Annotated in this window: 109 protein-coding genes and 1 tRNA gene (2 of these 110 only partly in view); 59 read left to right on the forward strand and 51 right to left on the reverse strand. The window is 71.4% G+C overall.

Annotated elements, in window-relative coordinates:
- Both K8F61_RS14190 and corA read left to right on the forward strand, forming a co-directional pair.
- Positions 1-120, forward strand: the final stretch of a protein-coding gene (locus tag K8F61_RS14190) for a serine hydrolase domain-containing protein (protein ID WP_231819568.1). It extends 1194 nt beyond the left edge of the window; the window shows 120 of its 1314 coding nt (coding positions 1195-1314); the start codon falls outside the window, past its left edge; the stop codon is at positions 118-120.
- A gap of 40 nt (positions 121-160) precedes the next feature.
- Complete coding sequence (corA, locus tag K8F61_RS14195) at positions 161-1177, forward strand: magnesium/cobalt transporter CorA (protein WP_067245397.1); 1017 nt, start codon at positions 161-163, stop codon at positions 1175-1177.
- Positions 1178-1222: 45 nt separating this feature from the next.
- On the opposite strand, the gene K8F61_RS14200 is transcribed toward corA, so the two are convergent.
- On the reverse strand, positions 1223-1885 hold the full coding sequence (locus K8F61_RS14200) for a hypothetical protein (protein WP_231819569.1): 663 nt from the start codon (positions 1883-1885) through the stop codon (positions 1223-1225).
- Positions 1886-1973: 88 nt separating this feature from the next.
- Complete coding sequence (locus tag K8F61_RS14205) at positions 1974-2993, reverse strand: YeiH family protein (protein WP_231819570.1); 1020 nt, start codon at positions 2991-2993, stop codon at positions 1974-1976.
- 76 nt (positions 2994-3069) lie between these two features.
- Here K8F61_RS14205 and K8F61_RS14210 point away from each other — a divergent pair, with 76 nt between their 5' ends.
- Together K8F61_RS14210 and K8F61_RS14215 are read left to right on the forward strand one after the other, a co-directional pair.
- A complete protein-coding gene (locus K8F61_RS14210; protein WP_231819571.1) occupies positions 3070-3999 on the forward strand; it encodes a LysR family transcriptional regulator in 930 nt (309 codons plus the stop codon).
- Between the two features lie 111 nt (positions 4000-4110).
- A complete protein-coding gene (locus K8F61_RS14215; RefSeq protein WP_231819572.1) occupies positions 4111-5418 on the forward strand; it encodes a cation:proton antiporter domain-containing protein in 1308 nt (435 codons plus the stop codon).
- A gap of 28 nt (positions 5419-5446) precedes the next feature.
- Here K8F61_RS14215 and K8F61_RS14220 read toward each other — a convergent pair whose 3' ends face one another.
- Together K8F61_RS14220 and K8F61_RS14225 are read right to left on the reverse strand one after the other, a co-directional pair.
- Positions 5447-6613 carry a sensor histidine kinase gene (locus tag K8F61_RS14220; protein ID WP_231819573.1) on the reverse strand — a complete coding sequence of 389 codons (1167 nt, stop codon included), beginning with the start codon at positions 6611-6613 and terminating at the stop codon, positions 5447-5449.
- The gene (locus K8F61_RS14225; protein WP_231819574.1) at positions 6610-7314 is read right to left on the reverse strand and encodes a response regulator transcription factor; all 705 of its coding nucleotides are present in this window, start codon (positions 7312-7314) and stop codon (positions 6610-6612) included. Before K8F61_RS14225 ends, K8F61_RS14220 begins: the two co-directional genes overlap by 4 nt.
- A 146-nt stretch (positions 7315-7460) precedes the next feature.
- On the opposite strand from K8F61_RS14225, the gene K8F61_RS14230 reads away from it, so the two are divergent.
- The 6 genes from K8F61_RS14230 to K8F61_RS14255 all read left to right on the forward strand — a co-directional run bounded on the left by K8F61_RS14230 (position 7461) and on the right by K8F61_RS14255 (position 13355).
- The gene (locus tag K8F61_RS14230) at positions 7461-7952 is read left to right on the forward strand and encodes a DM13 domain-containing protein (RefSeq protein WP_231819575.1); all 492 of its coding nucleotides are present in this window, start codon (positions 7461-7463) and stop codon (positions 7950-7952) included.
- Positions 7949-8425: a hypothetical protein gene (locus tag K8F61_RS14235; protein ID WP_231819576.1), complete on the forward strand. Its 477-nt coding sequence runs from the start codon at positions 7949-7951 to the stop codon at positions 8423-8425. Before K8F61_RS14230 ends, K8F61_RS14235 begins: the two co-directional genes overlap by 4 nt.
- Before the next feature lie 109 nt (positions 8426-8534).
- Positions 8535-9560, forward strand: coding sequence for a putative sodium/potassium/calcium exchanger (locus K8F61_RS14240; protein WP_219085236.1), 1026 nt, complete (start codon positions 8535-8537; stop codon positions 9558-9560).
- Entirely contained in the window at positions 9557-11239 is a 1683-nt protein-coding gene (locus K8F61_RS14245; protein WP_231819577.1) for an efflux RND transporter periplasmic adaptor subunit, read from the forward strand. The genes K8F61_RS14240 and K8F61_RS14245 overlap by 4 nt, the downstream gene beginning before the upstream one ends.
- The gene (locus K8F61_RS14250; RefSeq protein ID WP_219085237.1) at positions 11236-11910 is read left to right on the forward strand and encodes an ABC transporter ATP-binding protein; all 675 of its coding nucleotides are present in this window, start codon (positions 11236-11238) and stop codon (positions 11908-11910) included. Before K8F61_RS14245 ends, K8F61_RS14250 begins: the two co-directional genes overlap by 4 nt.
- Positions 11907-13355, forward strand: coding sequence for an ABC transporter permease (locus K8F61_RS14255; RefSeq protein WP_231819578.1), 1449 nt, complete (start codon positions 11907-11909; stop codon positions 13353-13355). The genes K8F61_RS14250 and K8F61_RS14255 overlap by 4 nt, the downstream gene beginning before the upstream one ends.
- On the opposite strand, the gene K8F61_RS14260 is transcribed toward K8F61_RS14255, so the two are convergent.
- From K8F61_RS14260 to K8F61_RS14275, 4 genes are all read right to left on the reverse strand, one after another.
- Positions 13352-13975 carry an RBBP9/YdeN family alpha/beta hydrolase gene (locus K8F61_RS14260; RefSeq protein ID WP_231819579.1) on the reverse strand — a complete coding sequence of 208 codons (624 nt, stop codon included), beginning with the start codon at positions 13973-13975 and terminating at the stop codon, positions 13352-13354. The two genes, K8F61_RS14255 and K8F61_RS14260, sit on opposite strands and share 4 nt — an antisense overlap.
- Before the next feature lie 85 nt (positions 13976-14060).
- Positions 14061-14363: a DUF7882 family protein gene (locus tag K8F61_RS14265; RefSeq protein WP_067245427.1), complete on the reverse strand. Its 303-nt coding sequence runs from the start codon at positions 14361-14363 to the stop codon at positions 14061-14063.
- Positions 14364-14460: 97 nt separating this feature from the next.
- Positions 14461-14685 carry a DUF2795 domain-containing protein gene (locus K8F61_RS14270; RefSeq protein ID WP_231819580.1) on the reverse strand — a complete coding sequence of 75 codons (225 nt, stop codon included), beginning with the start codon at positions 14683-14685 and terminating at the stop codon, positions 14461-14463.
- A 78-nt stretch (positions 14686-14763) separates the two neighbouring features.
- Positions 14764-15186, reverse strand: coding sequence for an Hsp20/alpha crystallin family protein (locus K8F61_RS14275; RefSeq protein WP_067245430.1), 423 nt, complete (start codon positions 15184-15186; stop codon positions 14764-14766).
- Positions 15187-15307: 121 nt separating this feature from the next.
- Here K8F61_RS14275 and K8F61_RS14280 point away from each other — a divergent pair, with 121 nt between their 5' ends.
- From K8F61_RS14280 to K8F61_RS19075, 7 genes are all read left to right on the forward strand, one after another.
- On the forward strand, positions 15308-15622 hold the full coding sequence (locus K8F61_RS14280; RefSeq protein ID WP_219085240.1) for a MerR family transcriptional regulator: 315 nt from the start codon (positions 15308-15310) through the stop codon (positions 15620-15622).
- Between the two features lie 154 nt (positions 15623-15776).
- Positions 15777-16679, forward strand: coding sequence for a phosphate/phosphite/phosphonate ABC transporter substrate-binding protein (gene phnD / locus K8F61_RS14285; protein ID WP_231819581.1), 903 nt, complete (start codon positions 15777-15779; stop codon positions 16677-16679).
- Entirely contained in the window at positions 16676-17548 is an 873-nt protein-coding gene (locus K8F61_RS14290) for a phosphonate ABC transporter ATP-binding protein (protein ID WP_231819582.1), read from the forward strand. The genes phnD and K8F61_RS14290 overlap by 4 nt, the downstream gene beginning before the upstream one ends.
- Positions 17538-18380, forward strand: coding sequence for a phosphonate ABC transporter, permease protein PhnE (gene phnE, locus K8F61_RS14295; RefSeq protein ID WP_231819583.1), 843 nt, complete (start codon positions 17538-17540; stop codon positions 18378-18380). Before K8F61_RS14290 ends, phnE begins: the two co-directional genes overlap by 11 nt.
- Positions 18377-19147, forward strand: a complete 771-nt coding sequence (locus tag K8F61_RS14300; RefSeq protein WP_231819584.1) for a tyrosine-protein phosphatase — start codon at positions 18377-18379, stop codon at positions 19145-19147. The genes phnE and K8F61_RS14300 overlap by 4 nt, the downstream gene beginning before the upstream one ends.
- Positions 19144-19776: a TetR/AcrR family transcriptional regulator gene (locus K8F61_RS14305; protein ID WP_067245443.1), complete on the forward strand. Its 633-nt coding sequence runs from the start codon at positions 19144-19146 to the stop codon at positions 19774-19776. Before K8F61_RS14300 ends, K8F61_RS14305 begins: the two co-directional genes overlap by 4 nt.
- Before the next feature lie 153 nt (positions 19777-19929).
- Complete coding sequence (locus K8F61_RS19075; protein WP_269456627.1) at positions 19930-21135, forward strand: Fic family protein; 1206 nt, start codon at positions 19930-19932, stop codon at positions 21133-21135.
- Between the two features lie 6 nt (positions 21136-21141).
- Here K8F61_RS19075 and K8F61_RS14315 read toward each other — a convergent pair whose 3' ends face one another.
- Positions 21142-21633, reverse strand: coding sequence for an SRPBCC family protein (locus K8F61_RS14315; RefSeq protein ID WP_231819585.1), 492 nt, complete (start codon positions 21631-21633; stop codon positions 21142-21144).
- A gap of 195 nt (positions 21634-21828) precedes the next feature.
- Between K8F61_RS14315 and K8F61_RS14320 the strand changes: the two genes are divergently transcribed.
- Genes K8F61_RS14320 through K8F61_RS14330 form a run of 3 tightly spaced genes read left to right on the forward strand, consistent with a single transcriptional unit; the run spans position 21829 to position 23497 of the window.
- A complete protein-coding gene (locus K8F61_RS14320) occupies positions 21829-22197 on the forward strand; it encodes a nuclear transport factor 2 family protein (protein WP_231819586.1) in 369 nt (122 codons plus the stop codon).
- Positions 22198-22242: 45 nt separating this feature from the next.
- Entirely contained in the window at positions 22243-22674 is a 432-nt protein-coding gene (locus K8F61_RS14325; protein WP_231819587.1) for a hypothetical protein, read from the forward strand.
- A gap of 31 nt (positions 22675-22705) precedes the next feature.
- Positions 22706-23497, forward strand: a complete 792-nt coding sequence (locus K8F61_RS14330; RefSeq protein ID WP_231819588.1) for a hypothetical protein — start codon at positions 22706-22708, stop codon at positions 23495-23497.
- A 25-nt stretch (positions 23498-23522) separates the two neighbouring features.
- Here the strand turns inward: K8F61_RS14330 and K8F61_RS14335 are convergent, their stop codons facing one another.
- The gene (locus K8F61_RS14335; protein ID WP_231819589.1) at positions 23523-24377 is read right to left on the reverse strand and encodes a DUF6159 family protein; all 855 of its coding nucleotides are present in this window, start codon (positions 24375-24377) and stop codon (positions 23523-23525) included.
- Between the two features lie 189 nt (positions 24378-24566).
- On the opposite strand from K8F61_RS14335, the gene K8F61_RS14340 reads away from it, so the two are divergent.
- Positions 24567-25541, forward strand: a complete 975-nt coding sequence (locus K8F61_RS14340; RefSeq protein WP_231819590.1) for a hypothetical protein — start codon at positions 24567-24569, stop codon at positions 25539-25541.
- Between the two features lie 18 nt (positions 25542-25559).
- Here K8F61_RS14340 and K8F61_RS14345 read toward each other — a convergent pair whose 3' ends face one another.
- Complete coding sequence (locus K8F61_RS14345; protein ID WP_231819591.1) at positions 25560-26090, reverse strand: GNAT family N-acetyltransferase; 531 nt, start codon at positions 26088-26090, stop codon at positions 25560-25562.
- Between the two features lie 303 nt (positions 26091-26393).
- On the opposite strand from K8F61_RS14345, the gene K8F61_RS14350 reads away from it, so the two are divergent.
- The 3 genes from K8F61_RS14350 to K8F61_RS14360 all read left to right on the forward strand — a co-directional run bounded on the left by K8F61_RS14350 (position 26394) and on the right by K8F61_RS14360 (position 34700).
- Entirely contained in the window at positions 26394-32333 is a 5940-nt protein-coding gene (locus K8F61_RS14350) for a DUF7927 domain-containing protein (RefSeq protein ID WP_231819592.1), read from the forward strand.
- A gap of 244 nt (positions 32334-32577) precedes the next feature.
- Positions 32578-34149 carry a helix-turn-helix transcriptional regulator gene (locus tag K8F61_RS14355; RefSeq protein ID WP_231819593.1) on the forward strand — a complete coding sequence of 524 codons (1572 nt, stop codon included), beginning with the start codon at positions 32578-32580 and terminating at the stop codon, positions 34147-34149.
- Positions 34146-34700: a hypothetical protein gene (locus K8F61_RS14360; RefSeq protein WP_231819594.1), complete on the forward strand. Its 555-nt coding sequence runs from the start codon at positions 34146-34148 to the stop codon at positions 34698-34700. The genes K8F61_RS14355 and K8F61_RS14360 overlap by 4 nt, the downstream gene beginning before the upstream one ends.
- A gap of 56 nt (positions 34701-34756) precedes the next feature.
- Here K8F61_RS14360 and K8F61_RS14365 read toward each other — a convergent pair whose 3' ends face one another.
- Together K8F61_RS14365 and K8F61_RS14370 are read right to left on the reverse strand one after the other, a co-directional pair.
- A complete protein-coding gene (locus K8F61_RS14365) occupies positions 34757-35155 on the reverse strand; it encodes a hypothetical protein (RefSeq protein ID WP_231819595.1) in 399 nt (132 codons plus the stop codon).
- A 133-nt stretch (positions 35156-35288) separates the two neighbouring features.
- The gene (locus tag K8F61_RS14370) at positions 35289-35465 is read right to left on the reverse strand and encodes a hypothetical protein (protein WP_231819596.1); all 177 of its coding nucleotides are present in this window, start codon (positions 35463-35465) and stop codon (positions 35289-35291) included.
- Between the two features lie 234 nt (positions 35466-35699).
- Here K8F61_RS14370 and K8F61_RS14375 point away from each other — a divergent pair, with 234 nt between their 5' ends.
- The 7 genes from K8F61_RS14375 to K8F61_RS14405 all read left to right on the forward strand — a co-directional run bounded on the left by K8F61_RS14375 (position 35700) and on the right by K8F61_RS14405 (position 43392).
- Complete coding sequence (locus K8F61_RS14375) at positions 35700-35927, forward strand: hypothetical protein (RefSeq protein WP_231819597.1); 228 nt, start codon at positions 35700-35702, stop codon at positions 35925-35927.
- A gap of 81 nt (positions 35928-36008) precedes the next feature.
- Positions 36009-36437, forward strand: coding sequence for a hypothetical protein (locus K8F61_RS14380; protein ID WP_231819598.1), 429 nt, complete (start codon positions 36009-36011; stop codon positions 36435-36437).
- Complete coding sequence (locus K8F61_RS14385; protein WP_231819599.1) at positions 36434-37612, forward strand: NAD(P)/FAD-dependent oxidoreductase; 1179 nt, start codon at positions 36434-36436, stop codon at positions 37610-37612. The genes K8F61_RS14380 and K8F61_RS14385 overlap by 4 nt, the downstream gene beginning before the upstream one ends.
- 175 nt (positions 37613-37787) lie before the next feature.
- Entirely contained in the window at positions 37788-38813 is a 1026-nt protein-coding gene (locus K8F61_RS14390; protein WP_231819600.1) for an SIS domain-containing protein, read from the forward strand.
- 18 nt (positions 38814-38831) lie between these two features.
- Entirely contained in the window at positions 38832-39701 is an 870-nt protein-coding gene (locus K8F61_RS14395; protein ID WP_067244990.1) for a PfkB family carbohydrate kinase, read from the forward strand.
- Positions 39698-41761, forward strand: coding sequence for a hydantoinase/oxoprolinase family protein (locus tag K8F61_RS14400; RefSeq protein WP_231819601.1), 2064 nt, complete (start codon positions 39698-39700; stop codon positions 41759-41761). The genes K8F61_RS14395 and K8F61_RS14400 overlap by 4 nt, the downstream gene beginning before the upstream one ends.
- Positions 41758-43392, forward strand: a complete 1635-nt coding sequence (locus tag K8F61_RS14405; protein ID WP_219085258.1) for a hydantoinase B/oxoprolinase family protein — start codon at positions 41758-41760, stop codon at positions 43390-43392. Before K8F61_RS14400 ends, K8F61_RS14405 begins: the two co-directional genes overlap by 4 nt.
- Before the next feature lie 10 nt (positions 43393-43402).
- Here the strand turns inward: K8F61_RS14405 and K8F61_RS14410 are convergent, their stop codons facing one another.
- On the reverse strand, positions 43403-44479 hold the full coding sequence (locus K8F61_RS14410; RefSeq protein ID WP_169797667.1) for a LacI family DNA-binding transcriptional regulator: 1077 nt from the start codon (positions 44477-44479) through the stop codon (positions 43403-43405).
- A gap of 337 nt (positions 44480-44816) precedes the next feature.
- Here K8F61_RS14410 and K8F61_RS14415 point away from each other — a divergent pair, with 337 nt between their 5' ends.
- Genes K8F61_RS14415 through K8F61_RS14440 form a run of 6 tightly spaced genes read left to right on the forward strand, consistent with a single transcriptional unit; the run spans position 44817 to position 52591 of the window.
- Positions 44817-46421: an ABC transporter substrate-binding protein gene (locus tag K8F61_RS14415; protein WP_219085259.1), complete on the forward strand. Its 1605-nt coding sequence runs from the start codon at positions 44817-44819 to the stop codon at positions 46419-46421.
- Positions 46422-46461: 40 nt separating this feature from the next.
- Entirely contained in the window at positions 46462-47418 is a 957-nt protein-coding gene (locus tag K8F61_RS14420) for an ABC transporter permease (RefSeq protein ID WP_067244979.1), read from the forward strand.
- 5 nt (positions 47419-47423) lie between these two features.
- Entirely contained in the window at positions 47424-48338 is a 915-nt protein-coding gene (locus K8F61_RS14425) for an ABC transporter permease (protein WP_084344464.1), read from the forward strand.
- Complete coding sequence (locus K8F61_RS14430) at positions 48335-50008, forward strand: dipeptide ABC transporter ATP-binding protein (RefSeq protein ID WP_231819602.1); 1674 nt, start codon at positions 48335-48337, stop codon at positions 50006-50008. The genes K8F61_RS14425 and K8F61_RS14430 overlap by 4 nt, the downstream gene beginning before the upstream one ends.
- A gap of 31 nt (positions 50009-50039) precedes the next feature.
- The gene (locus K8F61_RS14435) at positions 50040-51641 is read left to right on the forward strand and encodes a gamma-glutamyltransferase (RefSeq protein ID WP_219085261.1); all 1602 of its coding nucleotides are present in this window, start codon (positions 50040-50042) and stop codon (positions 51639-51641) included.
- Between the two features lie 56 nt (positions 51642-51697).
- On the forward strand, positions 51698-52591 hold the full coding sequence (locus tag K8F61_RS14440; protein ID WP_336246423.1) for an alpha/beta fold hydrolase: 894 nt from the start codon (positions 51698-51700) through the stop codon (positions 52589-52591).
- On the opposite strand, the gene K8F61_RS14445 is transcribed toward K8F61_RS14440, so the two are convergent.
- From K8F61_RS14445 to K8F61_RS14490, 10 genes are all read right to left on the reverse strand, one after another.
- The gene (locus K8F61_RS14445; RefSeq protein ID WP_067244969.1) at positions 52573-53304 is read right to left on the reverse strand and encodes a glycosyltransferase family 2 protein; all 732 of its coding nucleotides are present in this window, start codon (positions 53302-53304) and stop codon (positions 52573-52575) included. The genes K8F61_RS14440 and K8F61_RS14445 overlap by 19 nt on opposite strands.
- 83 nt (positions 53305-53387) lie before the next feature.
- Positions 53388-54845: a sugar porter family MFS transporter gene (locus tag K8F61_RS14450; protein ID WP_231819603.1), complete on the reverse strand. Its 1458-nt coding sequence runs from the start codon at positions 54843-54845 to the stop codon at positions 53388-53390.
- Between the two features lie 35 nt (positions 54846-54880).
- A complete protein-coding gene (locus tag K8F61_RS14455; RefSeq protein ID WP_231819604.1) occupies positions 54881-55282 on the reverse strand; it encodes a sensory rhodopsin transducer in 402 nt (133 codons plus the stop codon).
- Positions 55272-56060 (reverse strand): SDR family NAD(P)-dependent oxidoreductase, encoded by a 789-nt coding sequence (locus K8F61_RS14460; RefSeq protein ID WP_231819605.1) that lies wholly within the window; start codon positions 56058-56060, stop codon positions 55272-55274. The genes K8F61_RS14455 and K8F61_RS14460 overlap by 11 nt, the downstream gene beginning before the upstream one ends.
- Positions 56057-56725: a GntR family transcriptional regulator gene (locus K8F61_RS14465; RefSeq protein WP_067244960.1), complete on the reverse strand. Its 669-nt coding sequence runs from the start codon at positions 56723-56725 to the stop codon at positions 56057-56059. The genes K8F61_RS14460 and K8F61_RS14465 overlap by 4 nt, the downstream gene beginning before the upstream one ends.
- 41 nt (positions 56726-56766) lie before the next feature.
- The gene (locus K8F61_RS14470; protein WP_231819606.1) at positions 56767-58365 is read right to left on the reverse strand and encodes an N-acyl-D-amino-acid deacylase family protein; all 1599 of its coding nucleotides are present in this window, start codon (positions 58363-58365) and stop codon (positions 56767-56769) included.
- Complete coding sequence (locus tag K8F61_RS14475; RefSeq protein ID WP_231819607.1) at positions 58365-59093, reverse strand: amino acid ABC transporter ATP-binding protein; 729 nt, start codon at positions 59091-59093, stop codon at positions 58365-58367. The genes K8F61_RS14470 and K8F61_RS14475 overlap by 1 nt, the downstream gene beginning before the upstream one ends.
- Positions 59090-59797: an amino acid ABC transporter permease gene (locus K8F61_RS14480; RefSeq protein WP_231819608.1), complete on the reverse strand. Its 708-nt coding sequence runs from the start codon at positions 59795-59797 to the stop codon at positions 59090-59092. The genes K8F61_RS14475 and K8F61_RS14480 overlap by 4 nt, the downstream gene beginning before the upstream one ends.
- Complete coding sequence (locus tag K8F61_RS14485; protein WP_231819609.1) at positions 59797-60456, reverse strand: amino acid ABC transporter permease; 660 nt, start codon at positions 60454-60456, stop codon at positions 59797-59799. Before K8F61_RS14485 ends, K8F61_RS14480 begins: the two co-directional genes overlap by 1 nt.
- Before the next feature lie 46 nt (positions 60457-60502).
- Complete coding sequence (locus K8F61_RS14490) at positions 60503-61318, reverse strand: transporter substrate-binding domain-containing protein (protein WP_219085269.1); 816 nt, start codon at positions 61316-61318, stop codon at positions 60503-60505.
- A gap of 192 nt (positions 61319-61510) precedes the next feature.
- Between K8F61_RS14490 and K8F61_RS14495 the strand changes: the two genes are divergently transcribed.
- Positions 61511-62650: a mandelate racemase/muconate lactonizing enzyme family protein gene (locus K8F61_RS14495; RefSeq protein ID WP_231819610.1), complete on the forward strand. Its 1140-nt coding sequence runs from the start codon at positions 61511-61513 to the stop codon at positions 62648-62650.
- A gap of 32 nt (positions 62651-62682) precedes the next feature.
- On the opposite strand, the gene K8F61_RS14500 is transcribed toward K8F61_RS14495, so the two are convergent.
- Positions 62683-63975 (reverse strand): FAD-dependent oxidoreductase, encoded by a 1293-nt coding sequence (locus tag K8F61_RS14500; RefSeq protein WP_231819611.1) that lies wholly within the window; start codon positions 63973-63975, stop codon positions 62683-62685.
- Between the two features lie 86 nt (positions 63976-64061).
- On the opposite strand from K8F61_RS14500, the gene K8F61_RS14505 reads away from it, so the two are divergent.
- The gene (locus K8F61_RS14505) at positions 64062-64676 is read left to right on the forward strand and encodes a TetR/AcrR family transcriptional regulator (RefSeq protein WP_231819612.1); all 615 of its coding nucleotides are present in this window, start codon (positions 64062-64064) and stop codon (positions 64674-64676) included.
- A 170-nt stretch (positions 64677-64846) separates the two neighbouring features.
- Positions 64847-65671: a CPBP family intramembrane glutamic endopeptidase gene (locus tag K8F61_RS14510; RefSeq protein WP_231819613.1), complete on the forward strand. Its 825-nt coding sequence runs from the start codon at positions 64847-64849 to the stop codon at positions 65669-65671.
- Positions 65672-65680: 9 nt separating this feature from the next.
- Here K8F61_RS14510 and K8F61_RS14515 read toward each other — a convergent pair whose 3' ends face one another.
- The gene (locus K8F61_RS14515) at positions 65681-68512 is read right to left on the reverse strand and encodes an FAD-binding and (Fe-S)-binding domain-containing protein (RefSeq protein ID WP_231819614.1); all 2832 of its coding nucleotides are present in this window, start codon (positions 68510-68512) and stop codon (positions 65681-65683) included.
- A 71-nt stretch (positions 68513-68583) separates the two neighbouring features.
- Between K8F61_RS14515 and K8F61_RS14520 the strand changes: the two genes are divergently transcribed.
- The gene (locus K8F61_RS14520; RefSeq protein ID WP_231819615.1) at positions 68584-69246 is read left to right on the forward strand and encodes a GntR family transcriptional regulator; all 663 of its coding nucleotides are present in this window, start codon (positions 68584-68586) and stop codon (positions 69244-69246) included.
- Between the two features lie 171 nt (positions 69247-69417).
- Positions 69418-71682: a VaFE repeat-containing surface-anchored protein gene (locus K8F61_RS14525; protein ID WP_231819616.1), complete on the forward strand. Its 2265-nt coding sequence runs from the start codon at positions 69418-69420 to the stop codon at positions 71680-71682.
- A 134-nt stretch (positions 71683-71816) separates the two neighbouring features.
- On the opposite strand, the gene K8F61_RS14530 is transcribed toward K8F61_RS14525, so the two are convergent.
- Positions 71817-74126 (reverse strand): ATP-binding protein, encoded by a 2310-nt coding sequence (locus K8F61_RS14530; RefSeq protein WP_231819617.1) that lies wholly within the window; start codon positions 74124-74126, stop codon positions 71817-71819.
- 432 nt (positions 74127-74558) lie between these two features.
- Complete coding sequence (locus tag K8F61_RS14535; protein WP_231819618.1) at positions 74559-75206, reverse strand: hypothetical protein; 648 nt, start codon at positions 75204-75206, stop codon at positions 74559-74561.
- Between the two features lie 330 nt (positions 75207-75536).
- Here K8F61_RS14535 and K8F61_RS14540 point away from each other — a divergent pair, with 330 nt between their 5' ends.
- Positions 75537-76712, forward strand: a complete 1176-nt coding sequence (locus K8F61_RS14540; RefSeq protein ID WP_231819619.1) for a hypothetical protein — start codon at positions 75537-75539, stop codon at positions 76710-76712.
- A gap of 87 nt (positions 76713-76799) precedes the next feature.
- On the opposite strand, the gene K8F61_RS14545 is transcribed toward K8F61_RS14540, so the two are convergent.
- Positions 76800-76873 (reverse strand) — tRNA-Gly (locus K8F61_RS14545).
- A gap of 143 nt (positions 76874-77016) precedes the next feature.
- On the opposite strand from K8F61_RS14545, the gene dcd reads away from it, so the two are divergent.
- The 3 genes from dcd (at position 77017) to K8F61_RS14560 (ending at position 80426) form a co-directional block, all read left to right on the forward strand.
- A complete protein-coding gene (gene dcd, locus K8F61_RS14550; protein WP_067244913.1) occupies positions 77017-77622 on the forward strand; it encodes a dCTP deaminase in 606 nt (201 codons plus the stop codon).
- A 1-nt stretch (position 77623) separates the two neighbouring features.
- Positions 77624-79087: a hypothetical protein gene (locus K8F61_RS14555; protein WP_231819620.1), complete on the forward strand. Its 1464-nt coding sequence runs from the start codon at positions 77624-77626 to the stop codon at positions 79085-79087.
- Positions 79088-79217: 130 nt separating this feature from the next.
- Positions 79218-80426 carry an MFS transporter gene (locus K8F61_RS14560; RefSeq protein ID WP_067249514.1) on the forward strand — a complete coding sequence of 403 codons (1209 nt, stop codon included), beginning with the start codon at positions 79218-79220 and terminating at the stop codon, positions 80424-80426.
- A gap of 32 nt (positions 80427-80458) precedes the next feature.
- On the opposite strand, the gene K8F61_RS14565 is transcribed toward K8F61_RS14560, so the two are convergent.
- Together K8F61_RS14565 and K8F61_RS14570 are read right to left on the reverse strand one after the other, a co-directional pair.
- On the reverse strand, positions 80459-81427 hold the full coding sequence (locus K8F61_RS14565) for an AraC family transcriptional regulator (RefSeq protein ID WP_231819621.1): 969 nt from the start codon (positions 81425-81427) through the stop codon (positions 80459-80461).
- Between the two features lie 125 nt (positions 81428-81552).
- Positions 81553-82401 carry a hypothetical protein gene (locus K8F61_RS14570; RefSeq protein ID WP_231819622.1) on the reverse strand — a complete coding sequence of 283 codons (849 nt, stop codon included), beginning with the start codon at positions 82399-82401 and terminating at the stop codon, positions 81553-81555.
- An 88-nt stretch (positions 82402-82489) separates the two neighbouring features.
- Between K8F61_RS14570 and K8F61_RS14575 the strand changes: the two genes are divergently transcribed.
- Complete coding sequence (locus tag K8F61_RS14575; protein WP_231819623.1) at positions 82490-83095, forward strand: MarR family winged helix-turn-helix transcriptional regulator; 606 nt, start codon at positions 82490-82492, stop codon at positions 83093-83095.
- 143 nt (positions 83096-83238) lie between these two features.
- Here the strand turns inward: K8F61_RS14575 and K8F61_RS14580 are convergent, their stop codons facing one another.
- The 5 genes from K8F61_RS14580 to K8F61_RS14600 all read right to left on the reverse strand — a co-directional run bounded on the left by K8F61_RS14580 (position 83239) and on the right by K8F61_RS14600 (position 87654).
- Complete coding sequence (locus K8F61_RS14580) at positions 83239-84660, reverse strand: MFS transporter (protein ID WP_231819624.1); 1422 nt, start codon at positions 84658-84660, stop codon at positions 83239-83241.
- A gap of 61 nt (positions 84661-84721) precedes the next feature.
- Positions 84722-85321 (reverse strand): DUF2165 domain-containing protein, encoded by a 600-nt coding sequence (locus K8F61_RS14585; RefSeq protein ID WP_231819625.1) that lies wholly within the window; start codon positions 85319-85321, stop codon positions 84722-84724.
- Between the two features lie 85 nt (positions 85322-85406).
- Positions 85407-85847: a PIN domain-containing protein gene (locus K8F61_RS14590; RefSeq protein WP_231819626.1), complete on the reverse strand. Its 441-nt coding sequence runs from the start codon at positions 85845-85847 to the stop codon at positions 85407-85409.
- Entirely contained in the window at positions 85844-86050 is a 207-nt protein-coding gene (locus tag K8F61_RS14595) for a type II toxin-antitoxin system VapB family antitoxin (protein ID WP_231819627.1), read from the reverse strand. Before K8F61_RS14595 ends, K8F61_RS14590 begins: the two co-directional genes overlap by 4 nt.
- Before the next feature lie 59 nt (positions 86051-86109).
- Positions 86110-87654: a nucleobase:cation symporter-2 family protein gene (locus tag K8F61_RS14600; RefSeq protein ID WP_231819628.1), complete on the reverse strand. Its 1545-nt coding sequence runs from the start codon at positions 87652-87654 to the stop codon at positions 86110-86112.
- Between the two features lie 264 nt (positions 87655-87918).
- Between K8F61_RS14600 and K8F61_RS14605 the strand changes: the two genes are divergently transcribed.
- The gene (locus K8F61_RS14605; protein WP_231819629.1) at positions 87919-88521 is read left to right on the forward strand and encodes a toprim domain-containing protein; all 603 of its coding nucleotides are present in this window, start codon (positions 87919-87921) and stop codon (positions 88519-88521) included.
- Between the two features lie 165 nt (positions 88522-88686).
- On the opposite strand, the gene K8F61_RS14610 is transcribed toward K8F61_RS14605, so the two are convergent.
- From K8F61_RS14610 to K8F61_RS14665, 12 genes are all read right to left on the reverse strand, one after another.
- On the reverse strand, positions 88687-89697 hold the full coding sequence (locus tag K8F61_RS14610; RefSeq protein WP_231819630.1) for an NAD(P)/FAD-dependent oxidoreductase: 1011 nt from the start codon (positions 89695-89697) through the stop codon (positions 88687-88689).
- Positions 89694-91115: an FAD-dependent oxidoreductase gene (locus K8F61_RS14615; protein WP_231819631.1), complete on the reverse strand. Its 1422-nt coding sequence runs from the start codon at positions 91113-91115 to the stop codon at positions 89694-89696. The genes K8F61_RS14610 and K8F61_RS14615 overlap by 4 nt, the downstream gene beginning before the upstream one ends.
- Positions 91112-92134 carry a uroporphyrinogen-III C-methyltransferase gene (cobA, locus tag K8F61_RS14620; protein ID WP_231819632.1) on the reverse strand — a complete coding sequence of 341 codons (1023 nt, stop codon included), beginning with the start codon at positions 92132-92134 and terminating at the stop codon, positions 91112-91114. The genes K8F61_RS14615 and cobA overlap by 4 nt, the downstream gene beginning before the upstream one ends.
- A complete protein-coding gene (locus K8F61_RS14625) occupies positions 92131-93042 on the reverse strand; it encodes an ABC transporter permease (RefSeq protein WP_219086055.1) in 912 nt (303 codons plus the stop codon). Before K8F61_RS14625 ends, cobA begins: the two co-directional genes overlap by 4 nt.
- A complete protein-coding gene (locus K8F61_RS14630) occupies positions 93032-93886 on the reverse strand; it encodes an ABC transporter ATP-binding protein (RefSeq protein WP_231819633.1) in 855 nt (284 codons plus the stop codon). Before K8F61_RS14630 ends, K8F61_RS14625 begins: the two co-directional genes overlap by 11 nt.
- Positions 93883-94950 (reverse strand): ABC transporter substrate-binding protein, encoded by a 1068-nt coding sequence (locus tag K8F61_RS14635; protein WP_231819634.1) that lies wholly within the window; start codon positions 94948-94950, stop codon positions 93883-93885. The genes K8F61_RS14630 and K8F61_RS14635 overlap by 4 nt, the downstream gene beginning before the upstream one ends.
- A gap of 28 nt (positions 94951-94978) precedes the next feature.
- Positions 94979-96532: a sulfate adenylyltransferase subunit 1 gene (locus K8F61_RS14640; RefSeq protein WP_231819635.1), complete on the reverse strand. Its 1554-nt coding sequence runs from the start codon at positions 96530-96532 to the stop codon at positions 94979-94981.
- Positions 96532-97605: a sulfate adenylyltransferase subunit CysD gene (cysD, locus tag K8F61_RS14645; protein ID WP_231819636.1), complete on the reverse strand. Its 1074-nt coding sequence runs from the start codon at positions 97603-97605 to the stop codon at positions 96532-96534. Before cysD ends, K8F61_RS14640 begins: the two co-directional genes overlap by 1 nt.
- Positions 97602-98342, reverse strand: coding sequence for a phosphoadenylyl-sulfate reductase (locus tag K8F61_RS14650; protein WP_231819637.1), 741 nt, complete (start codon positions 98340-98342; stop codon positions 97602-97604). The genes cysD and K8F61_RS14650 overlap by 4 nt, the downstream gene beginning before the upstream one ends.
- Positions 98339-100057, reverse strand: coding sequence for a nitrite/sulfite reductase (locus tag K8F61_RS14655; protein ID WP_231819638.1), 1719 nt, complete (start codon positions 100055-100057; stop codon positions 98339-98341). Before K8F61_RS14655 ends, K8F61_RS14650 begins: the two co-directional genes overlap by 4 nt.
- A 181-nt stretch (positions 100058-100238) precedes the next feature.
- Positions 100239-100949 carry a sirohydrochlorin chelatase gene (locus tag K8F61_RS14660; protein WP_231819639.1) on the reverse strand — a complete coding sequence of 237 codons (711 nt, stop codon included), beginning with the start codon at positions 100947-100949 and terminating at the stop codon, positions 100239-100241.
- Between the two features lie 142 nt (positions 100950-101091).
- Positions 101092-101901 carry a serine protein kinase RIO gene (locus K8F61_RS14665; RefSeq protein ID WP_231819640.1) on the reverse strand — a complete coding sequence of 270 codons (810 nt, stop codon included), beginning with the start codon at positions 101899-101901 and terminating at the stop codon, positions 101092-101094.
- A gap of 393 nt (positions 101902-102294) precedes the next feature.
- Here K8F61_RS14665 and K8F61_RS14670 point away from each other — a divergent pair, with 393 nt between their 5' ends.
- The 7 genes from K8F61_RS14670 (at position 102295) to K8F61_RS14700 (ending at position 107753) form a co-directional block, all read left to right on the forward strand.
- Entirely contained in the window at positions 102295-102756 is a 462-nt protein-coding gene (locus K8F61_RS14670) for a DUF3817 domain-containing protein (protein ID WP_231819641.1), read from the forward strand.
- Between the two features lie 63 nt (positions 102757-102819).
- Positions 102820-103083 carry a type II toxin-antitoxin system Phd/YefM family antitoxin gene (locus K8F61_RS14675; protein WP_231819642.1) on the forward strand — a complete coding sequence of 88 codons (264 nt, stop codon included), beginning with the start codon at positions 102820-102822 and terminating at the stop codon, positions 103081-103083.
- Complete coding sequence (locus tag K8F61_RS14680) at positions 103080-103451, forward strand: type II toxin-antitoxin system VapC family toxin (protein ID WP_231819643.1); 372 nt, start codon at positions 103080-103082, stop codon at positions 103449-103451. Before K8F61_RS14675 ends, K8F61_RS14680 begins: the two co-directional genes overlap by 4 nt.
- Before the next feature lie 167 nt (positions 103452-103618).
- Positions 103619-105478, forward strand: a complete 1860-nt coding sequence (gene dnaK / locus K8F61_RS14685) for a molecular chaperone DnaK (protein WP_231819644.1) — start codon at positions 103619-103621, stop codon at positions 105476-105478.
- Positions 105478-106089, forward strand: a complete 612-nt coding sequence (locus K8F61_RS14690; protein WP_219086064.1) for a nucleotide exchange factor GrpE — start codon at positions 105478-105480, stop codon at positions 106087-106089. The genes dnaK and K8F61_RS14690 overlap by 1 nt, the downstream gene beginning before the upstream one ends.
- A 10-nt stretch (positions 106090-106099) precedes the next feature.
- Positions 106100-107077 carry a DnaJ C-terminal domain-containing protein gene (locus K8F61_RS14695; RefSeq protein ID WP_231819645.1) on the forward strand — a complete coding sequence of 326 codons (978 nt, stop codon included), beginning with the start codon at positions 106100-106102 and terminating at the stop codon, positions 107075-107077.
- 232 nt (positions 107078-107309) lie between these two features.
- A complete protein-coding gene (locus K8F61_RS14700; protein ID WP_231819646.1) occupies positions 107310-107753 on the forward strand; it encodes a heat shock protein transcriptional repressor HspR in 444 nt (147 codons plus the stop codon).
- A 105-nt stretch (positions 107754-107858) separates the two neighbouring features.
- Here K8F61_RS14700 and K8F61_RS14705 read toward each other — a convergent pair whose 3' ends face one another.
- The 3 genes from K8F61_RS14705 to K8F61_RS14715 form a co-directional block, all read right to left on the reverse strand.
- A complete protein-coding gene (locus K8F61_RS14705) occupies positions 107859-108452 on the reverse strand; it encodes a hypothetical protein (protein ID WP_231819647.1) in 594 nt (197 codons plus the stop codon).
- Positions 108453-108553: 101 nt separating this feature from the next.
- Entirely contained in the window at positions 108554-108997 is a 444-nt protein-coding gene (locus tag K8F61_RS14710) for a MarR family winged helix-turn-helix transcriptional regulator (RefSeq protein WP_219086066.1), read from the reverse strand.
- A 26-nt stretch (positions 108998-109023) separates the two neighbouring features.
- Positions 109024-110013 carry a hypothetical protein gene (locus tag K8F61_RS14715; protein ID WP_231819648.1) on the reverse strand — a complete coding sequence of 330 codons (990 nt, stop codon included), beginning with the start codon at positions 110011-110013 and terminating at the stop codon, positions 109024-109026.
- A 304-nt stretch (positions 110014-110317) separates the two neighbouring features.
- On the opposite strand from K8F61_RS14715, the gene K8F61_RS14720 reads away from it, so the two are divergent.
- The 4 genes from K8F61_RS14720 to K8F61_RS14735 form a co-directional block, all read left to right on the forward strand.
- Positions 110318-111685: an ABC transporter substrate-binding protein gene (locus tag K8F61_RS14720; RefSeq protein ID WP_231819649.1), complete on the forward strand. Its 1368-nt coding sequence runs from the start codon at positions 110318-110320 to the stop codon at positions 111683-111685.
- A 42-nt stretch (positions 111686-111727) separates the two neighbouring features.
- Positions 111728-112714: a carbohydrate ABC transporter permease gene (locus K8F61_RS14725; protein ID WP_231819650.1), complete on the forward strand. Its 987-nt coding sequence runs from the start codon at positions 111728-111730 to the stop codon at positions 112712-112714.
- Positions 112714-113637: a carbohydrate ABC transporter permease gene (locus tag K8F61_RS14730; RefSeq protein WP_219086105.1), complete on the forward strand. Its 924-nt coding sequence runs from the start codon at positions 112714-112716 to the stop codon at positions 113635-113637. Before K8F61_RS14725 ends, K8F61_RS14730 begins: the two co-directional genes overlap by 1 nt.
- A gap of 120 nt (positions 113638-113757) precedes the next feature.
- Positions 113758-113765, forward strand: partial view of a DoxX family protein gene (locus tag K8F61_RS14735; protein ID WP_219086106.1) — the 5' end (the start) only. It continues 424 nt past the right edge of the window; the window shows 8 of its 432 coding nt (coding positions 1-8); the start codon lies at positions 113758-113760; the stop codon falls past the right edge of the window.

The following is a 113765-nucleotide window of genomic DNA, read 5'->3' on the forward strand; positions in this document are numbered from 1 at the left end:
CTCCCCTTCACCGCGGAGCAGTACCACGAGGTGATCGGCAGCCAGGCGATCTGCCCCGTCGACCAGCCGGCCGCGGAGGAGCCCGCCGGGGAGGACGAGGGCGAGGGCGACGACGACTGACCGTCGGTCGTCCGCCGAGCTGAGCGAGGAGGAGGCGTCGATGGCGATCGTCGACAACGGCATCTACGTCGACGGCGTGCGCACGGAGAACCCGGCGTCGCTCGCGGAGACCTTCGAGCTGATGCATGCCCGCGGAGGCATGGGGTGGATCGGGCTCTACCGGCCCAGCGAGGAGGAGGTGCGCCAGGTCGCGGCCGAGTTCGGACTCCACGAGCTGGCGGTGGAGGACGCGCTGACCGGGCACCAGCGCTCGAAGCTGGAGCGCTACGGCGACACGCTCTTCCTGGTCCTGCGCCCCGCTCGGTACCTGGACGACGTGGAGGAGGTGGAGTTCGGGGAGCTCCACGTGTTCGTGGGCCCCACGTTCGTCGTCACGATCCGCCATGCCGAATCCCCGAGCCTGGGCCGGGTGCGCCACCGGCTGGAGAACGACCCCGCGCTGCTGGCGCGGGGTCCGGAAGCGGTGCTGTACGCGATCCTCGATGAGGTCGTCGACGAGTACGCGCCGGTCGTGGCGGGCCTGGAGAACGACATCGACGAGATCGAGGCGCAGCTGTTCGTGGCCGAGTCCGACCTCACTCAGCGCATCTACGAGCTCTCCCGCGAGGTGATCGGCTTCCAGCGGGCGACGCAGCCGCTGCGCGAGATGCTCGAGGCGCTCCTGCGGGGATCCGAGAAGTACGCCGTCGACGGCGAGCTGCAACGCTACCTGCGCGACGTCCTCGACCACACCATCCGGGTGATCGACCGCTCGGCCACCTTCCGCACGGTGCTGGACAACGCCCTCACGGTGGAGTCGACGATCGTCGCCCGCCGCCAGAACGACGAGATGCGGCGGATGACCGAGGAGAGCATCCGGCAGGGCGAGGAGGTCAAGAAGATCTCCAGCTGGGCCGCCATCTTCTTCGCCCCGACGATCGTCGCGGGCGTCTACGGCATGAACTTCGATGCGATGCCGGAATTGCACTGGGTCTTCGGGTACCCCATGGCCATCGGGCTCATGGTGGGCGGCGCGTTCGTGCTGTACCTCGTCTTCAAGCGCAAGGGCTGGCTCTAGGACGCCGCGTCCTTCCGGATCCAGAGCGGCCGAATGCGGCGTCGGTCAGAGTGCCGGAACGGTGATGCGGCGCAGGTAGGGACCGTTAGCGCCGTGGTGCACGCGTCGGAGCGCGTGGAGGTCGAACTTCTGAAACGGCAGGAGATCCCGGATCGAGGAGAGGTAGTCCTGGAACTCTCCCTGATCCTCGAAAGGGAACAGCCACTCGGGCATCCCTGTCGACCGCCGCGCGAGAAACACCGACAGAAGAGAGTGGGGGTAGCGACGCAGACCACCACCGGGCCGCGGGACGGGGACGGAGTCCTGGCCGGGAAGCGGCGCTCCCGTTGCGGGATCCGTGAAAGCGAAGAAGTAGTCGAGCCGCGTCTCGACGAGAGGACGGACGGCAGGTTCGCTCACGTCCGTGGTGAAGGCGAATGTCAGGACGGCGTCGAGCATGGTGACGGACGGATCCCACGCGTACTGCGTGTAGAGCCCGTCGAAGTGAACCCGCGCCGCTCCGAACTGGCTCTCCAGCTGCTCGCGGAGCGTCCGGGTGCTCCGGTCGGGGTGGTCGTTCACCGTGACTCTGATGCTCTCGGGCGATTGTGCCGTCGTTGTCGTGCAGCGGGCCAGGAAGGTCGAGACGTTCCGGAAGGCGGCTTCCGGGCGTGTGCCGTTGCGCAGCGCCTGGACGGCCCTCGACGGGGGGAGCTCATAGCTGAACACCGTTTCATCATGGCATCCACCCCGATCTGGGCTCCGTGACCGCCTGGTCGCCGTGGACCGTCGTCTCTGGACGGTCCCGTCGCTGTCGTCAGAGCAGGGCGATCGTCGCCAGGGATGTCGCCGTCACCAGGATCCACAGGATCGCTCCGAGCGCCAGGGGGCGCCACCCGGCCCTGCGCAGGGCCGCGACGTCGGTGGACAGGCCGATCGCGGCGAGGGCCATCGCGATGAGGAAGCCGCTCATCGCCGACAGGCCGTCGCGGACGGACGCGGGGACGATCCCCGTGGAGGTGACGGCGGCGACGAGGAGGAAGCCGACGAGGAACCAGGGCACGAGCCGGACGATCCCTCGCGGCGTGAGCCGGCGTCCGCGGGAGTGGCGCCGGGCTTCGGCGATCGAGAGTCCGACGCTGATCGGGATGATCATGAGCGTGCGAACGAGCTTCACGACGACCGCGAAGCCCAACGCCGCGGAGCCGTAGACGGCTGCGGCCGCCACGACGGAGCTGGTGTCGTTGACCGCGGTGCCGGCGAGCAGGCCGAACGTGTGCGGATCGAGCTGAAGCGCATGCCCGAGCAAGGGGAAGAGGACCACGGCCAGCACGTTGAACAGGAAGATCGTGGTCATGGCGTAGGCGATCTCGGCTCCCGTCGCCGCGATGACGGGGGAGACGGCCGCGATCGCGGAGGCGCCGCAGATCCCCGTGCCCACACCGATCAACGTGGTGAGGCGGCGCTCGACCCGCAGCGCCCGACCGAGAGCCCACGCCCCGAGGAGGCACACGGCGAGGCTCGTCAGCATGACCGGGAGGGACTCCAGCCCGACGCGCAGGACGTCGGCCACGGACATCTGCACACCGAGCAGGACGACAGCGGTCTGCAGGAGGAGGCGACCGGAGACCGCGACGCCCGGGGCGAGCAGGGGACCGGGCCGACGCCACAGCGAGATCGCGACGCCGATGAGCAGGGCGGGCAGCGCGGACCCGGCGACGGGCGCCAGACCGCCGAGAACGGTCGACACTGCGGCGATGAGGGCCGTCAGGCCGACTCCGGGGACGACGGCGAGCAGGCGCGGGCGATCGGCGGCGGACGCGGCGGGGGAGGGCATGGATCCAGCGTGCGCGAGCCGTCCTGCGCCGGGTAGCCGGGTGGTGCCGGTGGAGATACAGGACCAGACTGTGGGGATGGAGACGATGCGGACGGTGCCGGATCTGCCCGCCCTGGAGCTGCTCGCGGCGGTGGCGCGGCACGGGTCGATCTCGGCGGGGGCGCGGGAGGTCGGCGTCACGCAGCAGTCGGCGTCCGCGCGACTGCGGAGCGTGGAACGACAGGTCGGGCTGGAGCTCTTCCGCCGTTCGCCCGGCGGGGTCCGCCCGACGCCGGCGGGCGAGGTCGTCGTCAGCTGGGGCGAGGAGGTCCTCGCGGCCGCCTCCCGTCTCCGAGCGGGGATCGAGACCCTGCGCGAGGAGAGCCGGCGCGAGCTGACGGTCGCCGCGAGCCAGACCGTCTCGGCCCATCTGCTCCCGGGCTGGCTCGTCGATCTCCGCAGGCGTCAGCAGGACGAGGGGCGCATCCCCACCGCCGTGACCCTGGCGACCGGCAACAGCGAGGCCGTGATCGCGCGGGTGCGCTCGGGTGCGGCGGACCTCGGATTCATCGAGACGCCCCGCGTGCCCGACGACCTCGCGTCCACCGCCGTGACCACCGACGAGTTGGTCCTCGTCGTGGCGCCCGCGCATGCGTGGTCGCGGAGGGACGAGGTGTCGTTGGCGGAGGTCGCCGCAACGCCGATCGTCGCGCGCGAGTCCGGCAGCGGCACCCGCGATGCCTGGGAGCGGACCGTCAGGGAACGCCTGGGACATGATGCGCCGGAACCGGCGGCCGTGCTCCCCACCTCCGCGGCCGTGCGCTCGGCCGTCGTGGGCGGGCTCGGCGTCGCCCTCCTCTCCGGGCGCGCGGTCGCCGACGACATCAGGCTCGGCCGCCTGCACGTCGTGCCGATCGCGGGCGAGCGGCTGATCCGACCGATCACGGCGCTCTGGCGGGGAACGACGAGAGACCTCACGCCGACGAGCCGGACGCTCCTGGAGGTCGCCGCCGCCGGGGGCACCTGACGGGGCCGCCGCACCGATATCCTCAGCGGTGGGCGTGCAGACACCGAGGAGGTGTCGGACGGGACCCGCGGGGCCGAGGCGTCGGCGGCCGCGCTGTGAGAAGGAGCGGCGATGTCCCCATTGGTGCTGATCGGCCTGGTGGCCGTGCTGCTCTGGTCGCTCGTCTCGCATCGGTTCGAGCGCTGGGGGGTCGCCGGGCCTGCGGCCCTCATCGTCCTCGGCGCGGCGACGGTGGCTGCCGATCTCCCGGCCTTCGAAGGCGCCATCGACGCGGAGTGGAGCGAGAAGGTCGTCGAGGTCGTCCTCGCCATCCTGCTGTTCGTCGATGCGACCGCCGTCAGCGGCAAGGGCATCTTCGGGGGAGAGGGACGCGCGACGCTCCGTCTCATCCTGATCGGTCTGCCGCTGTCGCTCATCCTGGCCGTGGTCGCCGGAGTGCTGGTCATGCCGAACTCGGTCTTCGTGATCCTCGTCATCGCCTGTGTGGTGATGCCTACCGACTTCGCCCCGGCCGCGCGGATCCTGCGCCTGCGGCACGTCCCGCCCCGGGTCCGCCAGATCCTCAACGTCGAGAGCGGTTACAACGACGGCCTCGTGTCACCGCTGTTCGGCATGGCCCTGGCGACCTCAGTGGTCATCACCGGGGTCCTGCGGGCCGAGTCGGGCCAGGACGACGGCATGCTCGACACCGAGGTGGAGCACTTCGTGAGCGCGTTCCTCACCGCGGTTCCGGCGACGGCGGTCGCCATCGCCGTCGGGGTGGCCTTCGGAGCGCTCGTGGGGTGGGCTGTGCGCGTGCTGCATGCACGGGGGTTCGCCGATGACGGCGGTGTGCGCTTCGTCATGCTGTTGCTTCCGCTCATCGCCTATGGTGTCGCGATCCTGATCCCCGTCGTGCACGCGAACGGCTTCGTCGCGGCGTTCGTCGCCGGCGTGGCCTATCGCGTCGCTCGGACGCGTCGTCTCCCTGAGCGGACGATCCCCCACGCGGAACTGATCCTGGTCGAGGAGACGGGTCTGCTCGCGTCGAATCTCGTCTGGTTCATGCTCGGCGGCACGGCGGTTGTGGCGGTCCTCGACGGGATCGATCCGGCGGTGGTCCTCTTCGCCGTGCTGGCTCTGACGCTTCTGCGGATGGTGCCGGTCTGGCTCTCGCTGATGGGCAGTTCCGTCGGGAGACGGGACCGTGTGCTCATCGGCGCCCTCGGCCCGCGGGGAACCGCGTCCATCGTCTTCGGCCTGCTCGCCTTCAACGCACTGCCGACGAACAGCGTCGAGGCGGACCTCGTTCTCGATGTCATGGTGGTCACGGTCGTCTTGAGCGTTCTGCTGCACGGTGTCGTCGCTCCGACGGTGTTGCGCCGACTCGATCGCGGCAGCGCCCTGTCCGCAGCGGGCGCAGACCACGCGACGCACTGAGGCGTCCGTTCGGCGTAGCCGTCCGGCGTCAGATCGTGTGCGGCGCCGGATCCTCACCGGAGGACCGCGGCAGCAGCACGTTCACCCGGAAGCCTCCGGCGGCGTGCTCGGCGTAGACGTCGCCGCCGTGCGCGCGGGCGAGCCCCCGCGCGATGGCGAGCCCGAGCCCCGCGCCGGCGGCGAGCCCGTCGTCGGGCGTGCTCCGCGCCACATCCGCCCGCCAGCCGACGTCGAACATCCGGTCGAGGTCCTCCACGGCCACGCCGCCGCCGTGGTCCAGGACGCCGAGCACGAGTCGATCGGGGGCGAGCTCCGTGGCGGAGACGTGGATCTCGGAGCCCGGCGGCGCGTGCCGGACGGCGTTGCCGAGGAGGTTCACGACGATGCGGGTGAGCTTGTGCGGATCCGCCCACACGGCCGTCCCGTCCAGGCCCGAGCGGGTGATGCGGACGCCCCGCGCCTCGGCGATCGTCCCCACGTCCGCGACCGCGCCGGAGACGACGTCGAGGAGGTCGACCTGCTCGGTCTGCAGGCGCACCGAGCCGGAGGAGAGGCGGGAGAGCTCGAACAGGTCGTCGACCATCCGGTTCATGGTCCGCACCTGGCCGCGCACCTGCTCGGCGACCCGCTGCGGGTCGTCCGCGACGCCGAGCTCCAGGCTCTCGGCGAGGGCGTGCACGGCGGTGAGCGGCGTGCGCAGATCGTGCGAGATCCACGCGAAGAACCGGCGCCGATCCGAGTCCAGACGCTCCAGCTCCTCGCGGGCGTCCGCCAGGCGGGAGGAGACGTCGGCGAGCTCGGCCGACAGCTCGTCGAACTCGCTCCATCGCCCCTCGTGCGCGGTGACGACGTCGCCGTCCCCGACACGGTGAACCGAGTGCGACAGCGCCGCGAGCGACCGTCGGGCCGCGCCGGCGGTCACCGCCGCCGCGCCGAGCCCGAGCACCAGGGAGACGCCGATCACCCAGACGAGCACGGTGAGGTCGTGCGGCGAGATGTACATCTCGAACGCGATCGCGAGCACCGCGACGCCGACCGTGACCACGCCCGCCACCGCGACGATCGCCATCCGGATCCGCAGCGAGGGGCGGCGGACCAGCCGCAGCGCGAGGAGCGCCGCTCCGGCGACGACGAGCGCGGACGCGACCGCGGTCAGGACGATGACGGCGATGTCGCCGAGGTCGAGGGGCATCATGGGCGGACACGCCCTCCGTCCGGGACGAACCGGTATCCGGTGCCCCACTCCGTGACGAGGTGGCGAGGATCGCGCGGATCCTCCTCGATCTTCTCCCGCAGCCGCCGCACGTGGACCGTGACGGTCGAGGAGTCGCCCGCGTCCCACCCCCACGCCTCCCGCAGCAGCTCCTCGCGGCCGATCGTGCGGCCGGGGTGCGCGAGCAGGTAGCGGAGGAGGTCGAACTCGCGGGCCGCGAGCGGGATGTCCCGGCCGCGCACGGCCGCGGTCCTCCGGGCGAGATCGAGGACGAAGTCGCCGTCGCGGAGGACGACCGCCGCGTCCGCGGCTTCGACGCGTCGGCGGATGAGCGCCGCCACCCGGAGGGCGAGCTCGCGGAGGGAGAACGGCTTGGCCAGGTAGTCGTCCGCGCCGAGCTCCAGCCCCTCGATGCGGTCCTCGACGTCGCCGAGCGCGGTCAGCATGAGCACCGGCGCACGGGATCCGGCGCGCAGCTCGGCGCAGAGCTCGTCTCCGCTGACGCCGGGGAGCATCCGATCCAGGACCACGACGTCCGCCTCGACCTCCCGCAGGGCGCGCCTGCCCGCGTCGCCCGTCGCGCACAGCGTCACGGCGTAGCCCTGGGCGTGCAGATAGCCGCCCACGGCGTGGCGGACGTCGGCGTCGTCCTCCACGAGGACGACGCGGGGCCGGGCTTCCATGCGGTCGAGACTAATCCCGCTCCGGCGCGGGCGACGGTGCTCTTACGGCTTCGAAAGATGCGCTGCGACCGGCGGGGCGGGATCCGTATCGTCCTGGTCCAGCACCACGGCGGCCCGGATCGGGGCCGCGGACGAAAGGAACCCTCATGCGCAAGACCGTGTTCACCGGCATCGTCCTCCTGGCCTTGGCCGGCTCGTTCGTCGGCTGCAGCCAGACCGCGGACCCCGCGACTCCGGACTCCGCGATGTCGGACCCGACGATGTCCCCGGAGCCGTCGATGTCCGCCAGCCCGGAGGCCGAGGACATGACCGATGACGGGGACGACATGATGGCCGCGGACCGCTCCGGCACCTTCGCGGGACTGAACGGCAAGCGGGTCGCCGGCGAGGTGACCGTCTCGGGCACCGCGCTGACGCTCTCCGGCTTCTCCTCCGACGAGGGCCCGGATCTGCACGTCTATCTGACGAACGGGACGGACGAGGCCGCGGTCGCGGCGGGCATGCGGATCGACGCCGTCGCGTACGACCAGGCCTCGCAGACCTTCATGCTCGACGGGATCGACGTCGCGGGATACACCGACGTGGTGATCCACTGCGACAAGGCCAAGGCCGTGTTCGGGGCGGCGTCGCTGTCATGACGGGCCGGCGCCCGGCCCTGGCCGTGTCGCTGGGGAGCGACGCAGCCAGGGTGGTGGCCGGAGCGCTGTGGCTGACCGAGGGGATCGTCAAGTACCGCGCGGGGTTCGGCGCCGCCGACATCCTCCTGGTCGCGGGGAGCGCGGGCGGGAACGGTCGTGCGCCCTCCTACCTGGGGCCGCTGGCGGAGGCGATGCGGGCCGCACCCGGCCTGTTCGGAGGGGTCGTCCCCGCGGGGGAGATCGCTCTGGGGGTGCTCCTGGTGGCGGGGGTGCTCGGCCGATGGGCGGCCTTCGCGTCGATCGGGACGCTCATGCTCTACTGGGCCTCCGATCAGCTGATCGGCCAATACCCGGTCATGGCGCTGCTGGCCGCCGCCGTCCTCCTGGCCGGTCCGACGGCCACCGTGGCTTCGATCGACGCGCTCGTCCGCCGGCGCCGGCTCCGAAGAGAGGATCCGGTATATCGGAAGTAATCCTATGAGGTTGGTCACATCATCCTGCCGACGGATGCGCCGGGGGCAGCGGAGTCAATACGGTGTGGGGAAGACCTGGCGCTGACGTGCCCGGAACGAAGGAGCCCCGATGCGCACATCCGCACCCCGACTCGTCGTCGTCCTCGCCGCGACGGCCCTGGCCCTGACCGCCTGTTCCGGCGGTCCCGGCGGAGGCGAGCTCGACTACGAGGACTCTCCGCTCAACACGTATCTGTCCGCGGCCTACGGCGGCGACGCCTCCCCCGAGGAGCAGCAGAAGAAGTTCGACGAGCAGCAGAAGAAGCAGGAAGAGCTCATGGCCGAGTGCATGGCCGAGCAGGGCTTCGAGTACAAGCCGAACATCCAGGACAGCGGCGCGATCTTCAGCAGCGGCGACGGCGACTGGGACCCGGAGAACAAGGAGTGGGTCGAGAAGTACGGATATGGCGCGGTGAACAGCCCGTGGCAGGAGCGCAACGCGGAGCAGGAGCCGGAGACCTACCAGGACCCGAACCAGAAGTACATCGAGTCCCTCAGCGAGTCCGAGCAGGCGGCGTACTACGAGACGCTGTACGGACCGCAGCCGGATCCGGCGGAGATGAGCGAGGACGGCAGCTTCGAGTACAAGTGGGAGAACGCAGGCTGCCAGGGCAAGGCGCAGCACGAGGTCCAGGGCGACGATCCGTGGCAGCAGGACGAGTTCGCCGACCTGCGCACGCGCATGGAGGAGTTCTGGACCTCGACGCAGGAGTCGTCGGAGATGGCGGACCTGAACGCCGAGTGGGCCGCGTGCATGACCGATGCCGGTGAGCCCGGCTTCACCAACCAGATGGACGCCGCACAGTCCATCTACGACGAGCAGAACAAGATCTACGAAGCCGCCTACGGAGACGGCTCCGAGGAGATGACGGCCGAGCAGATGGAGGCCGCCGACCCGAGCAAGAGCCCTGAGATGAAGAAGCTCGGCGAGCGGGAGATCGAGCTGGCGCTGAAGGACCACGAGTGCCGCCAGAAGACCTCCTACCTGCAGAACTCCCTGAAGATCCAGTTCGCCCTCGAGGAGCAGTTCATCAAGGAGAACAAGGCGGACCTCGAGGCCTTCAAGACCGCGGCCGAGCAGGCCCAGGCCCAGTGATCCGGCGCGCAGGCCGGGGCGCGGGCGAGCCCGTCGAGCCGGAGTCCGGCGAGACCGGCGCGGTCGACCCGTCCGATGGAAGCGCCGAAGCGACCGCGGACGCGCCCGTGGCCGCCGGTGAGTCGGCGACCACCGAGGAGTTCGACCGCCTGATCCGCGAGGACGACGAGGAGGCCGAGGACGCGGCGTCCTCCGGCGGCTCCTCGCGCGTCCGGGGATGGGGGCGGGTCTTCCGGGGCAACAAGTCGCTGTGGATCGTCGCCTCCCTCGCGGTCGTGAGCCTCGTCGCGGGACTGCTGATCGGGACCTTTCTGATCTCGCCCGCCGACGCGAAGGGGCCGCCCCCGAAGCCGGGGCTGGTCACGGTCCCGGTGGAGTTCGGCCCGCTCAGCAACGACGTCACCCTCCGCGCGGACGTGGGGTACGCCGACGCGGTCGAGGTGACGCTCGACACGTCCGCGGTCTCCGGCGCCGCCGTCGTCACGGGGCAGGTGCCGGAGGTCGGGGCCACGTTGTCCCCGCTGTCGATCGCCCTGGAAGTCGTGGGGCGTCCGGTCATCGTCCTGCCGGGCGAGCTGCCCGCCTACCGGACGCTGCGCCTGGGGGTCTCCGGGCCGGACGTGGTCCAGCTCAAGCAGGCGCTCGCCGCGGTCGGGATCGATCCCGGCGACGTGGGCTCGAACCAGTTCGACGAGGCCACCGCCAACGCCGTCGCGCAGCTCTACGCGCAGGCCGGCTATCCGGCACCGCCCGCCCCGGACGGCGCCGCGGAGACCTTCCGCGCCGCGCAGGAGGGCGTCCGCAGCGCGGAGAGCGGCGTGGCCTCGGCGCAGAGCGCGCTGGATCAGGCGGGGGCCGGACCGACGGACGTCCAGATCTGGGAGGCGGACGTCGCCGTGGCCGAGGCCGAGCGCAAGGTCGCGGAGGCGAAGGCCACGCAGGGCGACGTGCAGGCCGCCGAGTGGGCGTTGCGCACCGCGCAGCTGCAGCGCGAGGCGCTGTGGAACGGCAAGGACACGAGCGTCGAGCGAGCGGCGCTCGACGCCGCCCACGCCCAGGTGCAGTCCGCGAACGAGGCGCTCGAGGAGGCCCGGCAGGCGATGCTGCCGTACCTGCCGTCCAGCGAGGTGCTTTTCCTCACCGAGCTCCCCCGCCGCGTGGACGCGGTCGAGGTCAAGCGCGGAACGGTGCTCCAGGGCAAGGCGATGACGGTGTCCGGCGCGACCGTGAGGCTGACCGGCGCGGCGGCCGACGCCGACGCGCGACTGCTCTCGGTCGGCGCGGAGGCGACGTTCGAGCTTCCCGACGGCACCGAACACCGCGCCGTGATCAGCGCCCTCAACGCGGGCAAGGACGCCAAGGCCCGCTGGGAGGTGCTGTTCGAGCCCGACCCGCTGTCGCCGGAGCAGATCCAGCAGCTCCAGGGCACGAACGTCCGCGTGAAGATCGCCGTCGGCGCCACGGACGGCGACGTGCTGTCCGTGCCGCTGGCCGCGCTCACGGCCGGTCCGGGTGGAGAGTCCCGGGTCGAGGTGGTCGAGTCCGACCCCAAGGAGGGGGAGGACGCGAAGACGCGGATGGTGGTCGTGGAGACCGGCCTGGCCGCCCGCGGCGCGGTCGAGGTCCGACCGACCGAGGGCGCGCTCGAGAAGGGCGACCTCGTGGTGGTGGGGCGGTGACGGCGCCTCTCGTCGAGCTCCGTGACGTCACCCGATCCTTCCCCGGGCCGCCGGAGGTGCAGGCGCTCAAGGGCGTCAGCCTCGCGGCGGAGGCCGGCGACTACCTCTCCATCGTCGGGCCGAGCGGGTCGGGCAAGTCGACCATGCTCAACATCCTGGGGCTCCTGGACCGGCCGAGCGTGGGGGAGTACCGCCTGGCGGGCGCGCTGACCGGCGATCTCTCCGACGACGACCGCGCCGCGGTGCGGGCGCGCTTCATCGGCTTCGTCTTCCAGTCGTTCCACCTCATGGCGCGGCGCACGGTGCTCGACAACGTGCTCATGCCGATGCTCTACAGCGGCGTCCCGCGTGCGGAGCGGGAGGGGCGCGCGGAGCAGGCGCTGATCCGGGTGGGGCTCGGCCACCGGATCGGTTTCTTCCCGAACTCACTGTCCGGCGGTGAGCGGCAGCGGGTGGCGGTGGCGCGCGCCGTCGTGAGCGGCCCGCGGCTGCTCCTGGCGGACGAGCCCACGGGAAACCTCGACCAGAAGACCTCGGGCGAGGTGATGACCCTGTTCGAGGAGCTCAACGCGGACGGTCTGACGCTCATCGTCATTACCCACGACGACGCGGTGGCGCGCCGGGCCGCCCGGCGGATCCGCATCGCCGACGGCCGATTGAGCGAGCTGTGAGGCTGTGGCCGCGCCGGCGGGACACCGGCACCCCGGGTGAATCCGCCCCGATCGACGCCGCGGACGCCGAGACGACCGAGGACGGTTCGCTGCTCGACGGCATGACCCCCAAGTCTCCGAAGAGGAGGAGGGGCCGACGGATCGGTCGACGCAGAGGCGGCGCGGGGGACGCCGAGGCGGCCGGGAACCCGTCCGCCTCGTCCCTGGTCCCCGCCGTGCGGCACGCGGACCGGTTCACCTTCCAGGACCTCGTCGCCGAGGCGACGTCGGACATCGGATCCCGGCCCGCGCGCCTGGTCATGACGATCCTCGGCACCGTGCTCGGGATCGGATCCCTCGTGGCGACGATCGGGTTCGCGCAGACCGCCGCCGGGCAGATCGCCCGGCAGTTCGACGGCGTGGCCTCGACGCAGGTCGTCGTGACTCCGGCAGAGGCGCGCACGGGCGGGCAGAACAAGACGGTCGCGGCGGGGCGGATCCCCTGGGACGGCGCCAACCGCGTCATGCACCTCGCGGGCGTCGAGGACGCCGCGCTGCTCGCCGACGTGACGCTGAACGACGCCGACACGATCACCGCCGTCCCGGTCAACGACCCCTCTGCACCGGTCCCCGCCTCGCCCAAGCTGTTCGCCGCCTCGGGCGGCCTCCTCCCCGCCGTCGACGGCGGGCTTGTGACCGGGCGGGCCTTCGACGCCGGGCACGACCGGCGCGCGGACCGCGTCGCGATGCTCGGGGAGAAGGCGGCGGAGCGCCTGGGGATCAACCGCGTGGACTCCCAGCCGTCGATCTTCATCGGCGGGGTGGCCTACGCCGTGATCGGGATCGTCGACGGCATGGAGCGCCGCAGCGACCTCCGCGACGGCGTCATCATCCCGATGGGCGCGGCGCGCGCGGACTTCGACGTGGTCGCCCCGTCCGAGCTCGCCATCCGGATCACGGTCGGCGCCGGTCCTCAGGTCGCGAAGCAGGCCGTGCTCGCGCTGCAGCCCGACGAGCCGGACACCCTCAAGGCGCGGGCGCCGGCTGCGGCCTCGGATCTCAGCCAGAACGTGCAGGCCGACGTGAACGTCGTCTTCCTCATCCTCGGCGCGATCGCGCTGCTGGCCGGAGGACTCGGCATCGCGAACGTCACGCTGCTGTCGGTGATGGAGCGGATCGGCGAGATCGGCCTGCGGCGGGCGCTCGGCGCGACCCGGAAGCAGATCGGTCGTCAGTTCATGGTGGAGTCGATCGTCATCGGCCTGATCGGGGGGCTGATCGGCGCCTCGCTCGGCGTGATCGCGGTAGTGGTCGTCGCGGCCGTCCAGGGATGGGCGCCCGTGACGGACCCCCTCGTCGCCGTGGCCGGCGCGCTGCTGGGCGCCGTCGTGGGGTGGGCCTCCGGCTGGTATCCGGCCTGGCGGGCGACGCGGATCGAACCCGTGACGGCCCTCCGCGGCGGCTAGCGCCGGGCCGCGGGCGGCGATCCGGCCGCCTCCTGGACCAGCGTCTCCGGGGCCGCCGTCTCCGGTGCGTCTCCGAAGAGCTCGGCCAGGGGCGGGAGGGCAGTGAAGCCCTGGCTCGCGAGGAAGTGCCCCGCGCCGGGGACCACGACGATGTCGGCGTCGAGCGCGCGTCCGAGCGCCCGGGAGTGTGCGGGCGGCACGATCGCGTCGTCGTCGGAGTGCAGCATCACCCGGCGGCGGATGCGCGAGGCCAGATGCTCCAGGTCGGGCGCGGGGGACACGAAGGGATCGAGCTCCGGCAGGGTCGGAAGCGGATCGGCGAAGCCCGCGACGCCGACGAACATCCCGAGCCGCTCGGAGCGGCCGAGTCCGTCCAGCGCATGCAGGGCGGTGACGGTGCCCAGGCTGTGGGCGACGACCGCGGTCCGTTCGTCGGCGGTGCCCAGCGCATCCCGCACGGCGGCGACCCACCGTTCGCGGTCCGGGGCCGTGGTGCCCGGGAGCGCAGGGATCACGGTGTCGATGCCCTGCTCCCGGAGGCGGTCCGCGAGCCAGGCGAACCAGTGGTCGGCGGGGGTGGCGGAATAGCCGTGGACGATGATCGCGCGGTCGATGCTCACGTCCGGGCCAACACCGGTCCGGCCCCGAGGATTCCGCGGCGACAGCGGGGATGGAGCCGGCGGGTCGGAAAGGGGGTCAGGGGCGTCACTCCATGTGCTCGGGGATGAGCTTGATGCCGCCGGAGGAGTGCGCGGAGTGGGCGAGCTCGTCGATCCACTTGCGGCTCAGGGGCGGCTGCTCGGGCTCGTCGAACACGAAGCGCAGCGGGATGGAGGGGTGCACCCAGATGGTGCTGCGCCCGCGCGGCTGCTCCTCGGGATGCGTCCACGAGACGGTGAAGCTCTCGTTGCGGCGCAGTTTGGTCGCGATCACGATCTTCAGGTGCGCCAGTGCCCGATCCTCGATCTCGATCGGGGCCTCGGCGCTGCCGTAGTAGAGAGTTCCCATGTGTGAACCGTATCTGTGTCAGGGGGCGGGCAAGGGACGGGTTTCGGGGGCTTGACGGCGGCGCACCCCGTGCAATAGGGCGCGCCGCCGTGCGGCGTCACGCGCCGACGAGCTCGCGCTCGGCCGGGACGCCGTCGCTGCCCTCGCCGATGGCCCGGCGGATCTGCCACCACGAGTCGTAGCTGCGCTCGGGGAGGCCCTGGACGACGAGGAGATCCGTCATCGGCAGGTCCTCGCGGCGCGCCTCGCGGACCAGATCGTCCTTCTCCGCCGGGTACTCCATCTCGGCGAGGAAGCGGTTGAGTGAGGGGGAGAGCATCATGCTCCTGCTCCTTCCGTGGATGGGGCGCCGCCGACCGGGGCGTCCGGACCAGGACGCCCCGGGGCGGTCGCCAGGGGATCAGGCGGTGAGGGAGGCCGTCTGGTCCGCGGACGCGACGGCGATCTTGCGCGGCTTGGCCCGTTCGCTCACGGGGATGATCACCGTGAGCACTCCGCTCTCGTACGACGCCGAGATCTTCTCCAGATCGACGCCGTCCCCGAGAGTGAACTGGCGCAGGAAGGACCCCGCCGTGCGCTCGCGGTTCAGCCAGCGCACGCCCTCGCCGGAGTCCGCGGTGCGCTGGGCGCGGATCGTCAGCAGCGACCCGTCCAGATCGATGTCGATCGACCCGGGGTCCACGCCGGGCAGGTCGGCGTGAAGGATGTATCGGTCGCCGTCACGGGCGAGGTCGACCGGCATGAATCGGGGTGCGCGGCCGGAGTCCAGCACGCTCGCGGCGAAGCGATCGAGCTGACTGATCGGATCGAAGTTCAATGCCATGATGTGCTCCTTTCGTGCGGCCCGAATCGGGCGGTGGGGATGCAGGTAATCTGCACCGTGTGCTATAGATTTACTCATACAACACATCGAACCGATCTGCAAGTACCCGATGAGGATCACCATGACTGAGCGCGACTCCGGGACGCCGGTGTACGGCATCGCCATCGCCGCGCAGCTGGTGGGGATGCCGATCCCCACACTCCGGCTGTTCGAGAGCAAGGGGCTGCTGACGCCTTCCCGCAGCGACGGCGGGACCCGCCAGTACAGCGACGACGACATCGACCGGCTCAAGCGTGCGGGCCGGCTCCGCGACGAGGGGCTCAACATCGCCGGGATCAGCCGGGTGCTGGATCTCGAGGACGCGAACGCCCAGCTGCAGGCGGAGCTGTCCGAGAGCCGAGGCGCGGACGGAGGGGACGAGCGGCCCGCGTCCTGAGCCGCGCGGGACTGGTCTGTCCGGCAGCGCGTCACCAGGAGTTCAGCCGGCGTTCCGTTCGCGGTACGCCGGTCTCGTAATTCCCCGTCACCTTCCGGAGTTGGAATACCGGTGATCTCGCAATGGCGAGGCACCCTCCTCCCGAAAGGTCATCATGCGCCGCTTCACCCTGCCCGCCGTGGGCCTCCTCGGCGTCGCCGCTCTCGCCCTCACCGGCTGCCAGGGCGCGACCGCCCAGGCCGCCCCCGCCGATTCCGACGCCCCCATCACCATCGCCACCCTCCCGATCGGGGAGGACCCCACCGCGGAGAACCCGATCGAGGTCTTCGCCGAGCTCTTCGAGGAGGCCACCGGCCGCGCGGTGGAGGTCACCGACGTCCCGGACTACCTCAGCGTGGTCGAGGCGATCCGCGCCGACCACGTCGACATCGGGATCATGAGCGGGTTCCCCTCCGCGCTCGCGGTCAACACCGGCGAGGTCGACCCGCTCGTGGCCTTCCGCGGCGACGACAAGCCTGTCTCCACCTGCGTCGTCCTGAAGGACTCGCCCGTGCAGAAGCCCGAGGACCTGAAGGGCAAGACCGTGGCCTTCGCGGACCAGGCGTCGAGCTCCGGCTACTTCATGCCCGTCTACATGCTGCACGAGGCGGGGCTGGAGCAGGGCGAGGACTACGAGGCGATCTTCGCCGGCGGTCACGAGGGGTCCTTCGCCGCCCTCGCGCAGGGACAGGTCGACGCCGCCTGCACCGCCATCATGCTCACCCAGCTGGGCGCCCCGATGTTCCCGTTCGCCGACGGCGAGTGGCGCGCCGTGGGCGAGAGCCCGTCGATGGCCGTCCAGGGCACGGTGCTCGGGCGCCAGTCGCTCGACGAGGAGACGCGGAAGGTGATCGCGGACGGCATCGCCGCGGTCTTCTCGCCGGAGAACGCCGAGCGCCTGGGCGCGATGGGCAGCTTCGCGAACCTGGAGCAGACCGTGGCCCCGGAGGCGTCCACCTACGCGTCCTTCGCCGAGATCGCGGGCGTCGCGGGCGTCGAGCTGAAGGATCTGAAGTGACGACGGTGCGCATCGACGGGTCGGAGGCGAACATCTCCGGCCCGTCGGTCCCCGTCCGCCCGTCGGCTCCGGTCGTGGCCGAGCGCACGCCCACCGCGGAGGTGCGCCACGCGCTGCCGCGGGTGAGCGTCCGCAGCCTCGGCGTCGCCTACGACGGGACCGCCGTGCTCGACGGCGTGGACCTGGACCTGTTCGCCGGGGAGACGGTGGCGCTGCTCGGCGCGTCCGGCTCGGGCAAGTCGACGCTGATGCGGAGCCTCACCGGCTTCGCCCCGGTCTCGTCCGGCACCGTGCGCGTCGCGGGCCACGACGTCGTGAACCTCCGTCGCGGCGAACTGCGTCGGCTGCGCGCGGACGTCGGCCAGGTGTTCCAGCAGTTCCACCTCATCCCGCGGCTGAGCGTGCTGACGAACGTGCTCACGGGCGCGCTGCACGGCGCCGGACCGGTGAACCTCGTCGGCGGCTTCTCCCGCGCGGACCGCACCCGTGCCCTGGACCTGCTCGACCGCGTCGGCATCGCGCACAAGGCCACGGCGCCGGCGCGCTCCCTCTCCGGCGGACAGCAGCAGCGGGTCGCGATCGCCCGCGCCCTCATGCAGCAGCCGAAGGTGATCCTGGCGGACGAGCCCGTCGCCTCCCTGGATCCGCGGCTCGCCGACTCGGTGCTGGAACTGCTGCGACGGATCGCGACCGAGGACGGGATCCCCGTGCTCGTCAGCCTGCACGTGCTGCCCCTCGCCCTCGCCCACAGCGACCGCATCGTGGGCCTGCGGCAGGGGCGGATGATCGTGTCGGACGCCACGACGCGTCTCGACGCCGCGGCGCTGGCACCGCTCTACGACAGCGAGGAGCACGGCGATGAGCGTTGACGCGCCGGCCCGCCCGACCCGCACCGCAGCGACAGCACTCGACCCCGCCGAGCGCCGACGACTCGAGAGCGCCTTCCGCGTGCCCCGCACCCGGTTCCTCCTGGGGCTGCCCGTCGCCCTCCTGGTGCTGATCTGGTCCTTCCAGGGCGCGGGCTTCGACTTCGTGAAGCTCGGCGACGGCGCGGTGAACATGGGAGAGTTCCTCTCGCGGCTCTTCCCGCCCGACTTCTCGAAGATCGGCACGATCCTGTCGCTGCTGCTGGAGACGTTCCAGATGGCCGTTGTGGGGACGGTTCTCGGCGCCGTGCTCTCGCTCGTGGTCGCGTTCGGAGCGGCGTTGAACATCGCCCCGCGTTGGCTCTACTACCCGACGCGCTGGGTGATGAACATCATCCGGTCGGTGCCCGATCTGGTCTTCGCGCTGATGTTCGTCTCCGCGGTGGGCCTCGGGCCGTTCGCGGGGATCCTGGCCATGACGCTCGGGTCCCTCGGGTCGATCGGCAAGATCTTCGCGGAGGCGATGGAGCAGGTCGACCGCGGACCGGTGACCGCGATGCAGGCCGTCGGCGCCTCGAAGAGGCAGGTGATCCAGTACGGAGTCCTGCCGCAGGCGGCGCCGCTGCTCACCTCGTACACCCTGCTGCTGTTCGAGGGGAACGTCCGCGGGGCCACCATCCTCGGCCTCGTCGGCGCGGGCGGCATCGGCCTCGAGCTCACCACCGCCATGCGCATGTACGACTACGGCCACCTCAGCGCCATCATCATCTGCATCATCGTGCTGGTCACGCTGATCGACCAGGGCAGCGCCCTCATCCGAAGGAGGATCACATGACCATCGTCGACACCACCCCCGCCGTGCCCCTGAGCGCCCCCGTCAACCTCCGCGACCTCGGCGGCATCCGGATCGACGGCGGCGTGCTGCGCCGCGGCGTCGCCATCCGCACCGACGACCTGGCCTATGCCACGGAGGAGGTGGCGGACCGGCTGGTCGCCGACGGCCTCGCCGCCGTGATCGACCTGCGCTCGCCCCTCGAGGCATCGGTCACCGGACGCGGGCCGCTCGGTGCCCTCCCCGTGGCGTACCACCACCTGCCGCTGATCGCGGACGTGGGGACGTCGATGAAGGAGGACCGGCCGGCGCTCAACCACGAGGCGATGGGCGCCATGTACGTGCGGATGGCGGAGGGGGCCGCGGCGCCGCTGGTGACCGCCCTCGCCGTCATCGCGCACGCGCCCGGAGCGGTGGCGTTCCACTGCGCCGCCGGGCGGGACCGCACGGGCGTCCTCGCCGCGATGCTGCTGCTCGCCCTCGGGGCCGACGACGAGGCGATCGTCGCCGACTATGCTCGCACCGGCGAGAACATGCCGGCGATCATGCGCCGGAACGAGCCCGTCATGGGCGCGATGTGGCGCGCGCTGGGGATCGACGTGGACGCGCACGACGGCAGCGCGCTGCTGGGCGACGGGATGGACGTCTCGATGCGGATCCTGCTCGGAACGCTTCGCGAGCGCCACGGCGATCCGCTGGCGCCGCTGCGGGCCGCGGGGCTCTCCGACGATCTCGTCGCCCGGCTCCGGTCGCGGGCGCTCGCCGCATGACGATGCTCGCCGCCGAGGCGACCGGGGCCGCACGACGAGGCCCCGGTCGTCCTCGCGATGCGGAGATCGACGGCCAGATCATCGCGGCGACGCTCGCGATCATCGATGCCGGGGAGGACGTCACCGTGAGCCGGGTCGTGGCGCGCGGCGGCGTCAGCCGCGCCGCGCTGTATCGCCGATGGCCCTCCCTCACGACCCTCATCGCGCAGGCGCTGGACGTCGGCAGGGAGGTGCCCCCGGAGTATCCGGAGGGGCAGGATCTCCGCGAGGCGGTGCTCGCCAGCCTGGGGCTCGGGCCGGACGGCGTGGCCCCGTCGGCGCCGGGATACTCGGAGGAGCGGTTCCGCCAGCGGATCCGTCTCGTCATGGCCGACCGGGCGCTGCAGCGGGCGTACTGGGCCTCGCACGTGTCGCGGCGCCGTGTGCCCCTGGAGAACGCGCTACGCCGGGGGATCGCGCGAGGGGAGCTGCGCGCGGACCTCGACGTGGAGGCCTGCTTCGATGCGATCGCCGGCGCGGCGTACTACCAGCTCGTCGTCCGCGGGGAACGCATCGACGATCCGTCCACGAACGCCCGGCTGCGCTCGGCGCTCGAGATGATCTGGCGCGGGATGGTCGCGCCGGACTGATCCGGATCAGGCGGTGTGACCGTCGCGGCGGGCGCTCCCGCCCGCGACCTGCGTCGATCGATCATCCCCGCCAGGCGGCAACACGAGCGATGACCGTGCGCGCCCGCTTCGTTATGAGTAACCTCAAAAGTCATAATTCTGACGAGGACGATTATGAGTAACCCCTCCGTCCCGCGCGACGTGGACTGGCCACCGATCTCCCACGAGGAGGCGGAGTGGCGGGCTGCGTCGACGTTCGGCGGTACGCGGCCGACCGCGGACCGTGGGCGCTACCGTGCCGCGGTCCCACCGAGCATCGCGGACCTCGTTCCTCGCCCTCGGGAGGAAGCGGTGAGCCTCGCAGCGGAGGCAACCAGCGAACTCCACCGGTTCGACGCCGAGCTCGGGCACCGTGTCGCTGCCTTCGCACCGGTTCTGCTGCGCTCGGAAGCGGCGTCGTCATCGCAGATCGAGAACCTGACCGCGAGTGCGCGAGCGATCTTCAGCGCGGAGCTCGGCGCGCGCGGCAGCCGCAATGCCATGCAGATCGCGGCTAACACCAGGGCGATGTCGGCCGCCCTGGAGCTGGCGGACGATCTCACGCCGCGAACCATCCGCGAGTTGCATCGGGTCCTCATGGAAGGGCAGCCCCGGAACACTCCCGGCGAGTGGCGGACGGAGGCCGTCTGGATCGGCGCGCGGGGGGATTCCCCCCATGGCGCGGACTTCGTCGCGCCGGTGCACGAACGCGTGCCGGCCCTGATCGAGGATGTGGCCGCGTTCGCCCGCCGCGCCGATCTGCCGCCGCTCGTGCAGACAGCGGTCGCCCATGCGCAGTTCGAGACGATCCACCCGTTCACAGACGGGAACGGGCGCACCGGGCGAGCTCTGGCCCAAGCGCTCCTTCGTCATCGGGGGGTCACCCGCAACGTGGCCGTCCCCGTGTCCGCGGGGCTACTCGCGGACGTCTCCGGATACCACGAGGCGCTGACGGACTACCGTGCGGGGGATGTGTCGCCGATCGTGCTCTCGTTCGCCCGGGCGGCACTCCGGGCCGTGGAGAATGCGCGGCGCCTGGTCCAGGAGATCGACGAGATCCGCGTCGGCTGGAACGAGCGCCTCACCGTGCGCCGGTCCAGCAACGCCTGGAAGCTGCTCGATGTCGTGGCTCGAAGGCCTGTGCTGGACGCAGAAGCCGCCGCGCGGGAGCTCGGGGTGCAGAGGCCCAACATCTACCCACCGCTGACGGCCCTCGTCGACGCGGGAATCCTCACATCCAAGTCCGAGCACCGGCTCGGCCCGTTCTGGCGCAGCGACGAGGTCCTCGACGCCGTGGACGCGTTCGCCGCGCGTGCCGGGCGACGCGAAGCCGCACGCTGATCCGGATCAGGCGGTGTGACCGTCGCGGATCTCCTCGTCCGCGGTCGAGGGCTGGGACGTGGCGGTCGCCTTCCCCTCGGCGAGGTACGCGAGCCGGTGCAGGGTCTCGCGGTTGCGCCAGGACAGGACCAGATCCAGAAGCGGGCGCGGCACGAACCGGCCGGGGCCGGCGACGGCCTCCTCCCGGATCCGCACGATGCAGCCGTCGCCCCGCGGCTTCACGTCGATGACGACCCGTGCCTCGCCGATCGGCCAGCCCTTCGGACGCATGACCAGCCGCCGCGGCTCGTCGCGCTCCTCCACGACGGTCACATCGTCGATGAGCAACGGCCACACGCCGAAGGAATGGTGCAGGCGGGCGCCCGGGGCGGGCCACGCCTCGTCGACCTCCCGCATCCGGGAGGCGCCGACGACCCAGGAGGGGAAGATCCAGCCGTCGCCGAGCACCCGGAACACGTCCTCCGGGGCGCACCGCAGCGTGCGGACGGTGACGGCCATCACCGGTGTCCTCGCGGGAGAGCGCGCATGGCCTCAGGCTTGCGCTGCGGCCGACCTCGGCCAAGGTGCTGGACATCACGACGGCGGGGCGCTATAAACGCCGTGGTCGCCGGCGGCGCTCCCGCCGTCTGCCTTCGGTGTCAACCGGGTGGCCGATCCGACCCGGAGCCGTGATCCTCCCGGGGAGGAGGGATCATGAGGACCACGACCGACGTCATTCACGACCATCTGCGCAGACGGCTCGACGGCGACCTGGACGGCGACATCGAGAACTACGGCGAGGACGTCGTCCAGCTCACGGGGTCGGGCATCTACCGCGGCCGTTCCGGCGTCCGGGACTGCGCCGCCGAACTGCAACGGCTGGTCGGATCGGCGACCTTCACGTACCGCCAGACTCTCGTCGACGGTCCGTACGCGTTTCTCGAGTGGACGGCGGAGAGCGACGAGATCACTGTCGGAGACGGCGCGGACGGCTTCGTCGTCCACGACGGCCGCATCGTGCTGCAGACGATCCACTACACGCCCCGGCGCGCGGAGTCGGCCGACGACCCGGGGGCCGGATGACAGGTGACAGGTGTGGATTTATTTAGGTAAGGCTAACCTTGGGACATGAGCCCTACCGATCACGATCGAGAGCACTACGTCCTCGCCGGCGTCGGCACCGACGTCCCGTTCCTCAACCGGCTGCTCGGCGCCCTTCCCCTGGACGGGTATGGGCAGGTGTTCATCGAGAGCGCGGGGCCGATGACCCTGCGCGGCTGGCCGGGTCCGCCCGGGCTCATGCCGATCCAGGTGCGCCAGGACCTCGCTCCGGCGCGGGACGGACGGCTTCCCCGGCCCGGCGAGGTGCTGGCGGATGCGCTGGGGAGCTGGGCGGAGGAGTGGCTGCCCGAGCCCGGAACGCGTCGGCCGCTGCCGTTCACCCTGTGGATCGGGGCCGCGGGGCATCCCGCTGTGGACCGGCTGTGCGCTCGTCTCACGCGGGAGCATCCCTGGTTGCACCTGCATCACCCCACCGGTGCCACGGCCTCCGGACGGTGACGACGTCACGGCACCGAGGTACCGTGAACGGGTGAACCGCACGGTCTCCTCGGGGCGCCCGACGGCGCTGGTCTCGCTCGTGCTCGTGATGGCCGCCAGTGGTCTGCTCGCGGGGTGCGTGCCGTCCGCCGGTGCCCCGGATCCTTCGTCGTCACCGATCGCCTCCCTCACCGCCACGCCGGATCCTTCGTCGTCACCGATCGCCTCCCTCACCGCCACGCCGACGACGGCTCCCTCCGCGCAGGCGGGAGAGTCGCTGAGCGTCGCCGACAGCGCGTACGGGCGCGTGCCGGGCGAGCTGGGCTTCTTCTGGTACGTCGTCGTGATCGACAACCCGGAGGGCAAGGGGATCTATCCGGTCGCCGGCGTGCAGATCGATGCCCTGGACGCGGACGGCGAGGTCGCCGACTCGGCGACGCACCGCCGCACCATCCCCGAAGGACGATCCGCCGTCGGCGGGTCGTTCACCCGTATCGGCGATGCGGAGATCGCCGAGCTCCGAGTCACCCTGCCGGATCCCGACCGCGCCGTGGACGAGCCGGAACCGGAGACGGCATCGGTGGCCGTGAGCGACCTCGTCGCCCAGACGCCGACCGGCGGGCGCACCGCCGTGTCCGGCGTCCTCACCGGACCTTTCACCGATCCGGACCAGGCGATCACGGTCGTGGTGATCGCCCGGGATCCGGAGGGCCGCATCATCGGCGCCGACGTCGGTCATCCCGAGCCGCGTCAGACGGGCGAGACGCTCCCGTTCGACGTGCTGTTCCCGGAGGGACTCCCCGAGGACACCGTGTACGAGGCCTACGCGGGCGCGCCCGACTGACTCGTCGCCCGTCGCCGACGGGCCGTCAGGCGGTCCGGACCGCTCCGCGGACGAGCTCGGCCGGAAGGGCCGTGGGGCGGCCGGAGGCGTAGAGGTAGAGCTGGGTCGTGACGTAGGCCTTGATCGTGCTCAGGAAGGCGAGGGCGCAGACGAGCACGAGGACGCCCAGCACCATGATGCAGACGCCCGCCACCTCGTTCACCGCGCCCATCGTGATCGCGCCGACGAAGACGAGGAGGATCGCCACGAGGATCGCCGGGAGCAGGATCAGCCCGAACCGCAGCGTCACCCGGACCGCGCTGCCCCAGGTCGTCTTCAACAACGTGGCCGACCGCTTCACGGCGGCGATGGGGCCGATGCCCTCCGACACGACGGCCGGCAGGGCGAGGAAGGTGGCCGCGCTCCAGGCGAGGCCGCCCGCCGCGGAGAGGATGCTCGTGAAGACGTTGTTGCGGTCCCGGATCAGCGACAGCACGACGTTGACCGACGCGACGACGAACCCCCACTGCAGGAGCCGTCCGAAGCGCCGGTTCGCCCCGCCCAGCGCCTGACCGACGGAGGTGGGCTCGCCGGCCGCCTGCTGGAGCGCCGCGCTCACGACGGCGCCCTGGAAGTAGGTCACCGCGAGCGTCGCGGCCACGGCGCCCACGATCGCGGCGATGGTGAGCACGATCGTCCGCGTGTGATCGTCGGGGACGGCGACGACGCCCGCCACGATCCCGGGGCCCGCGAACAGGAGGAACAGGACCGTGCCGGCGACCCCGCCGAGCACGGGGAGCGCGGCCACGCCCGGAACGGTCTTGAGGTGACGCCATGCCTCGCGCAGCAGCTGCCTGCCGGTCGGGGCGGCGGAGGGGCGGGCGTGGTCGTCGAGCGTCATGTGGTCTCCCCTGTGCGGTGGCTCCGGCGGATCCGGCTGTTCCGGGCTCCGCGTGATGGGGGTCGCGGTGGCTCGGCACCTCGATTCAACCGGTGCCGCGGCCCACGAGCCTCCGGAGCTACGTGCTTCCCCGTAACGGGTCGCGCCCGCTCGGCTGAATGCTCATTCAACCTTCGATACGCTCTCTGCGTGGACAGCATCGAGACGTATGTGTCATCCCTTCCCCCGCGGCGCGCCGACCTGTTCCGGACGCTGACTGCACGGGCATCGACGCTCGCGGCGGACCGCCCCGACATCCAGGACTTCGTCTTCGTCCCCGGGCACGCGCATCCGACCTGGGAGGACGGGCAGAACGTGCTGTGGCGGGCCGTCCAGCAGACGATGCTCGTCTCGCCCGCCGGCGACGACGAGCTCCCCGTCATCTGGGTGGGATACGACGTCGCGTCCCGGTTCACGAACAAGAGGGAGGCGCAGGGGTTCCTGGTCACCGATCGCCGGCTCATCGCCAAGGACAGCGTGGACCTCGTGTTCGGCAAGGGCGAGGCGCGGCAGTATCCGCTCTACGTCGGACCGAACGGCGTCGCCGGCACCGCCGGTGCGATCGCGTCGACCGCGATCGGCGACTACGACTGGGACACCGCCGGCTCCCTCGTCGACGAGGAGGACGCCGAGTGGTTCAGCCAGCTGCTCGTCGCCGTGATCACGATGACGCTGGAGACCCTCGGGAGCACGGGGGAGGAGATCGCGGACGCCCCCGCCACGGCGGGAGACGTCCGCGGCAGGGTGAGCGAGCTCGGCCTCACCGGTGCGGTGAAGTACCCCAACGACCCGAAGCAGGCGAAGCACTTCGCGAAGTTCGCGAAGAAGATGCCGCTCGACGCGGGGGAGCGGATCCTCGCGTGCTTCAGCGCCAGCACGCTGGCGGGCCCCTACGGGCTCATGCTCACGGATCGCCACCTGCGCTCCCGTGATCTCGGCGAGGATCCCGTCGTGACTCCGCGATCCCAGGTCGACGCCGGCGCCGTGCGCGCGGACCCCGAGAACGGGAGCCGGATCATCGCCGCGCCCGGTGCGGTGCACCATCTCCCGGGACATCTGAGCGAGCGCGAGATCGGCGCCGTCGTCACGCTCATCAAGGAGTGGGCCGAGGGCCGCGTCGACTGACGGTACGGGACGACCGCGTCACGCCCCGCCCACCGGACGCGACAGCATCCGCCGGCGTCGATGTTCCTGACGGCCCGACCGCGGGTGCACACGGACCTCGCCCGTCGGAAGCCACCCGTTGCGCTCGTAGACCTCGACCGCCCTGGTGTTGTCGGAATACACCCACAGATCGATGCAGGTGTGGGATCTCTGCTGAGCCAGGTGGGCAGCGGCGTCGAGCAGACGGGTCGCGACCCGGCGACCCCAGGCCTCCGGGGCGACTGCCAGGTAATGCACAGTGGCAGCGTCCACGCCGCCGTCGAGGATGGCGAATCCGAGAGATGCGCCGTCCGCGACGGCGTTCAGAAGGACGGAGTGAGGCTCCCGCAACGCTGTGTCGATGATCGGCCTGCTCTCTGACGCGGGTGGCACGGAGACCGAGCCGTCGCGGTGGGCCGTCGCTGCGCTCCAGATCGCGGCGGCGGAGGTTCGCCACACCGGTCCGTCATCCACGAGGATGCCGACGTGTCGTCCGCTCGACGCGCGCGTGGAATCGTCGACGGTCGGCACTCCGTCCCTCCTCGGGGCTCGCGCAACGTCCGCAGCATCGGGCGAGGTCCGGTTCGCCACGGTGCCCGGTCTTCGAAGGATACCGCTCAGGTCCCTGGCGTCGTCCCGGCGTCATCCCGGGGTGAGGCCGGGGTGAATTCCCCGCACCGGTGCCCCGCGCTTGGCTAGAAAGGAGCCGGATCAGCTCGATACCAGGGCGTGGGAGGGAAACTCGTGGGACGATCTTGGCTGCCTGCAGGCAGGGCGACGAACGACAAAAGGGCGGTGCCCGGCGCATCGCGTACGCGGAGAGGACTCGGCGTCGTGGCGGCCCTGGCCGGCCTGCTCGGCTCTCTCCTCCCCGCAACGAGCGCACAGGCGGCGCCGCTGTCCACGCACGAGATCACCGCGGTCTGGGCCGGCGACCCGGCGCCGACGGAGGCCCCCTACGGCCAGCCCGTGATCGCCGAATGGCGCGTCAACACCAACGACGTCGACGACCCCTACTCGAACGAGCCGGTCGACAATGTGCGGCTGACCCTGACCGCCGGCAACGGCGTGTTCACGAGCATCCCGGAGATCTGCAAGACGCGGGACGTGGCTCCCCTCTCTGAGATCTCCGCCGACGGCACGACCCTGCTCTGCAACATCGGAACGGTCAAGGAAGGCACAGCGAGCGTCATCCAGACGCCGGTGCGCGGGTCCTCGGCGAGCGGCGGGGAACTCACCATCAATGGGACGGCCACGTCGGACTCCGCCGCGTCGGCGGCCGGGCCGGCGGACCCGGGTCCGCTGCCGATCACGTACAGCCGTGGCATGGATCTGTCTCTCGTCTCCGCGCCGGGGCAGCAGTATCAGGGCGGAGTGAAGGCCAGCCGGACCGGCGGAGAACGGACCTTCGTCCTGATGAACTTCTCCCTCGTCCTCGCCGCGGGGAGCATCCCGGGACCGGACACGTACTCGTTTCCCGTCACGATCGGATCCAACGTTCCCTCCGCCGTGAACGGTCTCCAATGGGAGAGCTGCCGACCGATCGACTCCTCCTCACGGTCGACGGGTCAGCCTTTCTCCGACTCCGCTCAGAGCGACCGCACGAACTTCCCGACGTGCGCTGTCAACGGTGCGGGAACGAACTACACCGTTTCGCTGTCCGATCTCGACTACACCCTCGTCCAGACTCCGTCCAACGACAGCCTGGGGCAGCCCCTGCCCGGGAACGGCTCGTACGTCGCGTCCGGAACCCTCGAGTTCAGCATCCCCGCCCAGGTGTCGCAGATCACGAACTTCACCTTCACCGCAGCGCCGGGCCCGTTCTCGTTCACGGACGGGAGCTCTGCGCCCGACGGTGACCCCGCCAACAACGCATCCGACACGACCCTCGTCCCGCCGGGAGGGTTCAGCAACTCGTGGAACGGCACCCCGGCGAACTCGCGCTCGGCCTGGGACGCGAACCTCTGGGTGAGCCCGGGGACGAGCCAGGGAGTTCCGCTTCCGCAGCCGGGCATCGATGACAGGGCGGATTGGGACGAGGCAGTCGCCAACGGCACCGCTCAGACCACCCTGCCGTTGTATCACCAGGCCAACAGCGCGATGTGGAACTCGTATCAGGGACCGGGCGGAGAACAGCTCGCGGGGATCTGCACGATGTCACAGAACCCGTCGTTCGTGGCAACCTCGTTCGACGGCGGCGGATGGGACCCTGGTCTGAGCTACCTCACCTACACGACGGCTCGCTTCTTCTACACGACCCAGTCGATCGACACCAAGACCGAGACGTGCGGGGACACCGCACCGAGCGCGAAGTGGATCGAGGTCGTGCCTCCGGCAGGCAAGACGCTGGACGATCCGCGCATCGGAAGCGACATCCTCATGACGCTCCCGGCCGGTGTCACCGCGGTCAAGATGACCTGGGACCCGACGGTCGACCGCCCGCGTTCCAGCAGAGGGTACGCGTTCCTGCGGGCGTTCGGGCACATCGATCAGAATGCCCCGACGAGCGGAGAAGGCTGGACGATCGGCGCCTTCAACTCGCCGTTGGACCCGGCGCTGCACTGGCCCGGCTACCCGACCCTGAACGGGTATGTGAACGTCAGCACCTACCCGGGGGGAGTGGACCTGCCCGGCAGCACCTACGGTCCGAACATGAACGGGCACCGCGACGCGTTCCGGCTGCAGGGTCCTCAGGGGCTGATCGAGAAGTCCGTCTCCGACACCACCGCGCAGCCGGGCATCCCGGTCACCTATACGCTGCGCGCTCAGGCGCAGAACACCGTGACCAGCCCCCCGCCGGTCTCCTTCCGCGTCGTGGACACCCTGCCGGACGGGATGGTCTACGTCGACGGTTCGGCCCAGCCGGCGCCGACCGCTGTGAGCGCTGACCGTCGCACGCTGACCTGGGACGTCGTCGACGCCGAAGCCAATGTGTTCCAGACGATCCGCTATCAGGCCCAGCGCCCTGCGGACAGCGTGCTCGCACCGGGGACGCAACTCACCAACACGGCCGTCATCGACGTTCCCGGAGACAACCGCCCGTCGAACACTCCGGGCCGACAGGCGTCCGCGACGGTCACGGTCCCGAGCGCCTCCGCGACGATCTTCGGGAAGTCGTCGGAAGCGAACATCCTCTCCTTCGACGGCGACAGCTCGGCGTGGGTGCTGACGATCAGCTCGCAGGATCCCGTCGCCAGCGACTTCACCGACACCATCGACATCCTGCCCGCGCTCGGGGACGGACGCGGGACGACGATCGACGGGTCCTACACGGTGACGGGAGTGGACACGCCTACCGGGTCGACGGTGTACTACACGACCGCCCCGCTGACGACCCTGAGCAACGATCCGCGTGATCCCTCGAACGGCGCGCCGGGATCGGTCGCCGGCAACTCGGTCGGATGGACCACGACCGCGATGGCGAACCCGACCGCGGTCCGGGTGATCGGGCCGCGGCTCGACCCCGGGGCGACGCAGACGATTCGCATCGCGTACACGACGGCGTCGGGTGCGAACTGCCAGGCCCCGGCCCCCGGCGACAACAAGCCCGGTCAGATCCTGGTGAACTCGGCGAGCTCGTGGGCCGGTCACACTGCGCTGCCCATGCTTTCCTCCGCCGTCACCGAAATCGCGAGCTGTTACGCGGTGAGCCTCAAGAAGTTCGTGCAGGACGCTGAGGGAAACTGGCACGACGCGAACACCCTGGCAGACTTCCCTGCCTATCGCGTGGGCGATGAGGTGCCGTACCGGATCGTTGTGGAGAACATCGGTCAAGGCACGGTCACCGACCTCGAGATCACGGATGACCTGTTCCCGTCCGGTTCCTTCACGGTCGAACGCCTGGCCCGCGGCGAACAGGAGGTGCACGAGTACACCGCGGTCTTGACCGGCGGCGGGAACATCGTGAACACGGCCTGTGGGACGGCGGCGAGCCCGCCTGACGCCGAGGCGCCGACGATCCTCTGCGACCCTGCTGGGGTCGTGGTGACGAACTACACGACGGTGAAGTCGTCGGACCCGGCGTCGGGCGCGACGGTGAAGCCCGGTGACACGATCACGTACACGATGACCGTGACGCAGGAGGGCGACGTGCCCGCGATCGCGGAGTTCACGGACACCCTGGCGAACGTGCTCGACGACGCCGTCTACAACGGCGACGTGACCGCGTCGATCGGCACGGCCAAGGTGACGGGCGACGTGCTGTCCTGGAACGGCACCGTCCCGGTCGGCGAGACGGCGACCATCACCTACTCGGTGACGGTCAAGGACTCGGCCGCGCTGGCGGCGGACGGTGACTACCGCGTCGGCAACCAGGTGACGAGCCCGGGCTGCGTCGAGGCCGCCGACTGCGCGACGGAGCACCCGGTCGCGGACTACACCGTGGTGAAGTCCTCGGACCCGGCGGACGGCTCGAACGTCGCCGAGGGGGACACCATCGAGTACACCCTGACGGTCTCGCAGGTCGGCGAGGGAGCCTTCACCGGCGCCTCCCTGACCGACGACCTGTCGGACGTGCTGGACGACGCGACCTGGAACGGCGACCTGACCGCCTCGGCGGGCATGGCGGGCTTCGACCCGGCGACGGCGACCCTGACCTGGTCGGGAGACCTGGCGGTCGGCCAGATGGTGACGATCACCTACTCGGTGACCGTGACCGCCGCCGGTGACACGCACCTGCACAACGTCGTCACCAGCGACGGCTGCGCGTCGCAGGACACGTGCGAGACCGAGCACTTCACCGCCACATACACGACGGTGAAGACGAGCGACCCGGCTCCGGGGACCGACGTGAAGATCGGCGACGTGATCACATACACCGTCACCGTGACGCAGTCCGGCGAAGGACGCGTGGTGGGCCAGTTCTTCACCGACGACCTCGCGAACGTCCTCGACGACGCGGTCTACAACGACGACCTCGCCGCTGACAACGGCACGGCGACGTACGACCCGGCGACGGGCGTCATCAGCTGGACGGGCGACCTGGGGCCGGGCGACGTGGCGACCGTCACGTACTCGGTGACGGTGACCGCCGCCGGCGACACGCTGATCGGCAACACCGTGCAGTCCCCGGGCTGCGAGTCGGCCGCGGACTGCGAGACCGAGCACAAGACCGGGCGGTACGAGACGGTGAAGACGAGCGATCCCGCCTCCGGGTCCGACGTGCAGGCGGGCGACGTGATCGAGTACACGGTCACGGTGTCCCAGGTCGGCGAGGCGGCCGTGGCCGGAGCGTCCTTCACGGACGACCTCACCGCAGTGCTGGACGACGCGGCGTGGAACGACGACCTCGCGGCCAGCGCCGGCACGGTCTCGTACGGTGCGCCGACGGTGACCTGGTCCGGGGACCTGGAGGTCGGCCAGGTGGTGACCGTGACCTACTCCGTCACGGTGACCGGCGCGGGCGACATGACCCTGCGCAACGTCGTCACCAGCGACGGATGCGCGGACGAGGGATCCTGCACGACGACCCACCAGACCGGTGACTACACGGTGTCCAAGACCGCGGTCGCGGCTCCGGGCAGTACGGTCGCGGTGGGCGACACGATCACCTACACGGTGACGGTGGCACAGCGGGGCCCGGGTGCGGTCGAGGGTGCGACGTTCGTCGACGACCTCACCGCGGTCCTGGACGACGCGACCTGGAATGACGACGCGGTCGCGTCGGCCGGAACGGCCGCGTTCGCCGCCGGTGCGAAGCAGCTGACCTGGACGGGCGACCTGGCGGTCGGCGAGGTGGTGACGGTGACGTACTCGGTCACGGTGACCGGGGCGGGCGACATGACCCTGACCAACGTCGTAGCGCCGGGAGAGAACGGCGAATGCGTGCCGGCCGGGGACCAGAACCCGGACTGCACCACGACGCACCAGACCGGCCGGTTCACCTACTCGAAGATGGCCGATCCCGCGCACAACTCCGACGTCCGCCCCGGCGACGTCGTGACCTACACGGTCACGGTCGCCCAGGAGGGGCCGGCCTCGGTGGCGGCCTCCCTGGTGGACGACCTGTCGGACGTGATCGACGACGCCGACTACAACGGCGACGTCGCGGCGAGCGCCGGGACGGCCGCCGTGGACGGGGCGACCCTGTCCTGGGCCGGCGACCTGGCTCCGGGCGACGTGGTCACCATCACGTACTCCGTGACGGTCACGGGCGCGGGGAACACGACGCTCGCCAACGTGGTGACCTCGCCGTCTCCCGCGGGCGAGTGCGTCCCGGCGCCGGACGGCACGGAGGACTGCCGGACGATCCACAAGACCGGCGGATACGTCTACGCCAAGACCGCCGACCCGGCCTCGGGCACGGAGGTCGCGCTCGGCGACCGCGTCACCTACACGCTCACGGTCACCCAGCGCGGTGACGGGGCGGTCGCGGACGCGATCGTGGTCGACGACCTCTCCGACGTCCTGGACGACGCGTCATGGAACGACGACGCGACCGCCAGCAGCGGGGCCGTGACCCGAGCGGGCGACACGCTCACCTGGAAGGGCGACCTGGCGGTGGGCCAGACGGTGACGGTGACGTACTCGGTCACGGTGACCTCCGCCGGTCCGGCCGCGCTGCGCAACGTCGTCACGAGCCCGGACGTCCGCGCGATCTGCGATCCGGCGGGCGTCTGCGAGACCGAGCACGAGGTGCCCCCGACGCCTCCGCTCGCGATCACCGGCGGGGTGCTCGGTTGGGGACTGGGAGTCCTCGCCGGTGGACTCCTGATCGCGGGGGCGATGCTGATCGGCATCCGCCGCCGTCGACAGGACGACGCGGTCACCCGCTGACCGCGTCCTGACCGGACGCCGCCTCCCTCCCCCCGGTGAGGCGGCGTCCGGTCGCGGCCGTGAGCGCAGCGATCCTCGAGATGAGGCGTGCGCACTAGCATGGTGGCGATCGGTCCTTTCTGGGGGTGGACCACATTCTCACCCCGACGAAACAATGACGATCACAGACCCTCGCGACGCGCCGCGACACCGACCCGAGCCAGTGTCGCCGGAGCTCCTCGCCAGCCTGCCCGCAGGCGCCCAGGTGACGATTCGGGATGCGGTGGCGCGAGGAGAGCTCGGGGAGGCGCTCCGCGCAGTGGTGGATGCGGATGACCTCGATCTGGCCGTCGACATCCTTCGCATCGGTTGGTTCGATCTGCTCAAGGACGATGGCCGTCAGCGCAGTCGCGACACGCTGGAACGGCTCTCCGCCTCGCAGCTCATGGGCCACCCCCTCCTTGCCATGGCCCTGGGAATCCTGATCAACGCCGACAGCCTGCGCCGGACCAAGGCGGCCTATTACTTCGGACTCGCCGCGGCTGGGGTGCGGACGCGTTCCCCAAGGACCAGCCCGGCCCAGCGGGCCCTCGTCCTCGCGAGCGAGAGTGCGGCTCTGCGACTGATGGGGCAGGGCTCGGCTTCCGTCGCATCCGCCCGAGCCGCCCTGCGGGCACTCGACGCGATCCACGACGAACGCCGCAACCTGATCGGCTATCTCCCCCGGGTCTACTCCCAGCTGGGCACGAGTCTCTACTACGGCGGGCACGAGACCGAGGCGCTGCATGTGTTCGCTCGCGGCTACGCCGAGTCCGGAACGGCGGAGCGCTCCAGCTTCGGGAACCTGTCGATGGCGGCCGGGATTCATGCGTTACAGGGCAACCTCACCGACGCGACGGAGGCGGTCATGATCGCGCGCGGAGACCCGTGGAGCGACGAGCAGCGCCGCATGTACACCGGCACTTTCTATCGGATCGCCGAAGCCGTGCTCGCCCTGGAACGATTCGACGTCGCCACGGCGCGCGCGCACCTGGACGCGATGGAACACGATCGGCGGAGCATCGAGCACTGGACGGTGATCGCCCATGTGCAGTCGTTGGTCGCGGTCGTCGAGCGAGACCCGGCGGCGGGACTCGCCGAACTGGAGGAGTACGCGGCCCTCCGAGGAGCAGAGGCGCAGACCCGCGCGGCCCGACTGCGACTGGCCTCGTCGCGCGGGCTCCTCCACCTCGCCCTGGGAAACTTCGAGGCGGCGGAGCGGGTCCTCCGCAGCGATACGGGAAGACGCCCGCAGGACTACGTCGACCGTGCGCGACTTCTGCTGGCGACGAGCCGCACCGGCGAGGCGCTGCGGGAGCTGCGGACGATCGCCGGACGCTCCCAGAGCATCCGCACCGCTCTCGAGGCGCTGAGCATCGAGGCCGCGGTCGGGCTGCGCGCGGGGATGGACCGCCGGACCGAGACGGTTCTGCGTCAGCTCGCCGCCACGATGCGCCGAACCGGTCAGCGTCTCGCCCTCCGGCTGCTGCCGCCGGCCGACGCGGCGGCGGTCGTCGAGTCCCTCCGCACGACGGGGGCGGCGGATGTCGTGGACGAGGGCAGCCCCTCTCTGCTCGCGGAACCCGATCTGCCGGAGCTCACCGACCGGGAGCTCGCCGTGCTGGAGGTGCTCTCGCGAACCAGTGCGACGAGCGACATCGCCGCCGAGCTGTTCGTCTCCGTCAACACCGTCAAGACCCACCGGAAGAGCGTCTACCGCAAGCTCGGCGCACGCACGCGCGAGGAGGCGCTGGCCGTCGCGTTCCACCGGCACCTGATCTCGACGCACCGCCGATGAGCGGCACCGGCCTCGCGACCGATCGTCGCCCGCGTCTGACGACGAGGGTCCTCCTCGTCTGCGCGGCGCTCGCCGCCGTGCAGGCCGTGCTGTCGGCGACCGTGTCCGCGGTCACCCCCGCGGTGGCCGCCGTCCTTCCGCCCGCCTACGCGCTGATCGCGGCCGTGCACAGCGTCATGCCCTTCCTCGCGCGGCTGCTGACGGGCGCGTCCTGGTCCGCGACGATCACGGCCGGGATCGCGGGCGTGCTGATGTGGCCGGTCAGCGCGGTGGGGCCGCTTGTCCTCGTCGTGTTCCTCAGCGGCGCGGTCGCCTTCGACGCGGTTCTGAGAGGGCGTCCTGGTCCGACGGTGCGCCGCATGCTCACGGCGGCCGCGGCCTCCGCCGTCGTCCTGTTCGTGGTGTCGCTGCCGGTGTTCTCGCCGGGCCATCTCACCGCAGGCATGCTCGCGGCGACTCTCGGCGCTCGCCTGGCTGCCCAGGCGGCGGCGGCATTGGGCGCGCGGGGCCTCGCTGCGGCGCTGCGCAGGGTCGGCGTCCGGGGGCGCTGAGACAGGACGCCCCGCCCCGGCGGGGTCGCCGGGGCGGGGCGTCGTCGCGTCTCGGATCAGGCGGCCTTGCGGAAGTAGTCGTTGGATGCGGGGAGCCACATCAGCACGACGGCGACGAGGCCGATGACCACGGCGATGATGGTCCAGATCGACTGGTCGTTGAAGAGCACGAACAGCCCGAGGATCTCAAAGACGGTGATGAGGATGCGCGCCCAGTTCTTACCCGCCTTCATCTTCCAAAGCACGATCAGCTGGATCACGGCGATGGCGAGCTGGCCGATGGAGATCCACAGCAGCGCGGTGCCGCCCGTCGCGACGGCCGCGTCTCCGGACGCCCCGCCGGCGGCGGCGATGAAGGAGCTCCCGGCCACCCCGATGATCGAGAGGGTGATGTCCAGCAGGGCTCCGAGGAGGAAGATCCAGAAGGCGACCTTGACGGTCGTGGGAATGGTCATGTCTGCTCCAGTCGAACAAAGGGCGCGACGGGGCGTCGCTGCGCTCAGAATCGCACACTGTGAATTCGCTGAAGTCCGGTATACGGGATTTCCCTGACTCCTGGGCGTGGGGGTTCGTCGCCCGGACCTCCGATCAGCTCTCGTCTCCCTCAGCCGCGATCCGGTCGGCCTCGGCGCTGTCGACGAGCTCGTCGGCGGCGTCCGGATCGAGCGTCACCCTGCCGTCCTCTTCCCGCAGCGCGGCGTCGGGGACGGCCTCGTCGTCGTCCGGATCCTCCGGGACCAGGGGCACCATCGGGTTGTTCGTCATGATCGGTCTCCTCTCCGGTGAGGCGGGTCAGCCGTGACCCGTCTCGGGCGTTGCGGGCACGCTACGCCGCGACTCGACCCTCCGCGCCCGGATTGCCCCCGGCCGGTCCAGGTGCTAGGCACGCGGAATGCGTCCCGCGTAGAGTGCCGACATGGGCGTGGTCGGGGCGATCGATTCCGCGGTCGTCGCCGCGGGCACCGCTCTCTGGCTGGACAGCCACGCGACGCCGCTCGCGTGGCTGGTCGCCCCGTGGGCGTCGTCGTTCTCGGCGCATGGATCGCCCGGAGCGCGGTGTCGGCGCCCCTCGCGCGCCAGGGGACGGCGGCCTCGTCGCCGCCGGCCGATCCGGCGGCGGGGCCGGACGACGAAGAGCCGCCGCGGCACCCTGCGCTGCGCGTGCGGGGACTGACGGCTCCGCGCGCGCCGGGGCGCGTTCTCGTGCGCGCCGTCGTCCTCCGCTGACTCCCGCCGCCGCAAGCGGGTTCCCGCGGCCGTGATCACGGGCGCCTCTGCGACCCTGACCGCCGAGCCCGGAGTCTCGCCATGCCGTCCTTTCCCTCCTTCGTCGTCGCCGTGCGTCCCCGCGCGGACCGCGCCCGCCGCCGCTGGCGGCTGATCCGCGCGCGGGCCTCGCGCCGACTGCGCCACCTCCTCCTCGTCCCGCTGGTCCGGGGCAGCTCTGCGGTGTACTTCGCGGCAACCGCCCTCGTCGGATTCGAGGGCGTCGAGGTGATCTTCGGGACCTTCCTGCTCGCGCCGGAGTTCGTGCCCGTGGCGCTCGGCGTCCTCGCCATGATCTGGCTCCTCCGCTCGCGCGCCGACCGGGTGAGGCGTCGCCTCCGCCTCGCCGTCCTGCGTCTGCGCCGGCGACGGGACCCACTCGGGTGCGGCGGGAGAGGCGCGGCCTTGCGCTCGTCCGGGCGCTGCCCCCAGACTGGCGTCGTCCGCGTCCGCCGACGAAGGAAGCAATGAACGCCACGAGACCGCACCGCGTCGTGGTCGTCGGCGGCGGCATCCTCGGGGCCTCGGCCGCCGCTCACCTGGCCCGTCGGGGAATGGCGGTGACCCTCGTGACCTCCGGCGACCTCGCCGACGGGGCGTCGGGTCGATCGCTGTCGTGGTTGAACTCCTCGGGGGAGCGGTCGGAGGCGTATCACCGGCTGCGGCTGCTCGGCATCGATCGCTACCGGACCTGGGCCGCGCGGCATCCGGACAGCGCCGACCACCTCCGGTTCGACGGGGCGATCAAGTGGGCGAGACCGGGATCCAGTCTGCAGCCGACCTTCGCGCGGGAGCGCTCGCGGGGGTACGACGCGATCTGGGTGCCGAGGAATCGGATCGCCGAGCACGCCCCCGACGTCCGTCCCGGCGCGGTCGCCGAGGAAGGGGCGATCGTCAATCCCGGGGAGGGATGGGTCGATCTCCCGCCGCTGGTCGCCGAGCTCGTGGCCGAGGCCGTCGCCGGAGGCGCCCGGCTCGTCGCCCGCACCGCGGTGCGGGCGGTGGCGACGGACGCCGGTGTCGTCGTCGGCGTGCGCCTCGCGGACGGCGCGGCGATCCCCGCCGACCATGTGGTCCTCGCCGCGGGAGCGGCCACGCCCGCCCTGCTCGCGACGGTGGGCGTCGCGCTGCCGGAGGCGACGGTCCCGTCGTGCATCGTGCACACCGCGCCGCTGGCCGAGCGCGTGCGGATGGTCATGAACACCCCGCGCGTGGCCGTCCGCCCCCTTCCCGACGGAGGCCTCGCGCTCGACTCGGGGTGGGCGGCGCGGACCGTGCGCCGCTCCGAGGACGGGACGTGGACGGTGCCCGCGGAGACCGTGACGGGGCTCCTCGACGAAGCGTCCCGCGTCCTCGCGCGGACGGAGAGGCTCCGGGCGAGGCGCGTCGCGGCCGGCCCGAAGCCGATCCCGGCGGACGGCGATCCGGTCGTGGGCGCGGTGCCCGTCGTGCCGGGGCTGTCGGTGCTGTTCACCCACTCGGGCGCCACGCTCGGGCTCATCCTCGGCGAGCTGCTCGCCGAGGAGATCGACACCGGGGCGGCCTCCCCGGTACTGGAACGGTTCCGGATCGACCGGTTCGACGGATCCGCCGCCGCAGGGCCCGCCGCGGACGACGACGCCTGGACGCCGGTCGTCCCGGCCTGACGCCGTCTCCGGCGCGAGTCTGCCGGCCTGCGGGACTCCCCGACTCGCCGAGTCGAGCCGGGATCGTTGTCCTCGCCACTATTGACACCGTTCCCAATCTGCGTCAGAGTACCTGTGTGGGAACGTTCCACATTCTTGGCCCGCAGGGCGATCCGACGCAGAGAAAGCGATGGCGATGAGCGACTTGATCCCGGTTCCGGACGACTTCGAGGCGTGCGTGCAGCATGCGATCGACCAGGACGGCAAGGCGCGGTCCCTGGTGGCGCGCGCGGTCGAGCGCGGTGTCGAGCGCGTCTACCTCGTCGGTTGCGGCGGATCGCACTTCGGCACCTACCCCGCGTTCGACCTGCTCGACCGATACGCGCCCGAGCTGGTCACCCAGCGGATCACCAGCGCCGAGCTCACCTCCCGCGCTCCGGTGGGGCTGGACGAGAAGGCGCTCGTCGTCGCGGCCTCGCACTCCGGAAACACGCCCGAGACCGTCGCCGCCGCGGAGTTCGCGAAGGCGCGCGGCGCGCTCGTCGCGGGCATCTCCCGTCAGGGGGACAACGGGCTGTCGCGGATCGGCGACGTCCACCTCGACTATCCGGACACCATCTCGATCACCGAGCCCAAGCTCGTGCACAACGAGCAGATCGCGGCGGCTCTGCTGGAGGCGTACGGCGCGCCGGAGAAGGCCGCCGACCTCCGTGCCGGCATCCCGGCGCTGCCCGGCGCGCTCCGCGCGGTGAAGGACGAGGTCGCGGACGCGGGGGAGCGCGTCGCCGACCTCCTCGCCGCCCCCATCGCGCCCCTCAGCTACATCGTCGGCGGCGGGCCCGCGTACGGCATGGCGAAGATGATGGCCTGGTGCTACTTCCAGGAGATGAGCTGGATGAACTCCGCCGCCATCAACGCGGGGGACTTCTTCCACGGCCCGCTGGAGATGGTCCTCGAGGACACCACCGTCGTGACCCTGGTGGCCGAGGACGACAGCCGCGCGCTCGGCGAGCGCGTCGTCCGTTTCGCCGAGGCCCGCACGCGCAACTCGGCCGCCGTCGACACGGCGGGCTTCAGCCTTCCGGGCATCCCCGCGGCGGCGCGTCCGGACCTGAGCGTCCTCGCCCTGATGAGCGCGGAGCGGCGCGTGCTCGACCATGTGGCCGCTCGGCGGGGGCACGACACCTCCCAGCGTCGCTACATGTACAAGATCGCCTACTGAGCGGGGCGGGAGCGACCGATGAGAGTCCTCGGTGCCGGTGACAACGTCGCCGATCGATACCTGCATCAGGCGATGATGTACCCGGGCGGGAACGCGGTGAACGTCGCGGTGTTCGCCGCCCGGCTCGGCGCGCGGGCCGGCTACCTCGGGGTCCTGGGGGACGATGCCGCAGGCCGCCAGATCCTGCGGGCCCTTGAGGCGGAGCACGTCGACACCGCCCTCACGCGGGTGGTCCACGCCCCCAACGCCACCGCGGACGTGGAGCTGATCGGCAACGATCGCGTCTTCCTGCGCTCGGATCGGACCACGGCGCTGTTCGACCTGGACTCCGCGCAGCTGGAGGCCATGGCGGCGTTCGACGTCGTGCACTCGGGCTACGCGGGGCCGCTGCTCGATCGCATCCCGGAGATGGCGGCGCGGACGCGGGTCTCCTTCGACTTCGGCAGCCGATTCGACGAGGCGTCCGTCCTTCCGTACTTGCGGCACCTCCACCTCGCCAGCTTCTCGGGCGGCCACCTGGCGGAACCCGAGGCGAGGGCGCTCGTGGCGCGCGCCCTCGACGCCGGTGCCGAGCATGCGCTCGTCACGATGGGGGCGGCGGGCGCGCTCCTCGGATCCGCCGAGGGCATCCGCCACCAGGAGGCGGACCGGGTGAATGTGCGAGACACTCTCGGAGCGGGAGACGCGTTCATCGCCGGAGTCCTGGTGGGACTGGGCACCGGACGCAGCATCCGCTCGACGCTGGTCGCGGCGAGCGCCCATGCCGCCCAGGTGTGCCAGGTGAACGGCGCGTTCGAGCACGGCATCCCCTTCGACGCGGAGGCCGTACGGCGCCTCCACTCGACCGACGACAGCAACGACGACCAGGAAGAAGCGGTGACGGCATGACCCTTCGCATCGGAGTGGACACGGGAGGAACCTTCACCGATGTCTGCGCGTTCGACGAGGAGACGGGACGCGTCCACGTGCGCAAGGTCTCGAGCACCCCGGACGACCCGGGTCGGGCCATCGTCCAGGGGGTCACGGAGATCCTCGATCAGATCGGCGGGCGCGAGATCGGCGAGGTGGGCTACTTCGCGCACGGCACGACCGTCGGCACCAACGCGCTGCTGACGGGGCGCGGCGCGCGCACCGGACTCATCACGACCCGCGGGTTCCGCGATCTGCTGGAGCTCGGACGAGGGCGCCGGCCGAGCATGTACGACCCGCAGGCGGACAAGCCGACCCCGCAGGTTCCTCGGCACCTGCGGATGGAGGTCACCGAGCGGGTGAGGCACACCGGAGCGGTCGAGACGCCGCTCGACGAGGCCGACGTGCGCCGGGCCGTCCGGGAGCTGCGGGAGGCGGGGGTCGGCGCGATCGCCGTCTGCCTGCTCTACAGCTACCTCAACCCCGACCACGAGCGGCGCATCGGCGAGATCATCCGCGAGGAGATGCCGGACGTGTACGTCTCGCTCTCCTGCGACGTCCTACCGGAGTTCCGCGAGTACGAGCGGTTGTCGACGGTGGTGACCAACTCGTACGTCGGTCCCGTGGTCGCGAACTACCTCGCCCGGCTCCGCGGCGTCCTCGCCGACCGAGGGCTGACGGCCGTGCCGCACGTGACGCAGAGCAACGGCGGCGTGATCCCGTTCTCGACCGCCGAGGCCCTCCCGGTGCGCCTGGTCCTGTCCGGGCCGAGCACCGGCGTCGTGGGCGCCGCGCAGATCTGCACGGCCGCCGGCTTCGAGGACATCATCACCTTCGACATGGGCGGCACGTCCTCCGACATCTCCCTCGTTCAGGAGGGGCGGCCGAAGGTCACCGCCGGGATGGAGCTGGACGGGCGTCCCGTGCGCTCGCCGATGCTGGACATCCACACGGTCGGCGCCGGCGGCGGGTCCCTCGCCTGGATCGACAGCGGAAACCACCTGCGCGTCGGGCCGCAGAGCGCGGGGGCCTTCCCCGGTCCCGCGTGCTACGGCAACGGGACCGACGCGGCCGTCACCGACGCGAACGTCGTCCTTCGGATGCTCAACCCGGACTACCTGTTGAACGGCCAGATGAAGATCGACCGCGAGGCGTCGGTGGCGGCCGTGGCCCGGCTGGCCGAGCCGCTGGGACTCTCCGTCGAGGAGGCCGCGCTCGGGATCCTGCGCGTCGTCACGGCGAACATGGCCAGGGCGATCCGCGTCGTCAGCGTCCAGCGGGGATACGACCCCCGCGCCTACGCCCTCGTCCCGTTCGGTGGCGCCGGTCCGCTGCACGCCTCGCGCCTCGCCCGCGAGCTGGGCATGAAGACCATGGTCGTCCCGGAGATCCCCGGCGCCCAGTCGGCTCTCGGCCTGCTCATGACCGATGTGAAGACGGACTTCATGCGGACCCACATCACCCGCGTCGACGAGTCCACGGCCGCGGACGTCGACGAGGTCTTCGACGAGCTCACCGAGCGCGCCGCGGCCTGGTTCGTCGAGGAGGAGGTGGAGGAGGCCGGGCGTACGCTGCGGCCCCGACTGGATCTCCGCTACCGCGGCCAGAACTTCGAGCTCGCGGTGGAGGTGCCCGCGGGGCACCGGTTCGCGCGCGACGGTGTCGACGCCGTGATCGAGCTGTTCCACGAGGCCCACGAGCGGGTGTACGGCTATCGCTCGGAGGACGCGACCGTGGAGATCGTCACGTTCCGTCTCGAAGCGTCGGGCTCGGCGGCCCACGTGGACGTCCGACGCGACGAGATCCACGCCTCCGAGCCGGAGAAGGCGATCATCGGCACGCGCAGCACCTGCTTCGACCCCGCGGAGGGCTACGTCGACACCCCCGTGTACGACCGCGCCCGTCTGACCCCGGGCGACGTCGTCACGGGCCCCGCCATCGTGGAGCAGATGGACACCACGACGGTGCTGCTGCCGTCCGACGTCTGCCGCGTGGACGCCTATCGGAACCTCATCGTGGAGATCGGAGACCAGTCATGACCGCCATCGAGTTGGACGCGGTGCTCGTCGAGGTCGTGGGCTCAGCGCTCTCGACGATCGTCGAGGAGATGAGCGAAACCCTGGTGAAGGCGGCGTACTCGCCGAACATCAAGGAGCGCCGCGACTGCACGGCGAGCCTCTTCGACGCCGAGGGGCAGGCCATCGCCCAGGACGAAGGCGGCTCGCCGCTGCACCTGGGCTCGTTGATGGGGATCGTCGCCGCGCTGCGCGCGCAGTACCCGATGGAGCAGATCCGGCCCGGGGACGTCTTCATCGGCAACGACCCGTACACCGGCGGCGGATCCCATCTTCCCGACATCGTCCTCGCGACGCCGATCTTCGTCGGCGGGGAGCTGCGCGCCTGGGCGGCCACGCTGGCCCATCACGCGGACTTCGGCGACCGGGGGCACGCGCACATCTTCCAGGAGGCCATCCGGATCCCGCCCGTCCACCTCGTCCGGGAGGGCGTGCGGCAGGAGGAGCTGCTCCAGCTGATCCTGCTGAACTGCCAGGTGCCGGAGGAGCGCATCGCGGACTTGCGCGCGCAGGAGGCGGCGCTGCGGGTGGCCGTGACGCGCTACGGCGAACTGTGCGAGCGCCACGGCACCGAGGTCGTCCAAGCGATCGGCGCGGAGCTCCTGGATTACACCGAGCGACGCACCCGTGCGGCGATCGCGGAGTTCCCCGACGGGGAGTACTCCTTCGAGGACCGCTTCGACTGCCCGGAGCTCGACGACGAGCTGGTGCTCCGCGTGCGCATCGTCGTCAGCGGCGACCGGATGCTGTTCGACTTCGCCGGGAACCCTCCGCAGGTGCGGGCGAGCGTCAACGTCGTGTGGACCGGTCTCTACGCCGCGGTGTACTACACGATCAAGACGATGATCGATCCCGACATCGCGCCGAACGCGGGCCTGTACCGCCCGGTGACGATCGAGGCGCCGGAGAACTCGATCGTGAACTGCTCGGCCCCCGCCGCGGTCAACGGCCGCAGCGAGACCTGTCAGCGGATCGTGGACCTCATCCAGGGGGCCCTCGCGGAGGCCGTCCCGGAGCGCATCACGGCGGCGTCGAACGGTGCGAACACCGGCGTGCACTTCTCCGGCCACGACCCGGCACGGGGCCGGGACTTCGTCTACCTGGAGACGATCGGCGGCGGAAGCGGCGCCCGTCACAACAAGGACGGCCTCGACGGCGTCCAGGTCCACATGACCAACACCTCGAACCTCCCGGTGGAGAGCCTGGAGACCGAGTATCCGCTCATGGTGGAGGCCTACGAGTTCATCGAGGACTCCGGCGGCATCGGGGAGCACCGCGGCGGGATGGGGATCCGTCGGCGGATCCGGGCGGAGGCCGCGGACGTCCACTTCTGGCTGGACACGAGCCGCCAGCGCTCGCAACCGTGGGGCGTGTTCGGCGGGGGCCCCGGCGCCTCGGCCCGATGCGTGCTCAGCGAGGGCGCCCGCCCCATCGACCATGGATACACGGTGCTGCAGCCCGGGCAATGGGCTTCGATCGAGACCGCGGGCGCCGGCGGCTACGGGGACCCGTCCGCGCGGGAGGAGCACGCGCTGGAGGCAGACGTCCGCGACGGCCGCGTTTCGGAGGCCACCGCGCGGCGCTATCGCGCCTGAGCGATCCGCGTCACCGCGGGGCGGCGGAACCGCGCACCAGCAGCTCGGCAGCGAGCATCTGGCGCCGCGGCTCCGCCGTCCCGCCGCGGATCATGCCGACGAGAGTCGTGGTGGCGGTCGCCCCCAGGCGCTGTCGCGGCTGCTCGACCACGGAGACGGGCGGCTGCACCATCGTCGTCCAGTCCTGATCGTCGAAGCCGATCAGGGAGAGGTCCTCGGGGATGCGGAGTCCGCGGGAGCGGATGCCCCGATAGGCGCCCGAGCTCAGCACCGCGTCGGTGGCGTGGAGGGCCGTGACGTCGGGGGAGCGGTCGAGGAAGGCCTCGACCGCCTCCTGGGCGAGCTCCGTGGTGTAGCCGGAGCGGATGATCAGGTCCTCGTCGATGGCGATCCCGGCCTGGCGCAGCGCCCGGAGATAGCCGATCAGGCGTTGCGCGGACGGACGTAGCAGCGACACGTCGGAGCCCTGGCCCGGACCCTCGGTGAAGGCCTCCAGGGTGGAGTGCACCTGGACCGCCTCGGTCAGCAGAGCGATCCGGCGATGCCCCAGCTCGATGAGCGAGCGGACAGCCTGCTCCGTGGCGTCGACGTGGTCGATCGAGACGAGCGGCAGCTCCTCCAGCCCGGGCATCCGGCGGTCGAGGAGGACGATGGGCATGCCCTCGTTCTGCAGCCGGATCAGCGCCGAGGGCTCGGGCTGGAACACCGGTGCGATGACGATGCCGTCGACACGCTGCTCGGCCAGCAGCTCCAGCGACCGCGCCTCGATGTCGGCGTCGTTGTCGGTGTTGCTCACCAGGACCTCGAAGCCTGCCGCTCGGGCCGTGTCGGTGAGTCCTCGCAGGACCGCGGAGAAGAACGGGATCGCTACGTCCGGCACGACGATGCCGATCGTGTTCGTGGCGCCGGACTTCATGGCCCTGGCCAACTGGTTGGGCCGGTAGCCCAGGCGATCCGCGGCCTCGAGGACCTTCTTCCGGGTGACGTCGCTCGCCGATCCGTTCTGCGCGAGCACGCGTGCGGCCGCCGACTTCGACACCCCCGCGGCCCGGGCGACGTCGATGATCGTCACTGCTCCGTGCGCCATGCGTGGTTCCCCCTCGGTCGATCGCATCGTAGCGGACGGGATCGCGCCGGCCCGGCCGCAGATCACCGCACGGTAAATCTTCCCCCATGATATTGACATCGTTCCCAACGTGCGTCAGAGTGGGACGGAAGCCGGTAGGGAACGTTCCCAAACCGGTTCGGATTCTCGCAGTTCTCCCAACGACGAAGACAGGAGGAGGAGGTTCACCGCAGAACCGGGCAGGACGCCTCGGAGCACCCGAACGGCTCGAGGCGACCGTGCCAGGAGCTCGGCATCGCCGCCGAGGACGACGCTCTTCCTCACGCCCCACGGGGCCCTCAAGGACGGAATCACAGCTATGGACAGTCTCATCACCCGACGGCTCGCCGCAGGCCGGTCCCGGCGCGGCGCGCGCCTGATCGCCCTCGCCGGCGTCGCCACCATGACCGCCACCCTGGGGCTCGCCGGTTGCGCGAGCGATCAGGGCGCGGCGGCCGGCGGCGGGGAGGCGGCCGCCGATCAGACCCTCTCGATCGGATTCTCGGCCGAGCCCCCCGGCTTCAAGACCGGTGTCGACCAGGGCTCGGCGAACCGGCAGCTCATCACGCTCGTGCGTCGAGGCCTCCTCTCCTACGGGCCCGACGGCGCGGTCGTGCCGGCCCTGGCGTCGGAGTACGAGGTCAGCGACGACGGACTGACGTACACCTTCACGCTCCGGGACGGACTGGCCTTCTCCACCGGTGAGGAGCTGACCTCGGAGGACGTCAAGCGGACGTTCGAGTTCCTGGCCGTGCCGGAGAACGGCGCCGCCGACCAGACCTCCTTCGCGAACATCGCCGCGATCGACACCCCCGACGACACCACCGTCGTGCTCCGTCTGACGGAGCCGCAGACGGCTCTGCCCAAGGTCATCGCGAATCCGCTCAACGCGATCGTGCCGGAGGAGGCCGTCGCCGCCGACGGGACGCCGATCGGGGCCGGGCCGTTCATGGTGACCGAGTACAAGAAGGGCGTCTCCTACACGCTGGAGGCGGACCCGAACTATTACGACGCCGATGCGGTGCAGCTGGACGAGATCGACATGACGTTCATGGCCGACGCGCAGACGCGGGTCAAGGCGCTCGTCAGTGGTCAGGTGCAGTTCATCGACTACGTCCCCGCGGCCGACTACGCGACGCTCGAGAACGCGAACGGCATCACCCTCGACACGGCGCACGGTCTGTACGGGGCTCTCCAGTTCAACCTCACCGAGGGGCCGCTGGCGGTGCCGCAGGTCAGGCAGGCCATCGCGTACGCGCTCGATCTGGAGGCGCTGAACGAGGTCGGGACGCTCGGCTACGGAACCTCCAACGGCGGTCTGCCGATCCCGGAGGACAGCGAGTACTTCGACAAGGAGCAGGCGTCCCACTTCGCCCAGGACGTCGACAAGGCGAAGGATCTGCTCGCTCAGGGCGGGTACCCCGACGGCGGGTTCAGCCTCACCCTGCTCACCAACTCCCAGTACTTCGGCTACAGCGAGCGCGCACAGGTCATCAAGAGCGATCTGGAGGAGATCGGCATCACGGTCGAGATCGAGACCGGCGACTACGCCAACCAGATCGCCAAGGGCAACAGCGGGTCCTACGACCTGATGATCGGCGGCCCGCCCGCCGCCATCAACGACCCGTCGGCGCTCACCGGCGCGTTCATCGGCGGACCGACGTTCGTTCGCAGCTTCGGCATCGACCAGAACCTCTACGCCGCACTGCTGGACGAGGGCGCGAAGACCCCGGACGGCCCGGAGCGCGAGGCGATCTACCGTGAGATCGGGGAGATCTACCTCGAGGACGTGCCCTTCGTGACGTGGGGCCAGGGCGCCGCCGCCTACGCGTACTCGGACGCCCTCGAGGGCTTCGAGATGCTCAGCGGGCCGATCGTCTACTCCTCGATGTACAGCCTGGCCGGGGCACGTCTCACGAACTGAGTCGCGCCGCCACGGCGTCCCGGGATCGGATGGGTTCTCAATGATTCGCTACATACTGCTTCGGCTCGGACTCGGTGTCGTCACCGTCTGGGGCGTCGTGACGGCCGTCTTCCTGGCGCTGCACGCCGTTCCGGGCGGGCCGGCGGCGATCATCCTCCAGGGAGGCGCCGGCGGCGGGGACGTCAACCCCGCCGCCGTCGCGGCCCTGGAGAAGGAGCTCGGGCTGGACCGCCCGCTGCTGGTGCAGTACGTGACGTATCTGGCGGACCTCATCCGGGGCGACCTCGGAGACTCGATCAAGTACTCGGCGCCGGTGACGGAGATCATCGCCGCTCCGCTGGGCAACACCGTGGTCCTCGTGATCATGGCGCTGGTGATCGGCGGCGCGGTGGGCATCGCGTTCGGGGTGCTCTCGGGCAACTGGCCGGGCAGCGTCCTGGACCGGGTCCTGTCCGGGCTCATCTCGGTCGCGGTGTCCACGCCGGGCTTCGTGATCGCGATCTTCCTGTCCCTCGTCGTCGGCCTCGGCCTCGGCTGGTTCCCCTCCCTCGGGTACCGCGCGCCCGAGGACGGCATCGGGCCGTTCCTCTACCACGCCTTCCTGCCGAGCCTGGCGCTGTCGTTCGGCTTCCTCGCGATCGTCGGTCGTGTGACGAGGACGTCGATCCTGTCGGTTCGGCGGGAGGACTGGGTGCGCACGGCCAGGGGGATGGGGCTTGCGCCGGGACGAGTGTTCCGGCGTCACGTCTTCCGCAATGCGCTGAACCCCGTGGTGACCGTCGCCGGCCTGCAGCTCGGCGGCCTCCTGGGCGCCACGGTGCTCATCGAGCAGGTGTTCAACTGGCCGGGCATCGGCGGAACCCTGCTGAACGCCATCAACGGGCGGGACTATCCGCTGGTGCAGGGGATCGTGATCCTCTTCGCCGTCGTGTTCATCCTGACGAACCTGCTCGTGGACCTCCTGTACCGATTCCTCGACCCCCGAGTGGAGGGGTGACCCCGATGAAGACCGCCGTCCGTTCCCTGTGGAGAAGGTCCAGTCCCGGACTCTTCGTGACGAGCTGCGTGATGCTGCTCGTCGTCCTGTTCATCTTCGTCTACCCGATCCTCAGCCCGGTGAACCCGCTCGCGCAGGACGTGGCCAACGCGTTCGCGCCGGTGGGAACCCCGGGGCATCCGCTCGGAACCGACAATCTCGGCCGCGACACCTTCGCCCGTCTCGTCGTCGGGCTGCGCACGGAGATCATCGTCTGCGCGTCGGGGACCCTTCTCGCCGCCCTCCTCGGCACGCTGATCGGCATCCTGGCCGCGTACTTCCGCGGACTCGCCGACCTCCTGCTGATGCGGACGGTCGACATCGTCCTCGCCTTCCCCAACCTCGTCTTCGCGATGCTGATCGTGTCCCTGTACGGGGCCAGCGACCTCACCGTGGTAGCGGTGTGCACGATCGCCTTCTTCCCGAGCTTCGCGCGGCTGACCTACGGCGAGGTGCTGTCGCTGCGCCAGGCGCTGTACGTGGAGTCGGCGGAGCTGTTCGGCGGGACCCGCTGGCAGATCATCCGCGGACCGCTGCTGCGGGGCGTGGGGCCGCTCGTGCTCGCGCAGGGGTTCCTCACCCTCGCGTTCGCCGTCGGCCTGGAGTCGGGCCTGAGCTTCCTCGGACTCGGGATCACCCCGCCGCGACCGTCGCTCGGCCTCATGATCGCGACCGGACAGCAGTACTTCATGCAGAGCCCGTGGCAGCTCCTGATCCCGAGCATCGTCCTCGTCGCGCTGCTGGTCTCGCTGGGGTACGTCGCGGACTGGGTCCGCGATCTGCTCGACCCGCGGGGCGTCACGCGTCGCCGCCGGACCGGGCGATCGCCGCTGGGTCAGGGAGGCACCGGCACGCCGGTCGGACAGGGGGTCAACGCATGAACGCACAGGACGACATCCTGCTGGAGGTCACGGACCTGGAGATCGCCGTCGACGGCACGCCGATCGTGCACGGCGTCTCCTTCACCGTGGCGCGTGGTCAGGTCGTGGCCCTGGTGGGCGAGTCCGGCGCCGGCAAGTCGATGACGGCCATGGCCGTCCCCGCCCTCCTTCCGCCCGGGATCTCGCGGGCCGGATCGATCCGCTTCGACGGGGTCGAGCTCATCGGGGCCACGGAGGCGGAGATGCGCCGGCGCCGGGGAGCGGAGATCGCCTGCGTGTACCAGGAGCCGATGACCGCGCTGAACCCGCTCCACACCGTCGGCGACTTTCTGTCCGAGGCCATCGGCGCGCATGAGGGCCACGGCCGCGGGCGCCGACGTGAGCCGCAGGAGCTGCTGGACCTCGTCGGCCTGGGCGGCCACGACGACCTGCTGCGCCGCTACCCGCATCAGCTCTCCGGCGGGCAGCGGCAGCGGATCATGGCGGCCGGCGCCGTGGCATGGGAGCCCAAGCTCCTGATCGCGGACGAGCCGACCACCGCCCTCGACGTCACCACCCAGCGGAACCTCCTGTCGATGTTCCGTGAGCTCGTGCAGCGGGAGCGCATGGGCATGGTCTTCGTCACCCACGACATGGGGGTCGTCGCCGACATCGCCGATGCCGTGGTGGTCATGCGGCACGGCCGCGTCGTCGAGGCGGGTGACGTGTTCTCGATCTTCGAGAACCCCCAGCACGAGTACACCCGTTCGCTGCTCGCCGCCGCGCGCGTGCTGCACGGCGCGGAGAGCGCCGAGGCGACGCCGCCCGAGGGGGAGTCCGAAGACGCGGCGGACCGCGGCCCCGCGATCGAGGTGCGCGATCTCGTCGTGGAGTACCGGCGGCGGGGTCTGCGCGCCCCGCACGCCGGGGGAGGACGCGGCGCCGCCGTCCAGTCCGCTCGCCTGACGGTGGCGCGGGGGGAGACGCTCGGCATCGTCGGGGAGTCGGGATCCGGCAAGTCCACGATCGCCCGGGCGATCCTGGGCCTCGCCCCCGTGACCGGCGGGTCGGTCACGCTGGCGGGCACGGAGCTGGTCGGGCTGCGGGGGCGGCGGCGGCGCAAGGCGCTCTCGCGACTGGGCGTCGTGTTCCAGGATCCGACCTCGTCGCTCGATCCCAGCCTCCCGCTGTGGCGGGTGGTGACCGAGCCCCTGTGGCGCAGCGGCGCGGAGCGCGACGCACGTGAGCTGCGTCGCCGCGCGAGGGACCTGCTCGCCGACGTCGACCTCGACCCGGACTGGATCGACCGGCGCCGTCACGAGCTCTCCGGCGGGCAGCGGCAGAGGGTCGCCATCGCGAGGGCGGTCTCCCACCGGCCGGACGTGCTCATCGCCGATGAGCCGACCTCGGCGCTGGACGTCACCGTGCAGGTGACCGTGCTGGAACTGCTCGCGCGTCTCCAGCAGGAGCACGACTTCGCCTGCATCTTCATCAGCCACGACCTGTACGTCGTCTCGACGATCTCGGACCGCGTGCTCGTCATGAAGGACGGCAGGGTGGTCGAGGACGGTCCCACCGCGGACGTCATCCACGATCCCGAGAACGAGTACACGCGCACCCTGCTCGGCGCGATCCCCGTGCCGGACCCGGCGGTCCAGCGCGCGCGCCGGGAAGCGGGCGACCCGCGATGATCGTCCGGACGTGCGGGCACGAGGAGGAGTCATGAGAGCCGAGTACGCGACGCCCGGTCGGTTCGGGGCCAAGCAGGTGGCGACCGGGTCCGCCGGGATGGTCGTCAGTTCCGAGCCGATCGCGGTGGAGGCCGGGGCGGCGGTGCTCCGGGACGGCGGCAACGCCCTCGATGCCGCGCTCGCCGTCGCCGCGACGCAGCTCGTCACCGAGCCGCACATGACGGCGATCACCGGCGGGGTCTCCCTCGTCTACCGCGAGGCGTCGACGGGGGTCGCCGCCTACTTGTCGGGCAACGTCAACGCGCCGCTCGCCCCCCTGCCGGACTTCGGCGGAGCCGACCTCACCCGCGCCCGGGGCGTGCCCGTTCCCGGATGGTGGCCGGCCTTCACCGCCGCGCACGAGCGGTTCGGGACGATGCCCGTGGCCCGCCTGCTCGCCCCGGCCATCGACGTCGCCCGTGAGGGATTCGCGGTCTCGCCCTACCTGTTCGGCGAGATGTACAACGCCCGGCAGAACCTGGGCCGCGATCCGCAGGCGCGGGAGATGTACTTCCGCGACGGATCGCTCATCGGCCCGGGGCAGGAGCTGCGGCAGGAGCGCATGGCGCGGACCCTGGAGCGGCTGCGCGACGAGGGCATGGACTACTACCTGGGCGACTTCGCCCGCGCGTTCTGCGCGGCGAGCGACGCCGACGGGGGCGTGATCACCCCCGAGGACTTCCACGCGTACGAGCCGGAGTGGGCGGACCCGGTCCGCGGGACATACCGGGGGTTCGAGATTGTCGGGTCGGCTCCGCCGGATGACGGCGGCCTCCAGCTGGTCGAGGCGTTCAACATCCTGGAGAACCTCGACCTCGCCGCGCTCGGCCCGGCCAGCGCCTCTCCCGAGACGCTCTCCGCGCTCATCGCCGCCCACAACGCGGTGTATTACGCCGCCCCGCGGGAGCGGCGGTTCCGCGACGACGCGCGGGTCATGGACGTGCTGCTGTCCAAGGAGTACGGCCGGCAGCGCTTCGCCCTCCTCGACACCCTCGCGGGGCCCGCGGGGACGGCGCCGCCGACCCCCGGGACGATCCACCTCTCGGTCATCGACGCGGCGCACAACGTGGCCACCCTGACCCACTCCCACATGGCGTCGCCCTGGGTGAACGGCCTCTTCGCCGAGGGCTTCCAGCTCGCCGGCGGCGGATCCTTCTTCCAGCGGGTCATGCCTCAGCCCGGCGAGCGCGCCACGATCTACCTCGCGCCCAGCATGGTGCTGCGCGACGGCGCCCCGGTGATCGTCGCAGGGTCTCCGTCCGTGTCCCTGGTCGCCTGCGTGCTGCAGAACCTCGTTAACCTGATGGACTTCGGAATGCCGATCGAGCAGAGCGTCGCCGAGCCCAGGTTCGGCGCCCGCCCGCACGAGCCCGCGCGAGGCTGGGTTCCCGGGACCACCCTGGAGTCCGGCTTCCCGGACGCGATCCTGCAGGACATCCGTCGATGGGCTGGTCGGAACCGGCTGTGGACGCGCGAGATCGGTCCCTGGAACTCCATGACGGGGAACTTCGACGGCATCACCGTCGACCCCGTCACGGGAGAGATGCGCTCGTGCGGGGATCCGCGCCGCATGGGCGTGGCCGTCGCCGTCTGAGCGCGACCGGGCAGCGCTCCGCCCCGACCCGGTCCGGCGCGGATATCGTGTGTCCCGTGACCACCTCGTCGTCGCTGGACGCCGAACGGCTCCTCGCCAGAGAGCGCGACCGTGCCCTGGCGGACATGGACTGGACGGAGCTGCCCCCGGATGCGGTGCGCGGCCGGTTCGCCGCGCCGAGCGGTGAACTGGCGGTCGTGTCGATGGGCGATCCACAGGCCCCGCGGGTGGTCCTGGTCCCCGGCGTCACCGGGTCGAAGGAGGACTTCGTCCGGATGATGCCGATCCTGGCGTCCGCCGGCCACCACGTGCAGTCGTTCGACCTCGCCGGGCAATGGGAGTCGTCCGCGGCGGGTCCCGCGCCGGGGCGGCCGTTCACCGAGGAGCTGTTCGCGGAGGACCTGGTCGCGTTCCTCCGGGCGGGCCCGCCCGCGCACCTGCTCGGCTACTCCTTCGCCGGGATCGTCTCGCAGCTCGTCGCCGTCCGTCATCCGGAGCTCATCCGCTCCCTGGCGCTGCTGACGACGCCGCCCGGATCCGGCAACGTCTTCCGCGGCATGCGGGTGCTCGGGCCTGCGGCACCGCTGGCGAGCCCGAGGACCGGAGCGTCGCTCATGATCTGGGGGATCATGACGAACAAGAACCGGGTGCCGCCCGGACGACTCGCCTTCGTGCGCTCCCGGTTCGCACGGACGAGCCGCCGCAGCGTCGACGACATCATCGGGCTGATGATGCGCACACCCGACCGGCGTGCGGCGGTGCGCGCCCTGGACGTGCCCAAGCTCGTCGCGGTGGGTCGCCGCGACCTCTGGCCGCTGTCGGCGCACGAGCGCTTCGCGCGCGCGATCGGGGCGGAGATCCGGGCATACGACACCGGCCACAGCCCGTGCGAGACCACGCCCCACGAGCTGTGCCTGGACCTCCGGGAGCTCTACCTCCGCGCGGCGTGAGCCGCCCGCAGCGCTCGCCGGTGCCGCATGGCGCGTGCGCCGGACGGATGCAGGCGCAGGGTGGGCACGACGCGGGAGAGCCGTCGGCGCAGAGACGGCCAGCCGTCGAACGGGCGCGCCGAGACGTCGACGATCAGGTCGGGGAGGTAGCGGACCGTCATGTCCGGTCGGATGTGGAACGAGAGGTCGAGGTCGTCGTGGATGCCCGGGTCGTCGCGGTGCACCTCGGCGCTCAGCGTCCGCCAGGCCTCGGCACGCATCGCCATGTTCGATCCGTAGAGAGGCGGGTGTCCGAGGTAGGGGGTGAGGACGCCGTACATGCCGCCGATATAGAGGTGGCGCCCCGCCCACCGCACCGCGGCGGAGGCGCCGTAGAACCGGGCGCCCCCGGTGACGAAGTCCGGCGGCGGGTCGCCCTCGAAGGCGCGCTCCAGCGCGGCGAGCCACCCCGGCCCCGGCACGGAGTCGGCGTCCAGCCGGGCGATGACGTCTCCGGTCGCGGCGTCGTAGCCGGTGGCCGCGGCCCGCGGGATGCCGACGACCGGCTCCGCGACCACCTGGGCGCCGTGCCGTCGCGCGACGGCGGCGCCGTCATCGGAGCTCGCGTTGTCCACGACGACGACCTCGTCGGCCCGGCGGCTCTGCGCGGCCAGCGCCTGCAGGCACGCGTCGAGCATCCTCGCGTCGTCCCGCACCGGGATCACCACGCTCATCCGCACGATGACGGCCTCCTCGTCCGATCCTCCCCGTCGTACGCTACGCCCGGGCCGCCCCTCCGCGGCGGACCGGCGGCGGCTCAGCCGCGCCGGCCGCTGCGCTCCGCGGTGCGCACGACCTCGGTGCGCATCTCCTCGAGCGTCCTGCCCTTCGTCTCCGGCACGAAGAAGTACACGAGGAGCCAGGAGAGCAGGGCCATGACCGCGTACACGGCGTAGCTCCCCGGCAGCGACAGGTCGCGCAGGGTCGGGAACGTGAAGTTGAGGACGACGCCCGCGATCCAGTTGGCCGACGCGCAGACCGAGAGCGCGACGCCGCGGATCCGGTTCGGGAACATCTCGCCGAGGAGCACCCACACGACCGGGCCCCAGGAGACCGCGAACGACACGACGAAGAGGTTCGCCGCGATGAGGGTGACCGGGCCCCAGGGGCCCGGGAGGGCCGGGGCGCCGTCGACGATCGTCGCGGTGGAGAACCCGATCGCCACCACGACGAGGGCGACGAACATCCCCACCGATCCGGCCAGGAGGAGCCGGCGACGACCGAGGCGGTCGATGAGCAGGATCGCGACGACGGTCGCGACGACGTTCACGAAGGAGCTCAGCACCGACAGGCCGAACGCCGCCTCCTCGTCGAACCCGACCGTCTGCCACAGCGAGGTGGAGTAGTAGAAGATGACGTCGATCCCGACGAGCGCCTGCAGCGCGGCGATCCCGATCCCGACCCAGACGAGCGGGAGGAAGCCTCGTCGGCGGTCGACCACGTCGCGCAGCCGCCCGCTCGGGCGCTCGCGCAGAGTGGCCTCGATGTCCTCCGTGGTCCGTCGGGCCTCGTCCTCGGAGACTCCGAGGAGGCGCACGAGGACGCGGCGCGCCTGCTCGCTGCGGCCGCGGGCGACGAGGTGGCGGGGCGACTCCGGCACGGAGAAGGCCACGACGAGGTAGACGATCGCCGGCACCACGCCGGCGATGAACATCCAGCGCCACGCGGGAAGACCGAGGAACAGCTGTGCGTCGGCGCCGCCCAGCGTCATCGCGATGCCGGTGTCGGACAGCAGCGCGGCGAAGATCCCGAGGACGATCGCCATCTGCTGCATCGACGACAACCGGCCACGGAACTTCGCTGGCGCGATCTCGGAGATGTACAGGGGCGCGATCACCGTGGCGAAGCCGACCCCGTAGCCCGTGAGCAGGCGCCACAGGGCCAGGTCCCACAGGCCTTGCGAGAGGCCGCAGCCGATCGCGGCGACGAGGAAGACGGCGCCCGCGACCGCCATCGTCCGCGGTCGTCCGATCCGGTCCGCGACGCTCCCGGCGCTCAGCGAGCCCAGGGCCGCGCCGACGAGCGTGACGGCGACGACGACGCCGAGCCCCACCGCGGAGAGGCCGAAGTTGTCCTCGATGGCTTGGACGGCGCCGTTGATGACGGCGGTGTCGAAGCCGAAGAGGAAGCCGCCGACGGCGGCCGCGACGGAGATGACGACGACGCGGGAGGTGAGGCGACCGCCGTGCGGCCGAGGAGGGAGGGAGTGGGTCACGGGGAACTCCTCTTGTCGATTGTCGACCACTGTGGTCAGGGGGAGACGGGAAAGGCGATCGTCGTCATCAGGGCGTTGGCCGCCTGGCGCGAGTCGAGCCGGGTGTGCTGCACGACGATCGGCCGGTCCGAGCGGATCACCAGGCAGTAGTCGACGCCCGGCGGCACGGATTCCGGGTCGTCGAGTCGGTTCACCTGCTGGTGGAACGCGCGGCGGGCGGGCGCGACGAGCCGGTAGGGCCCCGCCGGCTCCCGGTCGGCGAAGTACACGAGGACGATGATCTGCGCGTCCTCATCGCCTGCGTTCAGGACGCAGAAGCTCTCGTGGCTCTGCAGCGCGGGGTCGTCGCCGGTGCTCCCCGGAGGGATGCATCCATCGGCGATGACCCAGGTCCGTGCGCCGAGACCGGCGCGGTCGTCCCGCACGTCAGAAGTCATTCGCGCTCCGGGCCATCAGGCCGCCGTCGCACACGAGGTGACTCCCCGTGACGTACGAGGCGGAGTCCGAGAGCAGCCACAGGCAGGCCTCGGCGATCTCGTCCGGCCGCGCCATCCGCCGCAGCGGGATCTGATCCTCGGCGCTCGCCCGGAGACGCTCCCGCTCGGCTTCCAGAGCGTCGCCGCTGAGCCCGAAGTAGAGCATCGGCGTGTCCGTGGCCCCGGGGACCACCGCGTTCACGCGGATCCCGTCGTCGGCGAGGTCGATGGCCGCCGCGCGCACCAGTGCGGACACTCCGCCCTTCGAAGCGCCGTAGGCGGCGTTGGACCCGCCGGCGAACCCGGTGAACGCGGACGGGGAGGACAGGCACACGATCGCGCCGGGGGAGCGCTGGGCCCGGAACCGTCGTGCGGCCTCCTGGACCGTGTGGAAGACCCCCGTGAGATTGACGTCGACGACCCGTCGCCACAGGTCCTCGGGGATCTCTCCGAGCCGGGCGTTGCGCTCGATGCCCGCCGCGGCGACGACGCCGGTGAGTGGTCCGAGCTGCTCGGCGGCGGCGACCACGGCGGCGGACACATCCTCCTCGCGCGCGGTGTCGGCGGTGAGGACCGCGATCCCGGCCGCGCCGAGGGACAGGGCCTCCTCGCCGGCGGATCGCCCCGCCTCGGGGTCCACGTCGACGATCGCGATCGCGGCGCCGCGCGCGGCGGCCGCGCGGACCACGGCGCGACCGATCCCGCTCGCGCCGCCGGTGACGAGGACGACGTCCGTCATGACCGGGGTGCCTCCGATTCCGTGAAGTGGGTGCGGATGTGGTGGGCGACGACCTGCTCCAGCGCCTCGGTGTCGCCGGCGCGCAGGGCGGCGAGGAGCTCCCGGTGCTGCGCGGCGATCTCGGAGGCGTCCTGGTAGTAGCCGGCGTCGCGGCGGAAGTACGCGCGGACGCGCGGCTGGATCGACCGCCAGATCTGCAGGCAGTGCGGTTGCGCGGAGTACGTCACGACGGCCTCGTGGAACCGGACGTCCTGGTCCGCGAGCGCCGTCGCGTCCCCGGCGGCCGCGGCCTTCTCCATGTCGGCGATGATCGTCTCCAGCTGCGCCAGCCGCTCCTCCGTCAGGAGCGGGACGGCCTTGCGGAAGGCGTACTGCTCGAGCGATATGCGCACGGGGACGAGGACGTTCTCGATCTCCTCCTGCGAGACCCCGAGCACCTCCGTCCCCCGGTACGGGTAGGACACGACCAGGCCCTCCTGTTCCAACTGACGCAGCGCCTCGCGGACGGGGGCCCGGCTGGTGCCGAGCTGCTGGGACAGGGCGATCTCGGTGAGCTTCTGACCGGGCTGGAGCTGGCCCGAGGTGATGGCGTCCCGCAGCCGATCCGCCACGGCCTCTCGGCGAGAAGCGACGGGGATGGGCGGAAGACTGTGCAGATCGGACATGGCCGGAGCGTAACACGATTGCACTTTGTCGACATTCCTGCTCATCGCGCACTCAACCGCCGACCGGGGCGCAGGGCCGTGCGGTGCCCGTCGGCCACCGCCGGCACGCCGTTGACCCAGACGTGGCGGGCCGCATCCGAATAGCCGTCGGGCACGGAGAACGTGTCGACGGACGCGAGTCGGACCGGATCGAACACGACCAGGTCGGCGACGGCTCCGTCGCGCACGACGCCGCGGTCGCGGATGCCGAAGTGATCCGCGACCGCTCCGGTCATCTTGTGGATCGCCGTCGCCATGCTCAGCGTCCCGGTCCGCAGCACGTGGTGGGACAGGTAGTGCGTGTGCCCGTAGGAGAAGAGGGGGTGGCGGGTCCGCGCCGCGAGCGGGCCGTCCTGGCGGCTGGTGTAGGCGTCCACGCCCAGGAGGAAGTCGTCGTGGCCGATGGCCTCCGCGAGGTGCTCGGGGGTGAACAGCTCGCCCAGGAGCTGGACGGCGCCCATGTCGGCTCCGGCGGCGACGAGGACGTCGAACAGGGCGTCCCATTCGTCCTTCCCCGTGGACTCCGAGATCTCCGGGAACGACAGCCCCTCCAGGGTCGGAGTGGCCGGGCTCACCCCCAGGCGGACGCGATGCCATTCGCCGCGGTGGAGGAAGCGCCAGTACCGGTCCGCGTCGGCGCGGACCCGCGCGCGCACCTCGGGGTCCCGCAGGAGCCGCGCCGCCGCGATCGGGCCGTCCGCCAGCAGCCAGTCCGGCAGCAGCCCGGTCGCGAGCCCGATCCCGTCGGGGTACGGGGTCATGTCGGCGCGCACGGCGGTGCCGCGGTCGCGTTCCCTGCCCAGGCGATCGACCGCGCGGAGCCAGGCGTCCTCCTTCGCCCCGGTGCCGTGGCGCACGTTGAGGTGGGAGAGCTGCGCGCGCACGTCGCCGGCGCGCACGACGGCGAAGAACTCGTCCACGGCCTCGGCGAGGGCGCTGTCGCGGTTGCGGATGTGGCTGGCGTACATGGCCCCACGGTCGCCGAGGACGCGCGCGAGCCGCTGCAGCTCGGCGGTGTCCGCGAAGCGTCCGTCGCCGTACTCCAGCCCGCTCGACATCCCGATCGCGCCGGCGTCGAGGGCCTCCCGCAGCCGGCGCTCCAGGGCAGCGTCGAGGTCCACGCCGGTGTCGTCCGCGTCCGCGCGGGCAGCCCGGCGCAGTCCGGTGTGGCCGACGAACCACAGCAGGTTCTGCGCCGTGCCGCCCCCGTGCACGTGCGCGAGGTAGTCGTCGAAGGCCCGCCAGGACACCTCGCCCTCGAAGCCGAACGCGGCGAGCGCGGCACGGGTGGCGGCGGCGTCGCGGTCGGCGACCGGCGCGTACGTCACGCCGCAATTGCCCACGATCTCGGTGGTGACGCCTTGATGGATGGTGCTCAGCGCGTCCCGGTTGCCGAGGATCGACCAGTCGCTGTGGCTGTGCGGGTCGATGAGGCCGGGCGTGAGCAGCATGCCGTCCGCGTCGACGATCCGCACCGCCTCCGTCCCGTTGCCGGGAGGGAGCACCGCGATCCGGTCGCCGAGGATGCCGACGTCGCGCCGCTGCGGGGGGCGGCCGGTCCCGTCGAGCACGTCGGCACCGGTGATGAGCGTGTCGAGCATCAGAGCACCTTGCTCAGGAAGGCTCGGGTGCGCTCCTCGCGAGGCGAGCCGAACAGCGCCTCGGGGGCGCCGGTCTCGACGATGCGCCCCTGGTCCATGTAGATCACGCGATCGGCCACCTCGCGTGCGAAGCCCATCTCGTGCGTGACGACGACCATGGTCATGCCCTCGGCCGCGAGCTCCTGCATGACGGCGAGGACCTCGCCCACGATCTCCGGGTCCAGCGCGGACGTGGGCTCGTCGAAGAGCATCACCCGCGGCTGCATGGCCAGTGCGCGGGCGATCGCCACCCGCTGCGCCTGACCGCCGGAGAGCGAGCCGGGGTAGGCGTCGATCTTGGCGCGGAGACCGACCTTCTCCAGGAGAGTCTCGGCGCGGGAGCGGGCCTCGTCGCGGGAGACCGCCAGGACCTTGCGCGGGGCGAGCATGATGTTGTCGCCCACCGTGAGGTGCGGGAAGAGGTTGAAGGACTGGAACACCATCCCGACGTCCCGCCGCACGGCCTCCAAGTCCGCCTTGGCCTCGTCCGGCCCCAGGCGGTGGCCGTTGATCTCGATGGCGCCATGGCTCGGCTTCTCGAGGCCGTTCATGCTGCGAAGCAGCGTGCTCTTGCCCGAGCCCGAGGCGCCGATGACGCAGACGACCTCGCTCTCGGCGACCGTGCACGAGATGCCGTGCAGGACCTCGGTGTCCCCGAAGCTGAGACGCAGGTCAGTGACAGTGATCATCGGCGGGCTCCTTTGGCCGGGGTCAGGGCGTCGCCGATCTTCGGCGTCGCGACGCGCACGCTGAGTCGTCGCTCGTAGCGGCGCGCGAGAGAGGTGAGGGCGAAGCAGATGACGAAGTACACCGCTCCGACGATGAGGTAGGAGGAGATGGGCTGGCCGGTCTGCGACGCGACGATGTTCCCGGCCCTGGTGAGCTCGATCAGGCCGATCACGGCGACGAGCGAGCTGTCCTTGATGAGGATGACGAGGAAGCCGATCCCGGGCGGGACGATGATCTTGGCAGCCTGGGGGAGGATCACCCACCGCAGCCGCGAGACGTAGGAGAGGCCGAGCGCCTCCGCCGCCTCGAACTGGCCTCGGGGGATCGCCTGGATGCTGCCGCGCACGATCTCGCTGACGTACGCCGACGCGAACACCGACAGCGCCACGACGGCGGCCCAGTACTCCGGGACGTTGCTCCCCGGGGACAGCAGCGGCAGGCCGAAATAGACGAAGAAGATGATGAGGAGGACGGGGACGCCGCGGATCGCGCCGACCCAGATCGCCCCGATCCACCGGAGGACCCGGACGGGGCCGGTCGAGGCGATCCCGAACAGCAGGCCCAGCGCGCCGCCGAAGAGGACGGAGAGCGCGCAGATCTGCAGGGTGACGATCGTCCCCTGGAGGACGAGCGACAGGTCCTGGCCGTCGAGGGGAGTGAACATCAGGCCACCTTCCAGCGGACTCGGGATTCGAGGGCACGGGATCCTGCCGCGATGACGAAGGCGACCGCGAAGTACATGAGCCCGCCGACGACGAAGGTCTCGATCGTGCGGAACGTGGTCGTGGTGATGCCCATCATCACGTGCATGAGCTCGGGCACGGCGACGACGGAGGCGATGGACGAGGCCAGGAACAGCAGGATCACCTGGTTGGTCATCGCCGGCGTGACCGCGCGCAGGGCCGGGGTGAGCAGCAGGTGGACGAACGTCGTGCGGCGGGAGAGGCCCAGTGCGGCGGCGGCCTCGCCGAGGCCCTTCGGCAGGGAGGCGAATCCGGCGCGGTAGATCTCGGCGACGTACGCGGAGTGGTTCACGCTCAGCGCGATGATCCCTGCGGTGACGGGGTCCAGGTTGACCCCGACCGACGGGAGAGCGAAGTAGACGAGGTAGAGCTGGAGCAGCAGCGGTGTGTTGCGGATCACCTCGATGTACACCGCACCCAGCCAGCGCGCGGGTGCCACGTGCGACACGCGAGCGAGGTGGACGAGGATCCCGAACACGCTGCCGATCGCCACCGCGGCGAGGGTGACCAGGATGCTGACGCCGAGGCCGGCCAGCAGCACGCCGGCGTAGGGGAGGAGGTCCCCGAAATAGAGTTGCATTCTTCCTCCGGACCGGGTGGCGCCGCGCGCCACCCGGCGTCGTGGGTCACTTGATCAGGTCGGGGACGTCCGTGCCGAGCCACTCGTTGTACGAGTCGTTCGCCGCGTCGCTGATGTTGTAGTTCAGGAGGAAGTTGTTCAGATAGTTCAGCCAGAGCTGGTCGCCCATCTTGACGCCGAAGGAGACCACGGAGGGGCTGAGCTCGGGGGCGTCCACGATCGTGAACTCGTCCGAGTCGGCCACGATCCCCGCCGCGACGGAGTGGCTCTCCATCAGCGCGTCGACCTTGGCGCTGCGCAGCGCCTGTACGGAGTCGGCGACCGCCTCGAACAGGCTCGCCTTCGCCTCGGGGAAGCGCGACTCCAGGATCGTCGCGGGCACGCTGCCGCGGGTGGCCGCGACCGTGCGCCCGGCCAGGTCGTCGTAGGAGTCGATGTCGCTGCCCTTCGGCACGAGCACGACCTGACCCTCGGCGGCGTACGGGCGCGTCATGGCGACCACCTGGGCCCGCTCGTCGAGGTTCGTCAGGGCGGCGATGACGACGTCCACCTTGCCGGTCTCCAGCAGCGGGATCCGGTTCGCGTTGGTGGTCGACACGAACTCGATCTCGGCGCCCAGGGAGTCCGCGAGGGCCTGCGCCTTGTCGATGTCGAAGCCCTCGTACTCGCCGGAGCTGCTGAGCACCCCGTACGGCGGAGCATCCGCGAAGACGCCGACCACGAGCTTCTTGGAGGTGAGGACCTTCGTCAGGATGCTCTCGCCCGCACTCGTCGCGGACGTGGTCGGGGAGGTGCAGGCCGTCAGCGCGGCTGCGGCGAGGACGGCGGCCGCGCCGGCGGTGATCCATCGGGTGTACTTCATCGTGCTGCCCTTCTCTGGGTGGGTGTTCTCACGCGCGACGCCGCGTCGTCGTGGCGATCGCACCGGCCGTTCCCGGGCCGGGCGTTCCGCGCCGACGCCGATGCTAGCCGACAATTGGCTTATTGTCGACAATCGACTATCGTCATGACTCACGTCGGCGGTGACCGCCGGCGATCCCGAGGAAAGGCGCTCATGAAGATCACCGGCATCGAGACATGCGGACTGCGCGGGGCCACGCCCGAGGGGGGCTGGTCGAACGAGCTGAAACCGGACGACGTCGTCCACACCCTCGTCGCGGTCCACACGGACGAGGGCCCCGTCGGCGTCGGCAGCGCCTTCACCAGCGAGAGCCTCGTTCGTGGGGCGATCGAGCTGCTCGCTCCGCACCTGTACGGGCAGGACCCGCGGGAGGTCGAGCGGCTCACCGAGACGCTGCACCAGACGGCGTTCTGGATGGGCAGGGGCGGATCGCTGACGCATGCCACCAGCGCCATCGACATCGCGCTCTGGGACATCGCCGGTCAGGCGCTGGGGCGGCCGGTGGGGGCGCTCCTGGGCGGGCGGTACCGCGACCGGGTGCGGCCGTACGCGTCCGTGCTCATGGACGAGGAGGGCCCCATGACCGAGAACCTCCTCGCGCTCGCCGCTCAGGGATTCCGCGCCTTCAAGATCGGCTGGTGGAAGTTCGGGCGCGTCGACGCGCGCACCGATGAGCGGACGGTCGCGGCGGCCAGGGAGGCGGTCGGCGACGCGCTGCTCGCGGTGGACGCGGGCGGATCCGAAGGGTACTTCCCCGGCTCACTGAGCTGGGCGAAGCGGACGGCGCGGATGCTCGCCGACTACGACGTGGCGTGGTTCGAGGAGGCGTTGGCCCCGGACGACATCGACGGGTTCGTCGAGCTCCGCGCGAGCTCACCGGTGCCCATCAGCGGCGGCGAGGTGCTCACGCGCCGCCAGAGCTTCGCCCCGTACCTCGCCCGCCGCGCCTTCGACATCGTCCAGCCCGACACCACCAAGGGCGGCGGGCTCAGCGAGTCCCGGCGGATCGGCTGGGCGGCCCAGGACGCGGGGGTCCGGCTGATCCCCCACGGCTGGAACACCGCCATCGGTCTCGCCGCCGACCTGCAGCTCTCCTCAGCCCTTGCTCACACCGACCTGGTCGAGTACAAGACCGGGTCCGAGTACGTCGATGCGCTCGTCGAGGGCGGATGGACGCTCGACACGGACGGCATGCTGCCCATCCCGAGCGCACCGGGCCTCGGGGTGTCGCTGAGTCGCGAGACGCTGGAGCGCTACGGCACGCGACCGGACTTCGCCCGTCCGCGGGGGTGAGGAGCCGTCGTCGCCCACGCTCGTCCCCGGGGTCACACCGCTCCCGGGCCGCCGGCCGGGAGCGCGATGCCCGCCCTGGTGAGCATCGCCGCCGGCTCCGGGCGCGCGGACATGAGGCGGATGATCGGGCCGAGCGCGGCGCGCGCGCTCGCCAGGCGAAGTGCCGTCTCGCGAACCGTCGTGAGAAGGCGGCCCTGTCGGAACATCACGCGCGCGAGCAGGCGCGAGTTCGACTGCGCCGACTCGACGCGAGGGCGCTGCCCCTGCTCCCACGCGGCAAGAACGGCCGGCAGCGTGCGTCGGTCCGCGTGGGGGAGGACGCGAGAGAGCGTCCACGCGGACTCCAGCGCCATCGCCGCGCCGATCCCCGCCGTGGGCAGGAAGGCTGCGGCGGCGTCCCCGAGGAGGACGGCGCCCGGGGCGGTCCACGCCGCGGCGCGCGCGTCCTCCAGCCGCCACCAGTAGGGGGACGGATCGGCGGCCGCCGCGTCGAGGGCGGCTGCCAGGCGCGGCGTCGGAGCGGGCACGCCGTGGCGGACCCGCTGGGCGAACACGGCCGCACCCTCCTCCCGGATCTCGGCCGGCCCGCCGAGGAACACCCCGCGCCGGCTCCCCGTGCCGCCTCCGACGGGGTAGGCGCCGAGGAAGAAGCCGTTTCCCCAGAGCTCGTCGCCGGTGTGGGGGTCCTCGTCGTCCTCGCTCCAGAGCACCCATCCGCCCCACCCTGTCCGAGTCCTCTCGATCGGCTGCACCGGGAGCAGAGCCCGTAGCGCGGAGCCGATGCCGTCCGCGCCGACCACGAGGTCGAACCGCTCCGCTCGGACGGCGGAGCGCGGGGCGTCAGCGCCCTCCGCGGGCGCCGACGCGAGGGTCACGCGGCGGCCGCCGCGCTCGGGCGTGCACGAGGCCACAGTGAGACCGGGGGTCACAGTGCAGCCGTCCGCCGTGAGCACGTCCAGGAGTGCTCCGCGGTCGATGCCCCGGTAGTCGCCGTGCGCCGAGAGCAGGTCTCCGAGCGGGTCCCGGCGGAGGACGCGTCCGCGGCGCGAGTGGAAGGCGAACGTGCGCAATGCCACGCTGCGCTCTCGGTAGAGCGCGGTCGAGCCGAGATCTCGGAAGACGGGATCCGCGTTGGGCATCAGCGCGAGCATGTACCCCGGGTGCTCGCCCGGCGCCGTGCGTTCCACGAGCGCGGGGTGCAGTCCTCGCCGTCTGAGCAGCTGGGCGAGCGCGGTGCCCGCGACGCCGGCGCCCACGATGAGGATCCGCAGCGGGTCGTCCCGCTGGGCGTGGAGCTGGTCGTCGAGCGATGCGGTGATGAACACGGTGCCTCCCGGGTGAGACGGATTGGACCGGGTGGTCCAATCCGAGGATACGCCTAGTGGACCACCCGGTCCACTAGGCTCGGGGCATGCCAGGACCGCTGCCGCTCGCTCCCGACCGCCGTGACGCCCTGATCGCGGCGACCCTCGCGGAGTTCGACGCGCATGGATACGACGGCGCCTCCCTCAATCGGATCATCCGGACCGTCGGGATGAGCAAGAGTTCCTTCTACCACTTCGTCGGATCCAAGGCGGAGCTCTTCGACGCCGTCATCGCGCTCCTCCTCGACGATGTCTCCGAGCGCTGGCGGCCGCCGTCGGCGGAGACGTTCCGGGCCGACTTCTGGGGGTCCGCGCGTGCGGTGCTCGACGACGCGGGGGCCCTGACCGCGACGGATCCGGCTCTCCGTGCGCTCGGCCGGATCTTCTACCTTCCCGGTGCGCCCGAGGACACCGGGGAGCGGGCGCGGCTGCTCGCCGCGGTCCGCGGATGGGTCGGGGATGTGCTGGACGTCGGAAGGGAGACGGGAGCCGTGCGCGCGGACCTGCCGGCGCCCCTCCTCGCCGACGCCGCCTTCGCGGTGCTCCGGACGATCGACGAATGGGTGCTGCGCGAGGAGCGCACGCCTGCGGACGCCGAGATCGCCGAGCGCGCCTCGCTGTCGTTGATCCGAGGGCTCCTCTCACCCGACGGCGACCGCTGAACCGCTGTCCCGGGCGCATCCTGGGCACCGCGCACGTCACGAAGGGCTCCCGCGAACTCCGGGTTTCCGTGCCCAGGCGTCGGGTTTCCCCCGTTCCGGGCATCGGAGAGCGGTGCCTAGATTGCAGTGGGCGCGGGATCCCGGGCCCTTCCCCGAACCGAGGACACCCCATGCCGCCGTCCCCCGCGCGCCCCTTCCCAGCGCGCCCCATCGCCCGTGCCGCGACCATCGAGGTCGTCTGGTTCTTCGCGATCGCGATTCTGCTGTGCTTCGCGCTGTCCGTGCCCATGGTGTTCCGGCTGGTGCCGACCGACCTCAACAACCTCATCACGCCGATCCTCCAGCTGACCCCGCTCATCGCCGGGGTCATCCTGTGGCTCGTCCGCCGGCCGGGGACGTTCCGGGAGACCTTCGCCACCGGGTGGCGCGGCACGCTCCGGTGGGCGGGCGTCGGGATCGGGCTCATCGCCGGGATCGCCGCGATCCAGACGGCCATCGCCCTCGCGACCGGGATCTGGCCACTCAATCCGCTCGACGAGATCCTGGCGGCGACGCTGTGGATCGTCCCGGTCTTCCTCCTGCAGTCGGTGTTCGCGATCGGCGAGGAGTTCGGATGGCGCGGATGGCTGGCCACCCGCGCCGCGAGCTGGGGGTTCTGGCGGCTGTCCGTCATCAGCGGCCTCGTCTGGATCGTCTGGCACCTCCCGGTGCTCGCGGTGATCGGGGACCGGCTGCTCTGGGACATCGTGATCTACTACGCGGGCATGCTGCCGTGGGCCCCGCTGCTGCTGGCGCTGCGGTGGCGCTCCGGCAGCGTCTGGCCGGCGGTCCTCACCCACGGGGCGATCAACAGCGTCCGCGTCTACCTGCTGCAGTCCGTCCCGAACGCCACGGATCACCTGCTCATCGAGGTGATCGGCTGGGTGCTGACCCTCGCCGCGGCCGCGTGGCTGATGCGCGCTCGCCCGGCCTTCGCCGGACCGGCGGTGCGATGAGCACCGCCGTCAGGGGCGGGTGAGCTCCTCCAGGACCTCGACGATGTGGCGGTAGCCGCGGCCGGTCGCCCGCGTCATGCCGATCTCGCACGTGCGGTTCGCCGAGACGAAGGCGTCGAAGGGCCGCTCGGTCTCGGCGTCTCGGATCTCGGCCGCCTCCACGGCCGTCGCCGACGCCGTGAGCTCCGGGTGGAGCATGCCCCGGTCGCCCGCGAACGCGCAGCATCCCCATCCGTCGGGGACGAAGATGTCGTCGGCCACGGCGGCCGCGAGCTGCGTCAGCGCGCCGGTGGCGCCGAGAGCCGTCGTCGAGCACGTCGGGTGCACGGCGATCCGATCGAGCTTCGCCGGGACGTCGAGTCGAGGCAGCAGCTCCCGGGCGGCGAACGTCGTCGCGTCCTCGATGACGAGTCCCGCGTACTCCGGGTGCTCGGCCACCGCGTGGGCGAGCATGACGTGCAGCCCCTCGGTGCAGGACGCGGCGTCGCAGACGACCGGAAGCTCTCCCTCCCTGCTCGCGGCCCACAGCGCGGAGAGCACCCGATCCGTCATCCGGCCGTACCCGGCGAGATGCCCCTTCGACTTCCACGGGGTGCCGCAGCAGAGACCGCCCGCGTCCTCCGGGACGACCACGGGGACGCCCGCGCGATCCAGCAGGGTGCGGAGGGCGTCGCGCGAGCCGTCTCCGTCGCCTTCCGCGCCGAACATCGTGCCGATGCACGCGCCGAAGAAGACTGCCCGGGCGTCCGCCGGATCCCCGGGCCGCGGAGGCCGTGTGCCGCCACGGGGGAGCCCCGCGTCGTACAGGGGCACGGTGTCCGCCCCCAGCACGGCGCGCCCGAGCTTCGTCGCCCCGCGGACGAGGGGAGCAGGCAGGGCGTCGGCGACGGTGAGGGCGGCGGAGCCCAGCCGCGTCACGGCGCCCCAGCCCCGTGCGGCGGCGTCCCACAGGCCGTCCTCCACGGCGGACGCCTGCTCCGCGCGCAGTCGTCGGACGAGATCGCCGGTGTTGATGTCGACCGGACAGGCGACCCCGCACATGCCGTCCACGGCACAGGTCTGGACGCCTTCGTAGTCGTAGTCGGCGCGGAGGTCCCGCAGCAGCTCGGTGTCGCCCTGCTCCTCGGCCCAGGCCATGTCACGGCGCAGCACGATCCGCTGCCTCGGGGTCAGCGTGAGGTCCTTGCTCGGGCACGTCGGCTCGCAGTAGCCGCACTCCACGCAGCGATCGACCTCGCCCTCGACCGTCGGCACCCGCTTGAGGTCACGCAGGTACGAGTCGGGGTCCTCGGACAGGACGACGCCGGGATTGAGGAGCCCGGACGGATCGATGAGCCGTTTGATGTCCCACATGAGGTCGGTGAGCTCGTCCCCATACTGCCGGCGCACGAACGGCGCCATGATCCGGCCGGTGCCGTGCTCGGCCTTCAACGACCCCTGCTGGGACAGCACGAGCTCCACGAGGTCGTCCGTGAACCGCCGGTAGCGGGCGATGCTGTCCGGGTCGTCGAAGCGCTCGTTGAGCAGGAAGTGCACGTTGCCGTCCTTGGCGTGCCCGAAGATGACGGACCCCTCGTAGCCGTGCAGGGCGAACAGCTCGATCAGTCGCTCGCAGGTGGCCAGGAGCCGGTCCACCGGGACGACGATGTCCTCGAGCAGCGCCGTCGTGCCGGAGGGCCGGGCCCCCGCCACCGCCGTGTAGAGGCCCTTGCGCACATGCCAGAGCGCGGCGCGCTCGGCGGCGTCGGTGGTCAGGGAGGCCTCGACGGCGAGGGGAAGCGCGTCGATGTGCGCGAGGGCCGTCGCCGATGCGCGGCCGAGCTCGTCCGCGTCCTTCGCGTGGATCTCGACGAGCAGGGCGGCGTGCTGGTCGACGGCGATGTCCGCGATCGCCGCGGGCACGTCGCTGAGGCGCTGGGCCACGCGGAGGGAGGCCGCGTCCATGAGCTCGATCGTCGCGAGACCGAGGCCGGTGAGACCGGGGAGGGCCGCCATCGCATCCGACAGCGTCTCGAACACGAGCAGACCCGTCGCGATCGCCGGTCGGACCTCGATCGTGCGGAAGCGCGCCTCCGCGACGAAGGCGAGCGTGCCCTCCGAACCGATCACGAGATGCTCCAGGATCCGCACGGGATCGTCGAAGTCCAGCAGCGCGTTGATGCCGTAGCCCATGGTGTTCTTCATCGAGAACTGCTGACGGACGAACGCGACCTGCTCGGGGGAGGCGCGCAGGCGATCCCGCAGCGCGAGGAGCCCGTCGGCGATCTCCGGCTCCTGCCTGCGCAGCCGTTCCTCCGCGTCGGGCGCCCCGGTGTCGAGGATCGTCCCGCTCGGGAGGACGAGCAGCAGCGACTCGATGGTCCGGTAGGAGTTCTCGACGATCCCGCAGGCCATGCCGCTGGAGTTGTTGGCGACGACGCCGCCGATCGTGCAGGCGATCTCGCTCGCGGGATCCGGGCCGAGCTTGCGTCCGTGGCGGGCGAGGCGTGTGTTCACCTGTCGCACCGTCGCGCCCGGTCCCACGCGCACGGACGCTCCGGCGTCCTCGACCGTGATCCGGCGGAAGTGGGAGCGGGTGTCGACGAGGACGTCGCCGCTGACGCCCTGGCCGGACAGGCTCGTGCCTCCGGAGCGGAACGTCAGGGTGCGTCCCGCGGCGCGCACGGCGTCGAACGCGCGGGCCACGCCCTCCGCGTCGGTCGGGGAGAGCACGGCGTCGGGCACGAGCAGATAGTGCGATGCGTCGTGCGCCCGGGAGAAGCGCTCGATGGAGCGCACCTGGACCTCGGTGCCCGGGGCGAGCAGAGCGGTGTCGAGTGGGGCGGCGAGTGCGGGGGCCACGATGCTCCTCGGGTGGGGGAAGATTGTCAGACAAGTGTACCGACTTGCGCGGGCCTCGGTAGGCTGGGGCGGTGACGAGCATCGCGGAGACCGGTCTGGGGGTCGTGGGCGTCGTGGACGCCGTCACCGCACAGCTGCGGGCGCGGATCCTCCAAGGCGACATCCGCCCGGGTGCGCCGTTGACCGAGGCGGCCGTGTCCCAGACGTACGGAGTCGCCCGTCCGAGTGCGAAGGCGGCGATCGAGCAGCTCGTCGCGAACGGGCTGCTCGTCCGCACTGCCCACCGCAGCGCCCGCGTCGCAGAGATCGACCCGGAAACCGTGCGCGACGTCTATCGCACCCGCACCCGTCTGGAGAGCGCGGCGCTGCGGGAGCTCGCCGAGACCCGGTCGGTGCCCGCGGCGGCCGCCGCGGCGAACGCGGAGATCCTGGCGATGCCGCCCGGCCCGGATCCCGCCACGGTCGATCCGGACCTGCGCTTCCACGCCGCCCTCATCGACGCGCTCAGCAGTGACCGCACTGCGCGGATGTACCGCAGTGTCCTGGACGAGGTGCGCCTCTGCATGGCGCAGGTGCAGGGGCGACGACTGCTCGACGCCGCCGCCATCGCCGCGCAGCACGCCGCCATGCTCGACGCCGTGGCGGCAGGGGAGGGCGAGCGCGCCGCGGACCTCCTCGCCGCGCACCTCGCATCGGCCGAGCAGCGGCTCGTCGAGGCGCTCCTCGCCGACTGACGGGGCGGCGGTGACCCCGCCCGGGGGGCATTTGCCGGCAAGACATTGAACACGCCTTCAAGTCATGCCAGAATATCGGTCCTATAGGCGCGCGCGGCAGGGGGGCCGGGCGCGCGATTCATGATGGGGATGGGGGCTTCTATGGTCGTGCAACGACGAAGGATCACACGGGTGGGGCGGTGGCTCGTCGCCGCGGCGCTGGCGCTCGGAGCGGTCATCGCTCCGGGAGCTGTCTCGGCGGCCGCGGCCGCCGAGATCGTGCCAGGCAGTTCCGTGTACATCGGCGGCAAGCAGGGATACGGCGGCACGGGGCTGTACCCGATCTGGTCGAGCGGGACGCCGACCGGGGACCCGGACTACTGGGCATACTGCATCGAACACGACGTGCCGGCCAAGACCGGTGTCAACGGCGGCGCCGGCGACCCCGACGACTATCTCGGCAGCAACTACTTCACAGACCCGGCGGTCCAGGGCAAGGTGCTCTGGGTGCTCGCGCACAGCTATCCGGCGCTGAGCCTGGAGGAGTTCGGAGCCGCCGCGGGCGTGCCCGACATCGCCCGCAACGATGCGATCGAGGCGACGCAGTACGCGATCTGGCGGTACACGGACCTGACCTTCGACGCGCCGTGGGCATTCGAGACCCCGGACTCCGAGGCCGCGTACTGGTACCTCGTGAACACCGCGAACGCGAGTCCCGGCATGTCTCCGGGTGACTTCGACGTCTCGGTCTCGGTCAGCGCACCGGCCGGCCCGCACACCGCAGGCTCGCTGGTCGGGCCGTTCGTCGTGTCCACGGACCAGCCGGTCGCGACCGTCGCCGTCGACCCGGAGGTCGCGGTGACCGACGCGGACGGCACCCCCGTCGACCTGTCCAGCGTGACCGACGGACAGGAGCTCTACCTGGACCTGCGCACCGCCACGGACGCGGGGACGGCCACCGTCACCGCGAGCGTCACCGGATCGAGCAGCTCGGGGATGATCATCTCCGTGCCGACCACGCCGGGCGAGACCCCCACGGCGGAGGACCACGCGCAGTCGATGATGCTCATCGCTCCTGACACGCTGACGACCGACGCGGAGGCCACGGTGTCGTGGGCCGCGCTGCCGGGAAGCGCCGTGCCGGCGATCGGTACCTCGCTCGTCGACTCCGCGGACGGAGACCGGATCCTGCCGTGGAACGGCGGAACGGTCGTCGACACCGTGCACTACGAGGGTCTGACCCCCGGGGAGACCTACACGGTCTCCGGTGAGCTGATGCGCAAGTCGGACGGGTCCGGCACAGGGATCACCGGATCCACCACGTTCGTGCCGACCGCGGCGGAGGGCACGGTGGACGTGACGTTCGTCGTCCCCGAGGGGTACGCGGGTGAGACGCTGGTGGCGTTCGAGGATCTCTTCGTCGGTCCGGAGGTCTCCGGGGAGCCGGTGGCCGATCACCGCGACATCGATGACCCGGCGCAGACCGTGGTGGTCGAGGAGGCTCCGCAGGCCCCCGCGCCGGTGATCGGGACCTCGCTGACGGATTCGGCGGACGGCGACCGGGTGCTGGGGTGGAACGGTGGGACGGTCATCGACACCGTCGCGTACCAGAACCTGACTCCGGGTACGGAGTACACCCTGACGGGTGAGCTGATGCGGAAGTCGGACGGGTCGGCCACGGGGATCACGGGGTCGGTGACGTTCGTGCCGACGGAGCCGAACGGGTCGGTGGACGTGACGTTCGTCGTCCCCGAGGGGTACGCAGGTGAGACGCTGGTGGCGTTCGAGGAGCTGCGCCTGTCCGGGGAGCCCGATGGTGAGCCGGTGGCCGTGCACACGGACATCGACGACCCGGCCCAGACCGTCCTGGTCGAGGAAGCCCCCACTGCACCGGTCCCGGTCATCGGCACCTCACTGGTGGACGCTGACGACCAGGACCACGTGTTGGACAGCGACGGGGGCTCGGTGGTCGACACGGTCGCCTATCAGAACCTGACTCCGGGTACGGAGTACACCCTGACGGGTGAGCTGATGCGGAAGTCGGACGGCTCGGCGACGGGCATCTTGGGGTCGGTGACGTTCGTGCCGACGGAGCCGAACGGGTCGGTGGACGTGACGTTCGTCGTCCCCGAGGGGTACGCAGGTGAGACGCTGGTGGCGTTCGAGGAGCTGCGCCTGTCCGGGGAGCCCGATGGCGAGCCGGTGGCCGTGCACACGGACATCGACGACCCGGCCCAGACCGTCCTGGTCGAGGAGGGGGAGACGCCGGGCGTGCCGTCGACGCCGACTCCGACGCCGGTTCCTTCGGCGCCGAGCCCGTCGGCGCCGAAGCCCGGGCACGGGGGCGACCTCGCCGTGACCGGTGCCGCGGCACCGATCGCCCTGGCCGGCGCGGCCGGTCTCGCGGTCATCGCCGGGCTCACCCTGATGGCGGCGCGACGCCGGTCCACCCGCTGACCGATCACGGGGCGGAAGGGCGGTTCCCCGCCCTTCCGCCCCGTGTCGTCTCCGTGTCGTCCCCGTGCCGTCGGGCCGCGGCCGTCGCGAGACCTCCGTGCAGCGCCGGCTGGCCGCCGGCCCGGGGCGTCGGCTCAGGAGCGCGGGGAGGGGACCGGTGCGGTCATCGTCGCCTCGATGAGCGTGTGGTCCGCGAAGCGCTCGACCGCCAGGTCCAGGGTTCGCGAGGCGGACGAGCCCAGGCGATCCGCGAGCTCGGGATCGCCGGTCGCGACGAGCAGCATCCGCAGATCGGCGCCGCGCGGGAGCAGCGTCACGACGAGCTCGCTGCCGGGCCGACTCTGCGCGATGCAGTCGAGGACGAGACGACCGAGGGGATCGGCCCGGGCGTCGTCGATCCGCACCTGATCCGGCGAGTGCAGGTGCAGGCGCACCTCCCTGAGGCGAGACTCCGCGAGCGCGAGGGTGAACCACCGGGTCATCCGGGTCGCGTCCTGCGCGACGGCGCTGACCTGGCGGAGGTACGTCTCCTCGTCTCCGCATCGCCGGCGCGTCTCGGGGTCGGCGGGTGAGACGGTGCCGTCGACGAGTGCCTGCAGCAGCTCGAGCGGCTTCCGGAGGCCGGAGGCGCTCCACTGGACCTGCACCTCCGTCGCTGCCTCGAGCCTCGCTGCTTCTCGGGCGGAGCGTTCCGCGGCCAGGCGGGTCTGTGCGATCTGCGCGCCGATCGAGCGGAACAGCCGGAAGAAGATGTGGCACACGATCGTGAGCACGAACGGCGGTGCGGCGAGCAGGGCGATCTCCGTCGTCGCGTCCGGGTGACCCACCGTCGCCGTCGCCGCGATGATGGCGACGCTGAGGACCTGCGTGACGAGCGCCGCGACGAAGGCTCGAAGCGAGGGGCGAGCGACGTGGAGCAGGACGGGAAGGACCGTCAGCGACATGCCCTGGAACAGGTACGGCGCGTCGTCGCCGTAGTCCACGGCGACGAACGCGCACACGTTCGCCACGGGGATCGCGGCGAGCAGCAGCGCGACCAACCACCGCGGTGCCGGCTCGAGGCCCCGGCAGCGGAGCCAGACCGTGGCCCCGCTCGTGACGACCATGACCAGCAGGAGGTAGGCCGCCAGGCTGCCCTCCCGGGGGCGGATGGTCTCCAGCGCGAGTCCGATGGCGGTGGCCTGGGCGACCCAGGCCATGGCTGTGCGCAGCAGGAAGGTCTGCAGGGGTGCGCTCGTCGGTCCGGCGGGCTCCGGGTCCTGCCCGGGGACGCTGAGCGGCACGGCCAGGGTCACGGTCGTGCCCGCCCCGGGAGCACTGTGCAGCGTCACCCGGATCCCATGCGCCCGGCCCCGTGCGAACAGGGAGGATGCGATCCCCCGCAAGGGGGTCTGGGTGCGGTCGAAGCCGCAGCCGTCGTCCGACACGACGATCCGCAGCTCGTCGTCCGCGTACCGGACGTCGATCGCGACATGGTCGGCTCCGGAGTGCTTGGCCGCGTTGCGGACCGCCTCGGACGCGCATCCGTAGACGGCGTCGAGCACCGGGGCGGGCAGCAGCGCCTGGAAGCGGCGGAGATCGTCGCCCGAGATCCCCGACCAGCGGACGGGGAGGCCCTCGTCGTCGAGGTCGGTCAGGCTGAAGCGGGGTTCGCGGCCGACCTGGTGGCGCTGGAAGTCGCGGATGCGCTCCAGGTCTCGTCGGCATCGCTCCCGGGCCTCCTCCGGATCCATGCCGCGGGTGCGATCGCGCGCGAGCGCGCCGAAGGTGTTGATGATCGTGTCGTGCAGCACGCGGACGTACTCGGCGGTCGTCTCCCGCAGCGCCCCGGCGCGTTCGGCGCGCAGCTCCTCGTCGGCCGCCTCCTCCCGCTGCCGGTCCAGGGCGCCGGCGATCCGGCGCAGTGCGTTCGCGAACAGCACGCTCGTCGCGACGAGCACGACGTTCGTGGCCACCGATGCGCTCAGCACGGCGCGGTCCCAGTCCGGGTGGGCGAGCAGGATGACGCCGCCGAACCCGACCGTGAGCGCGGCGGCCGCCACGACCGGCCACGCGCCAGGACGCAGCATGATCGGGAGGATGACCGTCCATGCCGTGAGCGGGACCAGGAGGCCGAGGAGCGGATCGTCTGGGTCGACAACGACGACGAACCAGAACGCGACGGCGAGATAGTAGGGCACGATGAGGACCAACGCCGGCGCGCGGAGGGCGAGGACGAGGATCCCGGCGACGGCGACCGCCGCGGCGACGAGGACCACGGTGGTCTTCGGCACGGCCACCCGGGAGGCGAGGGCAGCGGCCATCAGCAGAAACTGCACCATCACCAGACCGAGGAACTGCGCACGGCGCATGGCGTCGGAGAGGCTCGAGCCGAGCCAGCGGTCCGCGTCCGAGCGCGGCGCGGCGCGGCGGGACCTCCCCGGTGATGCGGTGGCTCGTGGCATGCGGGGATCCTCTCACGCGGGCACGGCGCGAGTGGCCGTGGCATGGTCGGGTCCGGATCGACGCTGGGGGGAAATGGCCGATCCGAACCCGACTCCTGCACCTCGCCGCGTGGCGGGGTCGTCGGTCCGATGCTGCACGCGATTCCTCCCGTGATCACGAGCCGACCCCAGGGCTCGTGGCGCCGACCGACGAGAAGGAGGCATCCGGAATCACCGGTACGACATCACCGCGGTGCGCCGACGTGCATCGCTGACGCCCTGCGATGCCCGCGATCTCCGCGGTGATGGCAGGGCGTCCGTGGCCTCCCTCACCCTCGAGTCAACGACTCGGGCGCCTCGGGTTCTTCCCGTGCCGGCGTTTTGACACCCCTGCGGGGTCGCTTCCGGCCGATTTGACCCCCGCCGGGGGTCACGCGGGGCCCGGCCTGCGGATCAGTCGTGGAGGGTGAGGTACCCGTCGCGTGCGGCGGTCCTGCTCCACTCCGCGCGGGAGGACAGCGGCCGGTCCACGGCCGCGTACTTGTTCCGGACCCGCTGCAGGTACTTCTTGGCCGTGTCCGGCCGGACGCCGATGGAGGAGGCGACGGCCTCGATCGAGAGGCCGGAGGCGTAGAGGATCAGCGCCCGCTCCTCCTGGTCGCTGAGCTTGGGCTGGTTCGGGTCCTGCGCGATCAGGACCGCGAGCTCCGGTGAGACCCACCACTGTCCGGAGAGGACCGCGCGCAGGGCCGCGAGAATGCTGGATTCCGTGTCGCGCTTTCCGATCAGGCCGTGAACGCCCGACTGGATCATCCGCCGTGCCAGAGGCGGTGAGGTGAGCGCGGAGAAGAGCACCACGCGCATTCCGGTCGCGAGCAGACGCCGGACGGTCTCCGGCTTCGCGTGCGGCCCGCGCTCGACCATGAGGTCGAGCAGGACCAGGTTCGGCCGTGCGAGCCGGTCCGTCGACTCCAGCCAGGTCATGAAGGACGGGAGGTCCTCCCCGTCGTACACCACGGACATGTCGGACTGTGCGTTGATCAACGCCATCGCGTACTTGCGCTGCAGCAGATGGTCCTCGATGACCGCGATCCGATACATGTCTCCCCTTGCCACCGTGCGCGCGGCGCACACCTCGCGGCCCCCCACGGTGGCACAGGACCGCCGTTCCCCGAATCGTCAGAAACGTCGACTCTCAGCATACGAATCGGCCGGGCCGTGCGGGCTGGGACCCTCGTATGATTTCGGGATTCCTCTGTGGAGGGGCTGACGGGAATCAAGAGACCAGGGGTTTCGTGTGTCCGCCAGTGAGCGCTTGCGCACAGAACGCCACAAGACTTCTGGCGCGTTCGAACGCCGTCGCACGCGGGGCATGATGCCGCCACGAGACCAACCCTCCTGGTGTCCCTGCGCCTGGCTACGGTACGACACATGACGGACGCAGAGCAGATTGCAGTGACAATGGGCGCATCACCGAGCATTTGGTTGGCCGTACTCGTGCTCTCGGTGGTTCTCGGGACCACGATTCTTGTGTCGGCGGGCCGGGTGGCGTCTCCGCGTCTACGCGCTGATGAGGAACGCATCGATCTCTCGCGCCTCACACCCGAGCGACTGCACAGGATTCGTGCGGCTCTCATTCCAGGGCGAAAAGGCGCGTGGAACGCGATGGTTGCCGAACACGACACGAACCGTCTCAAGGCCCAGCTGGCAGGCGCGCGGACCACACGTCACACGGTCGCCTGGTCGCTACTCCTCGTAACTGTCCTGCTCGTCGCGTCGTTGCTTTCGAGCGTCGCGATCTACACCGAGGTCGGACGCACGGGTGTGCTGTCGCTTTCGCTGGGGGTGCGTTTCGTCGGGCTCATGTTCATCATGATGATCGGCTGGTACGGGATCCCGATGTTCACTCTCTGGGCGCGGGGGACTATGGAGCGTGCGCGGATGCCGTTCGCGTGGCGTCTGCTTGCCCGGAGCGCAGCGATCAAGACTCTCAGCCATCCCCGCGAGAACCGGTGGGTCGGGCAGGAGAACCCTCGTGAGGGGCGGGTCACCATCGCGATGACCGCTCGGCTACTGAGCGAGATCGAAGCGGAGGTGATCGAGTTCTTCGCGAAGCCACGACGCTCCAACGCGACCGCACAGCTGGTCTGGCGAACATACGATGCACCTCGCGTCAGCCGTGTCTTGAATGCGAAAGCCCAGTTGCTTGGTCAGAACGCCCAGGAAGTCGACGTCAAGAAGATCTATGACTGGATTGACCTCGTCGTCGACGAACTCGTCAACCGGAAGACGAGACGTCGAGCGTTCGCCGCGGCTCCCATTGCTGCTGAGCTACTCGAACCGCGTCAACGCGCGCAGGCGCGGCGCGTGCTGCGGCTCGGGTACTGGAAGTCACCTGCAGGTGTGTTTTCCTCGATCCTTGCCCTGCTTCTTGGTGCCACTGGAGTGACCCTGATCTACCCTGAACTCCGCACCGTGTTTGGACCGAACCTGGAAGCACTGGGATGGCTGAAGACGATCGTCTTGGTCGCCGTAACCGCGGTCATCACGCAGTTGGTCGCAACGTTGTTCCGCTTGAGGGAGCCGAAGTGGCTTCGCGACTCGTAGCCACCCGCGGGGTGATGTACTTGCTTTCAGGGGGGAAGTCGAAAGGCAACGGGCGTGGAAGATCGCGTCGGGGTCGGGATTCCTCTGTGGAGGGGCTGACGGGAATCGAACCCGCGCTGTCTGCTTGGGAAGCAGAAGTTCTGCCATTGAACTACAGCCCCGGAGCCTTGCGGCGTCTGGCCAGCATAACAAACGCCGCGCCCACCCGGTGACACCGCGGCTCCGCGCCTCGCGACACCGGAAGGGCCCAGGCGCGGCGAGAACGCTGCAGGCGAGCGTCGGAGCGGGCCGCTACGCTGAAAACGTGCTGCTCTCCGATCGGGATATCCGTGCCGGCCTGGACGAGGGAAGGATCGGGCTCGACCCGCTCGAGCCGTCGATGATCCAGCCGTCCAGCATCGATGTGCGCCTGGACCGCTACTTCCGGCTGTTCGACAACCACAAGTACCCGTTCATCGACCCGTCCGCCGACCAGCCCGAGCTGACCCGGCTCATCGAGGTCGATCCGGATGAGCCGTTCATCCTCCACCCGGGGGAGTTCGCCCTGGGCGCCACGTTCGAGCAGGTCTCCCTCGCCGACGACGTCGCGGCGCGGCTGGAGGGCAAGTCGTCGCTCGGGCGCCTCGGCCTCATCACGCATTCGACGGCGGGGTTCATCGATCCCGGCTTCCGCGGACACGTCACGCTGGAGCTCGCGAACGTCGCGACGCTCCCGATCAAGCTCTGGCCGGGGATGAAGATCGGTCAGCTCTGCTTCTTCCAGCTCACCTCCCCGGCCGAGAACCCGTACGGATCGGGTCCGTACGGCAACCGCTACCAGGGGCAGCGCGGGCCGACGGCGTCGCGGTCGTTCCAGAACTTCCATCGCACGAACGTCGGCGTGACCGACGCGGGATCCACAGGGGGCTGACATGCAGGGCGACGCGACCGATCCGGAGAACGGCGCGGGCATCCCGGACCCCGAGCCCGGGAGCGCGGCGGACGCCGGAGCGGTCCCGCCGCCCGCCGCGGGCGGCGACGATCTGCCGGAGGCCGGTTCCCCGGACGTCCCGGCGGCCCCCGCCGTACCGGGCCCGGAGAACGCCCAGGCCGAACAGGCGCTCGCCGAGGCCTCCGACGCCGTGGCCGAGGCCGGTGCGCTCGCCGCGTCCCCCGCGGCCGAGGAGCTGAACCCGGAAGAGCTGCTCTCCTCGGGGGACGCCATCGACATCCCCCCGGCGCCGGAGATCCCCGAGCCGGACGCCGCGATCCTCGACCTCATCGAGTCGCCCCCGGACCCGCCGGTGGACGAGGCGCTGCTCGCCTCCGCCACGGACGAACGGCCGTCAGGACCGGCGACGGACGCGGGCACCCATCTCATCCCCGCGTCGTCCGGTTCCGGTGCGCCGTCCGCTTCGTCGGCTCCGCCGCCGGGCGGGACCGCACCGATGGACTCCGGACCGACCGGCGCCGGGGCCCCTTCGCCGAACGGAGCGCCGACCGCACCCCCGACCACGGATGCAGCCGCGACACCGCCCGGCGTCCCGGCTGCGCCCTCGTCGCCGAGCGTCCCGGCATCCGGCGCCCCGGCGCCGTCTTCGGACGCCGCGGGCACACCGGGAGGGTCCCCCTTCGGCGGCCTGCCCGCGGCGCCGCCGGCCACGGACCTGCGGCGGGACGACGCTGCCGGGGAGGACCGCAGCTACCGCGGATGGACCGCCGCGATCCTCGGCTTCCTCGGGCTGCTGCTCGTCGGCGCGATCGTGCTCATCGTCTTCCTCCTCGGGCAGTCCTCGTCGTCGGCGGCGCCCGCACCGGCGACCACTGCATCGCCTTCGGCGTCGTCCTCGGCGGCGCCGTCGGTCGCCCCGTCCCGGTCGCCCTCGACCACTCGATCGCCGGCGGCGTCGGCGAGCCCGCGCCCCACGGAGACCGACGCCGCCGTCACGCCCCGCCCCGCCGCGCGCTGCGACGAGGTCTGCACGGCGCTGGCGGATGAGGCCGGGGCCCGGATCGTCAGCGCCGACGGCGCGGTGACCTGGCGACTCGCGGAGGAGTGGGAGACGGCGGACACCAACTCGGCCAACGCGGCCGAGGTGGCGCACGCGGTCTACACGTCTTCCGTGGGCGAGGTGGAGATGACGGTGTGGAGCTTCACGGGCGGATCGGCGGCCTCGGACCGCGCGTTCGAGCGCTTCGCCCAGGAACGCGGCACCCCCACCTCGCAGGACACCGTCTACGACGACGGACGCGGCATGCGGTACGACTACGACTCCGCGACGACATCTGCCGTCCTCTGGACGGTCGGCGACGACCCGTCCCGCTCCTGGGTGATGCTCGTGGAGGGCCCCGCGGGCGACGAGGTGTTCCAGTTCTACCTGGCCCTGCCGCTCTGACCCGGCGCTCGCCGCTGCGGATCCGGGGGATGAGCGCCGACCGTCGTGTCCTCGCGGAGGCCGGACGATCCGTCGGGTGCGACGGACGCCCGGTCGGGCGGGCGCCGCGGAGCCACGACAGAGTGGAAGCATGACCACGACCGCCCCCACCCCTGTGACCACCGCCGCCGGATCGGCCCCGCTGCGCTACGGCGCCCTCATCACGATGATGGCGATGAGCTTCCTGCTCGTCACGGCCGAGTTCCTGCCGAACGGCGTGCTCACCGAGATCGCCGCCGACGTGGGGGTCACGCCCGGGCAGGCCGGCCAGATGGTCACCGTCACGGCGCTCGTCGGGCTGCTCGTGGCCCCGACCATCGGACTCGCGCTTCCTCGCCTCGACCGCCGCTCCCTGCTCGTCTGGATGGCGGTGGCCGCCGCGGTCTCCAACATCGTTGTCGCGTTCGCGCCCTCGCTGCCGCTGCTGCTGCTGGCACGGATCCTGCTCGGCGCGGCGCTGTCCGGGTTCTGGACGATGTCGATCACCGTGGCCGCGCGCATCGCCGGTCCCGAGCGCCTCGGCCGGGCGGTGATGTTCACGTCGGCGGGAACCTCCCTCGCCACGGTCGCGGGAGTGCCGATCGGCGTGATGCTCAGCGAGCTCGCCGACTGGCGGACGGTCTTCGTCATCGCCGCGGTCGCGACGGGAGCCCTCGCGATCGCCCTGCGGATCCTCCTGCCCTCGGTCCCCGCGGAGAACGCCGCTCGGCTCTCCGTGCTGCTGGACACGGTTCGCCGCCCGGGCATCGCGCTCGGCGTCGTCGGCCACGTGCTCGTGGTGCTCGGGCACTTCCTCGCCTACACCTACATCCGGCTCGCGCTGGATCGGGTCCAGATGGACGGCACTCCGATCGACGCGGGCACCGTGATCCTGCTGCTCGCCGTCTTCGGCGTCGGCGGTCTCGTGGGGAACCTCGTGATCGGCGTGGTCATCGACCGCACCTACCGTCTGTTCGCGGTCGTCTCCCCGCTCGTGATCGCCCTGATGGTGCTGCTCGTGATCCTCGGATCCGCTTCCCCGTGGACGATCGGCGTCGCCGCGTTCGTCTGGGGCTTCTTCTTCGCCTCGTGGCTGCTCATCGTGAACACCTGGGTCGGGCACCGGATGCCGGATCGCCTGGAGGCAGGCGGCAGCGTCGTGGTCGTCGGATTCCAGGCCGCCATCATGATCGCCGCCGGGGTGGGCGGCGCGCTGGTGGACGGTGTGGGGATCGAGGTCGTGTACGTCGCCGGCGCCGTCGCGCTGGCCGTGGGCGCGGTCCTGTTCGGTCTGTCCAACCGGGCGGGCGCGCGCCGCTGACGCCGCGGCCTCCGCCGTGGGAGGCGAGGGGCTCAGGCGGGAAGCGCGGCGGTGCGCGCGGCCCGCCAGGCCGACGGGGTCATCCCGGTGTGCCGACGGAATGCGCGGCTGAACCCTTCGTCGGATCCGTAGCCGAGCTCGCGCGAGATCTCGCTCACGCTGTAGCCGCGGCGCAGCAGCTCCTGGGCGGAGCGCATCCGCACGTCGGTCACGTAGCCGAGGGGCGAGCGGCCGAAGGCCTGCCGGAAGCGCTCGGCGAAGACGGAGCGCGACATCGCGCCCAGCGCGGCCAGGCTGTCCAGCGACCAGTCCCGACCGGGCTCGGCCTGGATCGCGTCGACGACCCGGTCCAGGAACGGGTCGTTCGACAGGGACGGCCAGCCGGCGGGGGCGCAGCCGTTCGAGGACCAGGCGCGGATCACCGAGGCCAGCACCGTCCGGGACATCATCCGGCAGATCGTGAGGTCGCCCTCCCGGTCGGGGCAGGCGTTCTCGCGGTCCACGCCCATGTGCTGGGCGAGCGCGGCGGCCGCGGGCTCGAGCGTGTCGAACCCGGTCACGAAGGCGCGCTCGGGGAGCAGGCCGGCGACGTGGGCGGATCCGTCGGCGAGGTCGAGGGCCGACAGCAGGATCCGCGCCCGTCCTCGAGCCTCCAGCGCGAGCGACCGGCCGCCGGTGGACAGCAGGACGTCACCCGCGGACAGCGCGCTGAGCGGCGGCTTCGCCGGCGAGAGGGAGACCCGGCCGGTCGGGCGGATGGTGCAGGAGGAGCCGCCGTCGGAGAGGATCCGGACCTCGCCGTCGAGCACGTACACGAGGGCGAGGTCGCCCGCGTCGACGGGGAGCACCTCTCCCGCATCGAGGGAGACCCGGATCTGGCGCCGGATGTGCACGTCGACCGCCGCGAGGACGGTTTCGAGCGCCGCCGTCGACCGGCGTTCCGGCGCCGCGACGGCGACACGCGGGCGGACGGTCGGGGCGGGGGCGGCGATCGTGCTCATAGAAGGACGAACCGGCGCTCGGAACGACGTATTCCGTCGTGACGTCGCGTGTGCGCGCCGGGACATGCGAAGGCCCCGCGTTCGCGAACGCGGGGCCTCCGGCGGCCGGGCGGGCATCGGAGAGGTCAGCGCTCGCCGAGGTGGAGGTGGATGTGGGTCGCCCCGGAGCGGCGGTGGCCGCCGTGAGAGGGGCGGCCGTGGTGCGAGTGGCGACCGCGGCGGCCGTCGTGTCCGTGGCCTCCCCGCGGCCCGTCGCACTCTTGGCGGTCGAACCGGTCGGCGGGGGCGAACCGGTCGGCACCGGGGAACCGGTCGAACCGCTCGGTGCCGTGGTCGCCGTGCGGCCGGCGGCCGAATCCGGCGTGCGTCGGGTCGGTGTGGTGCGGGTCCGCAGGACGGCCGTGGCCGAAGTCGGTGTGTCGGCGCATCTCGCGCAGCACGGCGCGGAAGGCGCGACGTGCGCGGTCGTCCTGGCCGTCGTCGTGTCGGTCCTGGCGCCGACCGCCGTGCCGGTGCTCGCCGTGCCGGTGCTCGCCGTGCCGGTGGGTACGCCCGGGGCGCCGGGGAAGACGCATGCCCTCCTGCCAGCCGAGCTCGCGCGTGATCTTCTCGAGCGTCGAGGCCATGGCGGCGAACTCGTCGGGCTCGACGGCGCCGGCGATGCGGGCGCGGATGCCGTCGACGAGGGCATCGAGGCGTTCCTTCGCGCCACGTCCTTCGTCGGTGAGCGTCCAGCCGTCGCCGTCGCTCGCCACCCAGCCGAGCTCGACCAGGCGGCGCAGCTTGGACGCCGACAGCGGGCGATCCGACGGGACGGTCCCGTCGACGACGTTGAGCAGGCGCCACTCGCGACGGCTCACGTCCTCGTTCTCGAAGGCGCGGGCGAACTCGGCCGCCATCAGGCGGTCGACGGCGGTGATCCAGAAGCCGAACGGTCGATCGGCGGAGTGTGAGGTGAAGTCTTGGGTGTTCATGGGTGATGTCCTTTGCTTGTCATTGTGCATGTGTATGTAGTGTGACATGCGATTTAGATGCATGTCAAGTCGCATGTAAAATGAGCGGGTGAGCACTCCGCAGCGCCCATCGGACGGCGAGGTCCCCGATCCCGTCGACGCGATCTTCGCGTTCCTCGGACGACTTCGTGGACGAGGGCCCTTCGGCCCCGGGGATCCGCGCATGCACGGCGGCCCGCACGCCCGGGGTCACCGGCACGGCGTGCCCGCTCCCTCGGACGGCGACCGGGAGGGAGTGGGCCTGCACGGCGGGCACGGCCACGGCGGCCATCGCGGGCACCGCGGGGCCGGGATGCCCGGCGGGCGGGGCGGACACGGGATGGACGGACGCGCACCCGCGCGGCTGCGGATGCTGGAGGCGCTCGCAGGGGGTGCTCTCAGCGTCAGTGCGATCGGCGAGGCGATCGGGGTCGATCAGCCCCGCGCCTCACGGCTCGTGCAGCAGGGCGTGGACAGCGGATGGGTGGTCCGCGAGGCGGATCCGGAGGACGCGCGGCGCACCCGCATCGTGCTCACCGACGAGGGCCGACGGCTGATCCGTGGCGTCCGCGGCGAGCGGCGCGAAGTGCTTGGTCGCGCCCTGGAGGCGCTGGAGCCGGAGGAACGCACGGAGCTCGCACGTCTGCTCACGAAGCTCGCCGAGAACTGGCGCTGACCCCCTCCTCGGGGCGTCGGGCGTTTCGTCTCGCTGCGCTCGCTCAACGACCGACGCGCCTTCCGGTCGTTGAGCGAGGAGCGCAGCGACGAGACGAAACGTGGTGACCCAGCGTTTCGGGCGCCTCGTCTCGCTGCGCTCGCTCAACGACCGACGCGCTCGCGCACGGGGAGCAGCAGCAGGAGGCCGATGAGCAGGACGAGGACGATCCCGAGGATGCCGAAGGCGGTCGCGCCGGTCAGCACGATCAGGATGGTCCACGCGCCCGAGGCCATCCAGCTGGCGGCGCGGCCGGTCGTGGCGTACAGCCCGAAGATCTCGCCCTCGCGTCCCGCCGGGGTGACGCGTGCGAGGAAGGAGCGTGCGGCCGCTTGGGCGGGACCCACGAAGGCGCAGAGGATCAGGCCCCCGATCCAGAACACCGTCTTCCCGGAGTCCACGAGGAAGAACACGGCGAGACCCGCGACGACCATGGCCGTCAGGGCGGTGAGGATGACGCGCTTGGGGCCGAACCGGTCGTCGAAGCGCCCGGCGACGATGGTGGAGACCCCTGCGATGAGGTTCGCGGCGACCCCGAAGATCACGAGCTCCATGAATCCGAACTGGAAGATCGTGCTCGCGATCACGGCGCCGAACGTGAACACGCCGCCGAGCCCGTCGCGGAAGACGGCGCTGGAGAGCAGGAACCAGAAGGTCGGCCGGGTCTCGGGGTTCCGGTAGAGGCCGGCGACGTCCTTCGCCAGCAGGCCGTACGAGGCGAGGAACCCCACCTTCCGCTCCGGCCGGCCCAGCGACGGCTCGGGCACGTGGAGGAAGATCGGGATCGAGAAGACGATGGCCCAGACCGCGCATCCCACGGCGATGAGACGGAACGGGAGCCCGCCGTCGTCGGGGAGCCCGAACCAGTCCGCGCTGTAGAACACGATGACCAGGACGAGCGCGACGATCCCGCCGAGGTAGCCGAAGCCCCAGCCGAGGCCGGACACCCGCCCGACGGTGCGAGGCGTGGCGATCCCGATGAGCATCGCGTTGGAGTTGACCGCCGCGATCTCCCCGAACACGGCGCCGGCGGAGATGAGGGCGACTCCCAGCCAGAACAGGGACGGCGTCGGCTCGACGAACCACAGCCCGAACATGCAGGCGACGAGCGCTCCCGTCCCGATCCCGAGCCACAGCTTCTGGCGTCCCGCCGCGTCCGCCCGCTGGCCGAGCACCGGCGCGAGCACGAGGATCGCGAGGCCGGCGATGGTCGACCCGAGGCCCAGGCCGCTGGTCAGACCCGCGATCGCGGACTCCTTGACCGGGTCGTCGGCGTTCAGCGCCGCGATCTCCGGCGGCAGGAACGCGTCCGTCGTGAGGTAGAGCGCCGTGAAGATGAACGTGAGGATGACCGTGTTGAAGGGCTGGGTGGCCCAGTCCCACAGCGCCCAGGAGTAGATCTGCTTCTTCGACGCGGGCTCCTCGCCGCGCAGCTCCAGGCCGATGACGCCGACGGCGCCGCTGTCGGCGGTGGCCGGCGGTCCGTCGGCGGGGCGTCGGGCGGCCGGATCCTCGGGCGTGCTCATGGATGAAGTCTGTCCTCGCCGGGTGAACGCCCGGTAGCGGCGCGCCGCAGGCGATCCTCGCTCACGCCGCGGGGGCGGCGGGCGTCTCGGCCAGGGCGGGCTCGCCGTCCTGCCAGCGCGGCGAGGGCAGGTGCAGCAGGATCAGTCCGATGCCGGCGAGCGTCGCGTTGCGGAACGCCGGATCCAGGCCGTTCCAGGCCTGCGACCGCCACATCTGGAACCACTCGCCGCCCATCGCGATGAATCCGCCGACGAACAGCAGCACGATCATCACCCCGCCGATCGTCGCCCAGCGCCGGGCGGCGCCGTAGCCGTGACCGAGGAAACCGCGCACGAAGAACACCACCGAGACGATCAGCGCGACGGCGGCCAGCGACTCCCAGACGATGATCCCGACGTAGCCGATGTTCCACACGACCGGGTTCGAGATCGCCCGCCACATGACGTCCGGATCCAGGCCGGTTCCGGCCTGCTGGCCGAAGTTGGTCGTGTCCATGGACAGCACGTGCTGGACGAACGCGAAGTTCGTCTCGTAGTCGGTGACGTTGCCGAGCGCCACCAGGAAGATGTACAGGCCGTTCACGAGGGCGAAGGCGGCGGCCGCGAACGGCAGGGTGCCGATGACGTGCCAGCGCGGCACCGGGGCGGGGGATGCGGTCATGCCTGCACCGTAGCGCCCTTGCGGCTCCGGGAACAGAGGCCGGCGAGGGAACCTCGGCGCCGACGCCCGCTCGGATCCTCGTGCGTCAGTCCACCGAGCCCCGGGGGACGATCCAGCGGTGCTCCAGCTCCGGGGCGACCTGGGCGATGCTGTCGAAATCCGCGTCGTAGTGGACGACCACGACGCGTTGCCTGTCGGCGGAGTGCCGGATCGCCGTCGCCGCGATCTGCAGGTCGCTGACGCCGGCCGCGCGCCCGATGCCGGAATGGAACAGTCGTCGCTGGAGGTCGATCGCGATCTCCGCGACCCGCTCGTCGGGGGTGAGGAAGATGCGTGCACGGTCGCTCGCCGCCATGATCGCGTCGTGCTCGCGCGCCGATCTCGCCGAATACCCCTCTTCGAGTCGCTGCGGCAGGCACCCGCCCAGATCTCCGTATGAAAGCAACTCGATGAGCGCGTCGGCGACGGCCGGGGATCGGTGGACCCGTTGCAGCACGGAGTTGTCGACGAGGAAGACGTGCCTCACCGCTGTGCGCCGTCGGTGACCTGCGGGTCATCGAGGTCGACGATGACCCCTGCGCGGATCATGTCGACGTAGCCGATCGCATCGGCTCGGCGCACCACCTGTGCCAGTGCCTCGTTGACGACCCTCTTCTTCGTCGTCGCCCCCGTCACCTCCATCGCCCTCGCGATCAGGGCGTCGTCCACATCAATGAGCGTCTTGGTCATGATCACCTCCGGATATCCCATTCTTCTCTTCAGGATATCCGACGCGAGGCGGGGCGAGGTCAGTCGGCCTTCGGGGTCCCGTCCGCCGCGGAGTTCTCCACAGGGCGGCTCGGGTCGACGACGCGGACCGTGCCGGTCGGGACGATCGGCACCTCCTGGCCCTCGGCGTCGATGATCTTCCCGTCCACGACGGAGTCGCCGTCCTCCAAGGCGTCGAGGAGCTCCTCGGGTACCGACCGGCTCGCCGCGGCGACGAAGACGCTGCGGTCGCCCTTCGTGTTCGAGCGGCGCACGAGGTGGTTGAACACGAGGTTCAGCAGGATCGCCATGATCGTCGTCGAGCTGATGGCCGAGTGGAAGATGACCGTGAACCAGGACGGGAACCCGTCGTAGATGCTCGGCTGCACGAGCGGGAGCAGGCCGAAGCCGAGCGAGACGGCGACGGTGATGAGGTTGAGGTTGTTCTTGTAGTCGACCTTGGAGAGGGTCGCGATGCCGCTCGCGGCCACGGTCCCGAACAGGACGATGCCGACGCCTCCGAGCACCGGGGTGGGGATGGCGGCGACCACGCGCCCGAGGACGGGGAGCACGCCCAGGACCACGAGGATCACACCGCCGGCGGCGACGACGAAGCGGCTCTTCACACCCGTGATGGCGACGAGTCCGACGTTCTGCGCGAACGCGCTCTGCGTGAAGGAGTTGAACACGGGGGAGACGGCGCTGGAGAGCATGTCGGCGCGCAGGCCGTTCGCGATGCGCTTCGAGTCGACCTTGGTGCCGACGACCTCGCCGACCGCCAGGATGTCGGCGGTCGTCTCCGTGAAGGTGACGAGGATCACGATGAGCATCGACACGATCGCGGCGATGTCGAAGGTCGGCAGGCCGAAGGCGAACGGCGTGGGCAGCGCGAAGACGGGTCCCTCGCCGACCGTGGAGAAGTCCGCGACGCCGATGACCGTGGCGAACAGGGTGCCCAGGGCGAGGGCGATGAGGATGCTCAGGCGCGCGATCGCGGGCGTGCCGAACTTCGTCAGCAGGATCACCAGCAGCAGGGTCAGCGCGGCCAGGCCCAGGTTCGCGACCGAGCCGTAGTCCGGGGCCTCGGCGTTGCCGCCCATGGCCCAGCCCGCCGCCACCGGGAGCAGGGAGAGACCGATCGAGGTGATCACCGTCCCGGTGACGACCGGGGGGAAGAACCGGATGATCAGCGCGAACGCGGGGGCTATCAGCAACCCGATCGCGGAGGCGACCAGCACGGCGCCCATCACCGCCTGGATCCCGCCGTCCCCCTGGATCGCGAGCATGGTGGCGACGCCGGAGAACGACACGCCCTGCACGAGCGGCAGCTTGGAGCCGAAGAACGGCACGCCGATGGTCTGCAGGATGGTGGCCAGCCCGCCGATGAAGAGCGAGCACGCGATGAGGGTGCCGATCTCCGCCTGGGAGAGCCCCCCGGCCTGTCCGACCACGAGCGGCGGGGCGATGATCCCGCCGTACATGGTCAGCACGTGCTGCAGGCCGTAGGCGAAGCTCGGGCCGATGCCGAGCCGGGCGTCCTCGGGGCGGTCGGTGGGACGAGCGTGCCGCGTCTTCGTCTTGCTCATGTCTCGCGCTTCCTGATCGTCGTCGATCAATAATCCGCAGTACGGAAAAAGAGTTCCGAACTGCGACAATGCTAGGCCAGTCGTTCGGGCCGGTCAACCGTCCGTCGCCGCACCGGCCGTCCAGCGGCGGTCTGTGCATCATCCTCCACGGTGCCCGATCTGCACATCCATTCCCGATCGGCACACGTTCTCGCGTGGCGGGTGTGCAGATCGGGCGGGAGTGTGCAGATCGGGTGGGCGAGGCGGGCGCGGTAGCGTCGTGCCATGTCGGGATCGCGGTCCGCCGGGCCGGTCGTGCTGCTCGAGGGGGAGAGCGACCGGCTCGCCCTCGAGCAGGCCGCGCGCGTGCTGGGGCGACCGCTGGCGGGCGTCGCGCTGGACGTGCTGGGCGGGATCACCAACCTCCGTTCGCGACTGATGGCCCTGGCGGCATCGGGAGCGGAGCCGGTTCTGGGGCTCTACGACACCGCGGAGGAGAGGTTCGTCGTCGGCGCGCTGGCCGCCGCCGGCCGGATGGATGCACCGGCAGCGGGAACGGTGTTCGACGCGCTCGCCGCGGTCGGCTTCCACGGGTGCGCGCGGGATCTGGAAGACGAGGTGATCCGCGCGGCGGGGCCTGAGCTGGTGCTCGAGACGCTGGCCGCCCGGGGCGAACTGGCGCTGTTCCGGGTCTTCCAGGGACAGCCGGCGCAGCGTGTGCGGTCCGTGGAGGCGCAGCTGCACCGCTTCGCCGGGACCGCGGGCGGGCGCAAGGCGCACTTCGCCGCGGATGTGATCGCGGCCCTTCCCGCCGACCGGATCCCCGCCCCGCTGCGCGCGCTGCTGGACGACCTCGCGTCCCCGCCTTGCCTGGAGGGCTCGCAGTAGCCGTTTCGTCTCGGTGCTTCGCTCCTCGCTCAACGACCGGTGGTGGCGGTTCTCGGTCGTTGAGCGACACTTCGACTCGCTGCGCTCGCTCAGTGCGGGTCTCCGCGAGTCGAAACGTCGGGGCGCGTTTCGTCACGGGGCCGCGGCCTCGCTCAACGACCGAGGTCAGTGGGGGGTCGAGACGCCGAGGGCGTCGTGCACCATCGCCGTGGCCGCCCGGGCTCCTGCGCCGGCCGCGATGATGAGCTGCTGCGGACCGGGCGAGGCGGCGTCTCCCGCGGCGTAGAGACCCGGGATGCTCGTGCGGCCGGCGCGGTCGGTGACGAGGTGGCCCGCGGCGTCTCGATCCGGATCGATGCCGTCGAGGAACGCGAGGTCCAGCGACCACTCCGGGCGGACGAACCCGCCGTCCAGCGGCAGGACGGCCCCGCCCTCCACGACGGCGTGCACGATCCGGCCCTTCTCCGACACGAGGTCGAGGACCCGCCGCCGCTCGACGACGACGCCGATCGCCGCCAGCTCCGCCTCCTGCACGGCGTCGAGGACGTCCTCGCCGTGGGTGAACACCGTCAGATCGTCGGTCCATCGGGCGATGAGCCGCGCTCGCACGGCCAGATCCGGCGTCCGCCCGAACAACGCGAGGCGCCGCTGCTGCAGCTCCCACCCGTCGCACGCCGCACAGCTGAACACGCTCACGCCGTAGCAGCCGAGGAGCCCCGGGACCTCGGGCAGCGTCTCCCGCAGACCGGTCGCGAGCAGGACCGTCTGGGCACGCACGCGGGACTCCGGTTCGCGTCGGCCGACCTCGGCCTCGAACGGGGCGTGCGGATCCGTCGTCCTCCGCAGGGACAGCACGCGCCGCCGGGAGAGGATCTCGACGTCGGGATAGGCGCCGAGCTCCTCGCGGGCGAGGCGACGCAGCTCGTGCGGAGGCACCCCGTCGCGGGTGAGGAAGCCGTGCGAGTTCAGCGTCGCGGCGTTGCGAGGGCGGTCCGCGTCGACGACGAGGACACGGGAGCGGGATCGGCCGAGACCCAGGGCGGCGGACAGGCCTGCGGGCCCTCCGCCGATGATCAGCGCGTCGTACGGCTCGGCGAGAGCGCCCGTGCCCGGACGGGCGAGCGACTCCGCCGCCTCACCGCTGCCCGGCCGGGAACGGGGGACCCCGCTCCTCATCGCGCCAGGGCGCCGGCGGACGAGATGGCGACCTGCTCGTCGCGCGGGATCACCTTGACGCGTTCGCGGCGGTGTTCGTGCGTCTCCCCGAGCGCCCGCTCGTGGGCGTCCAGCGCGAGCCAGCCGTCCCAGGTCGTCACGGCGACCTCCCGGGCGACCAGGTCGTCGAGCAGATCCCCGGAGTCCGCCGGCTCGGGCAGACGCCCCGCCCTCGCGTCGTCGAGGAGGTTCGCGATGGTCTCGCTCGCATCCGACTTCGTGTGACCGATGAGCCCGACCGGTCCGCGCTTGATCCATCCGGTCGCGTACAGACCGGGCTCGCCGTCGACCCGTCCGCCCTCGTTCGGGACGACGCCGCGGCTCTCGTCGAACGGCGCCCCCAGGACCGGGGAGCCGAAGTAGCCCACGGCCCGGTACACCGCCTGGACGGGGATCGTCCGCTCCTCGCCGGTGGCGACGACGCCCTCCGCGCCGGGAGCGGTCCGAGCGAAACGGACGGCCTCCACCCGCTCGGCCCCGACGATCTCGAGCGGCGCATGCCAGAAGTGCAGGTGCAGGCGCCGCGGCGCTCCGCTCGGCTCCCGCGTGCGCCAGGACTGGAGCGTCCGCAGCATGATCTTGAGCTGGTTGTTCGGCGCGGCGGCCGGGTCCACGCCGTCGAAGTCCTCGTCGTGCAGCACGATGTCGACGCCGGCGACCTCGCCGAGCTCGCGGAGCTCGATGGGCGTGAACTTGATGTCGGCGGGGCCGCGGCGCCCGAAGACGTGCACGTCCGTCACCGCGGAGGACTCCAGCCCGGCGAGGACGGAGTCGGGCACTTCGGTGCTGCGCAGCGCGGCGGCGGGCTTGGCGAGGACGCGGGCGACGTCGAGGGCGACGTTGCCGTTCCCGATGACCGCGACGGAGGCGGCGTCGAGCGGCCACTCGCGCGGCACGTCCGGGTGGCCGTCGTACCAGGCGACGAAGTCCGCCGCCCCGTAAGAGCCGGGAAGGTCCGCGCCGGGGACGTCGAGGACGGCGTCCCGGATCGCCCCGGTCGCGAGGATCACCGCGTGGTAGCGGGCGCGCAGCTCCTCCAGCGTGACGTCGCGGCCGACCTCGACGTTGCCGAGGAACCGGATGGAGCGTCGAGGAGCCGTCTCCGTGCCACCCGCCGCGTCGGACGGGGGCGCGTCGAGCATCTCGTGCAGGGAGTTCACGATGCCCTTGATGCGCGGGTGGTCCGGGGCCACGCCGTAGCGGATGAGGCCGTACGGGGCGGGGAGCGACTCGATCAGGTCGATCTCGACCCGCGCGCCGGCGTCCTCGGCCTCGCGCACCGCGGCCACGGCGGTCGTGAGGATGTTCCCGGCGTAGATCCCGGCCGGGCCGGCGCCCACGATCGCCACGCGGAGAGGGGAGGGAAGGGAAGAGGTCATCGGCGCGGCGTCTTTCGCTCGGCGGAGGAGGGTCCGGGAACGGCGGCGCTGGCGCTGTCTCCAGTCTCCTCCGGAAGGGGGTGGAAAGGGAAGGGCGGCTCGTCGCGACGGACGGCCGCGAGGAGCCCGGTGTCGACGGCGAGACCGGCTTCCAGCGCCTCGGCCAGTCGTGCGACGGCGCCGGCGCGGCGGGTCCGCGCCGCGGGCGGCGGTGGCGGCGTCGACGGCTCGGGAGAAGCTCCCGCGGAGGCGCGGGGGGCGCGCAGGGCCGGCGGGGCCTCGGGGCTCAGGCGCACCACGTCGCCGATCACGACGACGGCGGGGCTGCGGACGCGACGGGCGGCGGCGAGCTCCACGATCGAGTCCAGGGTGCCGATGGTCACACGCTCGCCCGGTCCGTACCCGTCCTCGACGATCGCGATCGGGCAGGTGCCGCCGCGGACGCCACGGGCGAGCACCGCCGCCGCGTGGGCGAGGGTGCCGATGCCCATGAGCAGCACGATCGTGTGGTCGCGACCGCCGGGGAGAGCGGCGATCGGATCGTGACCGCTGGCGACCGTGAACGAGGCGGCCACGCCCCGGTGGGTCAGCGGGATCCCCGCCACCGCGGGCACTGAGACGGCGCTCGTCACCCCGGGCACCACGCGCACGGGAACGCCCTCCTCCTCCAGGTGCAGCTGCTCCTCGCGTCCGCGGCCCAGGACGAACGGATCGCCGCCCTTCAGTCGCACCACGGCCCGGCCCTCGCCGGCGAGGCGCACGAGCAGCGCGTTGATCTCCGCCTGCGGCACGCGGTGGTGGCCTGGGAGCTTCCCGACGTCGAGGACCTCCGCCGTGATCTCCACGCCCTCGGCGGCCAGTTGGTCGAGCACGGCGCGGGCGCCGAGCCGGTCGGCGACGATGACGTCCGCCTCCTGGAGGGCGCGCAGCCCGGCCCGCGTGAGCAGCCCCGCGTCGCCGGGACCCGCTCCGACGAGCACGACCCCTCCGGGGACGGCGATCCGGGCGACGGCGCTCACGACGCGGCCCCCGGGGCGAGTCCGCGCCGGCGCAGCACGTGCCGCTCCCACGGGCCGAACAGGACGAGCTCGATGAGGATCCCGATGGCCAGGATCAGCAGGATCGTCGCGAGCACGCCGGGAAGGTCGGCGAGCTCGCGGGACTGCTGGAGCATCGATCCCAGGCCGAAGCCGATGGACCCGCCCACCGCGATGATCTCCGCCGCCATGAGCGAGCGCCACGAGAACGCCCAGCCCTGCTTGATGCCGGCGAGGTACCCGGGGAGCGCGGCGGGCAGCACGATCGCGGTCGCGAGCTGTGCGCGTCCGGCGCCGAGCACGACGCCGACGCGGCGCAGCTGCGGCGGCACCTGGTCGATCCCCGCGAGCAGGCCGTTGACGATCGAGGGGATCGCCCCCATGAGGATCACGAAGTACACGGTGGCGTCCGACAGCCCGAACCAGATGATCGCGGCCGGCACCCATGCCACGGAGGGGAGCACCTGCAGCCCCGAGATCAACGGTCCTGCGGCGCGGCGCAGCGGCGTCCACTCGGCGAGCAGGAGCCCGACCGGTGTGCCCACGACCACGGCGATCGCGAACCCGACGAGGCCGCGCTCCAGGCTGGTCAGGACGGCTTCCTGGAGTCGTCCGCTCTGCGCCGCGTCGGCGAACGCCCCGAGCACCTGGAGCGGGCCCGGCACGATGTCGGGCCGCGGCTGGACGATCGCCACGAAGACCTGCCATGCCGCGAGGAGCACGAGCAGGAGGACGACCGGAGGGAGGACCCGTGCGAGCCGGTCGCGGCCGCGGGCGACGGGGGCCGGGGCGGTCTGCAGCCGGTCCAGCCCGGCCTCGACGCGGGCGAGCTCGTCCGCATCGGCTCTCGCGGAGGAGGGGAGGACGGCGGCGTCGGTGTCAGTCGGCATTGCGTCGGATCTCCTTGCGCAGCTGGAGCGTGATCTCGGCGGCCAGGGCCGCGACCTCGGGGGATTCGATGCGCCGGTCCGCGGCCGCGCCGACGCGCCATTCGCCGGCGACCCGACCGGGACGGCTGGAGAGCAGGACCACGCGCTGTCCGAGCCGGACCGCCTCATGGACGTTGTGCGTGACGAACAGGATCGTCCGCCCCGTCTCGCGCCAGACGTCGGTCAGCACCTCGTGGAGCAGGTCCCTGGTGATCGCGTCGAGCGCCGCGAACGGCTCGTCCATGAGCAGGACGTCCCGGTCCTGCGCGAGCGCGCGGGCCAGCGCGACCCGCTGACGCATCCCGCCGGACAGCTCGTGCGGACGCTTCTCGGCCGCGTCGGCGAGGTTCACGATCGACAGGAGCCGCAGCGCCTCCGCGCGGCGCTCGCCGCGCGGGACCCCGCGCAGGCGCAGCGCCAGCTCGACGTTGCGCCGCGCACTCAGCCAGGGCATCAGGGCCGAGTCCTGGAACATGACCGCCGCCCCGCCGGACGGCGTCCGGATCGCGCCCTGCGTCAGCGGCTCGAGACCGGCGACGAGGGCGAGCAGCGTCGACTTGCCGCACCCGGATGCACCCAGCAGGCACACGAACTCGCCGGGCGCGATGTCCAGGCTGATGCCGTCGAGCACGAGGGGCCCCGCACCGTACCGCTTCGAGACCCCGTCCAGGCGGACCGCCGGAGCGGGCAGGGGCGCGGGGACGACGATGGGGGCGACGGCGTCGAAGCTCGGCGCCAGGGAGAGCCCGACGGGAGGCGCCGACGGCGGGGACCCGACCCGCGAGCCGGCGTCGGCGGCGGTCATCCGTCGTCCCTTCCGAGTCCCGCATCCGCGACCGGATCCCGGCCGTCCGCGGTCAGCAGCCGGTTGAGGACCGTCAGATCGAACAGGCCGTCGATCGACCCCTCCTTCTGCGTGCCCGCCTCGATGCCGTTCTCGACGAGCGCCGTGAAGGCGGCGGCCTGCGGATCCGGGGAGAACGTCACGTGGGCGAGCGCCCGCTCCAGCACCGCGTCGTCCAGGGCCTTGCCGGTCGCGTCCTCCAGGGCGGCGTTCACCACCTGCGGGAGCTCCGCCGGATGGGACTCGATCCAGTCCAGCGCCGCGAGGTGGCCGCGGAGCAGATCCTCGACCGCGTCCGGGTGCTGTTCGGCGAACTCCGCGCGGACGAGCAGGACCGTCGTGGGGAACCGGCCCTCCGGCCACAGGTCCGCCTCGTCGACGAGCACGTGGGCTCCCGCATCGACCACGAGTCGCGACACCCACGGCTCGGGGAGCCAGGCGCCGTCCAGCTCGCCGTTCTGGAACAGGCTGAGGGTCTGCGCGTTCTCCGTCGGCGTGATCCGCACGTCGCCGCCGCCCGCGGTCGTCGTCGCGAAGCCCTCGGCGCGGAGCCAGCTCCGAAGCGCGACGTCCTGCGTGTTGCCGAGCTGCGGCGAAGCGAGGGTCGTGCCCGCGAGGTCCGCGGGCGCGACGATCCCGTCCCGGACGACGAGCGCGGCCCCGCCGGTCGTGGCCCCGGCGAGGATCCGCGCGGAGGAGCCGCCGGACTGGATGAAGGTGTTGATCGACGGGTTCGGGCCGATGTACGCCGCGTCGATCGCCCCGGCCGACAGCGCCTCGACGGCGGCCGGGCCCGCGTTGAAGACCTGGGTCTCGACCTCCGTGTCCCCGAGCGCGTCGTCGAACAGTCCCTCGGCCACGCCGACGAGAGCGGGCGCGTGCGTCACATTGGCGAAGTAGCCGAGCCGGAGCGTGTCGAGCCCGGCCTCCGCGGCGTCGGCGGCGGGGGAGGAGCATGCGGCCAGCATCGCCATCCCTAGTCCGAGGGTGGTGAGGGTCGCGGTCGTGCGGATGGTGCTGTTCACAGTCGCCTCCTTCGCGGCGTCGGGGTTCTCAGCGGGGATCGGATCCGACCACGGTCGCGGCGGCGAGCGTCGCGCCGTCGACCGGGTGGATGAGCAGGAGGGCGCCGCCCTCGCGGTTCTCGCGGTACGGCTCCACGGGCAGGGCGGCGGCGAACCGGAGGCGGACGCGGCCGATGTCGTTCACGCCGAGCGCGGCCGCCGGGGTCGCCGCGAGGGTGTCCAGGTCGCGCTGCGATCGGACCTCCGACACCACGGCCTGCACCGTCGTCGTGCCGTGCTTGGCGAGGAGCCGGTCTCCCGGGCGGATCGGGCGGTCGTCGAGGACGAACACCTCGGCCTCGGCCTCGCGGGCGCCGGCCGGGACACTCCCGTGCGCGGCGATGAGCGCGCCCCGGGCGGCGTCGACCTCGTCGGCCAGCGTCACGACGACCGACTGCCCCTCGCGGGCGCCGGGCGCCGCGGAACCGGCGACGAGCACCTCCGCCACCGTCGTCACGTGGCCGCCCGGGAACACCTGCACGCGGTCGCCCACGGTCAGCGACCCGGACGAGACCCGCCCGGCGAAACCACGGAAGTCGCGGTAGCGCTCCGCGGTCTCCGGCCCGTCGTCGAGGAGGGGGGAGAGCCCGCCCTGCGGGCGGATGACCGTCTGCACCGGAAGCCGGAAGGGGGCGCCGCCGGCCTCCGCATCGGCCTCGGCCCGGGTGGGCAGGGACTCCAGCAGCTCCAGCAGGGTCGGCCCGGGGACTCCGTCCTCTCCGTACCAGGGCGTCCGATCCGACGGCTCCGCTACGTTGTCGCCCTCCAGCGCCGACACCGGCAGGACGTGCGGGCGCGACAGCCCGAGCTCCGCGGCCAGCGCGACGACCTCGCGCTCCACCGTGCGGAACCGCTCCTCGTCGAACCCGGTGAGGTCGATCTTGTTGACCGCCACGAGCACATGCGGCACGCGCAGCAGCGACACGACGGCGAGGTGTCGCCGGGTCTGCTCCACCACGCCCTTGCGCGCATCGACCAGGACGACGACGGCGTCCGCGGTGGCGGCGCCCGTGACCATGTTGCGCGTGTACTGCACGTGCCCGGGGCAGTCCGCGAGGATGAAGCCCCGCGCGCCGGTGGCGAAGTAGCGATAGGCGACGTCGATCGTGATCCCCTGCTCGCGCTCGGCTCGGAGGCCGTCCGTGAGGAGCGCGAAGTCGACGGCTCCGTGGGCGAAGCCGCGCTCCGCCGTCGTCCTGGTCACCTGTTCGAGCTGATCCGCGAGGATCGCCTTGGCGTCGTGCAGCAGGCGCCCGACCAGGGTCGACTTCCCGTCGTCCACCGACCCCGCGGTCGCGAACCGGAACAGCGTCGTCTCGGGATGCGCGCCGAGGGCGGGGGTCGGGTCCGTGGCGTTCGTGGCGTCCGCTGTGCGCCGGCCCCGTCCGTCCCGCCGTCCCCCGCCGTCCTTCGGTCGGCTCCCGCCAGTCCCGATGCCTGCGGGTCGGCCGGGGCCGTCGCTCCGCTCGGCGGGAATGGGAGCAGCGGCAGGGGCGTCGTCCCTGCGTTCGGCGGCGAGCCGTGTGGGGGTGTTCGTAGTCATCAGAAGTACCCGTCCTTCTTCCGGTCCTCCATGGCGGCCTCGCTGATCCGGTCGTCGGCGCGCGTCGCGCCGCGTTCGGTGAGCGTGGAGCGGCCGACCTCCGCGACGACGGCGTCGAGATCCGCCGCGTCCGACTCCACGGCGCCCGTGCAGCTCATGTCCCCGACCGTGCGGTAGCGGACCAGGCGCCGCTCGACCGTTTCGCCCGGCCGCGGCTGCGAGAACGCGCCGACCGCCCGCCACATGCCGTCGCGGCGGAACACGTCGCGCTCGTGCGCGAGGTACAGCGGGGGGAGCGCGATCCGCTCCCGCGCGATGTAGCGCCACACGTCCAGCTCGGTCCAGTTCGAGATCGGGAACGCGCGCACGTGCTGGCCGGGCAGGTGCCGGCCGTTGTAGAGGCTCCACAGCTCCGGGCGCTGGTTGCGCGGATCCCACTGCCCGAACTCGTCGCGCAGCGACAGGATCCGCTCCTTCGCCCTGGCCTTGTCCTCGTCGCGGCGGGCGCCGCCGAACACGGCGTCGTGGCGACCGGCCGCGATCGCGTCGAGCAGGGGGCGCGTCTGCAGCACGTTCCGGGTGCCGTCCGGCCGCTCGGCGAGCCGGCCGTCGTCGATGTACGACTGCACGTCGGCGACCTCCAGCACGAGGCCGAGGCGGGCGACGGTCTCGTCGCGGAAGCGGATCACCTCCGGGAAATTGTGCCCGGTGTCCACGTGCAGCACCGGGAACGGGATGCGGCCGGGGGCGAACGCCCGCGCGGCGAGGTGCAGCACTACGACGGAGTCCTTGCCGCCGGAGAACAGCAGCACGGGATGCTCGAACTCGGCGACGACCTCGCGGATGACGTGGATCGCCTCCGCCTCCAGCGCGTCGAGCGCGCTCAGCGGCCCGGTGCTGCGCGTTTCGTCTCGGTCTCGCTCCGCTCGTCCTCGCTCAACGACCGGACCCCCGCTGCCGGTCGTTGAGCGAGACGAAACGCGGTCGTTCTCGGTCGTTGAGCGAGCGGAGCGAGACGAAACGTCGCGTCCATCCGCGTCCGTCTCGGGGGACGAGTCGATGTCGATGCTCATAGGTGGAGTCCGCATTCCGTCTTGGCCAACCCGGCCCAGCGGCCCGAGCGGGGGTCGTCGCCCGGGGCGACGGGGTTCGTGCAGGGAGCGCAGCCGATCGACGGGTACCCGTTCGCCACGAGCGGGTTGACGGCCACCGCGTGCGTCTCGGCGTAGGCGAGGAGGTCGTCGAACGTCCAGCTCGCGACGGGGTTGACCTTGATCAGCCCGTTGCGCTCGTCGAAGGCGATGAGCGGCGTGGCGGTCCTCGTCGGCGCCTCCTCGCGGCGCACACCGGTGAACCACGCCTCGTACCCGCCCAACGCCCGGTGCAGCGGGGCGACCTTGCGCCGGGCGCAGCACAGCCCCGGGTCCCGGGCGAACAGATCGGTGCCGAGCTCCGCGTCCTGCTCCGCCACGGTCTGCTCCGGGTGCACGTCCACGATCCGTACGTCGAGGGTCCGGGCGACCTCGTCCCTCGTGAACCGGGTCTCCAGGAAGTGGTAGCCGGTGTCGAGGAACAGCACGTCCACGCCCGGGAGCCGCTCCGCCACGAGGTGCGGGAGCGCCGCATCCGCCATCGAGCAGGCCACGGCAGCGCTGCGGACGTCGATGTGCGCCGCGACCCAGGCGACGACCTCCGCGGGCGTCGCCTCGTCCGCCGCCCCGCTGCGCAGTTCCTCGGCACCGCGCGCGGCCAGCGTCCGCAGGTCCTCGGCATCCCGGCGCCGGGGTCGCACATCCACCCGTACGCTCACCGCAGGGCCTCCTCGTCGGCCCGGTGCGCCCAGGTCGCGAAGGACTCGCCGTCGGCGCGGTCGGCCAGATAGCGGCGGATCACGCGCTCGGCGTAGTCGGCGATGCCGTCGGCGGGCACCTTGAGCCCGCGGACCGTCCGGCCGAGACCCGCCTCCTCCCGGTCGACCCCCGCGAGACCGCCGCCGAGGTGCACCTGGTAGCCGGGCACCTGCGCGCCGTCGATCGTCACGAGCTGGCCCTTGAGGCCGATGTCGGCGACCTGGATGCGGGCGCACGAGTTCGGGCAGCCGTTCACGTGGAGGGTGATCGGGCGGCCGATCTCCGGCTCCAGGGCGCCCAGACGCTCCTCCAGCGCGCGGATCGCCTCGGCGGCGTTCACCTTCGTCTCGACGATCGCCAGTTTGCAGAACTCGATGCCCGTGCACGCGATGGTCCCCCGCCGGAACAGGCTCGGGCGCGCGGAGAGCCCGAGCGCGTCGAGGCCGACCACCAGCGACGGGACCCGCTCCTCGGGGACGTCGAGCACGAGGAGCTTCTGGTACGGGGTGGTGCGGATCCGGCCGGAGCCGTGCTGCTCCGCGAGATCGGCGAGGCCCGTCAGCGTCGTCCCGGACACCCGGCCCACGAGCGGCGCCGCGCCGACGTAGAAGCGGCCGTCCCGCTGGCGGTGTACCCCGACGTGATCCCCCTGCCCCTGCGGGCGCGGTGCCGGCGGGCCGTCGGGCAGCGGCTCATCCAGGTACTCCGTCTCCAGGACCTCGCGGAACCGCTCCGGTCCCCAGTCGGCGAGGAGGAACTTCAGCCGTGCCTTGTTGCGCAGGCGCCGATAGCCGTAGTCGCGGAAGATCTGCGTGACCCCGTGCCAGACGTCGGCGACCCGCTCCGGAGCGACGAACGCGCCCAGGCGCTCGCCGAGGCGCGGGACGGCCGCCAGCGCCCCGCCCACCCACAGGTCGTAGCCGATGCCGAGCTCGGGGTGCTCCACGGCGACGAAGCCGCAGTCGTTGATCTCGTGCACGACGTCCTGGCTCGGATGCCCCGTGATCGCGGTCTTGTACTTGCGGGGGAGGTTCGCCAGGGTCGGATCCCCGATGAAGCGATCCGCGATCTCCCGGATCTGCGGGGTCGGGTCGATCAGCTCGTCCGCCGCGATCCCGGCGACGGGCGAGCCCAGGACCACGCGCGGCACGTCCCCGCACGCCTCGGTGGTGCTGAGGCCCACCCCCTCCAGCCTCCGCCAGATCTCCGGCACGTCCTCGATCCGCACCCAGTGCAGCTGGATGTTCTGCCGGTCGGTGAGGTCCGCCGTGTCCCGCGCGTAGGCGGTGGAGATCTCGCCGATCACGCGGAGCTGCGCGGTGGTGAGCTGCCCGCCGTCGACGCGGACGCGGAGCATGAAGAACTCGTCCTCGAGCTCGTGCGGTTCGAGCTGAGCGGTGCGGCCGCCGTCGATCCCGGGCTTGCGCTGCGTGTACAGCCCCCACCAGCGGAAGCGGCCGTGCAGGTCGGTGGGGTCGATGGACGAGAAGCCGCCGGCGGCGTAGACCTCCTCGATCCGGGCGCGGACGTTCAGCCCGTCATCGGCGGCCTTGAACTCCTCGTTCGCGTTCAGGGGCTCCGTGCCGTCGACCAGCCATTGGCCGTGCGGCTTCGTGGGCACACGGGCGGTGCGGGTGCGGGCGCCGCGCACCGGGGTCGTGGTGTCGGAGGACATGCCGAACACGGTAGGAATGCGGACCCTGCCTCCGCCATCGTCCGTGACCTCCACCGACTTTCGCGGTCATTGTTCGACACGATCCAGAAATCCCGGAGGGACGTGGGGTTCGATGGAGCGCCGCGGTGCGTGCCGCCCCGGTCGTTGAGCGAGCGGAGCGAGACGAAACGTGTGAGCCGCGTCAGACGGACGCGACCAGCGCCGACTCGCGGAGGCCGGGTGCGAGATCTCGCGCCTCGGCGTCCCGGTACCGGTCCACGACGATGTCGACGAGCTCCGTCGGGGGTTCCGCGCCGTCGAGGAGCGGCGCGGAGACGGGATGTCCTTCGGCGAGGCGCCGCGCGAGATCGAAAAAGTACCCGGGAGCGAGGAGGTAGGTCGCGAGCACCGCCCCGGGGTGCGCGCGCAGCGCGTCGTCGACGCGAGGCGCGCGAGCGGCCAGGTACGCGGTGGTGACGGGGCGTCGGAGCCGTCGTGCGAGGAGGGACGCCGTCCGTTCCGCGTCCGGGAGGGAGCGGGGATCCCGGGATCCGGCGACGCCCAGCACGACCGGCACGTCGCTCGCCGCCTCGGCCAGCCGGCGCGCCAGCACGGCGGCGAGCCGCGGATCCGGACCGAGCGGGTCCGTCACCCGCACCCCGGGGCGCGCCAGTCGCCCGAGGTCGACGCCCACGTGGAACCCGCGCGACAGCAGCAGCGGCACGACGACCACCGGTCCGTCGAGACCCGCGAGCGCCGTCTCGGCATCCGGCTGCTGCACGTCGACGAACGCCGAGCAGACGCGGACGTCCGGCAGCCGTGCGGCCACGCGCTCGACGAGCAGGGCGATCGCCGCGGCGCCGCGGGGGTCGGAGGTGCCGTGCGAGACGGCCAGCAGGGAGGGGCGCGACATGGGTGGCGAGTCTAGGCACGCGCGCGCCGCTCCGCCCCCGCGCCCGTCACACGGCGAAAGACTCCCCGCCCGGTCGAGTGGTCAGTTTCTGTGGGTTCGGGGCGCCGCAACCCACAGAAACTGACCACTCGATGGGAGGGGGTCAGCCGAAGGACTCGGCCACGAGCGAGGCGAACAGCTCCTCGGCGTCGCAGTCGACGCGGCGCCGGGAGAACCAGTCGCACACGTTCACGCAGTCGCGATGCATCAGGTCGAGGCCCTGCGGGTTCGCGACCGTGTCCACGATCTGCGGCAGGTCGATCACGACCACACGGCCCTCGTGCACGAGGAGGTTGTACGGCGAGAGGTCCCCGTGTGCGAGTCCGGCGCGGGCGAACACCCGCATGAGCTCCACGACCTGCGCGAACAGGTCCGCCAGCGCGGCCGGATCGTGCCGGACCTGCGCGAGCCGCGGCGCCGCCTGGCCGTCCGTGCCGATGAACTCCATCAGCACCTCCGTGCCGCTCACCTGCACCGGATACGGGACGGGAGCGCCGAGCTCGTACATGCGGCAGAGCGCGGCGAACTCCGCGAAGGACCACTGCGCGGCGGCCACGGAGCGCCCGTGCACGGACTTCCTCGCCATCGCGCGGGCGTCGCGCGTGTTCTGCACGCGGCGTCCCTCGGTGTACACGGCCGAGCGGTGGAAGTTCCGGTGCTCCGGATCCCGGTAGCGCTTGGCCGCGAGGAGCGTGCGCGAAGACGGATCACCGGGCACGGCCCGTTCGAGGAGGAACACGTCCGCCTCCTTGCCGGTCTTGAGGATGCCGAGCTCGGTGTCGACGGCTCCGGCGGAGGTCACGACCCAGGCCGGGCGCGGCTCGGGGCCGCGCTCGGACGGGGTGGTCGCGGGCCACGTGGACCAGCGCTGCCCTTCGCCGAGCTCGACGTCGGCGAAGGCGAGGTCGTCCAACCCTTCGAACGGAACGAAGGCGGACGGGGCGGATACGGGGGAAGAGGACGGTGCGTCCGGGGACGCGGAAGAAGAGGTCAAGTCTGGCTCCGGGTTCACGGGCCGTTCGACGCGAAGAGCGGGGCGGCCGTATCAGCTGCGGGGGTCGGCGAAGGGCGCGACAAAGACGGTGTTCATCGTTCGCTCCTTCCCTCGATCCCGGGCGCATCCCGGTGCCCGCCGAGTCTATGCCTCGGCATCCGGATCTGTCACCCCTCGTCCGGGGGCGTCGGAGGAACATCGATCGAAAGGTGGATGTCCGCCGGAGGCGTCGCGTCGCCCGGTTTCCTAGGCTGGAGGGGCTGCGCGAGGACCCCGTCCGGTGCCGCCGCGCGTCCCGACCCGAGGAGCCCCGTGTTCACCACCCCCGCCCGCCTGTTCCGTGCGCTGGCGATCGCCGAGGCGATCACCTGGACCCTGCTGATCGCCGGCCTCATCACCAGGGCCGTCGGAGGCCCCGCCGTCGCGGTCACCGTCGGCGGGGGGATCCACGGCTTCGTCTTCCTCGCGTACGGCGCCATGGCCGTCCTCCTCGCGTTCCACCAGCGCTGGAAGCCCGGCGTCGCGGTCCTCACGATCGCGAGCGCGATCGTCCCCTACGCCACGATCCCCGTGGAGATCTGGCTGCACCGCTCCGGCCGCCTGGCCGGCGCGTGGCGCCTGGAGGAGACGGACGACCCGCGTGACCGGACCTGGTACGACCGGACGATGCGCTGGTTCCTGCGCCGCCCGTGGGTCCTGGTCGTGCTCATCCTCGCCGCGGTCGCCGCCATCTTCACCGTGCTCCTGATCCTGGGCCCTCCCGGCGGGAAGTGACCCGTCGCGGCGGTTCCCGCCGCCTGTGTAGTAGTTCTACTACTTCGTCGCTACCCTGGTTTCATGGGGCGGGTGACGAAGACCGAGCTGAATCAGCAGACCGCGAAGGTGCTGGCCCGCGTCGCGGCGGGAGAGCACATCACCGTCGTGGAGCGGGGCCGCGCGGTCGCGGAGATCAGCCCGCCCGCGCCGTCGCACTGGGAGCGCCTGGTCGCGGGCGGCAAGGTCCGGGCCGCGACTCGCTCCGGCGCACTGCCCTTCGAGGCGGAGGAGCGTGACGACAGCGTCGCGGAGATCGTCGACGAGATCCGCGGCGAGCGGTCGTGATCTACGTCGACACCTCGGCGGTCCTGAAGGCGGTGATCGCGGAGGAAGGCTCCGACCGGGTGCGCGCGCTCTTCGCCGAGGGTGTGGCTCTCGTCTCCTCGCGACTGCTGGAGGTCGAGCTCCACGCGGCGTCGCAGCGGAGCGGCGTTCCCCACGAACGCGTCGAGGCGCTGGTGGACAGGATCGCGTTGATCGCGCTGGACGACGAGGTCGTCGAGCGCGCGGTGTCGTGGGCGTCGGGACTGCGCAGCCTCGACGCGCTGCACCTCGCGACCGCGCTTCTGGTCGCGGAGGACCTCGAGGGATTCCTCACGTTCGACGACGAGCTCGGCCGCGCGGCTGCGGCCCGTGGACTGCGGCGCGCATAGACGCGAGCGGACCGCCCTGATCCAGAAGTTGAGCGATGGCGTATCAACTTTGTTGACAATGACGGGACGGGGTGCGTATCCTTGAGTCATCGCGACTCAGGTTTCTGTGAGGGATCGGGTCGCCACGGACTTCCCGAACACGATCAACCTCACGAAGGAGAAAACACATGGCACGTGCTGTCGGTATCGACCTCGGTACGACGAACTCGGTCGTCAGCGTCCTCGAGGGCGGCGAGCCCAAGGTCATCGCCAACGCTGAGGGCTTCCGCACCACCCCGTCGGTGGTCGCATTCACCAAGGACGGGGAGGTGCTCGTCGGCGAGACCGCCAAGCGCCAGGCCGTCACCAACGTCGACCGCACCCAGGCGAGCGTCAAGCGCCACATGGGCACCGACTGGACCGTCGAGATCGACGGCAAGAAGTGGACCCCGCAGGAGATCTCCGCGCGCATCCTGCAGAAGCTCAAGCGCGACGCCGAGTCCTACCTGGGCGACACCGTGACCGACGCGGTCATCACCGTCCCGGCCTACTTCAACGACGCCGAGCGTCAGGCGACCAAGGAGGCCGGTGAGATCGCGGGCCTCAACGTCCTCCGCATCATCAACGAGCCCACCGCGGCGGCCCTCGCCTACGGCCTCGACAAGGGCAAGGAGGACGAGCTCATCCTCGTCTTCGACCTCGGCGGCGGAACGTTCGACGTCTCCCTGCTCGAGGTGGGCAAGGACGACGACTTCTCCACGATCCAGGTGCGCGCCACCTCCGGCGACAACCGCCTCGGCGGCGACGACTGGGACCAGCGTCTCGTCGACTACCTCATCAAGCAGTTCAAGGACTCGACCGGCGTCGACGTCTCCGGCGACAAGATCGCCCTGCAGCGCCTCAAGGAGGCCGCGGAGCAGGCGAAGAAGGAGCTCAGCTCCTCGACGTCCACGAGCGTCAACCTGCCGTACCTCTCGCTGACCGAGAACGGCCCGGTGTCCCTGTCCGAGACGATCACCCGCGCGAAGTTCGAGGACCTCACCAAGGACCTCCTCGACCGCACCAAGAAGCCCTTCGAGGACGTCATCCGCGAGGCCGGCATCAAGGTCGGCGACATCGCGCACGTCGTGCTCGTCGGCGGATCGACGCGCATGCCTGCCGTCGCCGAGCTCGTCAAGCGCGAGACCGGCAAGGAGGCCAACAAGGGCGTGAACCCGGACGAGGTCGTCGCCGTCGGCGCGGCCCTCCAGGCCGGCGTCCTGAAGGGCGAGCGCAAGGACGTCCTGCTGATCGACGTGACCCCCCTGAGCCTCGGCATCGAGACCAAGGGCGGCATGATGACCAAGCTCATCGAGCGCAACACGGCCATCCCGACCAAGCGCAGCGAGACCTTCACCACGGCCGACGACAACCAGCCGTCCGTGGCGATCCAGGTCTTCCAGGGCGAGCGCGAGTTCACCCGCGACAACAAGCCGCTGGGCACCTTCGAGCTCACCGGCATCGCCCCGGCCCCGCGCGGCATCCCGCAGATCGAGGTCACGTTCGACATCGACGCCAACGGCATCGTGCACGTGTCCGCCAAGGACAAGGGCACCGGCACCGAGAAGTCGATCGTCATCTCCGGCGGCTCGTCGCTGTCGAAGGAGGACATCGAGCGCATGGTCCGCGAGGCCGAGGAGCACGCGGCCGAGGACAAGAAGCGTCGCGAGTCGGCCGAGGTCCGCAACCAGGCCGAGACCCTCGCGTACTCGATCGAGAAGCTGATCTCGGAGAACGAGGACAAGCTGCCCGAGGACGTCAAGACCGAGGTCAAGGCGGACGTGGACGCCCTCAAGACGGCCCTGGCCGGCGAGGACGACGACGCCGTGAAGACCGCGTTCGACAAGCTCTCGCAGTCGCAGTCCAAGCTCGGCGAGGCCATCTACGCCCAGGGCCAGGCCGCCGGTGCCGAGGGCGCCCCGGCCGAGGACTCCGCATCGGCCGAGTCCGGTGCGGACGAGGACGTCGTGGACGCCGAGGTCGTCGAGGACGAGGACGAGAAGAAGTAATGACGGATCCCAAGGACTTCGAGCAGCCCGACGAGGGCAACGGGGTCGCCGGCGAGGGGTCGGACGCGCACGCGTCCGGCCCCCAGCCGGATCCGGCCACCGAGAACGAGAGCGCCGACGAGCTGACCGTCGACGACATCCTGAACACCGAGCAGAGCGCCGACGCGGCCGCCGAGGACCAGGCCCTCGAGGACGCGGAGCACGCCCTGCTGGTCGACCTCAAGCGTCTGCAGGCGGAGTACGCCAACTACCGGCGTCGGACCGAGGAGCAGCGCGCCGTGGACGTCGAGCGTGCCAAGGGCGAGGCCGCCAAGGGCCTCATCCCGGTGCTCGACGACCTGGATCGCGCCGCCCAGCACGGCGACCTCGCGGAGGGCACCCCCTTCGCGGTGATCGCCGAGAAGGTGCGCGCCGTGGTCGACCGCCTGGGCGTGGTCGCCTACGGCGAGAAGGGCGAGGACTTCGACCCGCAGCAGCACGAGGCGATCTTCCAGCAGCCCACCCCGGGTGCGGAGAAGGCCACCGTGCTCGAGGTCGTCGAGGTCGGATACCGGCTCGGCTCCGTGGAGCTGCGCCCCGCGAAGGTCGTCGTCGCTGTTCCGGCCGAGTAGGCGGTGATCGATGGCTAGCCAGGACTGGTTCGACAAGGACTTCTACAAGGTGCTCGGGGTGTCCAAGGACGTCTCCGACGCCGACCTGAAGAAGACCTACCGCAAGCTCGCCCGCAAGTACCACCCGGACTCCAACCCCGGCGATTCCGCCGCGGAGGCGAAGTTCAAGGAGATCAGCGAGGCGTACGCCGTGCTGAGCGACAAGGAACAGCGCGAGGAGTACGACCAGATCCGCGCGATGGGATCCGGTGCGCGCTTCACGGCGAGCGGATCGGGCGCGGGCGGGTTCGAGGACGTCTTCAGCGGGTTCGGCCAGGGCCGGCAGAGCGCGGCGGACTTCGAGGACCTCTTCGCGATGTTCAACCAGGGCGGGAGCTCGTTCGGCTCCGGCCGGTTCGGGCAGTCCACCGGCGGCTATCGCGGTTTCGGCGGCCCGCACAAGGGCGCGGACGTCACGGCGCGCACCACGCTGGACTTCACCACCGCGGTCAAGGGCGAGACGATCACGCTCCAGGGCGAGGACGGCAAGCCGTTCAAGGTCAAGATCCCCGCCGGCGTCGCGGACGGCCAGAAGATCCGACTGCGCGGCCGTGGTCGTCCCTCGCCCGACGGCGGCGAGAACGGTGACATCGTCGTGCAGGTGACGGTGCGCCCGCATCCGGTGTTCACCCGGGACGGACTGAACCTGCGCCTCACGGTGCCGGTCACGTTCACGGAGGCCGTGCTGGGGGCGACCATCGAGGTGCCGACCCTCGGCGGGGATCCGGTGAAGCTCCGGGTCGCTCCGGGGACTCCGTCCGGCCGCGTCCTCCGCGTCAAGGGGCGCGGGGTGACGACGAGGAAGGGCACCGGCGACCTGCTCGCCCAGCTGGAGGTCGCCGTGCCGACCCACTTGGACGACGCGGCGAAGGAGGCGCTGGAGCGCTTCCACGAGCTGGAGCCCAAGGAGAACCCGCGGGCCGATCTCATGTCGAAGGCGCGGACGTGATGACCGCCCTCCGGTCGTCGGGTGGGCGCGGCGAATGCCTCCGGTCGTTGAGCGAGCGGAGCGAGACGAAACGCGGTGACCGCCGTCGGCGCGTATCGTCGGTTCGACTCGCTGCGCTCGCTCAGTGCGCCGCACGGCGCGTCGTTCCTCGCTCGACGACCGGGGCACCGGGCGCGGCCGCCCGCTGGGCGAGCACCCCGAGGGGCGGGTGAGGGCGATGGGTGAGGGCCGCATGGATGCGGACACTCCGGTGTTCGCCATCGCGGTGGCGGCGGAGCTCGCCGGGATGCACCCGCAGACGCTGCGTCAGTACGACCGGATCGGGCTGGTGGTCCCGGGACGCACGCGCGGCGGATCCCGCCGCTACTCGACGCGCAACATCGAGCAGCTCCGCGAGGTCGCGCAGCTCTCCAGCGAGGGCATGAGCCTGCCCGCCATCGCGCGCCTGCTGGATCTGGAGGAGGAGAACCGGCGCCTGCGTCGCCGTGTGTCCGAGCTCGAGGGCGCCCTCCGTGCCGAGCGGGAGAACCGTCCCGGCATGCGCGTGTTCGCCGCCGGGGCGACGGGCTCGGTCGTCACTCTTCCCTCCGGGCGGCGCATCCGCCGCTCCACCGAGGTCGTGCTGTGGCGTCCCCGCCTCGAGCCCGAGGGCGACCCGGACGACACCGAGCGCTGATCCGGCACGAGCGCTGATCCGGCACGGGCGCTGATCCGGTACGAGCGCTGATCCGGTACGAGCGCTGATCCGTCGATCCTGCGAGCGCTGATCCTTGGCGTGCGCTCAGACGAGGTGCGGGCGGCAGGCGTCGAGGAACGCGCGCGGGTCGTCGGCCCAGAGCCGCACGAGAGTGACCTCCTGCGGCGCGCGGCCGGGCAGGGCGATCCCGACGGGCCGTTCCAGCTCGATCTCGATGTTGGTCTCGTCCTGGATCCGCTCCGCGTAGACGAGCCCCGCGCTGTCGCCCTCGCGAGCGGAGATGCGCGGCGGCTTCTTGCCGGCGGCGTCCGGCTGCACGACGCGGCGGGCGATCGCGACCGAGGCGATCTCGCCCCAGGGCACCGGCACGTCGATCTCCAGGCCGTTGCGGACGCGGACGCCGGAGGGGCCGACCGCGTGCGGCCGCACGAGCATGGCGCAGAGCAGCCCGATCATCCAGGTCAGGCCCCAGATCCCGAGGATCAGCAGGGGAATGCGCACCGCGGGCCACGGGTGCACGATGAGGTCGATGACCGGGATCTCCACCGCGGACAGGATGATGAAGATCGTCAGGACGGTCATCAGCGGCCGGTGGTATCCGATGCCGACGCCGCCCCGCTCGACGTCCGGGCGGCGCGCGACCGCCCGCGCGATGCTCGTGTAGACCCGGCCCTCCATGCGCAGGATCCGTGCCACGCCGTGCCCACGGCGATCGCGACGGTCTCGGCGTCTGCGGCGGTCTTGTCGGTCTCGGATCGCCGACGCCCCGCGCTCCCCGGTCATGGCGCTCCCCGGCCCTCCGCCTCGGCGACCAGGGCAGCCAGACGATCGGCGATCGCGGCGATGCCGCGCTCCACAGCGGCGCGATCGCCGGGATCGACCGCGTCCAGCAGCCGGGCGTCGAGGTCCTCGTGGTCCCGGCGCATCTGCGCCATCGTCTCCTCGGCCGTCGGCGTGAGCGTGACGAGCACCGCGCGGCGATCGTCCGGGTGCGGCGCGCGGCGCACATGACCCGAGGCCTCCAGGGCGTCGACGAGCGCGGTGATGTTGCGGGGCGTCACACCGCACTCGCGGGCGAGGGCCTGCTGCGTCGAGGGTCCTCGGTGCGCGAGGGCCCACAGCACGTGGACCCGCGCGGGGGTGAGGCCCGTGCCGGCGAACGCGCGGCTCATGTCGCGGGCGAACAGGTCGCCGATCTGGAGCAGGCGGTCGAGCGTCGTCATACCGTGAAGGTACTACATCATTACCACTATTCACAATAAGGGTCGGCAGGACCGTCGAGCGGCTCGACACCGAAGCGGAAGGCCGCGCCCTGGCGGAACGGCTCGACCAGCTCGACGTTCTCGAAGGCCGGTCCGCCGGGGATCTCGGACGAGCTGGCCCAGTAGGCCCAGCGTGCGTTGACCACCGCCTCCAGCTCCGGGTGCGGGTCGTCCGCCCGCCAGATCTGCCGGTGCCGCTTCCCCTGGAACCTCCAGTGCTCGGCGGTGCCGTCGGCGTGGACCGCGGACCACGGATCCTCCTCATCATTGGTCGCGACGAGGACGGCGGCCCGGCCGTCGCGGGCGAGCCGGTGCAGACCGAATCGGGCGTGCGGCGCGAATCCCGTCCCGTCGAACCCGGGCCAGAGCTCGGCGGGGGAGACCACGCGATCGGCGAGCTCCAGGCGACGCAGCCGGGCCCAATTGCCCATCGTGGCGGTGAGCACCAGGTGTGCGAGCGGCACGGACCCGGGCGCGGCGAACCCGGCGACCTCGACCTCGTGCGGCCGATCCGCACGGAACCGCACCCGCACGCGGACCTCTGCGCCGTTGTCGAACGGCTCGACGAGGACCCAGACGGTGAGGCGCTCGACGCCGTCGTCCTCGTCCACGGTGCCCCGCGCCGGCGGAACGGCGGAGCGCGGGGTGCGGTCGGCGGGATCCTCCGCCGTCCAGAGGCGCTTGCCCCGGCGACCGGGGTCGAGCCGGCTCGGCTCGAGCTCTGAGTAGCCGCGCTCCGTCCGCCCTCGGGGGATCGGCTCGATGGCGATGAAGTTCACGAGCCGATCGCGTGCGTGCCCCAGGTACGGCGTGAAGATGCGCAGGAGACCGCGCGGGCCGGGAATCGGGGGGATCCCCACCTGCATGCCGTCGGCGTGCCCCCACCGCGGCTCGGCTCGAATGTCGGCCGCGGGGCGGATCCAGCGCCCGTCGAGCTCGGCGGGGCGGAGGGGCGCGGTGTCGGAGTCGTCGGCCATGATGGGGTCCTTGTCGAGGCGGCGGAGCGTGAAATCGATTCCGGATGGCACCACGGTAGGGGACGGGGAGGGGGTGGGGGAAGAGGGGTTCCGCAGAGTTCGATCCGCGACGCGGGTCTGCCGTAGCGGATGCATGATCGTCGATCGTGGTGAACGATGCCGTGTCTCTTGATTGTGAAATCGATTTCGTCTAGCCTGACCTCATTCGGTCGAGGAAGACCCGTTCGGACGGTCGATGCCGTCGGCTCGATCCGAACACGAAAGCACCGATTCGACGACGAGTCGCGTTCCCGAGGAGGAACTCATGAGGACGAACACACCGCGTGTCCGCAGGGCGGCGCTCGCCGCGCTCGGCGCCGCCACCGCCGTGGGGCTGCTCGCCGGGTGCGGCTCCAGCACCCCCGGCGAGTCCGCCGGCGGCGGGGGAGAGGGGGACGGCATCACCGTCCAGTTCTGGCATCGCACATTCACCCCGGTGGAGAACGAGTGGTACAAGGACATCGTCACGCAGTTCAACGAGTCCCAGGATGAGATCACGGTCGTCGACACCGAGGTGCCGGCCGACGCGTGGGACCAGAAGATGAAGGCGGCGCAGGCCGCCGGCAAGGCGCCCGACGTCTACACGCACTCCGGGTCGATCCAGGACGCGGTCAATGCGGGGCAGCTCTACGATCTCGGGAAGGTCGTCGACCAGGCGAAACTGGATGAGATCATCGACGCCGCGCAGCCCGTCTCCGCGATCGACGGCACCTACTACGCCTACCCGCTGCTGCTCGAGCCGCAGACCGTCCTGTTCTGGAACAAGGACCTGCTCTCGGCGGCCGGGGTGGACGCCGAGACCGCGCCGGCGACCTGGGACGACCTGCTGGCCGCATGCGCGAAGATCCAGCCGACGCTGCAGAGCGGGCAGTACTGCATCTCGCCCGCGGGCGATGCCGGCACCTTCGCCTGGTCGACGGTGGGGCAGCAGTACAACTTCAGCGGCCACACCGCCCTCACGGCGGACTGGACCGCTCCGGACATCGACGACGACGGCTACCGCGACCTCATGGCGAAGTACAAGGAGCTGTGGGACAAGGGGTACATGCCCAAGCAGCCTCTCGCCGCGTATGTCGAGGGCAAGGACTTCGGCGAGGAGAAGGTGGCGTTCAAGGTCTCCGGCTCGTGGATGATGTCCGAGATCGGCTCCGACTACCCCGACCTCCTCGACAAGACCGGCGTGGGCGCGTTCCCGGACGCGACGGGGTCCACCGGCCGCAGCGCCACCACCCTCGGCAACTTCAAGTGGGTCATCGACGCGAAGACGAAGAACGCCGAGGCGGCGGGCGCGTTCCTGCAGTGGGCGCTCGCCGACGACCCGCAGCGGCTCGTGCCCTTCTTCGTGGACACGCAGTTCACCAAGGTGCCGGTGCGGCAGTCCGTGCAGGACGCCGTCGCCGCCGACGAGGCGGCCGCGCAGGCGCCGTGGTCGGAGGTCGTGGTCAAGGACATCGCCCCGACGGCCATCTCGGAGCCGACGTACCCCTGGGATGTGTCGCTCGCGGTCGGCACGGCGATGGAGTCCGCGATGAAGGGCGCCTCCTCGCCCGATGACGCGATCAAGACCGCCGAGGCGGCGATCCAGAAGGTGATCGACCGGGACGGCCTGCCGGACAAGGCGCCGAAGAACTGACGGGATCATGGTCCGGGGGCGGCGGATCGTCGTCTCCGGACCATGCCGCAACGACGACGCGAGGACGGGACGACGGACGCGATGGACGTGATCGATCAGAGCCGCCGGGGACGGCGCCGGCCCGGGGGGCGGGGCGACAGCCGTAGACAGAGCCGCTACCGGTACCGGGACACGAAGCTCGCCTACCTGATGCTCGCCCCGGTGGTGGTCCTCCTGGGACTGTTCGTGGCGTGGCCCGCCGTGTACGCGGGGTTTCTCTCCTTCCAGGACTGGAGCTTCTACAAGGACCCGGAGTTCGTCGGCTGGCGCAACTACGTCAACGTCCTCACCGACCCGCTCTTCCTCGCCACCATCGGGCGCGGCTTCGCGTTCGTCCTGATGACCGTCCCCGTGATGCTCGTGCTCGCCTTCCTGTTCGCGAGCCTCGTGGTCAGCGTCTCCAAACGGTTCGCCACCGTGCTGAAGGTGAGCATCTACATCCCGACGATCATCTCTGCCGTGATCACGTCGATCATCTTCGTGCTGATCTACAACTACTCGGGCGGCCTGCTCAATGCGGGGCTGGCGCTGTTCGGCATCGATCCAGTGGCCTGGATCGGCGACCCGGCCTGGGCGCTGCTGGCGATCGCGGTGCCGGCCATCTGGCTGGGGATGGGCCTGACGTCCCTCATCATGGTCGCCGCGATGATCGACATCCCCGGCGAGTACTACGAGGCGGCGGCGATGGAGGGCGCGGGCTGGTGGCAGAAGACCGCGTACATCACCCTGCCGCAGATGAAGAACGTCTTCCTCTACCTGCTCATCACGGGATTCGTGGCCGCGATCCAGCAGTTCGAGCTGCCGCTCGTGATGACCCAGGGCGGCCCGCTGGACTCGACCACCCTGCCGAACCTGTTCATCTTCAACCACTTCCGCAACGACATCAACGTCGGCTACTCGATCGCCGCGGCCCTGCTGCTGTTCGTGGTCCTCGGGTCCGTGTCCGCGCTGGTGTTCAAGTTCGTCAACTCCGAGAGGCTGGTCGACTGATGACGCCCACGCAGATCAGCCCCGGGCAGTCCGGTGCGCTGCAGGAGACCACGCGGATCGTCCTCGCGGGCAAGGAGCCGCCGCGCCGCCGCCTGCCTCGGACCGCGGGCGGGTGGGTCACCCTCGTGGCCAAGGCGCTGGCCGGAGCGGTGTTCGTCCTCGCCGCGCTGTTCCCCCTCGCCTGGATGGTGATCGCCGGATTCAAGTCGAAGACCGAGGTCATCCAGACGCCCTTCCAGTTCTTCCCGGAGGTCTGGCACTGGGAGAACTACGCGCAGATCATCTCGGATCCGACCTTTCTCCGCACGCTCGGCTGGACCTTCCTCGGGGCCGTGCTGTTCACGGTGCTGAGCCTGACCGTCAACTCCTTCGCGGCCTACGCCTTCGCCCGGCTGGAGTTCCGGTTCCAGCGGACCCTGTGGGTGGCCGTGATCACGACCATGTTCATCCCGGGGATGACGATCCTCCTGACGAGCTTCATCGTCGTCACTCGCCTGTCCATGCTGGACACGCTCGCCGTTCTCGTGATTCCCGGCGCCGCGAGCGCGGCCAGCGTCTTCTTCATCCGCCAGTTCTACCTGAACATCCCCGCGAGCCTCGAGGAGGCGGCGATGCTCGACGGGTGCGGCAGGTTCGCGATCTTCTGGCGCATCTTCCTCCCCCTGTCGAAGCCGCCGTTCGTGGTGATGGGGATCACCGCGTTCCTGGCGTACTGGAACTCGTACGTCTGGCCGATCATGACGGTGACCTCCCCGGAGCGCTTCGTGCTGCAGCAGTACCTCGCGACGTTCCGCTCCGAGCGGAGCACCGAGCTCGGCCTGCTGATGGCCGGGTCGGTCCTGGCCGCGGCGCCTGTGGTGATCCTGTTCCTGGTCTTCCAGCGGCAGATCATCGGCAACATCAAGATGGCCGGCCTGAAGTAGCCCGCGCGCGGGCGGGGGCTCCCAGTCAGGAGACAGGTCCGGTTTCTACCGTGGATGACCGGGGCGGCTGCCCCGAGCCGCGCCCGGCGCGGTGTCCTGCCACGAAGGAGCACCTCCCTCATGACGAA

The sequence above is a fragment of the Microbacterium resistens genome (genome assembly GCF_021172025.1).
Classification (GTDB): domain Bacteria; phylum Actinomycetota; class Actinomycetes; order Actinomycetales; family Microbacteriaceae; genus Microbacterium; species Microbacterium resistens.

Coding starts and splice junctions, on each gene's coding strand:
- K8F61_RS14625 (WP_219086055.1), bottom strand. CDS start 93,042: ATGCCGACTGACACCGACGCCGCCGTCCTCCCCTCCTCCGCGAGAGCC.
- K8F61_RS14485 (WP_231819609.1), bottom strand. CDS start 60,456: ATGCAACTCTATTTCGGGGACCTCCTCCCCTACGCCGGCGTGCTGCTG.
- cysD (WP_231819636.1), bottom strand. CDS start 97,605: ATGAGCATCGACATCGACTCGTCCCCCGAGACGGACGCGGATGGACGC.
- K8F61_RS14395 (WP_067244990.1), top strand. CDS start 38,832: ATGAGAGTCCTCGGTGCCGGTGACAACGTCGCCGATCGATACCTGCAT.
- K8F61_RS14610 (WP_231819630.1), bottom strand. CDS start 89,697: ATGAGGAGCGGGGTCCCCCGTTCCCGGCCGGGCAGCGGTGAGGCGGCG.
- K8F61_RS14460 (WP_231819605.1), bottom strand. CDS start 56,060: ATGACGGACGTCGTCCTCGTCACCGGCGGCGCGAGCGGGATCGGTCGC.
- K8F61_RS14220 (WP_231819573.1), bottom strand. CDS start 6,613: ATGATGCCCCTCGACCTCGGCGACATCGCCGTCATCGTCCTGACCGCG.
- K8F61_RS14305 (WP_067245443.1), top strand. CDS start 19,144: ATGACGATGCTCGCCGCCGAGGCGACCGGGGCCGCACGACGAGGCCCC.
- K8F61_RS14270 (WP_231819580.1), bottom strand. CDS start 14,685: ATGATGCTCTCCCCCTCACTCAACCGCTTCCTCGCCGAGATGGAGTAC.
- K8F61_RS14365 (WP_231819595.1), bottom strand. CDS start 35,155: ATGACCATTCCCACGACCGTCAAGGTCGCCTTCTGGATCTTCCTCCTC.
- K8F61_RS14215 (WP_231819572.1), top strand. CDS start 4,111: ATGTCCCCATTGGTGCTGATCGGCCTGGTGGCCGTGCTGCTCTGGTCG.
- K8F61_RS14325 (WP_231819587.1), top strand. CDS start 22,243: ATGAGCCCTACCGATCACGATCGAGAGCACTACGTCCTCGCCGGCGTC.
- K8F61_RS14445 (WP_067244969.1), bottom strand. CDS start 53,304: ATGAGCGTGGTGATCCCGGTGCGGGACGACGCGAGGATGCTCGACGCG.
- K8F61_RS14315 (WP_231819585.1), bottom strand. CDS start 21,633: ATGGCCGTCACCGTCCGCACGCTGCGGTGCGCCCCGGAGGACGTGTTC.
- K8F61_RS14405 (WP_219085258.1), top strand. CDS start 41,758: ATGACCGCCATCGAGTTGGACGCGGTGCTCGTCGAGGTCGTGGGCTCA.
- K8F61_RS14230 (WP_231819575.1), top strand. CDS start 7,461: ATGCGCAAGACCGTGTTCACCGGCATCGTCCTCCTGGCCTTGGCCGGC.
- K8F61_RS14555 (WP_231819620.1), top strand. CDS start 77,624: ATGCAGGGCGACGCGACCGATCCGGAGAACGGCGCGGGCATCCCGGAC.
- K8F61_RS14605 (WP_231819629.1), top strand. CDS start 87,919: ATGTCGGGATCGCGGTCCGCCGGGCCGGTCGTGCTGCTCGAGGGGGAG.
- K8F61_RS14505 (WP_231819612.1), top strand. CDS start 64,062: ATGCCAGGACCGCTGCCGCTCGCTCCCGACCGCCGTGACGCCCTGATC.
- K8F61_RS14380 (WP_231819598.1), top strand. CDS start 36,009: ATGCCGTCCTTTCCCTCCTTCGTCGTCGCCGTGCGTCCCCGCGCGGAC.
- K8F61_RS14240 (WP_219085236.1), top strand. CDS start 8,535: ATGCGCACATCCGCACCCCGACTCGTCGTCGTCCTCGCCGCGACGGCC.
- K8F61_RS14530 (WP_231819617.1), bottom strand. CDS start 74,126: ATGCCACGAGCCACCGCATCACCGGGGAGGTCCCGCCGCGCCGCGCCG.
- K8F61_RS14700 (WP_231819646.1), top strand. CDS start 107,310: ATGGATGCGGACACTCCGGTGTTCGCCATCGCGGTGGCGGCGGAGCTC.
- K8F61_RS14490 (WP_219085269.1), bottom strand. CDS start 61,318: ATGAAGTACACCCGATGGATCACCGCCGGCGCGGCCGCCGTCCTCGCC.
- phnE (WP_231819583.1), top strand. CDS start 17,538: ATGAGCGTTGACGCGCCGGCCCGCCCGACCCGCACCGCAGCGACAGCA.
- K8F61_RS14390 (WP_231819600.1), top strand. CDS start 37,788: ATGAGCGACTTGATCCCGGTTCCGGACGACTTCGAGGCGTGCGTGCAG.
- K8F61_RS14540 (WP_231819619.1), top strand. CDS start 75,537: ATGACGGACGCAGAGCAGATTGCAGTGACAATGGGCGCATCACCGAGC.
- K8F61_RS14615 (WP_231819631.1), bottom strand. CDS start 91,115: ATGACCTCTTCCCTTCCCTCCCCTCTCCGCGTGGCGATCGTGGGCGCC.
- K8F61_RS14695 (WP_231819645.1), top strand. CDS start 106,100: ATGGCTAGCCAGGACTGGTTCGACAAGGACTTCTACAAGGTGCTCGGG.
- K8F61_RS14495 (WP_231819610.1), top strand. CDS start 61,511: ATGAAGATCACCGGCATCGAGACATGCGGACTGCGCGGGGCCACGCCC.
- K8F61_RS14725 (WP_231819650.1), top strand. CDS start 111,728: ATGCCGCAACGACGACGCGAGGACGGGACGACGGACGCGATGGACGTG.
- K8F61_RS14275 (WP_067245430.1), bottom strand. CDS start 15,186: ATGGCATTGAACTTCGATCCGATCAGTCAGCTCGATCGCTTCGCCGCG.
- K8F61_RS14655 (WP_231819638.1), bottom strand. CDS start 100,057: ATGTCCTCCGACACCACGACCCCGGTGCGCGGCGCCCGCACCCGCACC.
- K8F61_RS14455 (WP_231819604.1), bottom strand. CDS start 55,282: ATGACTTCTGACGTGCGGGACGACCGCGCCGGTCTCGGCGCACGGACC.
- K8F61_RS14720 (WP_231819649.1), top strand. CDS start 110,318: ATGAGGACGAACACACCGCGTGTCCGCAGGGCGGCGCTCGCCGCGCTC.
- K8F61_RS14580 (WP_231819624.1), bottom strand. CDS start 84,660: ATGAGCACGCCCGAGGATCCGGCCGCCCGACGCCCCGCCGACGGACCG.
- K8F61_RS14570 (WP_231819622.1), bottom strand. CDS start 82,401: ATGAACACCCAAGACTTCACCTCACACTCCGCCGATCGACCGTTCGGC.
- K8F61_RS14565 (WP_231819621.1), bottom strand. CDS start 81,427: ATGAGCACGATCGCCGCCCCCGCCCCGACCGTCCGCCCGCGTGTCGCC.
- K8F61_RS14475 (WP_231819607.1), bottom strand. CDS start 59,093: ATGATCACTGTCACTGACCTGCGTCTCAGCTTCGGGGACACCGAGGTC.
- K8F61_RS14730 (WP_219086105.1), top strand. CDS start 112,714: ATGACGCCCACGCAGATCAGCCCCGGGCAGTCCGGTGCGCTGCAGGAG.
- K8F61_RS14235 (WP_231819576.1), top strand. CDS start 7,949: ATGACGGGCCGGCGCCCGGCCCTGGCCGTGTCGCTGGGGAGCGACGCA.
- K8F61_RS14510 (WP_231819613.1), top strand. CDS start 64,847: ATGCCGCCGTCCCCCGCGCGCCCCTTCCCAGCGCGCCCCATCGCCCGT.
- K8F61_RS14265 (WP_067245427.1), bottom strand. CDS start 14,363: ATGGGAACTCTCTACTACGGCAGCGCCGAGGCCCCGATCGAGATCGAG.
- K8F61_RS14280 (WP_219085240.1), top strand. CDS start 15,308: ATGACTGAGCGCGACTCCGGGACGCCGGTGTACGGCATCGCCATCGCC.
- K8F61_RS14675 (WP_231819642.1), top strand. CDS start 102,820: ATGGGGCGGGTGACGAAGACCGAGCTGAATCAGCAGACCGCGAAGGTG.
- K8F61_RS14715 (WP_231819648.1), bottom strand. CDS start 110,013: ATGGCCGACGACTCCGACACCGCGCCCCTCCGCCCCGCCGAGCTCGAC.
- K8F61_RS14660 (WP_231819639.1), bottom strand. CDS start 100,949: ATGTCGCGCCCCTCCCTGCTGGCCGTCTCGCACGGCACCTCCGACCCC.
- K8F61_RS14600 (WP_231819628.1), bottom strand. CDS start 87,654: ATGAGCAAGACGAAGACGCGGCACGCTCGTCCCACCGACCGCCCCGAG.
- K8F61_RS14320 (WP_231819586.1), top strand. CDS start 21,829: ATGAGGACCACGACCGACGTCATTCACGACCATCTGCGCAGACGGCTC.
- K8F61_RS14560 (WP_067249514.1), top strand. CDS start 79,218: ATGACCACGACCGCCCCCACCCCTGTGACCACCGCCGCCGGATCGGCC.
- K8F61_RS14465 (WP_067244960.1), bottom strand. CDS start 56,725: ATGTCCGATCTGCACAGTCTTCCGCCCATCCCCGTCGCTTCTCGCCGA.
- phnD (WP_231819581.1), top strand. CDS start 15,777: ATGCGCCGCTTCACCCTGCCCGCCGTGGGCCTCCTCGGCGTCGCCGCT.
- K8F61_RS19075 (WP_269456627.1), top strand. CDS start 19,930: ATGAGTAACCCCTCCGTCCCGCGCGACGTGGACTGGCCACCGATCTCC.
- K8F61_RS14710 (WP_219086066.1), bottom strand. CDS start 108,997: ATGACGACGCTCGACCGCCTGCTCCAGATCGGCGACCTGTTCGCCCGC.
- K8F61_RS14420 (WP_067244979.1), top strand. CDS start 46,462: ATGATTCGCTACATACTGCTTCGGCTCGGACTCGGTGTCGTCACCGTC.
- K8F61_RS14300 (WP_231819584.1), top strand. CDS start 18,377: ATGACCATCGTCGACACCACCCCCGCCGTGCCCCTGAGCGCCCCCGTC.
- K8F61_RS14595 (WP_231819627.1), bottom strand. CDS start 86,050: ATGACCAAGACGCTCATTGATGTGGACGACGCCCTGATCGCGAGGGCG.
- K8F61_RS14585 (WP_231819625.1), bottom strand. CDS start 85,321: ATGACCGCATCCCCCGCCCCGGTGCCGCGCTGGCACGTCATCGGCACC.
- K8F61_RS14370 (WP_231819596.1), bottom strand. CDS start 35,465: ATGACGAACAACCCGATGGTGCCCCTGGTCCCGGAGGATCCGGACGAC.
- K8F61_RS14335 (WP_231819589.1), bottom strand. CDS start 24,377: ATGACGCTCGACGACCACGCCCGCCCCTCCGCCGCCCCGACCGGCAGG.
- K8F61_RS14535 (WP_231819618.1), bottom strand. CDS start 75,206: ATGTATCGGATCGCGGTCATCGAGGACCATCTGCTGCAGCGCAAGTAC.
- K8F61_RS14425 (WP_084344464.1), top strand. CDS start 47,424: ATGAAGACCGCCGTCCGTTCCCTGTGGAGAAGGTCCAGTCCCGGACTC.
- K8F61_RS14400 (WP_231819601.1), top strand. CDS start 39,698: ATGACCCTTCGCATCGGAGTGGACACGGGAGGAACCTTCACCGATGTC.
- dnaK (WP_231819644.1), top strand. CDS start 103,619: ATGGCACGTGCTGTCGGTATCGACCTCGGTACGACGAACTCGGTCGTC.
- K8F61_RS14210 (WP_231819571.1), top strand. CDS start 3,070: ATGGAGACGATGCGGACGGTGCCGGATCTGCCCGCCCTGGAGCTGCTC.
- K8F61_RS14385 (WP_231819599.1), top strand. CDS start 36,434: ATGAACGCCACGAGACCGCACCGCGTCGTGGTCGTCGGCGGCGGCATC.
- K8F61_RS14705 (WP_231819647.1), bottom strand. CDS start 108,452: ATGGAGGGCCGGGTCTACACGAGCATCGCGCGGGCGGTCGCGCGCCGC.
- K8F61_RS14640 (WP_231819635.1), bottom strand. CDS start 96,532: ATGACTACGAACACCCCCACACGGCTCGCCGCCGAACGCAGGGACGAC.
- K8F61_RS14480 (WP_231819608.1), bottom strand. CDS start 59,797: ATGTTCACTCCCCTCGACGGCCAGGACCTGTCGCTCGTCCTCCAGGGG.
- K8F61_RS14225 (WP_231819574.1), bottom strand. CDS start 7,314: ATGGAAGCCCGGCCCCGCGTCGTCCTCGTGGAGGACGACGCCGACGTC.
- K8F61_RS14430 (WP_231819602.1), top strand. CDS start 48,335: ATGAACGCACAGGACGACATCCTGCTGGAGGTCACGGACCTGGAGATC.
- K8F61_RS14415 (WP_219085259.1), top strand. CDS start 44,817: ATGGACAGTCTCATCACCCGACGGCTCGCCGCAGGCCGGTCCCGGCGC.
- K8F61_RS14435 (WP_219085261.1), top strand. CDS start 50,040: ATGAGAGCCGAGTACGCGACGCCCGGTCGGTTCGGGGCCAAGCAGGTG.
- K8F61_RS14360 (WP_231819594.1), top strand. CDS start 34,146: ATGAGCGGCACCGGCCTCGCGACCGATCGTCGCCCGCGTCTGACGACG.
- K8F61_RS14410 (WP_169797667.1), bottom strand. CDS start 44,479: ATGGCGCACGGAGCAGTGACGATCATCGACGTCGCCCGGGCCGCGGGG.
- K8F61_RS14470 (WP_231819606.1), bottom strand. CDS start 58,365: ATGCTCGACACGCTCATCACCGGTGCCGACGTGCTCGACGGGACCGGC.
- K8F61_RS14205 (WP_231819570.1), bottom strand. CDS start 2,993: ATGCCCTCCCCCGCCGCGTCCGCCGCCGATCGCCCGCGCCTGCTCGCC.
- corA (WP_067245397.1), top strand. CDS start 161: ATGGCGATCGTCGACAACGGCATCTACGTCGACGGCGTGCGCACGGAG.
- K8F61_RS14690 (WP_219086064.1), top strand. CDS start 105,478: ATGACGGATCCCAAGGACTTCGAGCAGCCCGACGAGGGCAACGGGGTC.
- K8F61_RS14630 (WP_231819633.1), bottom strand. CDS start 93,886: ATGACCGCCGCCGACGCCGGCTCGCGGGTCGGGTCCCCGCCGTCGGCG.